Annotated in this window: 92 protein-coding genes and 2 pseudogenes (1 of these 94 running past the window's edge); 55 read left to right on the top strand and 39 right to left on the bottom strand. The window is 42.0% G+C overall.

Features of this window, described 5'->3' with window-relative positions; genetic code table 11:
- On the bottom strand, nucleotides 1–213 hold the 5' portion of the coding sequence (gene sat / locus HWQ42_RS05430; RefSeq protein WP_292809989.1) for a sulfate adenylyltransferase. It extends 966 nt beyond the left edge of the window; 213 of the gene's 1,179 nt are visible here — the first part of the coding sequence; the start codon lies at nucleotides 211–213; its stop codon lies off the left edge, out of view.
- Nucleotides 214–430: 217 nt separating this feature from the next.
- Between sat and HWQ42_RS05425 the strand changes: the two genes are divergently transcribed.
- The gene (locus HWQ42_RS05425; RefSeq protein WP_292809987.1) at nucleotides 431–1,129 is read left to right on the top strand and encodes a tetratricopeptide repeat protein; all 699 of its coding nucleotides are present in this window, start codon (nucleotides 431–433) and stop codon (nucleotides 1,127–1,129) included.
- A complete protein-coding gene (locus HWQ42_RS05420; protein WP_292809985.1) occupies nucleotides 1,122–1,385 on the top strand; it encodes a tetratricopeptide repeat protein in 264 nt (87 codons plus the stop codon). The genes HWQ42_RS05425 and HWQ42_RS05420 overlap by 8 nt, the downstream gene beginning before the upstream one ends.
- A 43-nt stretch (nucleotides 1,386–1,428) precedes the next feature.
- Here the strand turns inward: HWQ42_RS05420 and HWQ42_RS05415 are convergent, their stop codons facing one another.
- Together HWQ42_RS05415 and mnmA are read right to left on the bottom strand one after the other, a co-directional pair.
- Nucleotides 1,429–1,830 carry a hypothetical protein gene (locus tag HWQ42_RS05415; RefSeq protein WP_334812194.1) on the bottom strand — a complete coding sequence of 134 codons (402 nt, stop codon included), beginning with the start codon at nucleotides 1,828–1,830 and terminating at the stop codon, nucleotides 1,429–1,431.
- Between the two features lie 420 nt (nucleotides 1,831–2,250).
- Complete coding sequence (mnmA, locus tag HWQ42_RS05410) at nucleotides 2,251–3,306, bottom strand: tRNA 2-thiouridine(34) synthase MnmA (RefSeq protein ID WP_292809982.1); 1,056 nt, start codon at nucleotides 3,304–3,306, stop codon at nucleotides 2,251–2,253.
- Nucleotides 3,307–3,658: 352 nt separating this feature from the next.
- On the opposite strand from mnmA, the gene HWQ42_RS05405 reads away from it, so the two are divergent.
- The 4 genes from HWQ42_RS05405 to HWQ42_RS05390 all read left to right on the top strand — a co-directional run bounded on the left by HWQ42_RS05405 (nucleotide 3,659) and on the right by HWQ42_RS05390 (nucleotide 7,052).
- Nucleotides 3,659–4,528, top strand: a complete 870-nt coding sequence (locus HWQ42_RS05405) for a hypothetical protein (RefSeq protein ID WP_292809980.1) — start codon at nucleotides 3,659–3,661, stop codon at nucleotides 4,526–4,528.
- Nucleotides 4,529–4,676: 148 nt separating this feature from the next.
- Nucleotides 4,677–5,651 (top strand): cysteine synthase A, encoded by a 975-nt coding sequence (locus HWQ42_RS05400; protein ID WP_292809978.1) that lies wholly within the window; start codon nucleotides 4,677–4,679, stop codon nucleotides 5,649–5,651.
- Between the two features lie 80 nt (nucleotides 5,652–5,731).
- Nucleotides 5,732–6,064 (top strand): (2Fe-2S) ferredoxin domain-containing protein, encoded by a 333-nt coding sequence (locus HWQ42_RS05395; RefSeq protein WP_292810029.1) that lies wholly within the window; start codon nucleotides 5,732–5,734, stop codon nucleotides 6,062–6,064.
- A gap of 55 nt (nucleotides 6,065–6,119) precedes the next feature.
- Entirely contained in the window at nucleotides 6,120–7,052 is a 933-nt protein-coding gene (locus HWQ42_RS05390; protein ID WP_292809976.1) for a DUF5331 domain-containing protein, read from the top strand.
- 5 nt (nucleotides 7,053–7,057) lie between these two features.
- Here HWQ42_RS05390 and HWQ42_RS05385 read toward each other — a convergent pair whose 3' ends face one another.
- The 3 genes from HWQ42_RS05385 to HWQ42_RS05375 all read right to left on the bottom strand — a co-directional run bounded on the left by HWQ42_RS05385 (nucleotide 7,058) and on the right by HWQ42_RS05375 (nucleotide 9,372).
- Nucleotides 7,058–8,053: a folate-binding protein gene (locus HWQ42_RS05385; protein WP_292809974.1), complete on the bottom strand. Its 996-nt coding sequence runs from the start codon at nucleotides 8,051–8,053 to the stop codon at nucleotides 7,058–7,060.
- Between the two features lie 207 nt (nucleotides 8,054–8,260).
- A complete protein-coding gene (locus HWQ42_RS05380; RefSeq protein WP_292809972.1) occupies nucleotides 8,261–8,539 on the bottom strand; it encodes a BrnT family toxin in 279 nt (92 codons plus the stop codon).
- Between the two features lie 344 nt (nucleotides 8,540–8,883).
- Nucleotides 8,884–9,372, bottom strand: coding sequence for a hypothetical protein (locus HWQ42_RS05375; protein WP_292734096.1), 489 nt, complete (start codon nucleotides 9,370–9,372; stop codon nucleotides 8,884–8,886).
- 163 nt (nucleotides 9,373–9,535) lie between these two features.
- On the opposite strand from HWQ42_RS05375, the gene HWQ42_RS05370 reads away from it, so the two are divergent.
- Nucleotides 9,536–11,464 carry a serine/threonine protein kinase gene (locus tag HWQ42_RS05370; RefSeq protein ID WP_292809971.1) on the top strand — a complete coding sequence of 643 codons (1,929 nt, stop codon included), beginning with the start codon at nucleotides 9,536–9,538 and terminating at the stop codon, nucleotides 11,462–11,464.
- Between the two features lie 374 nt (nucleotides 11,465–11,838).
- Here HWQ42_RS05370 and HWQ42_RS05365 read toward each other — a convergent pair whose 3' ends face one another.
- From HWQ42_RS05365 to ndhL, 4 genes are all read right to left on the bottom strand, one after another.
- The gene (locus tag HWQ42_RS05365) at nucleotides 11,839–12,507 is read right to left on the bottom strand and encodes a heterocyst differentiation related protein (protein WP_292738941.1); all 669 of its coding nucleotides are present in this window, start codon (nucleotides 12,505–12,507) and stop codon (nucleotides 11,839–11,841) included.
- A 237-nt stretch (nucleotides 12,508–12,744) separates the two neighbouring features.
- A complete protein-coding gene (gene trpA / locus HWQ42_RS05360) occupies nucleotides 12,745–13,572 on the bottom strand; it encodes a tryptophan synthase subunit alpha (protein WP_292809970.1) in 828 nt (275 codons plus the stop codon).
- 123 nt (nucleotides 13,573–13,695) lie between these two features.
- Nucleotides 13,696–14,007: a DUF3007 family protein gene (locus HWQ42_RS05355; RefSeq protein WP_094347180.1), complete on the bottom strand. Its 312-nt coding sequence runs from the start codon at nucleotides 14,005–14,007 to the stop codon at nucleotides 13,696–13,698.
- A gap of 24 nt (nucleotides 14,008–14,031) precedes the next feature.
- The gene (ndhL, locus tag HWQ42_RS05350) at nucleotides 14,032–14,244 is read right to left on the bottom strand and encodes an NAD(P)H-quinone oxidoreductase subunit L (RefSeq protein ID WP_094347179.1); all 213 of its coding nucleotides are present in this window, start codon (nucleotides 14,242–14,244) and stop codon (nucleotides 14,032–14,034) included.
- Nucleotides 14,245–15,374: 1,130 nt separating this feature from the next.
- Here ndhL and HWQ42_RS05345 point away from each other — a divergent pair.
- Nucleotides 15,375–16,697: a hypothetical protein gene (locus HWQ42_RS05345; protein ID WP_292809969.1), complete on the top strand. Its 1,323-nt coding sequence runs from the start codon at nucleotides 15,375–15,377 to the stop codon at nucleotides 16,695–16,697.
- 12 nt (nucleotides 16,698–16,709) lie between these two features.
- Here HWQ42_RS05345 and HWQ42_RS05340 read toward each other — a convergent pair whose 3' ends face one another.
- Entirely contained in the window at nucleotides 16,710–17,630 is a 921-nt protein-coding gene (locus HWQ42_RS05340; protein WP_292809967.1) for a lysylphosphatidylglycerol synthase domain-containing protein, read from the bottom strand.
- Between the two features lie 343 nt (nucleotides 17,631–17,973).
- Here HWQ42_RS05340 and HWQ42_RS05335 point away from each other — a divergent pair, with 343 nt between their 5' ends.
- From HWQ42_RS05335 to HWQ42_RS05325, 3 genes are all read left to right on the top strand, one after another.
- The gene (locus HWQ42_RS05335) at nucleotides 17,974–18,540 is read left to right on the top strand and encodes a DUF6658 family protein (RefSeq protein ID WP_292809965.1); all 567 of its coding nucleotides are present in this window, start codon (nucleotides 17,974–17,976) and stop codon (nucleotides 18,538–18,540) included.
- A gap of 99 nt (nucleotides 18,541–18,639) precedes the next feature.
- Nucleotides 18,640–19,230, top strand: a complete 591-nt coding sequence (locus HWQ42_RS05330; RefSeq protein WP_292809963.1) for a hypothetical protein — start codon at nucleotides 18,640–18,642, stop codon at nucleotides 19,228–19,230.
- Nucleotides 19,231–19,660: 430 nt separating this feature from the next.
- The gene (locus HWQ42_RS05325; RefSeq protein WP_292809961.1) at nucleotides 19,661–20,011 is read left to right on the top strand and encodes a hypothetical protein; all 351 of its coding nucleotides are present in this window, start codon (nucleotides 19,661–19,663) and stop codon (nucleotides 20,009–20,011) included.
- Nucleotides 20,012–20,551: 540 nt separating this feature from the next.
- Here the strand turns inward: HWQ42_RS05325 and HWQ42_RS05320 are convergent.
- Nucleotides 20,552–20,884, bottom strand: a complete 333-nt coding sequence (locus tag HWQ42_RS05320) for a hypothetical protein (protein ID WP_292809959.1) — start codon at nucleotides 20,882–20,884, stop codon at nucleotides 20,552–20,554.
- A 76-nt stretch (nucleotides 20,885–20,960) separates the two neighbouring features.
- The gene (locus HWQ42_RS05315; protein ID WP_292809956.1) at nucleotides 20,961–21,833 is read right to left on the bottom strand and encodes an S-methyl-5'-thioadenosine phosphorylase; all 873 of its coding nucleotides are present in this window, start codon (nucleotides 21,831–21,833) and stop codon (nucleotides 20,961–20,963) included.
- A 398-nt stretch (nucleotides 21,834–22,231) separates the two neighbouring features.
- On the opposite strand from HWQ42_RS05315, the gene HWQ42_RS05310 reads away from it, so the two are divergent.
- Nucleotides 22,232–23,359, top strand: coding sequence for a metallophosphoesterase (locus HWQ42_RS05310; protein ID WP_292809954.1), 1,128 nt, complete (start codon nucleotides 22,232–22,234; stop codon nucleotides 23,357–23,359).
- A 60-nt stretch (nucleotides 23,360–23,419) separates the two neighbouring features.
- Here HWQ42_RS05310 and HWQ42_RS05305 read toward each other — a convergent pair whose 3' ends face one another.
- Entirely contained in the window at nucleotides 23,420–24,652 is a 1,233-nt protein-coding gene (locus HWQ42_RS05305; RefSeq protein ID WP_292809952.1) for an FIST N-terminal domain-containing protein, read from the bottom strand.
- 374 nt (nucleotides 24,653–25,026) lie between these two features.
- Between HWQ42_RS05305 and HWQ42_RS05300 the strand changes: the two genes are divergently transcribed.
- The 8 genes and pseudogenes from HWQ42_RS05300 to HWQ42_RS05265 all read left to right on the top strand — a co-directional run bounded on the left by HWQ42_RS05300 (nucleotide 25,027) and on the right by HWQ42_RS05265 (nucleotide 31,804).
- Nucleotides 25,027–25,272 carry a Calvin cycle protein CP12 gene (locus tag HWQ42_RS05300; RefSeq protein ID WP_069074399.1) on the top strand — a complete coding sequence of 82 codons (246 nt, stop codon included), beginning with the start codon at nucleotides 25,027–25,029 and terminating at the stop codon, nucleotides 25,270–25,272.
- A 486-nt stretch (nucleotides 25,273–25,758) separates the two neighbouring features.
- Entirely contained in the window at nucleotides 25,759–26,355 is a 597-nt protein-coding gene (locus tag HWQ42_RS05295) for a DUF3177 family protein (RefSeq protein ID WP_292809950.1), read from the top strand.
- A gap of 36 nt (nucleotides 26,356–26,391) precedes the next feature.
- Nucleotides 26,392–26,688: a hypothetical protein gene (locus HWQ42_RS05290; RefSeq protein ID WP_292809948.1), complete on the top strand. Its 297-nt coding sequence runs from the start codon at nucleotides 26,392–26,394 to the stop codon at nucleotides 26,686–26,688.
- A 148-nt stretch (nucleotides 26,689–26,836) separates the two neighbouring features.
- Nucleotides 26,837–27,115: pseudogene (locus HWQ42_RS05285) on the top strand (BrnT family toxin).
- Entirely contained in the window at nucleotides 27,096–27,338 is a 243-nt protein-coding gene (locus HWQ42_RS05280; protein ID WP_292809946.1) for a hypothetical protein, read from the top strand. The pseudogene HWQ42_RS05285 and the gene HWQ42_RS05280 overlap by 20 nt, the downstream one beginning before the upstream one ends.
- Before the next feature lie 190 nt (nucleotides 27,339–27,528).
- On the top strand, nucleotides 27,529–28,644 hold the full coding sequence (gene cbiD / locus HWQ42_RS05275) for a cobalt-precorrin-5B (C(1))-methyltransferase CbiD (RefSeq protein WP_292809944.1): 1,116 nt from the start codon (nucleotides 27,529–27,531) through the stop codon (nucleotides 28,642–28,644).
- 228 nt (nucleotides 28,645–28,872) lie between these two features.
- Nucleotides 28,873–30,495, top strand: coding sequence for a glutamine-hydrolyzing GMP synthase (guaA, locus tag HWQ42_RS05270; protein ID WP_292809942.1), 1,623 nt, complete (start codon nucleotides 28,873–28,875; stop codon nucleotides 30,493–30,495).
- Between the two features lie 904 nt (nucleotides 30,496–31,399).
- Entirely contained in the window at nucleotides 31,400–31,804 is a 405-nt protein-coding gene (locus HWQ42_RS05265) for a response regulator (RefSeq protein ID WP_292809940.1), read from the top strand.
- A gap of 248 nt (nucleotides 31,805–32,052) precedes the next feature.
- On the opposite strand, the gene HWQ42_RS05260 is transcribed toward HWQ42_RS05265, so the two are convergent.
- Entirely contained in the window at nucleotides 32,053–32,958 is a 906-nt protein-coding gene (locus tag HWQ42_RS05260) for a cation diffusion facilitator family transporter (protein ID WP_292809938.1), read from the bottom strand.
- A gap of 473 nt (nucleotides 32,959–33,431) precedes the next feature.
- Complete coding sequence (locus HWQ42_RS05255) at nucleotides 33,432–34,040, bottom strand: TetR/AcrR family transcriptional regulator (protein ID WP_292809936.1); 609 nt, start codon at nucleotides 34,038–34,040, stop codon at nucleotides 33,432–33,434.
- Nucleotides 34,041–34,130: 90 nt separating this feature from the next.
- Between HWQ42_RS05255 and HWQ42_RS05250 the strand changes: the two genes are divergently transcribed.
- Nucleotides 34,131–34,877: a 3-oxoacyl-ACP reductase family protein gene (locus HWQ42_RS05250; RefSeq protein WP_292809934.1), complete on the top strand. Its 747-nt coding sequence runs from the start codon at nucleotides 34,131–34,133 to the stop codon at nucleotides 34,875–34,877.
- 269 nt (nucleotides 34,878–35,146) lie between these two features.
- A complete protein-coding gene (locus HWQ42_RS05245; protein WP_292731394.1) occupies nucleotides 35,147–35,500 on the top strand; it encodes a hypothetical protein in 354 nt (117 codons plus the stop codon).
- Nucleotides 35,501–36,072: 572 nt separating this feature from the next.
- Here HWQ42_RS05245 and HWQ42_RS05240 read toward each other — a convergent pair.
- From HWQ42_RS05240 to HWQ42_RS05230, 3 genes are all read right to left on the bottom strand, one after another.
- On the bottom strand, nucleotides 36,073–36,309 hold the full coding sequence (locus tag HWQ42_RS05240; RefSeq protein WP_094347157.1) for a DUF4327 family protein: 237 nt from the start codon (nucleotides 36,307–36,309) through the stop codon (nucleotides 36,073–36,075).
- An 839-nt stretch (nucleotides 36,310–37,148) separates the two neighbouring features.
- Nucleotides 37,149–37,568 carry a 30S ribosome-binding factor RbfA gene (gene rbfA, locus HWQ42_RS05235; protein WP_099099512.1) on the bottom strand — a complete coding sequence of 140 codons (420 nt, stop codon included), beginning with the start codon at nucleotides 37,566–37,568 and terminating at the stop codon, nucleotides 37,149–37,151.
- A gap of 124 nt (nucleotides 37,569–37,692) precedes the next feature.
- Entirely contained in the window at nucleotides 37,693–37,899 is a 207-nt protein-coding gene (locus tag HWQ42_RS05230) for a DUF751 family protein (protein WP_292731396.1), read from the bottom strand.
- Between the two features lie 165 nt (nucleotides 37,900–38,064).
- On the opposite strand from HWQ42_RS05230, the gene HWQ42_RS05225 reads away from it, so the two are divergent.
- Entirely contained in the window at nucleotides 38,065–38,901 is an 837-nt protein-coding gene (locus tag HWQ42_RS05225; protein WP_292809932.1) for a DNA adenine methylase, read from the top strand.
- Here the strand turns inward: HWQ42_RS05225 and HWQ42_RS05220 are convergent.
- From HWQ42_RS05220 to HWQ42_RS05200, 5 genes are all read right to left on the bottom strand, one after another.
- Complete coding sequence (locus tag HWQ42_RS05220; protein ID WP_292731399.1) at nucleotides 38,898–39,374, bottom strand: PD-(D/E)XK nuclease superfamily protein; 477 nt, start codon at nucleotides 39,372–39,374, stop codon at nucleotides 38,898–38,900. The two genes, HWQ42_RS05225 and HWQ42_RS05220, sit on opposite strands and share 4 nt — an antisense overlap.
- Nucleotides 39,375–39,621: 247 nt before the next feature.
- On the bottom strand, nucleotides 39,622–39,957 hold the full coding sequence (locus HWQ42_RS05215; protein ID WP_292809930.1) for a type II toxin-antitoxin system RelE/ParE family toxin: 336 nt from the start codon (nucleotides 39,955–39,957) through the stop codon (nucleotides 39,622–39,624).
- The gene (locus HWQ42_RS05210; protein WP_292809928.1) at nucleotides 39,915–40,136 is read right to left on the bottom strand and encodes an addiction module protein; all 222 of its coding nucleotides are present in this window, start codon (nucleotides 40,134–40,136) and stop codon (nucleotides 39,915–39,917) included. Before HWQ42_RS05210 ends, HWQ42_RS05215 begins: the two co-directional genes overlap by 43 nt.
- 30 nt (nucleotides 40,137–40,166) lie before the next feature.
- Nucleotides 40,167–41,387 (bottom strand): HetZ-related protein, encoded by a 1,221-nt coding sequence (locus tag HWQ42_RS05205; RefSeq protein WP_292731405.1) that lies wholly within the window; start codon nucleotides 41,385–41,387, stop codon nucleotides 40,167–40,169.
- 405 nt (nucleotides 41,388–41,792) lie between these two features.
- Nucleotides 41,793–42,452 carry an L-threonylcarbamoyladenylate synthase gene (locus HWQ42_RS05200; RefSeq protein WP_292809926.1) on the bottom strand — a complete coding sequence of 220 codons (660 nt, stop codon included), beginning with the start codon at nucleotides 42,450–42,452 and terminating at the stop codon, nucleotides 41,793–41,795.
- A gap of 151 nt (nucleotides 42,453–42,603) precedes the next feature.
- On the opposite strand from HWQ42_RS05200, the gene larC reads away from it, so the two are divergent.
- Nucleotides 42,604–43,890 (top strand): nickel pincer cofactor biosynthesis protein LarC, encoded by a 1,287-nt coding sequence (larC, locus tag HWQ42_RS05195; RefSeq protein ID WP_292809924.1) that lies wholly within the window; start codon nucleotides 42,604–42,606, stop codon nucleotides 43,888–43,890.
- 53 nt (nucleotides 43,891–43,943) lie between these two features.
- On the opposite strand, the gene HWQ42_RS05190 is transcribed toward larC, so the two are convergent.
- The 4 genes from HWQ42_RS05190 to HWQ42_RS05175 form a co-directional block, all read right to left on the bottom strand.
- Nucleotides 43,944–45,497: an NAD(P)H-hydrate dehydratase gene (locus HWQ42_RS05190; protein ID WP_292809922.1), complete on the bottom strand. Its 1,554-nt coding sequence runs from the start codon at nucleotides 45,495–45,497 to the stop codon at nucleotides 43,944–43,946.
- Nucleotides 45,498–45,580: 83 nt separating this feature from the next.
- Nucleotides 45,581–46,987, bottom strand: a complete 1,407-nt coding sequence (locus tag HWQ42_RS05185; RefSeq protein ID WP_292809920.1) for a family 2B encapsulin nanocompartment shell protein — start codon at nucleotides 46,985–46,987, stop codon at nucleotides 45,581–45,583.
- Nucleotides 46,988–47,155: 168 nt separating this feature from the next.
- The gene (locus tag HWQ42_RS05180; RefSeq protein WP_292809918.1) at nucleotides 47,156–48,562 is read right to left on the bottom strand and encodes a family 2B encapsulin nanocompartment shell protein; all 1,407 of its coding nucleotides are present in this window, start codon (nucleotides 48,560–48,562) and stop codon (nucleotides 47,156–47,158) included.
- Nucleotides 48,563–48,659: 97 nt separating this feature from the next.
- Entirely contained in the window at nucleotides 48,660–50,921 is a 2,262-nt protein-coding gene (locus tag HWQ42_RS05175; RefSeq protein ID WP_292809916.1) for a family 2 encapsulin nanocompartment cargo protein terpene cyclase, read from the bottom strand.
- A 1,490-nt stretch (nucleotides 50,922–52,411) separates the two neighbouring features.
- Between HWQ42_RS05175 and speY the strand changes: the two genes are divergently transcribed.
- On the top strand, nucleotides 52,412–53,587 hold the full coding sequence (gene speY, locus HWQ42_RS05170; protein WP_292809914.1) for a deoxyhypusine synthase: 1,176 nt from the start codon (nucleotides 52,412–52,414) through the stop codon (nucleotides 53,585–53,587).
- A gap of 91 nt (nucleotides 53,588–53,678) precedes the next feature.
- Here speY and HWQ42_RS05165 read toward each other — a convergent pair whose 3' ends face one another.
- The 4 genes from HWQ42_RS05165 to HWQ42_RS05150 all read right to left on the bottom strand — a co-directional run bounded on the left by HWQ42_RS05165 (nucleotide 53,679) and on the right by HWQ42_RS05150 (nucleotide 59,620).
- Nucleotides 53,679–55,586, bottom strand: a complete 1,908-nt coding sequence (locus tag HWQ42_RS05165) for an adenylate/guanylate cyclase domain-containing protein (RefSeq protein WP_292809911.1) — start codon at nucleotides 55,584–55,586, stop codon at nucleotides 53,679–53,681.
- A 945-nt stretch (nucleotides 55,587–56,531) separates the two neighbouring features.
- Nucleotides 56,532–57,677 (bottom strand): hypothetical protein, encoded by a 1,146-nt coding sequence (locus HWQ42_RS05160; protein ID WP_292809909.1) that lies wholly within the window; start codon nucleotides 57,675–57,677, stop codon nucleotides 56,532–56,534.
- 384 nt (nucleotides 57,678–58,061) lie between these two features.
- Entirely contained in the window at nucleotides 58,062–59,126 is a 1,065-nt protein-coding gene (gene speB / locus HWQ42_RS05155) for an agmatinase SpeB (protein ID WP_292731425.1), read from the bottom strand.
- A 191-nt stretch (nucleotides 59,127–59,317) separates the two neighbouring features.
- On the bottom strand, nucleotides 59,318–59,620 hold the full coding sequence (locus HWQ42_RS05150; protein ID WP_292731427.1) for an acylphosphatase: 303 nt from the start codon (nucleotides 59,618–59,620) through the stop codon (nucleotides 59,318–59,320).
- Between the two features lie 239 nt (nucleotides 59,621–59,859).
- Between HWQ42_RS05150 and HWQ42_RS05145 the strand changes: the two genes are divergently transcribed.
- From HWQ42_RS05145 to HWQ42_RS05135, 3 genes are all read left to right on the top strand, one after another.
- Nucleotides 59,860–60,237, top strand: a complete 378-nt coding sequence (locus HWQ42_RS05145) for a DUF1823 family protein (protein WP_292731429.1) — start codon at nucleotides 59,860–59,862, stop codon at nucleotides 60,235–60,237.
- 355 nt (nucleotides 60,238–60,592) lie between these two features.
- Nucleotides 60,593–62,251, top strand: a complete 1,659-nt coding sequence (locus HWQ42_RS05140) for an alpha-amylase family glycosyl hydrolase (RefSeq protein WP_292809907.1) — start codon at nucleotides 60,593–60,595, stop codon at nucleotides 62,249–62,251.
- A gap of 199 nt (nucleotides 62,252–62,450) precedes the next feature.
- The gene (locus HWQ42_RS05135; RefSeq protein WP_292809905.1) at nucleotides 62,451–63,509 is read left to right on the top strand and encodes a 3-deoxy-7-phosphoheptulonate synthase; all 1,059 of its coding nucleotides are present in this window, start codon (nucleotides 62,451–62,453) and stop codon (nucleotides 63,507–63,509) included.
- Nucleotides 63,510–63,975: 466 nt separating this feature from the next.
- On the opposite strand, the gene HWQ42_RS05130 is transcribed toward HWQ42_RS05135, so the two are convergent.
- Nucleotides 63,976–64,158: a hypothetical protein gene (locus HWQ42_RS05130; protein WP_292809903.1), complete on the bottom strand. Its 183-nt coding sequence runs from the start codon at nucleotides 64,156–64,158 to the stop codon at nucleotides 63,976–63,978.
- Nucleotides 64,159–64,355: 197 nt separating this feature from the next.
- On the opposite strand from HWQ42_RS05130, the gene HWQ42_RS05125 reads away from it, so the two are divergent.
- Together HWQ42_RS05125 and HWQ42_RS05120 are read left to right on the top strand one after the other, a co-directional pair.
- The gene (locus HWQ42_RS05125; RefSeq protein ID WP_292809901.1) at nucleotides 64,356–66,548 is read left to right on the top strand and encodes a transglycosylase SLT domain-containing protein; all 2,193 of its coding nucleotides are present in this window, start codon (nucleotides 64,356–64,358) and stop codon (nucleotides 66,546–66,548) included.
- 199 nt (nucleotides 66,549–66,747) lie between these two features.
- Nucleotides 66,748–68,124, top strand: a complete 1,377-nt coding sequence (locus tag HWQ42_RS05120; protein WP_292809899.1) for an MATE family efflux transporter — start codon at nucleotides 66,748–66,750, stop codon at nucleotides 68,122–68,124.
- A 169-nt stretch (nucleotides 68,125–68,293) separates the two neighbouring features.
- Here the strand turns inward: HWQ42_RS05120 and HWQ42_RS05115 are convergent, their stop codons facing one another.
- Nucleotides 68,294–70,669, bottom strand: a complete 2,376-nt coding sequence (locus HWQ42_RS05115) for a transglycosylase domain-containing protein (protein ID WP_292809897.1) — start codon at nucleotides 70,667–70,669, stop codon at nucleotides 68,294–68,296.
- A gap of 255 nt (nucleotides 70,670–70,924) precedes the next feature.
- Here HWQ42_RS05115 and folK point away from each other — a divergent pair, with 255 nt between their 5' ends.
- The 13 genes and pseudogenes from folK (at nucleotide 70,925) to HWQ42_RS05045 (ending at nucleotide 87,118) form a co-directional block, all read left to right on the top strand.
- The gene (gene folK / locus HWQ42_RS05110) at nucleotides 70,925–71,437 is read left to right on the top strand and encodes a 2-amino-4-hydroxy-6-hydroxymethyldihydropteridine diphosphokinase (RefSeq protein ID WP_292810027.1); all 513 of its coding nucleotides are present in this window, start codon (nucleotides 70,925–70,927) and stop codon (nucleotides 71,435–71,437) included.
- Between the two features lie 68 nt (nucleotides 71,438–71,505).
- A complete protein-coding gene (locus HWQ42_RS05105; protein WP_292731441.1) occupies nucleotides 71,506–72,054 on the top strand; it encodes an NUDIX hydrolase in 549 nt (182 codons plus the stop codon).
- A gap of 7 nt (nucleotides 72,055–72,061) precedes the next feature.
- A pseudogene (locus HWQ42_RS35440) lies at nucleotides 72,062–72,908 on the top strand (ADP-ribosylglycohydrolase family protein).
- A 135-nt stretch (nucleotides 72,909–73,043) separates the two neighbouring features.
- Complete coding sequence (locus HWQ42_RS05090; RefSeq protein WP_292809891.1) at nucleotides 73,044–73,595, top strand: hypothetical protein; 552 nt, start codon at nucleotides 73,044–73,046, stop codon at nucleotides 73,593–73,595.
- Nucleotides 73,596–74,251: 656 nt separating this feature from the next.
- Nucleotides 74,252–75,997, top strand: a complete 1,746-nt coding sequence (kdpA, locus tag HWQ42_RS05085) for a potassium-transporting ATPase subunit KdpA (RefSeq protein WP_292809889.1) — start codon at nucleotides 74,252–74,254, stop codon at nucleotides 75,995–75,997.
- Nucleotides 75,998–76,724: 727 nt separating this feature from the next.
- The gene (kdpB, locus tag HWQ42_RS05080) at nucleotides 76,725–78,866 is read left to right on the top strand and encodes a potassium-transporting ATPase subunit KdpB (protein ID WP_292731447.1); all 2,142 of its coding nucleotides are present in this window, start codon (nucleotides 76,725–76,727) and stop codon (nucleotides 78,864–78,866) included.
- 6 nt (nucleotides 78,867–78,872) lie between these two features.
- Nucleotides 78,873–79,142: a potassium-transporting ATPase subunit F gene (locus HWQ42_RS05075; protein ID WP_292809887.1), complete on the top strand. Its 270-nt coding sequence runs from the start codon at nucleotides 78,873–78,875 to the stop codon at nucleotides 79,140–79,142.
- On the top strand, nucleotides 79,142–79,780 hold the full coding sequence (kdpC, locus tag HWQ42_RS05070; RefSeq protein ID WP_292809885.1) for a K(+)-transporting ATPase subunit C: 639 nt from the start codon (nucleotides 79,142–79,144) through the stop codon (nucleotides 79,778–79,780). The genes HWQ42_RS05075 and kdpC overlap by 1 nt, the downstream gene beginning before the upstream one ends.
- A 303-nt stretch (nucleotides 79,781–80,083) precedes the next feature.
- A complete protein-coding gene (locus HWQ42_RS05065; RefSeq protein WP_292809883.1) occupies nucleotides 80,084–80,449 on the top strand; it encodes a potassium transporter TrkA in 366 nt (121 codons plus the stop codon).
- 129 nt (nucleotides 80,450–80,578) lie between these two features.
- Complete coding sequence (locus HWQ42_RS05060; protein WP_292809881.1) at nucleotides 80,579–80,977, top strand: hypothetical protein; 399 nt, start codon at nucleotides 80,579–80,581, stop codon at nucleotides 80,975–80,977.
- Nucleotides 80,978–81,100: 123 nt separating this feature from the next.
- Complete coding sequence (locus HWQ42_RS05055) at nucleotides 81,101–82,561, top strand: hypothetical protein (protein ID WP_292809880.1); 1,461 nt, start codon at nucleotides 81,101–81,103, stop codon at nucleotides 82,559–82,561.
- Nucleotides 82,562–82,781: 220 nt separating this feature from the next.
- A complete protein-coding gene (gene pabB, locus HWQ42_RS05050) occupies nucleotides 82,782–84,944 on the top strand; it encodes an aminodeoxychorismate synthase component I (protein ID WP_292809878.1) in 2,163 nt (720 codons plus the stop codon).
- Between the two features lie 389 nt (nucleotides 84,945–85,333).
- Nucleotides 85,334–87,118 carry an iron uptake porin gene (locus HWQ42_RS05045; RefSeq protein ID WP_292809876.1) on the top strand — a complete coding sequence of 595 codons (1,785 nt, stop codon included), beginning with the start codon at nucleotides 85,334–85,336 and terminating at the stop codon, nucleotides 87,116–87,118.
- A gap of 105 nt (nucleotides 87,119–87,223) precedes the next feature.
- Here HWQ42_RS05045 and HWQ42_RS05040 read toward each other — a convergent pair whose 3' ends face one another.
- Nucleotides 87,224–88,201 carry a D-glycerate dehydrogenase gene (locus tag HWQ42_RS05040; protein WP_292809874.1) on the bottom strand — a complete coding sequence of 326 codons (978 nt, stop codon included), beginning with the start codon at nucleotides 88,199–88,201 and terminating at the stop codon, nucleotides 87,224–87,226.
- 118 nt (nucleotides 88,202–88,319) lie between these two features.
- Between HWQ42_RS05040 and HWQ42_RS05035 the strand changes: the two genes are divergently transcribed.
- The 4 genes from HWQ42_RS05035 to HWQ42_RS05020 all read left to right on the top strand — a co-directional run bounded on the left by HWQ42_RS05035 (nucleotide 88,320) and on the right by HWQ42_RS05020 (nucleotide 94,579).
- Nucleotides 88,320–90,902, top strand: a complete 2,583-nt coding sequence (locus tag HWQ42_RS05035) for a BsuBI/PstI family type II restriction endonuclease (RefSeq protein WP_292810025.1) — start codon at nucleotides 88,320–88,322, stop codon at nucleotides 90,900–90,902.
- A 285-nt stretch (nucleotides 90,903–91,187) separates the two neighbouring features.
- A complete protein-coding gene (locus tag HWQ42_RS05030; protein ID WP_292809872.1) occupies nucleotides 91,188–92,243 on the top strand; it encodes a glutathione S-transferase family protein in 1,056 nt (351 codons plus the stop codon).
- Nucleotides 92,240–93,124: an aspartoacylase gene (locus HWQ42_RS05025; protein WP_292809870.1), complete on the top strand. Its 885-nt coding sequence runs from the start codon at nucleotides 92,240–92,242 to the stop codon at nucleotides 93,122–93,124. The genes HWQ42_RS05030 and HWQ42_RS05025 overlap by 4 nt, the downstream gene beginning before the upstream one ends.
- A gap of 471 nt (nucleotides 93,125–93,595) precedes the next feature.
- Nucleotides 93,596–94,579 carry a polysaccharide deacetylase family protein gene (locus HWQ42_RS05020; protein WP_292809868.1) on the top strand — a complete coding sequence of 328 codons (984 nt, stop codon included), beginning with the start codon at nucleotides 93,596–93,598 and terminating at the stop codon, nucleotides 94,577–94,579.
- Between the two features lie 221 nt (nucleotides 94,580–94,800).
- Here HWQ42_RS05020 and HWQ42_RS05015 read toward each other — a convergent pair whose 3' ends face one another.
- Nucleotides 94,801–99,459, bottom strand: a complete 4,659-nt coding sequence (locus HWQ42_RS05015) for a hypothetical protein (protein ID WP_292809866.1) — start codon at nucleotides 99,457–99,459, stop codon at nucleotides 94,801–94,803.
- 194 nt (nucleotides 99,460–99,653) lie between these two features.
- Between HWQ42_RS05015 and HWQ42_RS05010 the strand changes: the two genes are divergently transcribed.
- The gene (locus HWQ42_RS05010) at nucleotides 99,654–102,131 is read left to right on the top strand and encodes a dynamin-like GTPase family protein (protein ID WP_292809864.1); all 2,478 of its coding nucleotides are present in this window, start codon (nucleotides 99,654–99,656) and stop codon (nucleotides 102,129–102,131) included.
- A 245-nt stretch (nucleotides 102,132–102,376) separates the two neighbouring features.
- Nucleotides 102,377–103,402 carry an LD-carboxypeptidase gene (locus HWQ42_RS05005; protein WP_292809862.1) on the top strand — a complete coding sequence of 342 codons (1,026 nt, stop codon included), beginning with the start codon at nucleotides 102,377–102,379 and terminating at the stop codon, nucleotides 103,400–103,402.
- Nucleotides 103,403–103,595: 193 nt separating this feature from the next.
- Here the strand turns inward: HWQ42_RS05005 and HWQ42_RS05000 are convergent, their stop codons facing one another.
- Together HWQ42_RS05000 and HWQ42_RS04995 are read right to left on the bottom strand one after the other, a co-directional pair.
- Nucleotides 103,596–104,117, bottom strand: a complete 522-nt coding sequence (locus HWQ42_RS05000) for a hypothetical protein (protein ID WP_292809860.1) — start codon at nucleotides 104,115–104,117, stop codon at nucleotides 103,596–103,598.
- Between the two features lie 68 nt (nucleotides 104,118–104,185).
- Nucleotides 104,186–104,623, bottom strand: a complete 438-nt coding sequence (locus tag HWQ42_RS04995) for a hypothetical protein (protein ID WP_292731481.1) — start codon at nucleotides 104,621–104,623, stop codon at nucleotides 104,186–104,188.
- Between the two features lie 791 nt (nucleotides 104,624–105,414).
- Between HWQ42_RS04995 and HWQ42_RS04990 the strand changes: the two genes are divergently transcribed.
- The 5 genes from HWQ42_RS04990 to HWQ42_RS04970 all read left to right on the top strand — a co-directional run bounded on the left by HWQ42_RS04990 (nucleotide 105,415) and on the right by HWQ42_RS04970 (nucleotide 111,963).
- Complete coding sequence (locus HWQ42_RS04990; RefSeq protein WP_292731483.1) at nucleotides 105,415–105,870, top strand: CAAD domain-containing protein; 456 nt, start codon at nucleotides 105,415–105,417, stop codon at nucleotides 105,868–105,870.
- 129 nt (nucleotides 105,871–105,999) lie between these two features.
- A complete protein-coding gene (locus tag HWQ42_RS04985; protein ID WP_292809858.1) occupies nucleotides 106,000–106,482 on the top strand; it encodes a hypothetical protein in 483 nt (160 codons plus the stop codon).
- Between the two features lie 675 nt (nucleotides 106,483–107,157).
- Nucleotides 107,158–108,645, top strand: coding sequence for a helix-turn-helix transcriptional regulator (locus HWQ42_RS04980; RefSeq protein ID WP_292809856.1), 1,488 nt, complete (start codon nucleotides 107,158–107,160; stop codon nucleotides 108,643–108,645).
- 213 nt (nucleotides 108,646–108,858) lie between these two features.
- Entirely contained in the window at nucleotides 108,859–110,478 is a 1,620-nt protein-coding gene (locus HWQ42_RS04975; RefSeq protein ID WP_292809854.1) for an NAD(P)/FAD-dependent oxidoreductase, read from the top strand.
- A 258-nt stretch (nucleotides 110,479–110,736) separates the two neighbouring features.
- Nucleotides 110,737–111,963 (top strand): response regulator, encoded by a 1,227-nt coding sequence (locus HWQ42_RS04970; protein WP_292809852.1) that lies wholly within the window; start codon nucleotides 110,737–110,739, stop codon nucleotides 111,961–111,963.
- A gap of 155 nt (nucleotides 111,964–112,118) precedes the next feature.
- On the opposite strand, the gene HWQ42_RS04965 is transcribed toward HWQ42_RS04970, so the two are convergent.
- Entirely contained in the window at nucleotides 112,119–113,243 is a 1,125-nt protein-coding gene (locus tag HWQ42_RS04965) for a THUMP domain-containing protein (protein ID WP_292809850.1), read from the bottom strand.
- A 511-nt stretch (nucleotides 113,244–113,754) separates the two neighbouring features.
- Between HWQ42_RS04965 and HWQ42_RS04960 the strand changes: the two genes are divergently transcribed.
- Nucleotides 113,755–115,152: a hypothetical protein gene (locus tag HWQ42_RS04960; protein WP_292809848.1), complete on the top strand. Its 1,398-nt coding sequence runs from the start codon at nucleotides 113,755–113,757 to the stop codon at nucleotides 115,150–115,152.
- Nucleotides 115,153–115,343: the final 191 nt, after the last annotated feature.

Here is a 115,343-nt window from a genome sequence, read left to right as displayed (position 1 = left end):
AGTGCGATCGTAGTCTTCTTGGTTCATAAAACCCGTGAGTGGACTAAAAGCGCCGATCGCAATCATTTCTAGATCGGAAACGGCGCGATCGTCAAGTTCCACTCGCGGCAAAAAGTCAGCTTTTGAGAGAAACTCTGCTCTTTGTTCTGGTGTGGCGATACGGTTAACCAACTGTCCACCGTGGGGGGCTATGGCATCTGGATTTTGACTCAACGTAATCCCCTCTTTGTATTAACTGTTATTGTTTCAGATTATGTACTAACTTATCAAAATGCTGGTACGTAGAGAAAAAATAGTTGGAAAAATAGTGTCATTTCAACCTACCACAATATTTACCTGACATAAGAACTGCTTTCAGTTTCCTGCAACTCCAGACTAATAATTGGGAAAAATAAGTTTGAAATCAAGAACTAACCTTTGGAGGTTGCAAGTGCTATCTTACTTACGTGTGCTAGGTTCAGCTTTACTTAGACCATTAAGAGCAATCCATCGATTCGTTAAATTTTTAATAAAACAAGAATATCAAGCAGACGGAGTAAGACATTTAAATCAGGGACTTGACTTATATAACCAAGGACTTTATCATGATGCATTAAAACAGTTCAGTCAAGCTTTATCTTATTTTCAAAGAATTAAAGATTTAAAAAATGAAGGTACTACTCTTAGTAATATTGGGGGTGCCTATCGTAGTATTGGACAATATTCAAATGCTTTAGATAACTATCAAAAAGCGCTTTCTCTTCATCTTGAAGTCATGGATCGCAAAATGGAAGGAAAAACACTCTGTGGTATTGGGGCAGTGTATTCCTTATTAGGACAATATTCAGAAGCGCTACAGTACTATAATCACTCCTTAATAATTAGTAGAGAAGTAGGTCATCTATCTAATGAAGCTGCTACTCTCAGTAATACTGGCTTAATTTATGAAAGGCTTGGAAAGCCTCAAAAAGCTTTAGAAAAATATCAAGAGGCACTAAAAATTTACAGGAGTCAAAATCATCGAAATGGTGAAGCATCTGTTCTTAACAATATAGGACAAATTTACAATGAATTAAGCCAGTATACAAAAGCATTAGAGCTACATCATCAAAGTCTTAATATCCAGATAGAAAATAATCTTGATGTATAGACATTTGAAAGAGTATGAAAAAGCTATAAAATGCTATCAGCAATCTTTAGTTATTTGTAAAAGATTAGGCAATCGGATGAGTGAAATTCAAAATATTGAACATATAGGTGAACTATTTATTGAGCTAAAACAACATTCCAAAGCCCTGAAATATTATCAGCAAGCATTAGCAGTAGCTAAAGAACAAGGTTATCAAAATAATGAAGATAAAATTATCGAGATAATTAATGAAATCAATAGTTGTTTATCTGATTGATTGAACCTTAAATTGGAGATAAAAAGCGATCGCTGTTCCAGAACTATGGTTTTTGAAGCTGTAAATACTCCAACAGCAGTAACCGCAAGTAATCTAACGTTCTAATATAACTCTTTATCTGTTCATAATTGCCATTACTGCCAAAATAAAAACTAGCAATCTGAGGTATATTTAAAACTCGCATAGCTTGTAATTGCTTAATTGCTTGAGATTGATTGGCAATTTGACCTGTGCTTTGAATTTGACTTGCATAACCTCTGAGATTTACTGTTAAAAGTTCAAGTTCTTCTACAAGTGAAAACTCTTCATCTTCTGGTGGAAACTGAATAGAAATTTCTTGTCGTTCGCCGCGTGTATTTTGAAAAATATTAGTCAATTGTACTAATAATTGACTAATATTTTTCTTAACTAATTCTTCCTGATTTAAAATTGCTTTAGTCATCATTGACTCCATAAGTAACTATCTTTTCAGTACCATATTGGTCAGGTCTGACAATCAGATATTCATTGCCTTTACGGTATACAGCTGAACTATCTCCACGATATCCAGTTTTCGGAACTCTAATCGCTCCTTTTTTATTAAAGTTATGAGCTTTGCGTAAATACCTTAATGGGTCAATTCCTTTTCTATTAGCATGGTCTAAGATACTTTGGGAAACACTGGTATAGGTAGCAGTATCCCACTCACTTAGATACTATTGAATCTCTGCTGCTTCTGCTGAGGTATAGCTTTCTAATAACTCTATCAAAAACTCGTCAGAGATAGGTTCTTTCGACATATATCCATTGAAAACTAAAACCACCCTTCCTCGTTTGTCAGGACAGGGTGTTTTTAGTTTATGCCAAAACAGGGTAAGAGTTATTATTAACTAAACTGTTCAATAATTCCGCCACCTAACACTTTTTCGCCGTCGTACCAAACCGCCGCTTGTCCAGGGGTGATGCTGATTTGGGGTTCATCAAACACCAAACGCACACGGGAGTTTTCCAACGGAATCACCGTCACTGGTGTAGCCGTTGAACGATAGCGAATTTGCACTTCGGCATGAATTGGAGTAGATGGTTCAGCAATGGAAACCCAGTTTACCCGATTTACAGTGCATTCTGGCTGAGTTACCTTAGTGCGATCGCCTACTACTACTTTATTATTTTCCGCATCTAATTCAATCACATACAATGGTTCGGCAGCAGCAATCCCCAAGCCTTTGCGCTGGCCAATGGTGTAGTGATGGACACCATCATGCTGTCCCAAAATTTTACCCGTCGCATCGACAATATCGCCTGTTTTGGGAGCTAAATATTTATCCAAAAATGCCCGCATGGAACCGTTACTTTCCACTAAGCATAAGTCTTGACTTTCTGGCTTATCAGCAGTTTTCAGACCGTATTCAGTCGCAATCCGGCGCGTATCAGTTTTTTCTAGTTCGCCTAGAGGAAATATCGTTGCTGCAAGTAAATCTTGAGACAAATCATAGAGAAAGTATGACTGGTCTTTGTTGCGGTCAACAGCCCTTAATAACTGGTAACGTCCAGTTGCTTCGTCATAGCTAATTCGGGCATAATGACCAGTGGCAATGCGATCGCATCCCAATTCTTCACGAGCATACTGCACCATCGGCCCAAACTTCACCGTTTTATTGCACTGGGAGCAAGGCAAAGGTGTAATTCCAGCACTGTAACCAGTCACCAGGTAATCGACAATATGCGTCTGAAAGAGATCCCGAATATCCACAACCTGATGGGGAACGCCCAGTTGTTCACAGAGTTCAGCCGCGTCGATCATACCTTCAGAGCAACATTGACCTTTGCCTTTCATTAGCCAAAGAGTCAAACCAATCACTTCATAGCCCTGATGGTGCAGGATAGCTGCGGCGGTGGAACTGTCAACGCCACCAGAAAGACCAACGACGACTTTTTTCATACAAAGCACGACAAGCTGCGTGGTTGTCCAATTGTAGCACACACTCTTTCATTGCCTTGCTACTAAAGCGCTTCAGTTTTAAAGTCACTGAATTAGCGTCGGCATAGCCCATCCTAGATATCGCTATTCACTCTTTCATCTAAGATTAATTACAGATGTATTTATTGCCACGCAGATGAGCTAACTTTACGTTAACGCTATATAGTTGCTACAACGGTGAACTAATTAGTTTCTGGTGGAAATTACCTAAAAATACTGTGACTACTTTCTAACTATTATGTCGAGAGGAATATCAAGTCAATTTATCCCATTTCCGATGCTGCACCGAAGTTTTGAGGGTTGGAAGCCCACTATGAGACTTCTATTTTTGTTAGTGGGAGGATGGTTAGTACTGATTCCCGACTTTACGCCAGCACAAGCACAAATTTCCAACAGCAACGTGCTACTGGCTCAAGAAACTGGCGAGATTTTACCGCCACCGCCAATTCCCTTTGGTCAACAGCCATCACCGCAGTTACAACCAATTCAAGCAGAGAACTTCAATCAATCGGAAGTGAACTTTCAGCCTATCCAACCAGTACAAGACAATCAATTTGAGCAGAACTTTCAGCCCGCTCAACCATTACCGAACAATCGATTTGAGCAAAATTTTCAGCCCTCTCAACCTTCACAGTTTAGTCAATATAACCAGAACTTTGAGCGCTATTTAGTTTACGTTGATGGTAGTGATTTCCAGACACTACAAGCAATACGTCAGATTGAACCCAGTGCTTACATTCGCCAGATCCAGGGCCGAACTGTAATTCAGTCAGGAGTTTTTAACAGAGTAACCAACGCCCAACAACGGGTGAATGAGCTACAGTCACGAGGCATATATAACGCCCGAATTATCAGCTTTGGTAACGGACAGGAAATAAATGCAGACAATGGCAACTATAGAGACGATCGCAATAATATAAATGCTAATAGGCAAGCCTCTAGATATTATGTCGCCATTCCCACCACTTCTGAACAGTTACCTGCGATCGCAGCACAAGTTAGGCAGAATCTAGGCGGATTGACACAAGATTTAGGACGATCTGGCGGAGTCCTCGAAAGGACGCAACCACGAGGCCCACACGTAGCAGTCGGGCCTTTCCCCAATCGATTCCAAGCTGAGGAATGGAACAAGTATATGCGAAAGATCGGATACAGTAATGCCAGGGTTTACTACGGAAAGTGAATAAATGGGGAGTTAGGAGTTAGATAGGAAGTACATCAACGGCAAGCGCTCTAATGTCAGTATCATAGAATTTTAGGCAAATCAGCTGTAAATCATGCTACAGCTATAAGCCAAAATTTTTATAGAGACTCACACAACTACAGTCAAAATGGATATAAAGAATGGCTTCGTTGGCGCTGTTGGCAATACCCCTTTAATTCGCTTAAACAGTTTTAGCGAAGAAACAGGGTGTGAAATCCTTGCGAAAGCAGAATTTCTCAATCCTGGGGGTTCTGTCAAAGATCGCGCCGCACTTTACATCATCGAAGATGCAGAAAAGAAAGGTTTACTCAAACCTGGTGGCACGGTTGTAGAAGGAACCGCTGGTAATACTGGCATTGGACTAGCACATATTTGCAACGCCAAAGGCTACAAATGCCTAATTATTATTCCCGATACCCAGTCACAAGAAAAGATAGATGCGCTGACAGCACTAGGAGCAGAAGTTCGTCGCGTCCCCGCTGTACCCTACAAAGACCCGAACAACTACGTCAAGCTATCTGGCAGAGTAGCTGCTGAGTTGGAAAATGCCATTTGGGCAAATCAGTTTGATAATTTAGCCAACCGCCTCGCGCACTACGAAACCACAGGGCCGGAAATTTGGACGCAAACAGATGGTAAAATAGATGCATGGACAACTGCAACTGGTACTGGTGGTACTTATGCTGGTGTAGCATTGTACTTAAAAAAACAAAATCCAGCAATTAAATGTGTTGTAGCCGATCCGCTGGGTAGTGGACTTTATAGCTATGTCAAAACTGGCGAAATCAAGATAGAAGGAAATTCCATCACTGAAGGCATCGGTAACGGTCGTGTCACAGCCAATATGGAAGGCGCACCTGCTGATGATGCCATCCAAATCGACGATCAAGAAGCTTTGCGAGTAGTTTACCAACTGCTGAGGAAAGATGGGTTGTTAATGGGCGGCTCAACGGGTATTAATGTTGGGGCAGCTGTTGCCTTAGCGAAGCAATTGGGGCCAGGACATACCATTGTCACCATCTTGTGTGATAGTGGTTCCCGGTATCAGTCGCGGATATTCAACCCGGAATGGCTAGCCTCAAAAGGACTTTCAATAGATTAGTCATTAGTCATTAGTCATTGGTCATTAGCTTCCTACTTCCGACTTTTGGCAAATGACAAATGACAAATGACAAAGAACAAATGACCAATACTACTCAACCATCAGACTCCCCAAAAATAGATCGAGACTCTTCTCCTAAATGTGTGCGAGTTTGTCAAAATCGTACTTGTAAAAAGCAAGGTGCAGTCAAGGTTTTAGCAGCTTTTACAGCTTTGCCAATCCCTGGTGTAACTGTAACGGCTAGCAGCTGTTTAGGACAATGTGGCAATGGCCCAATGGTGCTGATATTACCCGATATGGTCTGGTACAGCGGCGTTCACCCTGATGAAGTATCTGTACTGATAGAAAATCATTTGCTAGGTGATCAAAGAGTCAAACAGATGCTCTATTATCGGTTTCATCCCCAGAAATAAAGCTAAATTTTCAATATCAAGGTCTGCAATCTTGTTGACTGAAGTGAGGCATCCAATGAATATCCAGCAGCTGCGTCAATCCTTAAAACAAAAGTGGCTTATTTACTACAAGCAAAATATTTCCTGGCTGGTCAAAATGCGAATTTGGGCCAATTACGATGGTCTGCGTCGCCCTTTGTCCGGTTTTATTTTGGCAACACTGTCTGTTTTGGAACCCCAGTTTGATGAAATACTTTCTTTTATGCTGGAGCTAAATAACGATCCAGATAAAATAGTCGCAGCTTTAGGTCTTAACTTCAATCCCGATGAAGAGTTACGTTTAATCAAATCAGACCATTCTATGGCTATAAGCCAAGTTGAAAGCGAGTCGCCACATGAGAAGCATTCTGAGGATAAACATCTATCATCGGCTGTAACTGCCAGCAAGATTGCGCTTCATTCTCTTGCTAAGACTCTAGATTCCAACTTGTCACGCGCCGATGAACTTGTGCCATCAATTACAGCTACCACTGAAGTAGTTCGCACACGTAAACCTGAATTGATAGTAGCAAATGCAACTAAATTTGCTCCAGATACTCCGGCAAAAACGCCATCCTCGGGTTTGCTAAGGAAATATCAACCAGTACGTTGGCACTCTGGTCAGTTACCTTCAGGAGCATCGGCGACAATGACCAGTCAGGTTAACAGCAAAGCCAAAACTATGCCATCTGTGGCATTAGCTACCGAAGTTAAGAGCAACGCGCCATCTGCCCGAATCCCTGTGGGTGCATCGTTAGCAATTACGACTGAGATTTCTAGTAACGGCAAAGCAGTGCGATCGCTAGCAATTACTACTGAGGTTAAAAGCAACGGCAAAGAACCGAATATTCAACCACAAGAGGTTAAAAGCAAAGTGAATTTACCAACTACAAATGCCCGTAGTATAGCTTCTTGGGTAGATGAATTTTGTTACGGTGCTAGGGATAAAGAGAAAGATATTTTGATTTGAACTACTTACGGATATTCGTGAGAAACAAACGGGATTTCTACTATTTCACCCTCAGTTTCTCCCACTTTGACTTTTAAGCCTACGCCACCAGCTTTAGTGCGAATGTAACCTAGTCCAAAGTAACCATCAGCTGTTTCTGTGTAGCTAGTAAGTTTGCCGACCTTTTCATCTCCAACTGCGATCGCACTTCCAACTTCCACAGGGGCACTGAGGCGAATACCAAGCAGGTGTTGTTTTACACCTTTATATGTGTTTAACCGAGCAATAGTTTCTTGCCCAATATAGCAACCTTTAGTAAAAGAAATTGTTTGCCACAAACCCACTTCTAGAGGATTGTAATCATCTGTGAGTTCCGCATCTGGGGCGGGGCGGCCTTGTAAAATTCGCAAAGCATCCCAAGCGCGATCGCTCATTTCTACCGCCCCAGCTTCTAACAATTTGTTCCACACCGTTTCTTTGTCAGTATAGGGAAAAGTGAAGGTGTATCCGGGCGCGGCTAACCCGCTACCCACAGCAATTCGCACGCCCTCAGCCGGAGCGATCGTGTATACTTGGTGACTACCGTAAGGTTGACCGATGAGTTCGCCAATACCCAACTTTTCTAAAACAGCGTCGCTTCCTGGGCCAATCAGGCTGAAGGTGTTGGTGTATTGGGTAATATCAGATAATTCCACTTTATCTGCATAGAAAATATATTTATCCAGCCATTCCATAAGATATTGGCGACGGTTGGGTGAAACCAGCAAGATTACCGCATCTTCTCTAACGTAGGCGGTTACTAAATCGATTGTTCTGGCTGTGGAAGTGACAAAAACTGTATCACAACCTTGTCCTGGCTTGAGTATTTGGAAATTGTTAGTACTTTGGTTGTGTAAGAAATTGAGGCGATCGTCGCCAGCTACTTTGATACGTCCCCAGGCGGTGCGATCGCATATTGCAACCCCAACTCTGGCGGCTTGGATAGCTGCTGCGTCTTTATCGTCAAGTGTAGATGTTGGCATAGCGATGAGAAGTTGCCCTGTTTCAATGTTGTCGCACTGGAAATCTTAGCAAATAAGCGTTTGCGGCTTCAATAGCGTAGAGGTGAAAGGGCTGAGGCGATGCTTACAGCGAGCTGCGCCTACGCTCTTTTTCAAGATTAGATTATTGAATGATGAAGTTAGCGATACCATTATGGCGATCGCGCCTGAATAAACTCAACTCGGTCATCACTTACTACGTAAACAATCCCGTGGACGGGCGGAAATTATGCGTGTTCGCCTACTGCGTTCTAGATAAACTACGAGCAATAAGCGTTGAGAAAGAGAATAGCCTAAGATGAAATCACCCTGTTGATTATTAGCAGTAGCATCACCAACTTGGTAAAAGGGATCAAAGAATACCTCTGTAGCTTCTTCAAATTTAATGCCATCTTTTTCGATATTGCTTTGTGCTTTATTTTCATCCCATTCAAATTCAATACCTTGTAGACGATAAACAATATCCATCTATAAATTTTGTTTTTAGACTAAGCGCTCTCCGTAATATTTTATCAAGATTAAAGGGTTTCAAGCCTCTCCATTCATGGAGAAAAAAAAGAAAAAAAATTCGTTGTTCATGCCTCTTATTTAAATAAGAGGCTAATCTAAAAGACGCTCCTACGTCGCTAACGCAAATCCAAAATCTAAAATCGAGTGACGTGACCATCAGAAACTCTCACCAAAAAGCCCTTTTTAAACCCAATATCTGCTCAGTAATCGCCACAACGCCATCAACCTGTTGATTAGAAAGTTCTGTTGGGATAATGAGAGAGCGATGTCTACGACGGGCTACACCTACGTACCTAGTTTTATTACCCTTCTGGCAATTTAGCAAACGCCTGCTCAACCAACTCCTTTGACTTAGCATCCAAACGCAGCCAATCCACTTCACCGAATTCATCGATTAAACTAGTATCAATATCAGCAGATTCCTTTTGTGGGGTGTATTCAAGAAAACACACTTCATAACACAGTTCCCACAAATCGATACTCGCTTCTTGCTGTTGACGCTGCAAACGTAAATGATATCCTGGATGGGGCATCGGCAGACGAGCGAGAGTTCCTCTGATTTCATCTGCTTCTTCAGGTGTTGCAGTTTCCATTGCTTGCAATAGCTCAGTCACCAATGCTTTGATTTCATCAGTGGTGCTAGGCGGCCAAATCAGGACATCGTGGTAAGTCCCCGTCCAGGAAGATTCATCAAGCTGCTTGCGGATATTATCGATAACTCGAATAAAAGCAGGTTGCATGAGGATTTCAGCCTGCTGCCATGCAACTGGATTTGTTATTTTAGGTGGCATTGGTAATAAACAGGGGCACTAAAAGAAAAATAAACAGTCTGCGTTTATTAAAAAGCTGCGTTTTTAATCTAAATCTTTTCTCAAGATAGCGGATTTCATTGAAGAAAATTTGGAGATATTTATTACCAGCTGGAAAATTAGGTAATAACTCTGGGGAGGGAATATGATAGGCAAGCTACTAGACCATCGTTACCAAGTAATTCGAGTCCTCGCGATGGGAGGATTTGGTCAAACGTACATTGCCCAAGATACTAGGCGGCCCGGCAATCCCATCTGCGTTGTCAAGCACCTCAAACCCGGAACTGACTCCAGAGTTTTTGATACTGCTAAACGTCTGTTCAGCAGCGAAGCCGAGACTTTAGAAAAATTGGGCAACCATGACCAAATACCCAGGTTGCTAGCGTATTTTGACGAAAACCATGAGTTTTATTTAGTACAAGAATATATTGAAGGACATACCTTAGCTGAGGAACTTATACCTGGTAAGCGCTGGAGTGAAAGCCAAGTAGTTCAACTATTGCAGGAAGTTCTGGAAATTCTTGAATTTGTCCATCGCCAAGGCGTGATTCACCGCGATATCAAACCGGATAATATCATCCGTCGCGCCTCAGATAATAAGTTAGTTTTAGTAGACTTTGGGGCAGTGAAACAACTGCGTACACAACTGGTAACAGCCGGCGGACAAGCCTCTGCGACAGTGGTTATTGGCACTCCTGGCTATATGCCTACAGAACAAGGGCAAGGTAAACCTCGTCCCAACAGCGATATCTATTCCCTTGGCATCATCGCCATTCAAGCATTAACAGGATTACACCCAACAGAATTGCAAGAAGACCCGGAAACAGGAGAAATTATCTGGCGGCATTCAGTAACCGTGAACCATCGACTGGCGGCAGTGTTGTCCAAGATGGTGCGTTATCACTTCAAAGACCGCTACCAAAACGCCACGGAAGCACTGCAAGCGTGTAAAGACGCGATTAATCCAGTACCTGCACTGTCCACACCTCAAGAAGCCGCCAAAAATTCCAGTTACCAAGCAGCCAAATCCCAGCCTCAAGTATCTCGGCTGCAAACTATTGCATTTGCACCAGCAAATCCTATCCCCGCCAAACCTGCGCGTAAAGACTCTAGTAAATCCGACCCCTGGCCGATATTAGTTGGCATATTACTGGCGGGTGGTGCGGCTGCCTTGGTAGCAAATGTATATCCAAATGTAAAAAATTTAGCTTTAAATCTTACAGGTAAGGATACGGTTCTAGTAAACAAATGCTCGGCTGTTGTTGTCGGAAATTCTAATATCCGTTCTGAACCTAGTTCGATAAATTCTGATAATATTGTGCAAACTGTTGCTAATAACACCAATTTCGAGGTGACTGGTAAGCGAACAAAAGCAGGTTGGATAGAAGTTAAACTTAAATCTGGTCGTTTGGCTTGGGCACACCCGACCGTGATAACTAATAATCAAGAATGGGGTTCTTGCTTACGTGAAAAGGGCATTGCAACTAGGATTGTAGATGATAGTAGCTTGATTGCGACTCGAACAATTCCCCAGCCAAAACCAAAATCTAGGGATGTAGTAAGTCCATTACCAGAAAAGCCGAAGGCGTCAACTGACGATGCTGGGAAATCAGAACGATCGCAGCCTAATGATAACAGTGCGAATATTATAGAACAAGCAAAAAATAAGTATGATTCAGGGGATATAATTGGAGCGATCGCACTTTTAAGATCGGTTCCAGCAAATGCTGCTTCTGGTATCCAAGAAACAGGCAAAATGATTGCCCAGTGGCAGGAAGATTGGGCCAAGGCAGAGGTATTATCTAATGAGATTAATAAAGCAATAGATGATGGTAAATGGGATAAAGTTTTAGATTATAGAAACCATCCAGAAAAATTGCCTAATACTAAATACTGGCGAAACAGAATAGAACCATTATTTAAACAAGCAGCCGAAAATCTGGCAAAACAGGCACTAACTCAGTTAGAAAATCAAGGTAATCAGAAAAATACCCAACAGAAAATTCCCGATACTAACCAACCTGAAACCACAAAGAGTCCCAATACCACAGAAACTCCTAAAAGCAGTCTTTAACAGTTATCAGTAAACACAGTTTTCCTCGTTTCTAGGTTCTTCTGACTGGGAATGAATAAAGGAGGGCTGCCACCCATTGGTGTCAACTTAACGTGAAAGCCCTATAATCACCTGGTATTAAGTCTATTCGCTTACCATCACTATCCGCGTCACTCCACCCCAGTTTTGTCTAAAGCTAAAACTTCCCCTCGCTCTTAGCAAGGGGAGGGGATTGAGGGGAGGGGTAAAACGCCTGTGGAATAAGCGTTTAAGCTTAAGTTTACACCAATGGCTCTCACCGCCAGGATTCGCAGTATTAGACGAATAAAACTCGTTTCCAGATTATACCTAGAAACGAGATTTTAAATAGGTATTTATCTGTGATTTTATTTTCCCTACCCGTGCATTTCGTCGTATTCTTGGGCTTCAACTCGTCTTGCTTCCATCCGCGAAGCAGGCAGAAACTCAGCACGACGGACTGGAACCAAGGGCGGCGTATTTCCTTGGTAAGGGTGAATAACTTGTACAGTACGGGCTGGACGCTGCCGTGGTGAGAACAAAGCTAATACCCCAGCCACAACAACACCACCACCAATAGTCAGAGTTGCGCCTCCCACAGCCCAAAGCACAGGTGAAGACCACCAATTATTTTGCGGCTGGAATGTTGCTGCTGTTTTTGGTTGGTTATTCTGCTGGGCTAATTGCCACTGCTGCTGAGTATTGAAATTTTGGACTTGGCCTTGGAGTTGTTGATTTTGCAACTTTAGCTGTTCATTGTCGTTTTTTAAACGCTCCAGCTGCATCTGCGTGTTCAACTTCTCCATCTCTAGGCGCTGGTCAGTATTGGGAGCAGTCGGTGGTTGAACCTGATTGGGATACATTGGTTGCCCATAAGGCCCGTAAGGATACATTTGTGGCTGCATTCCTTGGGGCGCGACTACACCTGGCATTTGCGGAGCAACAGCGAAGTTAGATTGTAGAGGGGTATTTGTGCCTTTGAGCAATACGAGAGCCGCCAGCCCAGCTACGGCAACCCCGCCGATAAATGCCATACTTTCACTCATCGCCTTTGCTCCTCGATTGCGACGTAACTATAATCATTTTTGACTGACTCACTCTCACACTCATAAATTATGCCTACTTAATTTCACATAATACTCAAACTATAAGCGACTCTATCAGCTAGTTTTTTTACATCATCAATATCTGATGTTAATATTCAAGACCATAATGGTCAAATTGTCTACCAAGTAAGGATAGAAAAACTACACTGTTATACTTTTTTAATCTACTTTCCCCATCTAATCAAGAGGAGTATTTGTGCTGGTGTTGGTCGTCTTGATGGCTGCCTTGAGACTTTGGCAAAATTGGGCGATCGCATTTAGTCCCTGCTCTGGTGTTCCTTCGGCTAACCGTTTGACAACAGCGCTACCTACAATCGCACCATCTGCGCCCCATTCCATTACCTGACGGGCTTGTTCAGCTTCAGATATTCCAAAGCCGACTGCAATGGGTTTATCAGTAACACTACGAATTTGTTTGAGTAAATCGGACACGCGGTTTTCCAGTTGCGATCGCACCCCTGTAACCCCAGTCACGCTGACTAAATAAATAAATCCTTGGGAAGAACGAGCGATCGCTTCAATCCGTTCAGCAGAACTGGTGGGAGCAACCAACAAGATTACGTCAATTCCCATCTCACTAGCTGCTTGGAGCAAGCCTGCTGCTTCCTCTAAGGGCAAATCAGGTATTACCAATCCTGCAACCCCAGCAACAGCAATTTGCCCAAGAAATTTTTCAATTCCCCGGTGCAAAATTGAGTTGTAATAAATTAACAGAATAATTGGCGATCGCAATTTGGGAGTAATCCCTTGCAGCATTTCTAGCACCTGCTCTAACTTCGTACCCCTTTGCAAGGCGCGGGTAGCAGCAGCTTGAATAACTGGACCATCAGCCAGAGGATCGGAATAGGGTATACCCAGTTCTATAATGTCGGCTCCATTACGATCTAGAACCTGCAAGGCTTTGGCTGTGGTTTCTAAATCGGGATCGCCAGCGGTAATAAACGGAATTAGGGCGCACTCACGATTGCGCCCAAGGGTTTCAAAGCAATCAGAAATCGCAGTCATTTAGTCAAGTGTCAATAGTCAGTGGTCATTGGTCAGTGGTCATTGGTCATTAGTCATTAGCTTTAGGCAAGTTACAAAGCACAAATGACAAAGGACACATGAGACAACTGACCAATGATAACTTTACACCTGAGATTGCTCTTCTTGTTCTATTTCGGCTTGAATTCGTGCGAGTTCTTCGGGAGTAAGCTCGTCTAGCCGCTTTTGCAGAAAGTCTTGCTCATACTGTTCCCGCTGTTGGTGGTAGGTCATTTTTTGTCCCACCGCACGGAAAAAATAGGTGGCTAACCAGCCAACTAAGGCACTGACTAGCAAGACTTGGCTCCATATACCAGCTTTTTGATTATCCAAACCGACTAGCTGCAATCCTAAGTATGCCAAGCCGCCGGCAATAAAAACACCCAAGCCAATTCCAATCGCGTCAATCCGTCGCATGAGAGTTATGACCTACCAATCTCGTTAAACTTGAACTTGTCGCCGTTGGGGTCGGAAATTTGCAAACGGCGATAGAACCAAAAGACCCGGAAAGAAGAAAAACACCAAAAAGTACATAAAGACACGCTCAATAGAGCTAGCTACATACCAACGCTGCTTCAGGTACAGCAAAACAGCAATGGGGATTACCAAAAGGTAAGCTCCAGCCAAAATCAGATATAGCAGGGCGACAATCATAACTTTCAAGTCTTAAGCATCTGTTTTCCATCATAGGCTGAAGAGACAAACTCAGAGAAGTATAGTCATAATGCTTTCAACATAACTGTGCCAGAATTCCTCGAAACCGCTAATAAGGAGGCGAAAGCGCAGCTTTGGCGGGCTGGAGTACTCTTACTGTAGGCGATTCAACGGATTTCATGACAAAAGCTAATATCATGCTATTATGTGAATCCACTAGCAAAATGCTCTAGTCAGACAAGATCGAAAACTCATCCAGATTATTACGAGAAAACAAAGAAAACTTCCAAATTTGGGAAGCGATCGCACAATCTGGAAAAAATATTTTCAATCTAGTTGGACAAAAGACACAATTGATGGTGGAATAGATAAGGAGGTATTTGCTACCTCTAAAAAATAACTAGTTACACTAGTTGCCAAACACCTGCGGGGGTGTGGCGGAATGGTAGACGCTACGGACTTAAATAATTGAGCCTTGAAGGAGAAATCCCTCAAGTGGAAGCTCTCAAACTCAGGGAAACCTAAATCTGGTGACAGACATGGCAATCCTGAGCCAAGCCGAAGAAAGTCCTGAGTCATAAGTAATGAGTGCTGAGTAAATTTAAAACTCTTAACTCCTAACTCCTAACTCATAACTGTTCGGAAGGTGCAGAGACTCGACGGGAGCTACCCTAACGTTAAGTCGAGGGTAAAGGGAGAGTCCAATTCTCAAAATCTGAGTTGACTATTGTCATCAGGTAGCAGTGAAAACTGCGGGAGAATGAAAATCCGTTGACCGTAAAAGGTCGTGTGGGTTCAAGTCCCTCCACCCCCACTAAAAATTTAAAATACCGAAAAGCCTTCGATAAAAGGTATGGGTGGGTTGTATCTATAAGATTTAGATACAACCCGCCCATATCCATATATCTATATATCTATGTATGGTCTTTTCTGGTTATAAATAAGTGATTTCACTGAACTATTTGATGAAGTATTAAACAATTTGTCTTTAATACTTTATTTATAGCCCTATTTAATCAAATTTATGTAAAAAGATGACTGAATTTCCGAATAATAGATTGATGCTCCTGTTCACCAAGGTTAAGCTGGTAATAATATGAACAGGAAGCCTTTTTGTCCTGATAAGTGAAATGACCGCTAATCGTTTATCAATTAGTCAGGAAAATCCCCATTGTGCTACATCTAACTCTAGCCAAATAGATGTGCAAACTACCCAAGAGGAGGTTTATAGCTTCTTTGTGGAAGTTGTCAAGAAATTGCCACCAGAGGATGTTTTACGTGAATTCAAAAGTTTATTTATAGACGGTCTTGATTCCGAATATTCTGATTATATACCTGGAATATATAGTGTTTTTCTAGATGAGCATGAACAGGAACTATATAATACATTGAAACGGTGCTGCTACATCATAGTTAATAATTGGAAAAGTAATCGAAAAGACAAGTATATCCAAGATTTAGTTAATTTATTTGTTAATGAAAATCTGAAAATTAAGGACAATAATCCTCCAGTAGTAAAAACTTGTAAAATCTGGTTAGAGAATTTTTCCAAGAGCAAAGATTACAAGGATCTGAAATTATTTGCTACTAAATATGAAGAATCATCTAAAGGTCATTGGGCTAATCGCTACACTTCATATTTATTGATCGATCAATCTGTTAATAATAAGAACCCTAAAGAACAACAAGAGGCTGCTAGGAGGCTTTCTAAACAGATAAAAGATAAATTTAAGTTTGAACTTGCAATGTATATTGCTCGTTCTCAATCTGCCGTATCAAACACAACACGCTATAAAAATCCCAGTATTTTAGGAGACCAAGCTCTGCGCTTAATAAAAGCAATTGTTTTAAAAAGAGGTGTATTTAGTCATGATAATATTGCCCATATATTTATCAAACAAACTGAAAATCAAACCCTGAAAGAATTTAAAATAAACCTAGAAAAATATCTATTTATTTCTGTAGAAAATCAAAAATCAGTCGAGACTTGGCGGCAGCAGTTTGCACATAGTTTATCCTTATGGAAGACGGATTATAATCAAGAAATTGTCACTAAAGAATTCTTCTTGAGAACTTGTAATCGAGTGATCGATTACTTTACAACAGAAAATGCTAAAGAGCCTTCGGAATTATTTATATTATTAATTAACCAAGGTCATGCTTTAACCTTGGTAATTATATTATTAAAGATTATTTTGATTTGTAGAAATTCCCGGAGACATTTAGAAACTCGGATTGCTCATTTGATTCGTTTTTACGAAAACTATTCCGAAGAGGAATGCAAAGGGGTAATAAATTTTATCGAGATTTTTAATATCACATTTGCCATTTATGCAGAAAATGTAGAATATAACTTGATTAAGATGGAAGAAGAGGAACAAAGCAGTAATCAGCAATTAAATCTGGATAGTTATCGTGTGTTTTCACAGATGAAAGTAGATAGACAAAAATGAGTTTAACCTGATTCATGATTTTGCAAGGCGTTCATCTAACCAAGCCAGGGCAGCACCCGCAGTTTCAGCTAGAATACTAATGAGGCGATACAGAGCGATCGCACTAAATACTAAGGCAGCTGGAAAGTGGTGTCGTAAAAGTTCATAGGCAGTCGCTTCAAACACACCTAATCCGCCAGGCGCACCCGGTATCACAAACCCTAACAACCAAGCGCAACTAAAAGCCCCTAGCAACAAAGGAATTTGATTCGCATTCAACGAACCCAAGGCGAACATAGTTAGTATAAACCCAGTGGCGCGTAGTCCCATAAAGCCCACTTCTCCTAACAAAGGGCGTAAAGGGTAGCTTTTAAGACTGAAGGGAACAGTTGGTTGGGTGGTAGCAGCAGACTTTTTTGCTTTTAATTTGTACAAAAAGCGAATAACTGGGTTCAAAAACCAGGGATGAATCGCACCAAGGACTACAGCTAAACTGAGAAATTGTAGTAATTGTATAACAAGGGTAGTATTCGCTGCTGCAAACTGGCTACTGGATAGGACAATGATGATTAAAGCCGCTGCTAGCATGAGTAGCGGTTCTAGCAAAACGCTTAAGGTGGCTGCACCTGTAGGAATATTGGCATTTTTGGCGGCGACAATTCGCCCGTAATGATGCCAGATATTACCTGGTAAATACTTAGCGATGTTCGTTTTTAGGTAAACCTGGATGAATTGGGGAGATGATACAGGTTGATTTAACTCTTGCAAAATCCAAGTCCAGATCCAGCCTGCCCAAGTATGAGCTAGTAAAGTTACCCCTGTAGCGATCGCCATAATTGCCCATCCTACATCATCAATGCGGATAGCAGTCACTCCAATCCAATTATCCTTCAGAGCTTTTCCTAAAAAAAACAGCGTCCCTCCCAAAATTATCCAGCGTAAAAATTGCTTCATGAATTTAGTCATTTAACGTTGAGAGCAATAAGGGCTGAATACCTCAAAGTTTATGGTGTATCAGCTATATATCCAAATATTTTGAAGTATCAAACAGCTTGATGTGGTTATTTTTACGAAAAGTATATTACTTTATTTTATATCTCTCTAGAGTTAGATAAAAATATTATTTTTATACTCATTAAAATGTAGCCTGCGCTAGAGGTAAAGAGCATTTTATTATTCATATCCTGAATACAGGTTATCGAAAGTGAGCGAACCAAAACAAGCACAATAACTTGCTGACCAATCCAATGATTTCAGCAAATTGTTAGTTTATTAATATTTTGTAAGGAGGACATACGTGAACGCTGTGAGAGTATTCTTGAAACAAATAAGATTGCGCCAGATATTAACTATCTTTTTAGCTGGACTATTGTTGATAGTTAGCACTGCTTGTAGTGGGGCAAATGCTCAAGGTGCAAATCCGCAAAATCCTGCTGTACAAGCCGGTGGAGCAAACAACCCTTATAAGAATGGTGGAGACAAGTATAGCAACTACAGAATGTCTACCGATCCGAAAATAGCCAACCCAAAAGCCAATCAGGGACGCGACCAAGCTAGCTTACAACCAAGTTCGCAATTGTTGATTGCTACAAATAGAGAATCTGAGATACTTTATCCTGGTGGCGAGACACCAGCAGGTCGAGTCCAGAAAGAAGCAGAACTGCCATTCATCACAGATAAAGACTTCCGCCAGCCTGAACCCGGTGGTTTGATTCAGAATGAATCAAATGTAGGAGATCGGGTTAAAGATCGGCTTGAGACTGTAAAAGGGGCTATTGAAGAAGCTTCCGGCTTTTTGAAAGATAATGCAGATGAAGTCGGTGCTAGACCGGAATTACAAAAAAATCCTGCATTGGGCAGATAGAAGCCTTATTTTGTCTCACTGCTTGAGATTTAAAATAGATTGCGAATGCCATCTTGGTTGAAGTTTAACTTAGTCACAAAAAAGCAAGGACTTAAAAGTATGAAAAAAGCAATGACTTGGCTGAAAAATATTCGTCCCTTAAAAGTTTTAACAGTTTTTTTGGCAGGGATATTCTTATTTCTGACACAAGCTTGTGGTGCCCCAGGAATAGCAACACAGCCACCACAACCTGGTACTCAAGCACCTAATACTCAACGATACGATTCGACAAAAGATTATCCTCTGAATTCTCCTGCTGGTGGGATGAATAACTTTAGTGATGTAGATCCCAGAGCGAGAGATGAAAAGGGAGCTAATGACAGAGCTGATGCACTGGCGAAAAATGCTCAAAGAAATATTGACCAGAAGTCAGTTGACAGCGCAGGGCAATATGGTGAAAATTACAAACAAGGTACACCCCTTGGTGAAAGAGTGAAGAACCTGGGTGAAGATATCGGCAGTTCAGCTGAAGAAGTTCGCAAAGGTGTTGTTAAGGGAACTCAGCGAGGAATTGAAAATCTTAAGGGTAATACCCAGAATGCTGCCGAAGACGTGACAACAAATGTTCAGCGTGGGGCTGAAGATGCTGGTAGAAATGTTCGACGTACAGCCGACGATGCAGGCAATGCAGTGAAGAAGGCAGTTGATTGAGATTAGTCATTTAATTCTTGGAAAAATTTGAAAGCGCCCACAGACTTATAGTCTGGTGCTACTAAAACAAAGCCTGTGTATGCAGGCTTTGTTTTAGTTTGAGATGGGGTTTAATTCCCTTAAACTTTATTAATAGACCTCTTGCAAAAATAAATTATGGTACAATTGAGGGTTTTAAAAATTTGCTTTCTATCTCTATCAGACATCCTAATGAGGTGACAAAAGTTCTCTGTATAGATTCTGATATGAATTTTTTATGAAACCTATAATCATACCACAAAAGAATTATGCAAGAGGTCTAATAGATATCTCTAGAAATTAAATATGCATTATCTAGAACCTTTGTAGAGACGTAGCAGTGCTACGTCTCTACATTATTTTTCATATCTCTAATGAGTCTTTTAGCTCCGTGAACGAGTGTTTGAACTCCGTGAACGAGTCTTTGAACTCCGTTAACGAGCCTTTTAGCCCCGACGGTGAAACCATTGCCTCTGCAAGTGATGACAACAGGGTGAAGCTGTGGAATCGCAACGGGCAACTCTCACAAACTCTCCAAGGTCATAGCAATTCGGTTAATGGCGTGGCATTTAGCCCCGACGGTGAAACCATTGCTTCTGCAAGTGATGACAACAGGGTGAAGCTGTGGAATCGCAACGGGCAACTCTTACAAACTCTCCAAGGTCATAGCAATTCGGTTAATGGCGTGGCATTTAGCCCCGACAGTGAAACTATTGCCTCTACAAGACAACAGGGTGAAGCTGTGGAATCTCAATTTGGATGATTTAATGGTTAAGGGTTGTGCTTGGGTGCGCGATTATTTGCAAAATAACCCCAATGTGAATGAGAGCGATAAGCATCTATGTGATGATATTGGCACACGCAGGTGATAAACCTCTCCCTGCCTTGAACTAAAGTTCAAGGCTGTCCCTCTCCGAGTCGGCTACGATGTACACACAAGTCGAATTACCCCCCTTAATCCCCCCGATGCATTGGGGGGAAAAAGAAATCTAGTTCCCTCCCCTTGCAAAGGGGAGGGTTAGGGTGGGGTAAAACCCTTGGTTAATCAGCTATTTCAGACTTGTGTGTACACCGTAGCTCCGAGTCGGAGAGGGACGGTTTTGTGTAATAAAACCAGGGAGAGGTCTTTTGATTGAGCTACACAAAGAGATTTTAGTGATGAGCGATGTCTACGACGGGCTACGCTTATGCCCGAATTTGGGATAAAGCGAACCCGTATGATTTGTGATAATAGTGCGTCACCGAATAGCCTGTCGTAGCGATCGCTGTTATTGTAATCTGAGAAAATGCGATCGCTTTTGCTCTAATCTAAATACAGCATTTTATTAATTCGTAGCAAATTAAATTTTGCAATCCCCTGCAATGCGATTGCGTCGCCTGACAATGCGATTGCGTCGCCTAACAATGCGATTGCGTCGCCTGACAATGCCATTGCGTTGACTAACAATGCGATTGCGTCGCCTGACAATGCCATTGCGTTGACTAACAATGCCATTGCGTTGGCTAACAATGCCATTGCGTTGACTAACAATGCCATTGCGTTGACTAACAATGCCATTGCGTTGGCTAACAATGCCATTGCGTTGACTAACAATGCCATTGTGTCGGCTAACAATGCCAATACATTCCCCTGCATTAAATAACGCTACACTTTACGCAAAACTGTACCAAGAAACTGCGTAGGCGTAGACATCGCTCAATCACCACCAATATTACAAATACTTCTGCAACAATAACCCTAACTTTTCCTTCGTCGCTGCTGGTGCTTTATCCAACTGAGTTAAAATCGCATACTGCAACGCCGAATGCGCCTCACTGGTTGGCGGATTTTCACTCAAGCGCCGCACAGTTTCTTGAATCACCTTTTGAGCATTCACAGCATTCCGCAGCAAATTGCCAATCACCAATTCCACTGTCACACTGTCATGGTCTGGATGCCAACAATCATAATCTGTCACCAGCGCTAAAGTTGAGTATGCAATTTCCGCTTCCCTTGCCAACTTCGCCTCTGGTAAATTCGTCATCCCAATGATTGTTGCATCCCAACTGCGGTAAAGATTCGATTCTGCCTTAGTGGAAAAAGCTGGCCCTTCCATGCACACATAAGTGCCGCTGCGATGGAGAGTAACTTCTGGTAAATTGAGAGATGCGATCGCATCTGCCAACACAGCAGCTAAATTCTTACAAATCGGATCGCCAAAGGCAATGTGAGCCACAATTCCCTCACCAAAAAACGTTGAAATCCGATTTTTTGTCCGATCAATAAACTGATCTGGCACCACCATATCCAGTGGTTTCGCCTCTTCCTTCAAGGAACCCACAGCACTAGCTGAAATTAAATACTTCACACCCAATTGCTTCATCGCATAGATATTAGCGCGAAACGGTAACTCAGAGGGTAAAATCGTGTGATTGCGGCCATGACGCGCCAAAAATGCTACCCGTGTACCATCCAAAGTCCCCAGAATCAAAGCATCAGATGGTGAACCAAAAGGAGTCTCAACTCGCACCTCTTCGACATCTTTGAGGGCATCCATTTTGTAAAGACCGCTACCACCAATAATCCCAATACTAGCTTGAGCCATGATTCTGAACCTGTTCCTTGCCGATCTACTCAGTTATTTTATCGAAAAGGGGAGTAGCAGAAAACAAAGTGATGTCTACGATGAGCTAGGCGATCGCATTTCGTGCCGCTAACACTATTGAATTTTTACCCATTCATTATTTATTCAGGTATAGATAGCAGCGATCGCCCACTTATTAGAGCATTAATTAATAATTTTTAGCAATCAAATTTCCGATAATTTTTGGAGATTAAATGCTTATGATTAACCCTTAAGTCAATTGTCACCATAGTGTATAATCGATGCTTTCTGTATACAAATGTTAATTAGACCCACTCCTACGCACGGAAACAAAGCAAGCGTTATACTTTTGGGAAAAGGCTTATTTTAACCTTTGCTTTTAACATTTTCATAAATCAATGACTCTCAATTTTCGCTTTGCGGTAGTCAGCGACTTACACCTGGCACTTCCTCACACAATCTGGGATCACCCTAGCCGCTTTCATCTGGTAGAAGTAAGTATCTCAGCATTTAAAAGTGTACTAGAACATTTAACACAACTCAATTTAGATTTCTTGTTGTTGCCAGGAGATTTAACCCAGCACGGCGAACCAGAGAATCACGCCTGGTTGCAACAATGTTTAGCCCAGCTACCTTTTCCCGTCTATGTTGTACCTGGCAATCATGACGTTCCTGTGCTGTTGGCCGATCAGCAATCGATTGCTTTTGCGGATTTTCCCTACTATTACACGAAGTTTGGCTATGATGACCCCCAGCAAATGTACTACATTCGTCAATTGCTGCCTGGAGTTAAGCTGATTGGACTAAATTCTAACTCCTTTAATGAGCAAGGTGAGCAGGTGGGGTGTTTAGATACCAAACAGCTACGGTGGTTAGAAGAGGTGCTGGCGGCATCTGGTGATGAATTAGTTTTGGTGATGGTGCATCATAATGTGGTGGAGCATTTGCCCAATCAATCGAACCATCCACTAGCAAATCGCTATATGTTATCCAATTCAGCAGAACTATTGCAGCTGCTGAGGCGCTACGGAGTCAAGCTAGTATTTACCGGGCATTTGCACGTTCAGGATATTGCTTACTCAGATGGAGTATATGATATTACCACTGGTTCATTAGTAAGCTATCCTCACCCTTACCGAGTGCTAGAGTTTCATCGGGATAACCAAGGTAAAGAATCGCTGCAAATTTTATCCCATCGCGTAGAGTCAGTGCCTGAATTCCCCGACTTACAACAGTCATCAAGGCAGTGGATGGGCGATCGCTCTTTCCCTTTCCTAATTAAGCTACTAACTCACTCTCCATTAAACTTACCGTTATCACAGGCAAAAAAAATAGCTCCTGGTTTGCGCGATTTCTGGGCAACTATTGCCGATGGTGATGCGGTATTAGATTATCCTCATTTTCCCCCAGAAGTGCGGCGCTACATTCAAACATATAGTGCATCACAGCCTAACTCAGCGATCGCCACTGCTGGAAGTTTGACGATGATTGATAATAACAGCACACTTTTGCTGAATAAGAGTTAGGAGTTAGGAGTTAGAAGGTGATTCAACACTCAACACTCAACACTCAGCACTCAGCACTCATTACTGATTTTGGCGACAAATTCCAAATGCTGAAGTGTAGGCGTGTAAGAAGGTTCTGCCACCTACAGGGCCAATTTCACCGCCACAGAAAAAACCACCTACAGGAATACCGTTGAGGTAGCGCTGAAATAGTTCAGAATCGAAGTTGGGTTTACCATAAAGTCCTTCACCTCGTCCCAGACAAGAAAACATCAAAGCAGCTACGGCAGAGGGTTCAGATTCTCGTTGGTGTTGATAACTTTGGAGGAGTAATTCGAGGTCTTCAGCAGAGGCTTGGGCATCGCGGAGGTGGAATTGCAGCCTTTGACCAGGACGAACGCGATCGCCAATTGCGATCGCCCCAGCATTTGGATCGACCCCAAGAATACCACGTATTAAAAAGTCTCCTTGCTGCAAAGCCAGCTTAAATTCATCCATTGCCACACCAATAAACAGAGAATGCTGTGCTAAAATCCTTTCTTGTTCGCTGAGACTAGCAATCAAATCTCGCAATACTACCAGAGGCACTTTCTCATCTAACTCTAAAATAATATTGCGATCGGCTTTTGTAACTTGCAATGGCTGGCCAATTGGTCGGCATCCTTGGGCGACAATCGTTTCCAAAACAATATTGCCAGTCAAAGCTATACCAATAGTACCCTCACGATACAAGTTTTGCTGTTTTTCACCGTTAGTATCGTTACAAAAAAGCGCAACGCGACCACCCATACCTCCACCACTAGCCTGTCCCCCCACGATCGTCGATCCTGGATAAGCAAAATCCAGCCCTTGCAACAAATCGTTGATTCCAGAGGCGAAAGAACTAGACAGCAAGATGAACTGCGGTGTCGGTGATGGTGGTACACCGATCAAATCAACCCAAGCATCTGGTGAACTATCTAAGTCAGGTAATTCTTCCGCAACAATATGAAAAACTTGAATCTTTACTCCTGGAAGGTATGCTAAAGTCAAGCTAATAGCTGGTTCAGCTTCCAATTCTTGGGTTTCTCCGCTCACTGTTGTCCCAATTACACCACCACCACTACAGCCAATTAGCACAGGCACAGAAAGTTTTTCAGCTAACAAGGGTAACAGTCGGGAATACTCACTCGCAAAAGCAGACGAAATGAATACCAGTCCTAGATCCGCAGGTGCTGTTAACGATGAAACAGCTCGTTCTACCACATCTGTAACAGCGGCTTCCAGAGAATGACGGGTTGATAGGGCATTTGCCCACTGCATTTGGTCTGCCATTAGTTTTGAGCTTCTTTCTCTTTTTAGGCTAGTATATTTTGACTTTTTATTTTGGGAAGAATTGCATCTTACAAGAATTGATGCCAGCCCTTTGTCTCCTCCATCCCAAGAAGCTGGGGTTGTCATTCCCTAATATAGGCATCTAAATATATTGTATGATTATTTATCTATGCTACTAATTCCACAAAATCTTAAAAAATAAAGGTAAATGTATTATAGATACGGTAGCTTGCTGTATTGGTTATAAATCAATAGGCTAAAACACTAACTTATGATTGGCTAAATGGTTAGAATGGTTAGTAATCAAGAGAAAAACTGCCATTTCTGAACATTTTCTATACTAGTATTAACAACACACAACGAGACTAAAGCTAATGACCAACATCCAAGAAACAGCAAAAGGCGACATCCAAGAGAAAATCCAAGAAGAAGTGGAACAAGCGCGTACTGTCTGTGATATTAACGGTAGCAACTCACCAGAGTGTGCTGCTGCTTGGGATGCAGTAGAAGAATTGCAAGCCGAAGCTTCCCACAAGCGCCAAAGCAAGCCAAAAAATTCTCTAGAACAGTATTGTGATGACAACCCAGATGCAATTGAATGCCGGGTTTACGACGACTAGAAACTGAGGCAATTGGATTTTCTGTTGTTTGGTCAGCAAACAACCAACATTGACCAAAGAAGACGCCCAGAGTGGAGGACGCAGGGACTCACCAATGTCCTCCACTTGCAAGCGTTTTATTTAGAGCTACCAATTTTAGTTGTGGAAACAAAAAATAAATTCCTTATTTGAATCAATAGGCTTCTTCCAAAGGGATAAGTTGCGATTTCCATAAATTAAACAACCAATTAATTGGTATTAGGGGCGTACAGATGTACGCCCCTATAAATTTTTTATAATACTCGTGACTTCTAGTCATACGAGGTTCAATAAACTATTATCAAGAAGAATTCAGGATGAACGGGAGTTCGACTGACTCCTGAATAAAAGGGTTTAATATCCCTGCCTTATTTAGCAGTTTACAATCCATAGTGGTATAAAATCATACTTGATTGATTATTTGAACTCCTGATTTCTTTTTTATCTATTGTTTGTTTGAGAAAAAATATGGACTATGATATTTGGTTTCGACCTTTCGTCTGGATTGATTACCGACTGGCAGTATTATTTCTGGTAATTATTCCGCTAATTCTTCTGATTTGGGCATTTGTACAAAAAACAGAAGGCATACAACGCTTATTGGCTATATACTGGCGAGTATCAAGCTTGGTGGCAATCACGATTTACTTAATGATTGCCCAGTATCCAGTTAGCTTTCTCTCTGGGTTGATGGCTCAGATTTTGATCCCGATTTCGCTGTGGTTCTGGGTGGATATCAACGATGAAATTGAGTATCAAACCAGTGGATCTTTAAAATTTATTTTTACCTCTTGGCGCTGGGCGACAACTGTTTATTGTTTTTTGGGCGCACTAGCCTTTATCCCTTTTTTGGGTTGTGCTTTTTCTGCCAGTGTGATGAAGAGTGCTTATTGTCGCGTCTGGTTTGAGATTCCGTTATTATTCAAAGAATATTTTCATGCTAATAGCAAAGCTGAGTTCTTAGGTTTTCTTGGTATAACTAGTTTAGTCATTTATGTGGTTTACTTAAGCTATTTTGTTCTGATTAAGCTGGGCAAACAGGGACGCTCGGCTACACCACAGTAACCCTCGCTGTGCCATTTTACTCCTACTCTTAAAACAATGAATTCTATTGGTAAGCGACTGGAACAATACACCGCTAAACGCACCAAAGAAGTCCTAATTGTAACGGTGGAAATCGCCGATGAGGAAGATACAATTGCTATTTTCAAAGGCTTTTCTAGTTCTTTGATGCGTCCAACGGCATTTGATGCAGATGTACCAGTTCTACCAGATGGGGCAAACATCCTCAACATTGACCGAGTAGCCAGTCCTTACAATCCTGAAGCACCCCGTTATATTCAACAAGGAATTTCTTGGAAAGCTATGGAAGCTCTATTATCAGAAGTGGGAGTTTAACTAATTCGTAATTTTGCGTCACGGCTGACTTTGAGATTGTTGATGGAGCGATATGGTTTCTTGTTTGAAGTTGGGGAACTTATTGTTGAAATGGCAGACCTTTGCATAGGATTGCTTGGCTCTGTGAATAATCAGATATGATTTAGACATGGAGTTTGAGTGGGATGAGTCAAAAGCAACGGCTAACCTAACAAAGTACGGTGTCAGCTTTGAAGAGGCTAAGACCGTCTTTGATAATATGCTGGCAGTTATTTTTGATGATGAAGCTCACTCAGTAAGTGAGAAGCGATAGATTATTATTGGGCACTCCCGAAACAATTGCTTGCTATTGATTTCTTTCACCGAACGTTCTAATGCCATTCGCATTATCAGTGCCCGTTTAGCCACTCGAAGGGAGCGTGAAGATTATGAGCAAAACGCCTTTTGAGGAATCACACAATTCAGATGACAAGCTTTTACCTGAGTACCACTTTGATTATAAAAAGGCGAAGCCCAACCGCTTTGCTGCTCAAAGTAGAAAGCAACTGCTAAAAGTTGTGGTTCTAGATGAAGATGTAGCTCAAGTTTTTACAACACCAGAATCGGTCAATAAGGTGCTAAGGGCACTAATTGAGTCAATGCCACAAGTTGCAGACGGTGACAAAGCCTAACAAGCGCAATACAGCGGACGGACGAAAGCCGCTGGTGCTGAGTTTAATGTTGCTTATATCCTTTGACCAGGAACGTTACCTTGAAGGAAGCAAGCTACAGATTGGTCTAAATTGCCGTGTGAAACTGTCTTCTCTACGAGACGCTGCGCGAACAATTTTAAATAATTATTTTGACTTTTAAACTTACAAAATGTCCCGTTCTGGATACACACTTCCCGTCTTTGCGTGCGCTGCTGCTGTTGCAGCTTTACACTGGTTACACGATCGCCAACCCCTAACTTTAGCATCTGTAAATTTGATTGAACCCGCTCAAATCGCAGAAATCCCCATTGAACAGGTAGCAGGACTATCTGAGAATACAGCTTTAGCGATCGCTCGCAGCGATCCCGGTGATAATCTCGATTTGACTAAAGATACACCGATTTGGGCATTGGTGGAATGGCGAGAACAGGGTGATGATGCTGTAATTATTAAAGGTGGCGAAGGGATTGGTAGGCAAATGAATGCTGACGACAAGCCAGCTATTTATGCTTATGCTCAAAGGCTGTTGCAAGAGAATTTGCAACGGATGCTGGCACCTGGGGAAAAAATCACGGTGACGATTATTCTACCCGAAGGGCGATCGCTTGCTGTTAGAACTTCAAATTCTGCCTTTGGTGTGGTTGAAGGACTTTCCCTTTTAGGCACAACTGGCATTTCTCAACCCTTAAGTACGCCAGATCAGCTTGCGGTTTTTCGGGCGGAATTACAAAATAAAGCTAGTCGTTTTGAGAGTTTAGTATTCTGTATTGGGGAGAATGGCCTAGATTTGGCGCGTAAACTAGGGATTAATCCCGAACAATTGGTCAAAACTGCTAACTGGCTTGGCCCAATGTTAGTAGAAGCTGATGTGCTGGGTGTAAAAGAAATCTTATTATTTGGCTATCACGGTAAGCTGATGAAACTGGCTGGGGGGATTTTCCACACTCATCACTACTTGGCTGATGGACGGCGAGAAATTTTAGCAGCCCATTGTGCGATCGCAGGTTTAAAATCACCTGATATCCAAGCTGTATTTAACAGTGCAACTGCTGAAGCAGCACTAACACATCTAAAATCCCTAGATGCTGCAACTGGTAATGATTGGGTAAATAAAGTTTACAGTGCGATCGCCGAAACTATCGATGTTCGTTCCCAAGAATACATTCAAAGTCATAGTGAAAAAGGCACAAAAGTAACAGTCTGTGGCTCTATTCTCTTTGATCGCGATCGCAAAATTATCGTGAAGAGTAAAACTGCTGGTCTGTTGATGGGAAAATTATGTTAATTTATTATGAATAATCGTAAACAATCCAAAAAAATAATCCTTTAAGTAACCACTCTAGGGTAGATTTATCGTTTTAATACCATCTCCACCTCCGGGGCTTGACAAATGCACGTAAACTAGCTTTTGTCAAGGCTTTCTATACCATTATCAGCCTATCCAGGCTGGATAATAGCATCACCATAGACCACAAAGCATCTATTTATCCTTAACAGATATAACACTCCCGTCATGAATACAGCGGTGACTCTACCAACAGAACAAGCGCCCCAAACATTAGAAACTTTTGGGCGGCTTGATCGCCAATTGATTGTAATTCTGGATTTTGGCTCTCAATATTCTGAGTTGATTGCCCGTCGCATCCGCGAGACTCAAGTATACTCCGAAGTTTTATCGTATCGCACTACTTCTGAACATTTGCGCCAACTCAATCCCAAGGGAATCATTCTCTCAGGTGGCCCAAGTTCAGTTTATAGTGATAACGCTCCCCATTGTGACCCAGAAATCTGGAATTTGGGAATACCCATTTTGGGTGTTTGCTATGGGATGCAGTTGATGGTAAACCAACTTGGTGGGCAAGTGGCAAAGGCCGATCGAGGTGAATATGGCAAAGCCTCATTATATATTGACGATCCCACAGATTTACTTACTAATGTTGAAGATGGCACTACTATGTGGATGAGTCATGGAGACTCAGTTATTCAAATGCCATCAGGGTTTGAATTGCTAGCACATACAGAAAATACTCCCTGTGCTGCTATTGCTGACCACGAAAATAAACTTTACGGCGTTCAGTTCCATCCAGAGGTGGTGCATTCTATTGGTGGAATAGCATTAATCCGTAATTTTGTCTACCATATCTGCGATTGCGAACCCACTTGGACAACAGCAGCTTTTGTCGAAGAAGCAATTCGAGAAATTCGCGCCAGAGTTGGTGAAAAACGGGTGCTGTTGGCGCTGTCTGGGGGAGTGGATTCTTCTACCCTGGCTTTCTTGCTATACAAAGCAATTGGTGAGCAACTGACTTGCGTGTTTATCGATCAAGGCTTTATGCGAAAATATGAGCCAGAGCGATTGGTAAAGCTGTTTCAAGAACAGTTTCACATTCCTGTTGAATATGTTAATGCCCGCGATCGCTTTTTGGCTAAAGTTGCTGGGATCACTGATCCTGAAGAAAAACGTCGCCGCATCGGACACGAATTTATCAGTGTATTTGAGGAAACATCCAAGCGCCTCGGTCACTTTGACTATCTAGCTCAAGGAACTCTTTATCCAGATGTCATCGAATCTGCTGACACCAATGTAGATCCCCAAAGTGGTGAGCGGGTAGCGGTGAAAATTAAGAGTCATCACAATGTTGGTGGTTTGCCCAAAGACCTAAGATTTAAATTGGTCGAACCACTGCGGAAACTATTTAAAGATGAAGTCCGCAAACTTGGACGTTCCATTGGTTTACCAGAAGAAATTGTTCAACGGCAACCTTTTCCTGGGCCTGGTTTAGCAATTCGGATTCTGGGGGAAGTTACATCTGAGCGGTTAAATATTTTGCGCGATGCCGATTTGATTGTGCGGCAAGAAATTAACCAACGCGGTATGTATCATGATTTCTGGCAAGCATTTGCTGTATTGCTGCCAATTCGTAGTGTTGGCGTTATGGGAGATCAACGTACTTACGCTTACCCCATTGTTTTGCGGATTGTTACCAGTGAAGATGGCATGACTGCTGATTGGGCGAGAGTGCCTTATGATGTCCTGGAAGTGATTTCTACTCGAATTGTGAATGAGGTGAAAGGGGTGAATCGGGTGGTTTACGACATCACCTCTAAGCCGCCTGGAACCATTGAATGGGAGTAATCAAGTTTTGAGTTGACTAACTAAATTACTTGCAGGAGTTTAGATTCACATACAGCAGTTTGCAAGTTAATAGTTATATCAATTTGAAAAAAGAATGTAACAAATAGACCATTTATAGAGACGCGATTCATCGTGTCTTTAGCCAAGAATGTGTTGCAATCATTAATTGAATTGGTATTAGGTGTATTACTTCTGACTCCTAATTACTGACTGGATCTGGAGCGTCTTCGGCTCCGTTTCAATAAGCTTGAGTTAAGGGTTATTGGTGTAGATAATTGGTCTTTCAAGACCAATACAGTTCAGTTAAGCAATTTTTTCCTTCTCTTTCTTCTCTCTGCATCCTCTGCGCCAACTCTTGGAGACGCTACGCGTTGGCGGAAGCCTCTCCAAGAGTTGGCGGTTCGTTAAAAAACTGACTTGGATAACAGAGTTTTAGTCTTAACTGAACCGTATTGCTTTCAAGACGCGGTAAATCGCGTGTCTACATCTAGACTTTGAGCTTATCTGAACTGTATTGATTTAAAAATGACAATGCCGACCTGACTCGTTTTAAGACTCGGCATTGTCTATTTTTTTACTTTTTTTAAGCTCCATCAAAATCCAAACCTGTTAGTAATAAAGCAGTCAGTAGCTAGTCAAATTATTTTTGAACTTAAACTATTCGTTAAAGTTAATTTTTTAATGTAAAGGAATTTAAACACTAACATAATTTTATCCAGTCGATAATTATAAATGCCAGTGAATAATTAAGCATCAATTGCATGGTGACAAGACAAATTGAGTTATTTTCTAGGAAAATCGGCGCGATCGCAGTAAAATTACCAATGGTATGGTGATAGAGAAAAAAAACAAGCAGCTCAAAATTACAAATACATTTCATTCGATCAACGTTAATGGAGATGTTATGGAACCTGCTCTTCCCCTTGCTGGCTTAAACATCCTCGTAGTTGATGATGATGATGATAGCCGCTTTTACATTACTACTGTGTTGGAAGCTGATGGAGCCACCATTATGGCAGTTTCATCGGCGGCGGTAGCATTGAAAGTATTACCTGAGTTGCAACCAGATGTCTTGATTTGTGATATTGCTATGCCTGATGAAGATGGCTACACCTTGATCCGCAAGATCCGGGCACTGAAGCCTGATATTTATGGTAAACTTCCCGCGATCGCTTTAACTGCTTATGGTGATAGCGAGTATCGTAGCCGTGCTTTGGAAGCGGGTTTTCAGACTCATGTACCTAAACCAGTCGATCCCGGAGAACTAGTTGCGATCGTCGCAGAATTGGTTGCTTCTTATAAGAGTTAATACAAAGATGCAGTTATTTGTCGGTCGTTATTTGTTATTTTCCTTATCATATTTTTTAAACGAAGAAATTAAGATTATAGAACATCACTTTTAGTAAGCTATTGGCTTGGGAAAAAAATGTTGACAATAACACAATATACTTCGATTCAGGCTTGATCCTCCCTAACTCTCCTTTTTAATGAGGAATTAAAGCAAGCCTTTTTAAGGGAAACCAGCATAGTATAGGGCATGATTTAGAATTTATGAGACTACTTTGCTCCAGTTTCAAAGCTAATTTGCTCAGATTTATATGCTGGTGGCTCGACGTGAATTAAAATCCTCACTGGACGAAATCGTTCTTCTAATCGGCTTTCTACTTCTTCGGTGATATGGTGGGCGGTTTCTACGTCTACTGCATCCACTATTAAATGCATTTCAATGAATACTTGACGGCCAAGAACGCCACGAGAAGCGATCGCATGACAGTTAATAACACCTGGAACAGAAGTAGCGATGGCGTGTATTGCTTCTGGTGCGATCGCCATTTGATCCACAAGCCAAGGCAAATTCTCTTTTAAAACTGACCAGCCACTCCAAAATACTAACAAGGCGACAGGAAAAGCTAAGACCAAATCCATCCATTGATAACCTAGCCAAACTCCTATCAAGCCAGCGATTACAGAGATTGTCACCCAAATATCGCTCATGGTATGTGTCGCATCAGCGATGAGAATTGAGCTACCTACCCGCTTACCCACAGCACGTTCATAAAACGCCACAAAAATATTCACGCCTAGCACAATTAGTAATAACCACAACTCAGGTGGCGATATTTTTATCGGTTCACCACCACCTTTGAGAATTCGTTCGATTGCTCCTTGCAGAATTTCAAAACAGGCTATTCCTAAAAATGAGGCTATTCCTAGAGCGCCCACAGCTTCAAACTTGCTGTGTCCGTAGGGATGCTCACGATCGGGTTGTGGAGAAGAAAATTTACTCGCAACTAATCCTAAAACATTGTTGGCACTATCTGTCACACTATGCAAGGCATCAGCTAATAAACTCAAAGAACCTGTCCAGTAGCCCACAAGTGCTTTCAATCCCATTACAAACAGGTTGAGCAATAAGGTAATAATTAAAACCTTTCTTACTTCGGCGCGATTATCGTAAGTCATAGATAATTTATCACATCAAGTTCTATGACTTCTAATGTAGACATCAAAACATAAATAAACACAAATAAAATGTATCAAAGTCTTACGCAGTAAGAGTTAAGTCTCTCTATAATCTCTAGTTTTTATGCCAATTATTGAGATAGTTTTTAACTAACAATGGCTATAAGCCAGATAGACATTAGTAATACCTTTAAAGATTACAGCGTATATTTAGCATTAATTGCAATAATATTTTAATTAACTTTGTTATTAATACATCAACTGAGATCGTATTGAATTGTATTCAAAGATATTATGACGACCATCAGTGGTCTGTATTTACTCTAAATTACCGATCAGCTTAATGAGTGTTATTTACTGCCTGATAAGGACAAGTAAGCTCATGGTTTATTCAGAAAATTGTCAAAATTTGAGGAGCGCAATCTGACAGTTCCCACGTCAGATGTCCATGCGATACCAAATAGGCACTATCTTTACTGCGGCCACGCTTGCAACGCTGTCTCCACAACCCGCAGGAGTTCTGTTCGGGTAGCTCCGGTTGCCGCCAGAACTGATATTCCACAATTGACCGTCACAACAAAGCGGGCAAGAGCCGCTGGATCTGAATCGGCTGGCAAATCCCCCTCCGAAATCGCCTGCTCGAAACGCTTATGCAGAGAAGCTTCACTCGATTCTCGGCGTGCAGACAATTCCTGCCGGAGCGGATTGGCTGGATCTCCGCATGAAAGCGTGCCATGAACCCAGAGACATCCGGGTGGATTGCGCGGATTGGTTCCCAAGTCAACGGCCCCGTGCATGATCCGCTCGGCGACCTGGCGCGCAGTCGGCTCTTTGAGAGCTTCACGAAGATAGGCTGATGGCCCGTCGGCATAGCGATCCAGCACTTTGCGGAATAGAGATTCCTTATTACCAAAAGCGGCGTAAAGGCTAGGACGATTAATGCCCATAGCCTCAGTCAGATCCGAGAGGGATGTGCCTAGATAGCCCTTGCGCCAGAACACATACATTGCACGATTGAGCGCGTCATCGGTATCGAACTCGCGGGGTCGGCCTATGGCCGCAGTGGTTTTTTCCTGTTTCATACTCATCAGTATAATAATTTCTTGACAGGCTTACCCCCATGCTTTATATCTATACCAGACGATACAAAACTTTAACGACAAAAGAATATTATGAGCAACAAAAAACTTACAGGTAAGGTGGCATTGGTAACAGGTGGCTCACGCGGTTTGGGGGCAGCGATCGCTAAACGTCTCGCTCAGGATGGCGCAGCTGTTGCCCTCACCTACACTAGCTCGCCGCAAAAAGCCGATGAGGTGGTGCTTGCGATCGAAACAGCAGGTGGGCAAGCTTTGGCTATCCGCGCCGACAGTGCCAATGCTGAAGCGGTGAAAAACGCTGTCACCGAGACTGTAAAAACCTTTGGCCGTCTCGATATCCTCGTGAACAATGCGGGGATCGCCACCTTGGCCACTATCGACGAGTTCTCACTAGATGATTTTGACCGAATTATCGCGGTTAATATTAAGGGCGTGTTTGTGGCAAGTCAAGAGGCTGTCCGCCATATCGGCGAGGGGGGACGGATTATTATGATTGGCAGCGTCAATAGTGACATCATGCCATTTGCTGGTGGTTCCGTCTATGCTTTGACCAAGGGTGCGATCGCTAGTTTTACGCGCGGTCTGGCCCGCGATCTCGGACCTCGTGGGATCACAGTAAATAATATCCAACCCGGCCCGGTGGATACCGACATGAACCCAGCGGAGGGTTCCTTCGCCGACACCATGAGAAGTATGATTGCCCTCCAGCGCTATGGCCGAAGTGAAGAAGTAGCCGACATGGTTTCCTATCTCGCCAGTGCAGAAGCCGGTTTCGTCACTGGTGCGAGTCTGAAAATTGATGGCGGCTTCGCAGCCTGATTCGGCGGTAACAGAACGACCAGGTAATACTGTGATTGCAAACTGATGAGAACCTGCTACGTAGTAAGCACTTCAGTGCTTAACACAAGGACTAAAGTCCTTACTACAAACTTATTTACCCAGGAAAAAATACTTGTCTTGACAGACTAACGAATTACGCCAAGCGGTACTAATGGTCTTTGAAGAAGACACCGAGAACTATCAGAGTAGGATTCAGACCCCTTCTTCCGGTAATATAAGGACTTATCAAGAAGTTTTAATAAAAAAATATGTCTTCAATTCCTCTAACCTTGAACTTAATTGAAGGTTCAGTCTCCTTCAGTTTTTCACCCCAAGCAGCACAAGAATTAAAGACAGCGACGGATCAACTGATGGAACGCCTAAAAGCGATCGCCGCTAAACCCACTCCTGGCGGTGGTAGAGTCACTCCCCAGCCTCCCCTGGAATATCGTTATACGGGTGAAGTATTTTTAGAAGTTTTTTGTAATCCTAATATCTGGCCAACGCCCTTCGCAGCCAAAGTTTTGCTGACTGTCCGCAATGTCAACATTCGCTTGACTACTGAAGCTGAACTTACTCGCATCATTGAAGACATTAATCAATATTTAGAGCAAGTAGGATAATAGTCAAGTAAAGGAGGTAGGAGAGGGAACCACCTATGAGGGGTGGAAATATCAAGATGATTTTTTATGCTTTTCGAGATTTTTTCTGAAAAAATACTATACAAATTTTGGATTTTGTGGAGGTTCAGCCAGTTGCTGGCGGAGGTTCCCTTTGTGGTTGCAACTGGTGTCGGTTAGCCCGACTTAGCAAACTTTTCTAGACGGATTTTGGTTTTGCACAGGAAGCAGGTTATCACTTGCTTGAGGGAAGCGATGCAATAAATTGCGAGTCAAAAGTGAAGTTCCTACACTTCTGTCGGATCGATGTAGGAACTTCGCAGAATCTACAGACTAAACTCAAGTCGTGACACCAGATGTACGGAACAAATGGTTTTGATGCCTTCTTTAACTTGAAAAGTTGTATAAATTCAAACTCAAATGCTTCTGTAGTTAATCAAAAACGCAAGATTCTGTATAGGGCAATGCTCATTCAAAATTAGACATTATCCCCTAGATTGAGCCTTGAATCGTTGATGGTGACATCTACACATCAAAAACAAGCTCCCAATCCCAAACCGGAAATCAAACATTGATTAGTCGTTGTCCCACTGTTCGCGACCAATTAGGTCGCCAATGCGATCGCGTAACAAAAAGTCACATTTCTCTAATTCACATTCAACGCAAACCCACTCTCTCGCTGGAATGTATTGGCAGAGGCTATATATTGGCTGTTGTCGGCTAACCATTCCCTTTTGCACCAGTCGGCGTGCTTCGTCTTGAATCACGTCTAGAGAGTAGTAATTGATAGAAGGCACCGTATTCACACTCATGGTTTTTACTCACAAATTAACACTTACGATAGTGTTCCCGTTAAAAATCAGGAACAAACATTACAGAAATTAGACTTGTGGCTAAGATTTTGTAGTTTGCTATACGGAACTATTTTTATTTTGACGCTACATCTCCTGAAATTATCTCAAGAAATGTTAAGAAAGTCAACGAATCCTGACATTTCCCGAAAATCCGCTTTACAAAAAAAATTCCAAGTAGTTAACTTAACCTGCTTATCTAGCTGTATGACTTTGATGCCACAAGTCTGAAAGTCTTGCCATTACTGTATTTAGGCAAGATTTGGTAGGTGGGAAGAGTTTATATTACGATGGCTTACATATCAAATAATCACCTTAAAAGCTGGATTTATAACTGCGGGTATTCATCTAAGGTAAACAACACAATAATATTTGTCAGTTACTGGGGTATAAACTGTTGCAAAATATAACGGAAAAAGTATACTACGAAGGCTTTAACCATAGCATCTGTTAACAATTTCTTAAGTAAGCCTGTAATTTCTTAGTTAATTTCAGCACTAACACCATCCAATTTTGTTTTGAAAAACATCTGTAAAAGGGTCGAGTAATTCTCTAATTCGTAATCAGGACACACATAAACAGGAGTCAGAATTTCAGAATTAGTGAATATTCCACCCATAAAGGAATGGAGTTTTAGCAAGGAAGAATTTGTAAACCTTGTTTCGCCTACAAGAGGAGAAGTGTCTTGCTGAATTGGGTTATGTTCACATTAAAACAGACGCGATCTAGTCACGTCTGTAAACTGTTTGGCGGATTTGCTGAGATTAATTGTTCTGAAGTTACATTGTTGTTTTAGTTACTTATTCGGAGAATTCTTCATCATTTTGAACAGTGCTGTCTTCTACTGCCACCAGATTTTCTGGCGGGCGATCGTGGTTAAGTTGGTTTAGTAGTGCCAATACTTTATTACCGCGTTCTATAGAGCGATCTTCGAGAAATATCACCTCTGGTGTACGACGTAGCCGTACCCGCGCCCCAAGTTCGCTGCGGACGTAACCTGTGGCCGACTTTAAGCCTGCCATTGTTTCTACCTTAGCTTCATCTGTACCATAGATGCTGACGTAGATTTTGGCGTGTTGGAGATCGCCGGAAACATCAACATCAGTCACACTGACCATTCCAGTACCCACACGGTCATCCTTAATTCCGTTAAGCAGCATTTGGCTAACTTCCCGTTTGATCAATTCAGCAACGCGGGAAACCCGACGATTTGTAGCCATAAAAATTTCGCCTCATCACAGAGGTTGTACGACAAAAATAGATGCAAGTTCGGTAGACAGTACTCAGCGCGAGCAACGCCAAGAGCAACCGTCTGTGGGGCATAGCCCCGATAATAACGCTAGTCTAGATTGTACTCAAGCCCAGCATTGCCCGTAGGGTAAGAGTAAGAAAGACTAGGCTGCTCACAAATAACCCCAAGATAGCGATCAAGGTGATAGGGCGTTTCAACAATGGCATTAATGGCGCAAAGGTGTTCAGAAACAAGCCTAAGACGATCGTAATTAAGTATCGGGGGTAGCGAAAGACGTTATCCCAAAATCCGTCAAACATCTGAATGTAAACTGCCTTGTTATATACTTACGTTTGTTTTGATATGCTTTATCTACTCAATTGTAATATATGCGGCTGGAAAATTAGCCAGTTAATCTAAAATTTGGCTTGTCGGTTATATTGGCTTTATTTAGTCATAATTATTTTCAGTTAAATTGTAAGTAAATGGTAATTCAAGTCTCGAAGGAAACTAGCCCACGTCCATTTTTGAAGTGGGCAGGGGGTAAAAGTCGGTTGATACAGCAATATATTCCTTATTTTCCCAAGAGTTATAAAAATTACTATGAGCCATTTTTAGGTGGTGGTGCTGTTTTTTTCTATCTCCAACCAAGTGCAGCCATTTTAACTGATATTAATGCCGAATTAATTAACACTTATTGTTGTGTTAGAGATCGTGTAGAAGAATTAATTTATCTATTAAAAGAGCATAAAATCCGACATGATAAAGATTATTACTATAGTGTCAGAAACAATTATAATGGTACTGATATAGAAAAAGCGGCTCGTCTAATTTATCTTAATAAGACTTGTTTTAATGGTCTTTATCGAGTCAATTCACAGGGAAAATTCAATGTGCCATTAGGCAGATATGACAATCCCAATATTTGTGCTGAGGTTTTACTAAAAGCAGCCTCCGAAGCACTTTCCCATGCGGAAATTAAACAAGCAGATTTTACAGAAGTCCTAAATCATGCTACTAGCAGTGATGACTTTGTATTTTTTGATCCGCCTTACCATCCTATCAGTGATACTAGCTATTTCACTGCTTATAGTCAAAATTGTTTTAGTAAAAAAGACCAAGAAATTTTAAGAGATACTTGTGCAGAGTTAGCAAGTCGTGGTGTCAAAGTTATGGTATGCAATTCTGATAGTGAATTTATTCAAAAAATTTATACTGATATCAATTTTGAAACCCATAAAATTAAAGCAGCGCGTTCAATTAACTCAAATATAAAAAATAGAGGCGCTATTAACGAGCTATTAATTACATCTTTCTTTTAAAGATTTTTATTTGCCCAAGCAATGAATCTATCTAAGCTATAGACTGCTAATAAATTATGGTTATCATTAACTCTTGCTTTCAACCATTTGCTTGCGCCTTCTCGCATACCTTCACCGCCTAAAATTACGATAGTTGGTGCTGGGTAATAGTGCTGAATATTCATGTTTAAGTAAGGAAACTTTTCATCAACCGAACCGGGGCTTTCTTGCCATTTGCACTCGAAAATTAAACCAGATGGCATTGCAGATGAGCCGACAACATAAAAATCAACCTTCAGATAGGTCTGATAAATTCCAGTTCCAATATAAACTTCTTTGCCATAACGTTTTGGCAATAAAGTAGCATTTAGTATAAATTCTTTTTGGACATAGTTCCCTACTTGGAAATAATTATACCCATGCAAGATTGCTTCTACATTTGCTTCTAAAATATTCCCGGACTTATTTGCCCGTCCGCCTTGAGTCAGAGCCATCTTCAATCCCTCTGCCAAAAGTCCCGCTTATTATAGGATTTCACAGAAGCAGTAAAAAAGGTTCAGTTGCTTAATATGAATTTTTGATTTTGGCTAAATCTGGTTAGATTAATACGGTAAAAAATCTGAATTAATTGGTATTTTTGTACTAAACAAATACAAATGTATTAATAATTTGGATTAGGAACGAGTTACTAATTCAGGTAATAGTTAAAATAATGGATTTATCTTTAGTCTCAAAGAGCAACTATTGCAAGCGACTCCCCCATTTTTCTGGGTCTTGGGAACAGTGGAAAACAGCGTAGATAATAATCTCCTGTTCATTAAACTCGTAAAAAACGACGTAGGGAAAACGCCTAATTGTAGCGCGGCGATAGGTTTCATGAACAATCTGGTATGTGTTGGGGTGACGCTGAATTAAATTCAGGCAGGCATCAATACATCGTAGGAACTCAGCGCCTAACCCAAATTCCCGCTCCTCATACCAGTCATAAGCTTCGATAATATCTAGTTCTGCGGCTATAAGGATAGTTAACTTCTCTAGCCATGCCGTTGATAGATTCTGGCTTTTACATCTTCCCAACTGTTGCCAATAGGTGGATTTTGCAGATATTCGGCTTTGCGACGGGCTAGCTCTTGTTTCTGCCAATCTAAAACTGGGAGTGCTGCTGGTGTAGCGGCAATTTCATCCCATAAGTCTTCTACCAGTTGAAGTTTTTCCGCTCTCGAAAGACTAGAGAGTTCGGGAAATACTGGGTTCATGGTCTTCTCTATATTTTATTCACCTTTATTTTAGCCTGTCTGGGCTTCAGTATGACCGTTGCGGATAGACCATGCTATTTCTAAAAGTTGAGTCCAGCGCTTTTGCAGCTGTTTGGGGGTGCATTTGATGGCTTTGGCGATCGCAACGTCGTTTTCCCGTGCAGTTTTTAACTGTAATATTTGCTGTTGTTGTTCTGTGAGTTGATTTACAAAGATTTCCCACTGCTGGGAAGATAAACCCAACTTTTGCTCTAAACCCGCGCCTAACCATTGATGTACTAATTGCCAGTGGTGTTGCTTAGCAAACTTTTCTACGTGGTATTTAAAGCGCTGTTGGAGATAATCGCGCTGACGGCTGGTTAAACCGAGAATTTGGTCAATTTCTGGGGCTGAAAGGTCTTGAAGTTTCAAGCTGAGGTAGTTCATACAATCAGATTGACCTTGAGACTCCAGGTATTTCATCAATTCAGTGATGACGCGATCGCGTTCTGATTCTTCAGATGGATCGAAATTAGTTTGGGCAATCATTTGCGATCGCAGCTGTTGCACCGCCGAGTTACGCTGGTAAGATTCTGCTTCTTCACCCTTAGCAGACTCTACCGCCATTTCAATATCTACGGTAGTTTCTTGAGGCTGACGACGAGCAAAACCTTGGGCGCGCAAGATAATCAATTGCTGATTTGCACCACCAGGTAAATTGATTCGGCGTTTGGCATACTGTTCTGTAAAAGCCATGTATTCAGCCAATTGCAGCTGAGTGCGCGGCGTGTGATTCTCTGGTAGTTCGTTTTCTCTACGGAAAGCTTTAATCGCTTCGATGTAAAATGCTTGTAAAAAATCTTCAATCAGGCTGTAACGAGCATCAAAGCCCAACTCAGAGCCGGACATAGTTACATGACGGTAAACCATAGCACCCAAATTGCTATGTAATTCCACCCGCCCTTGTTTGGAGCCTAGTTGGTAGTAACGTAAGCACTTTTGCATCCGATGCCTTCCCAACGTCATCTGCCAGGACTTGATTTCCCCAGATGTTTGAATGCGGGAGCTTTTATCGCAAATGCGTTCTACTTCTACGGCTATGCGCTTTGCTAAAGCTTCTACACACTTGGGTGTTGCTTTCACTTGCGCTTGCATTTCCTCAGACAGCAATTGAATCAAGCGATCGCTGCTGCTATCTGAAAATTCTTCAGTTGAAACGTGGTTCTCAAAAATGGGTGTAGAGTTTGGTAGATTGACGACGTTAGCTTTCATGACTTTTCCAGTAGTATTGCACCGTAATTACAACGCAGACACAGCAATCAAGACCGTCCAAGGCTTGTGAATCTTTAGGCATTCATCCATCAAGACTTGCCGTATATAATGCTCACATCTAAAGCTCATATATCAAAACTATAGGAAATACGAAAGAGTTACAGTTCTGGCAATGTGTCGGTTTTCTTCACAAGCCACCATATTAACGCTGGCACACGAGTACCTGCCATTTTCTTAAAGTTGTCAAATACCTTACTGTGCCAAGTTTTGCCCCCATCCTCTTATATCCACTGTTTCACCAAACAGCCCATCCTAGACATCGCTTTTAAATATGACAATTTTAAAACTGGAGTTATTTTTATCACAATTTCCGAAACGGAAAGGTGCGCCTGTGAAGTGGAATTCTTATACCCATGCGGCTGCTGTTTCCCAACCTAAACCCCTCCGTATAATTGCTGCTTCCTCTCCAGTCATATCCAGGATGGTAGATACTTCATAAGTAGGTTCCTCACCAGTGTCTACAATTATGTCTACCAACTTGTCCAAACGATCAAATAGCTCTACCCGCGACTGAATCATTTCTGGATCTATCCGAACTATGCCATTATCTGCTTCATCTGGTGGCAGATGTGCTGAAGTTGAAATAATCGGATTGCCCAATGCTGCCAGCAACTCCAAACATACAGTATGGTTTGGTACTCTAATTCCAGTAGTTTTCCGCTTGGGGCTTTGCACCAATCGCGGTACTAACTTCGTAGCTGGGAGCAAAAACGTGTATGGCCCTGGAATCAGGCGTTTCATAATCCGATAAGCTGTGTCACTTACGAAGGCATAAGTTGCCACATTTGAAAGCGAGGGACATAAAAATGTCAATGGTTTATCGTTTGCTAGCTGTTTAATTTGCCGCACTCGTTCTACCGCCGACTTGGCATTCAAATCACAACCGATCGCATAGACTGTATCAGTAGGGTAAAGCATGACTGCGCCACTAGAGAGCGCCGACTTTATTTCCTCTATTCGGCGAGTTTGAGGATTATCCGGATGAACTGGGAAAATTTTTGCCATAACTCGGTTAGTGGGGAGTGGGGATTGGGGAGTAAGGGAGCAGGGGGCAGGGGGCAGGGGGAGCAGGGAAAGCAGAGGAGAATAACCAATGCCCAATGCCCCATGCCCCATGCCCCATGACTAATGACTAATGACTAATGACAAATTTATTATGAATAAAATCGCTTATCTTCAATGTCCGACAGGAATTTCTGGTGATATGTGCCTGGGTGCTTTAGTAAGTTTGGGTGTTCCTGTGGAGTATTTAATTGAAAAACTTAATGGGTTGGGTATTGAACAGGAATATCAGTTAAGGGCAGAACTTGTCCAACGGAATGGTCAACAGGCGACTAAAGTCCATGTGGATTTAGTACACGATCGCCATCACCACCATCACCACGATGGCGAACACAATCACCATCACACACGCCACTTGCCAGAAATAGAGCAGATGATTCTCAAAGCGGGGTTGCCATCACGGGCAGAAGCTTGGAGTTTGGCGGTATTTCGGCAGCTAGCGGTGGCAGAAGGGGCGGTGCATGGCATTTCGGCTGAAAAAGTTCATTTTCATGAGGTGGGTGCTATAGATGCGATCGTAGATATTGTGGGTACTTGCCTGGGGTTGGATTGGTTGGGGATTGAGAGCAATCAGGAAGGATTGCCCCTACTTTACTGCTCGGCGTTTCCGACTGGTGGCGGCACTGTTCGGGCTGCACATGGTCAGATGGCAGTACCAGTCCCAGCGGTATTAAAGCTGTGGGAAATGCGGGGTTGTCCAGTTTATAGTAATCGCATTGACAGAGAATTAGTAACACCAACAGGAGCCGCGATCGCCACTACTTTGGCAAGAGATTTTGGTTCACCACCTGCGATCGCTATCAAGCAGATAGGATTGGGAGCAGGAACCATAAATTTACCCATTCCCAATATTTTACGTCTCTGGTTGGGTGAAAGCACAAGTTTACAGTCAAATTTCAGTGATTATGAAGAAACTAGCTCAAATTTGGAAACCATTTCGGTATTAGAAACCCAAATTGATGATTTAAGTCCACAAGCGATTGGCTATGCGTTTGAGGCGTTGTTTGCGGCTGGTGCGCTGGATGTTTTTACCCAAGCGATCGGTATGAAAAAGTCCCGTCCGGGAATTTTGCTAACTGTGATTTGTCATCCAGAAAATTTACTCAGTTGTGAAGCCGTCATATTCCGCGAAACTACAACTTTAGGCATTCGGCGAACAACTCAGCAACGCGCCATTTTACAACGGGAAATTCAAGAAGTGGAAACGGAATATGGCAAAGTGCGTGTCAAGATAGCATGGAAAGGGCAATCACCAGAAAAAGTTATTGCAAATGTGCAGCCAGAATATGAAGATTGTGCAGACTTAGCTCGAAAGCATAATATTCCCTGGCGCGAAATTCAGCGGTTGGCTCTACAGCATTGGTATTTAGTCAATACCTGATCCCAATTCCTCATTCCTCGTTCCCAGTCGGAGACTGGGAACGAGGAATTTGACTAAGTTAGAGCTTTCATCAAATATTGTGTCAATGTAAACGCATCTACACCTAATTCGGTACGCTCTTGGGCTGCTAAAATACCTGCTTGGGAATGCCACCAAGCGGCAGTTGCCACAATATCTTCTAGGGGAATCTGTTTAGTTGTTGCTTGCGCTAACAATCCACCCAGTAGCCCAGTTAACACGTCGCCGCTACCGCCACGCGCCAAGGCGGGTGTGCTTTCAGGAACAATCCAAACAGCACCTTGAGGATTTGCGATCACAGTTCTTGCCCCTTTCAACAACACTATCGCCTCACTTTGTGCGGCTGCTTCTTGTACTGCTTTCACTCTGTCGTGTTTGGCATCGGCGACATCAGGAAACAATCGCTCAAATTCGCCAGTGTGGGGCGTGAGTACGGTTACTGCTTGGCGTTTTTTTAATGTGGCGATCGCTCCCATTTGTGCCAAGATATTTAAACCATCGGCATCGAGAAGCAAAGGGCGTTCGCTGTTGATCGCTTCTTGGACAATAGGCGTAGCATCTCGTGTTAAACCGGGGCCACAAGCGATCGCATTGAAGGAACTCAGATCGGTGTTTTCTGGTAATTTTAGGTGGGCGATCGCTCCACTTTCCGTCTCTGGGCAACCGACAATTAGCGCTTCTGGCAAGTGTGACACCAAAAGAGGTTTTAGGGATTCGGGTACGGCAATCGAAAGCATTCCTACACCACTAGCCCTAGCACCCAAACCAGTTAAAATTGCCCCACCTGCATAGCGCCGCGAACCGCAAATCAGCAGTAAATGTCCTTCTTTGTATTTGTGAGTAACTGCTGGACGGGGTAAAGGTAAAGTAGCAAGTGCCTTTACTGGGGTAATCCGTTTAATTTTAGGTTCATCTTTGAGAACAGCTTCTACATCAGCTAAAGGAATATCAAAATCGATTAACTCAGCTTTACCAAGGTATTCCAACGCTCGATCTTGGAAGAAAGCGAGTTTCCATAAACCTAAGCAAAATGTGTGAGTGGCGCGAATGGCAGTTCCCAATACTTCGCCTGTGTCGGTGTGTAAACCTGAAGGTAAATCGATACTATAAATCGGTATAGATAATTCATTTAGCTGATTAATTGCAGAGGCAATGGGATCGGTCAGGTTTCTTTCTAAACCAAACCCAAACAAGCCATCAATCAACAAATCAGAATCTGGCAGTTGTTCAATTGTTTGATAAATTGGAATGCCCAAACTCTGGGCATATTGCAAGTGCTGCGAAGTTAATTCTTTAAGCTTAGAAAAAGGAGAATAAATCCAAACTTCATATCCGCGAAAGTATAATTCACGGGCTACGACTAAAGCATCGCCACCATTATGACCGGGACCGACAAGAATTCCCACACGAGATTCCCTTAACAAAGGGGTGTTTGCAGGAATCTCTGGAATGCGACGAGCAATTAATCCCGCCACCTTTTCCATCAAAGCAACTACAGGCATTCCCACTGCAAAGATCCGCTTTTCAATATCGTGCATCTGCCCAGCAGTCACTACCACTTGCGAAATTTGTTCTTGCCTATCTTGCATCAGTCTTGAGTGGTGAGTTATGAGTTTCGTATTAACTCTTATTTTGACACTACCAAAATTGACTCATATTCCACTCAAAAAATTTACAACCCGATTTCCACATCTTCAAGGATGCCGAGTGCATCAGGGATGAGGACAGCTGCGGAGTAGTAGGCAGTGACGAGGTAGGAGATAATGGCCTTTTCGCTGATGCCCATGAATCGGACAGACAAACTGGGTTGGTATTCGTCTGGGATACCAGTTTGATGTAAGCCAATCACACCCTGATCTTTCTCACCAGTGCGGAGTATAAGGATAGAACTGGTCTGGTTCTTGGTAATCGGGATCTTGTTACAGGGAAAAATCGGTACATTGCGCCACGTGATTATTTTGCTCCCATCCATGTCGATGGTGTCTGGATAGATGCCTCGACGGTTGCACTGGCGACCGAAGGCTGCAATAGTCCGGGGATGAGCCAGGAAGAACCTCGACTTCCGCCGACGGGTGACTAATTCATCAAGGTCATCGGGAGTGGGGGGACCACTGCGGGTGTAGATGCGCTGTTTGAGGTCGGCGTTGTGCAACAATCCAAATTCGCGGTTGTTGATCAACTCGTATTCTTGACGTTCCCGTAATGCCTCAATCGTCAGCCGCAATTGTTCTTCCGTCTGGTTGTATGGTTGATTGTACAGATCCGCAACGCGAGTACTTACTCGCAACATAGTCTGAGCAATGCTTAACTGATATTCGCGGGGTGAAAGTTCGTAGTCAACAAATGTTCCCGGTAATGTCGTCTCTGTGCTATGACTGGTTGACAACGCGATCGCAGCTTCTCCATACTTGTTTTGTGGAAGTTCTGCGCGAGTCCTAAACTGCTCAAGTTGAGCCTGCAACGTCTGCGACTGGTTGAGCAGTTCCCGAAATGCCTGTTGTGGTAGCACTAATACGGTGCATCGGGTCACAGCTTGGACTGTGAACTTCCAATTGCTTTCTGAATCCACCAACACGCGATCGCCAAAATAATCACCGTCAGCTAGCATATCCAATAGAGGCTGCTCGTCATACTTGCCAATACCAATCTTGTTTACCTTGCCATGTGCGATTAAGAAAAGCTGATTGGCTGGCTGACCTGACTGGACTATGATATCACCAGGCGCGAACTCCTGCTGAACAAACCGACTTGCCAACGCCCTCAGCACCTCGGTATCTTCAAACCCTCGCAGCAAGGGCAACTCACCAAGTTCCTGGGGAATCACCTGCACCTCGGCTCCGGTGTTGGAGAAACTCAACCGCCCATCACCCACGGTATAGGTCAACCGACGGTTCAGCCGATAAGTCCCACCCTTCGTCTCCACCCACGGCAACATCTTCAACAACCACCGCGAGGTAATTTCCTGCGTCTGCGGTGCAGATTTGGTGGTCGTGGACAAATTACGCGCAGCATCTTTACTCAAACTCAGTTGAGGTTGTCCACTCTCAACATTTAAATTTGATTCAATAAAATCCGTCATCAACCGATCCTCTAGTTACTAATAAAAGTGCCATTCAGTGCTGAGTGCTGAGTTCAAAGTGCTGAGTTAAAAGACCGCCTACTTTCTTGCAGGGTATCAACAGTCAGTCCTAATTTTTACTTACTCAACACTCAGCACTCAGCACTCAATACTCAGCACCCCTGATATTTAGCGTCCGATTTCAACATCTTCGAGGATGCCAAGTGCGTCAGGAGTGAGGACGGCTGCCGAGTAGTAGGCGGTGACGAGGTAGGAAATGATCGCCTTTTCGCTGATGCCCATGAATCGAACAGACAAGCTGGGTTGGTATTCATCGGGGATACCAGTTTGATGTAAGCCGATCACCCCTTGTTTTTCTACACCAGTGCGGAGCAAAAGGATAGAACTGGTGCGGTTATTGGTGATGGGGATCTTATTGGAAGGAAAGATAGGTACGCCGCGCCAAGATGTGACCTGAACGCCGTTCACATCTACGCTTTGTGGATAGAGACCCAGGCGGTTGGCTTCACGACCGAAGGCAGCGATCGTGCGGGGGTGAGCCAGGAAGAATCCCGGCTCCTTCCATACCGTCGCCAACAGCTCGTCCAAGTCATCGGGAGTAGGTGCGCCACTACTGCTGTAAATACGCTGTTTGAGGTCGGCGTTGTGCAGCAACCCGAATTCGCGGTTGTTGAGCAACTCGTGTTCTTGACGTTCCCGCAATGCCTCAATAGTCAGACGCAGTTGTTCTTCTGTTTGGTTGTACGGTTCATTGTACAGATCGGCTACCCGCGTACTTACTCGCAACACTGTTTGAGCAATGCTCAACTCATATTCTCTGGGTGTGAGTTCGTAATCGGCGAAGGTTCCCGGCAGATCAGCCTCTTGGGGATGATCGGCTGCTAGCTCAATGGCAGCTTCACCTTGGGGAGTCTGTGGCTGGTTCAGGCGGGTACGAAACTGTTCAACATGGGTTCCTAACGCCTCAGACTGAGCGATCGCCCTCTCAAATGCCGCTTGGGGCAGTGACAAAACGATGGTTCTGGTAATCGCCTTGAGGGTGTACTGCCAAGTATCCTCGGACTGCACCACAGTTTCATCGCCGAAATGATCGCCGTCAGCTAGCACATCGAACACGATCTGCTCGCCATACTTGCCAACACCAATCTTGTTTACCTTGCCACGAGCAATCAGAATCACGCGATCGGCAGGCTGGCCAAGTTCAACGATTACATCATCTGGAGCGTACTCCTGCTGAACAAACTGGTTTGCTAACCCGATCAATACGTCAAGGTTGTTAAACCCTCGCAGCAAGGGCAACTCAGTAAGTTCTAGGGGAATCACCTGCACCGTTGCTCCAGTATTGGTGAAAGTCACCCGCCCATCACCGACGGAATAACTCAACCGACGGTTGACTCGATAAGCGCCACCTTTTGTCTGCACCCACGGCAATAACTTCAATAACCACCGCGATGTAATTTCCTGGGTTTGCGGTGCAGATTTGGCTGTTGTTGCCAAATTACGCGCCGCTGCTGTACTTAAAGTTAAATGGGGCTGCTGATCTTCTACCAAATTGGGGTCGTTAGAATACGTCACAACTTAATCCTCCACTTTTTAGTTACTAAAAAAACCGATCTCACTTACGCGATCGCATACTGGCCTTGAATTAACTCACCGACAAGAAAACCTAACTTCATTGACCGAGTAATGACTTGAGACTCCCCTGACCGATCGACGAGCCAATACGTCTAGCTGAAGTACCCAGCCCTCTGGGGCCGCTAAGTAGCCGCCCTGCTAACGAATTACGCAATTCAAATTCCTTATAGCGGTCTACCGTTATATGCCACTTGAGTACGCCACACATCCACTGCTCTAATTTCTTGACGTATCCGAGCAGTTTCTCGCGGGTACTTGCATCCAACTCGAAATCATCGAAAAGGGCTGGCAGTTCGGTGGCGACGATGTGTTGAAACTGGAGCGCCCTAGAGGTCATCAGGTTATTGACAACTTCAACGGCCTGCGGCAAATCGCAATTGAGGAAATTCTGAACGACCAGCACGCAGTTATGGATTTCACCCTCGAATTCGATTTCTTTCTGATAGGAGAAGATATCATTTGTAAAACAGGCGAAGTCGGCGGCGGAATTATCGAGCGATCGCATCGTTCGGGTACGGTAAATCTCCTGCGGGATCTCGTTGCCCTGAGCTAGTCGCGACAGACTCATGGTCAGATCCGAGCCAAAGGTCTTACGGCGCATCTCAATATAATCTATCGGTTCGGGAATCCGATTTTGGATCTGGTTGGCGAGTTCCCACACCCAGCTGTCAGTCATATCCTGGATTGCACGGCGGAACTCACGCCGAGCATTTGCGGACATCGGGCCAGCTGTGCGAGACCAAATATCTGCCAAGCCTGCTTCCACCGGATTGGTCGGAACCTCGCTGGGGGTGGAGTCATCCAGAGGCATAAACGCCGACAGTCGGGCGTTGAACACTTTCGCACCAGCCATGTTGCGGTTATTCCCGTAGAGTGCCGGGAAGTAATCATCGGCATAGGTTCCCCAAACAAGCCAGCACGCTGTCAGATTCAGCTCAGGGCCAGACCCATTCGGATGGATCAATGCACCGCAAAGGGCTACGTCGGCAACATCAAACTTGTGGTCATCCCAGATGACGGCATCAGGAATCCCAGGTAGTGATTCCAGCATCCCCATCTCGCGCGCCCATTCCTTGGAATGCTTCCGCGCAGCATTCAGATGGGGATTCAAGCTTGTAGTGAAGGGCATGTAAAACTTCGGCAGTGTTACTGGCCCAACAGCCTGGTATGGAACGTGAGTAAAGCTTTTGAACCTTCCCAAACCCAAGGCGGCGTATAACGATTCAATCCGCGCAGCCGATGTGCCTAGCCCTGTGGGGCCTCCCAGAAGTGTGGATGTCGAAGAATTGTCTCCTCCCTTGTTCATGTAACGGCTCGATCGCATGTGCCACTCGTGACCGCCCGATTGCCAGTCCTGGAGTCCTTTGATGTAAAGGAGAACATTCACACGAGCCACTGGGTCTAGTCCGTACTCTTCAAACAGGGGAGGCAACTCAGTAACGGCAGTGTTATCAAACTGGTATAACCGCGAAGTTAAGAGTTCGTTGGTAAGGTTAGCCGCCTCTTGAGTACTGACATTTAAAAAGCGTTCCAAGACCAGCACGCAGTTGGCGTTCTCACCTTCATCTTCCACTTCTCTCTGGTAGGAGAATAAGTCGTTGCGAAGATGCACTCCATCGGCAAATGTGTCTTTGAGGATACGCATTGGTCGAGTCGAGGCGATTTCGGCCGGAATCTCTATAAACACGGCGTGTTCGACGAGATCCGCTGACCACGGAGCGCCGCCAACCTTACGGCGCATCTCGATGTATTCGATGGGGTTGGCGACTCGATCTTGGTTGATATTGGCGAGTTCCCACAGAGACTCTTCTAGGAGGTTCTTGGTACTCTCGAAGAATCGAAGTCGCCAGTCCACAGATTTAGTAAAGGCGGTGCGAGACCACAGGTCAGCCAAGCCGCGCTCTACTGGGTTAGTCGGAACCGAAGGGGTATCAGTGGGATGCACTGGCATAAACGCTGGCAATCGGTCAAGATACTCCTTTGCCCCAGCCATGTCTTGGGTGCGCTTATAGATTTCCAGGAAGTGATCGTCGAAAAAGAACACCCAAACATACCAGTCGGTTATTAGGTCAAGCTCCGCTCCCGGCGCATCTGGATGAGTATAAGAGCAAAGCAAGGCGTAATCGTGGGAGTCAAATGTATGTTCATCCCAGATAACCGAGGTTTGCGCTTCCTCTTCTGAGCCAAGTATCCCCATCTCGTAGGCCCATGCTTTGGAATGGACTCGTGCCGCTTCCAGGTTTGGGTTCAGCCGTGCGGGCCAAGGCGTGTAAAATTCTGGCAGTTCAAAGGGTTGCATGATCTGCGCTAAACCTCCTCTGGGGTCTTCTTGCTATCTTTGTTTCGTGGACGATCTGAGCATCGTTGCAGTTCACAAGTATCATCACTACCCAGCTAGATCCCCACATCTGGTTTGCTTGTGGTGGCTCGTTTCAAGGCGATAATATTAAGATGCTCCTAATCTAAAGAATGAGTTATGTATGTTTTGTTTGAAGTTTCCCATAGCGAAAGATCAAGCATTTGAAAAAGCTGTTTAAGTCATTACTTATTTCCGATGTTGGCAGATAAATTTTTAATACTGGATCGTCGTGTTCTCATAATTTTTCATAGTTGTAAATAAAAAGCAATCCGTACATTAAAGCCGTTAAGCAGATAGTTAAATCAAAAATTGAAGAATTAGGAGACAGTTAAGACAGTTAAGACAGTTAAGACAGTTAAGCAGATAGTTAAATCAAAAATTGAAGAATTAGGAGACAGTTAAGACAGTTAAGCAGATAGTTAAAAGATTTAAGATAGTTATTAAAGAATAATTACTAATTATTAATTTTTGCAAGTAATGTCCATTAAGCCATCACCGTGCCAAAACCGGAAAATTACGCGTTCACCTGAAACCACATCAGGATAAGCATTTGTGGCTTATAGCAATTCAAAAATATTTGCGTATCCTGCGCACCCTCCCTGATGTCTTAGCTACGGTGTACACACAAGTCGAATTACCCCACTTAATCCCCCGATATATTGCTACGGTGTATACAGAAGTCGAATTACCCCCCTTGGAAAGAAGGGAAACCAGAAAATCTAGTTCCCTCCCCAATACATACGGGGAGGGTTAGGGTGGGTAAAACCGTAATTTATCAGTTATTTTAGACTTGTGTATACACGGTAGGACATATTGCGAGAAAACATGAAATTTAGTTTTCTCACGTTCACAAAGGTAGAGAAAAAACTGACGCAAAAACCTTTGTATTCTTTTTTAAAATTGGTATTAGCGATTTCCAAAAAATAAAATACTACTATTTAGAGAGTGGGCCGGAAAGCCCGCTTTCTAGAAGTAGCTCACAATAAATAATTGGATATTTTTTATTTGAAATGTGACTAATATGCCTGTGAAATGCTTATAAGGTTTTAAGACGAATAGCACGAAGAAAAGCCCAAAGGCTTGTGTTGTCTTGTTCCCAGCCTCCAGGCTGGGAATATATTTAAAGTGGGCTTCTGCCTCTTGTCAAGCTACTGGAGGCGGAGCCTCCCAGAATGGGTTCCCTGCCTAGAGGCAGGGAACCAGTCAGAGTAAGGGCTGTATTTTTTCTTAGTGCCATTCGGTTTTAAGACAGCTAATCATCGGAAAATCCCAAAAGGGCTGAAAAAGTTTTCTTCTCCTACTCCTCACTTGCTTTTTCAGGGTAACTGAAAGTTTAGGGTTCAAGCTAGTAGTAAAAAAGTATTGCTGTCACTTTGGCTGAAAGCTAGATACCATTAGATTCGGCGTGTTTACTGCTCGGGAGTGCCAAAATGTCTAAACAGCTGGGTCAAAAAATTGCACCCACACCGATATCAAATGATATCAATGTGGTGGATTTGATCGATCAATACTTCACCGCTTACAATTCAGCGCGGTTGCGGGAAATCTGCCAACTACTGAGTCGCGATGTACTAACGGAAGGTGTCACGGTGGGAGTTAGCCTTTCCGGTGCGATGACGCCAGCAGGATTTGGGGTTTCAGCGCTTGCACCCTTAATTCGCAACGGTTTTATTGACTGGATGATTAGCACTGGTGCAAATCTTTACCACGATATGCACTATGGTTTGGGTTTTGAACTCTTCGCTGGTAATCCATTTTTGGATGATGTGAAACTGCGCCAAGAAGGCACGATCCGCATTTATGACATTATCTTTGGTTACGATGTGCTGCTAGAAACTGATGCGTTCATCCGCAAGATTCTCCAAGGAGAAGCGTTTCAAAAGCGGATGGGAACGGCTGAATTTCACCATTTACTAGGTAAATATGTCCGAGAAGTAGAAAAGCAATTGGGTGTGCAGCATTCCTGCTTGCTAGCTACAGCTTATGAATATGGCGTACCGATTTATACGTCTTCTCCTGGAGATAGCTCAATTGGGATGAATGTGGCGGCTTTAGCATTGGAAGGTTCGCAGTTGGTGATAGATCCATCAATTGACGTGAATGAGACAGCAGCGATCGCATATAATGCCCGTGAATCAGGAGGTAAAAGTGCGGCTGTAATTCTTGGTGGTGGTAGCCCTAAGAACTTTTTGCTACAAACTCAACCGCAACTTCACGAGGTTTTGGGATTAGAAGAACGAGGACACGATTACTTTGTGCAGTTTACCGATGCGCGTCCAGATACAGGCGGTTTGTCTGGAGCAACCCCATCGGAAGCCGTCAGTTGGGGTAAGATTGACCCGGAGGAGTTACCTAATACAATCGTTTGTTATACCGATAGCACGATCGCTTTACCACTAGTGACAGCGTATGTTCTTAACAAATGCCAACCTCGTCCCCTGAAACGTATATACGACAGGCGAGAAGCCATTTTAGATAAACTGCAAAAAGACTATCTAGCAGCCAAAACCCAACCATCAGATCAGGTTCCAGCAGCAGTTGCTGAAAATGCTTCACAGCCAACAGCGACTTATCCCTGTGGTCGGATGATTCCGAATTCTCACTAGGGAATAGGCAGGGGCAGGGGGGCAGAGGAAGCAGGGGGGCAGAGGAGGTAAGGGGAATAACCAATGCCCAATGCCCAATGCCCAATGCCCCTCATTCCTTCCGTCCAATCAACAAATAAGTTGTCATCTTCCCTTTGCTTTTAACTTCAATTTCATCTTGTTTTTCAAATAGAAATTCATCACATAAGTACTTATAAGTATTTTCTGTAACTTGGATTTTACCAGCAATACCTTGGGATTCCATACAGCTAGCGATGTTTAGTGTGTCTTTCCAGGGTTCATAAGTAAACTTATTCGGATCAATTACTCCCCCCACTACCGAACCGCTATGAATGCCGATACGGATGCCGAAATTTTGGTTATTCTCAGTATTAAATAGAGCGATCGCAGTTTGCATATCCAGTGCCATCAGAGCGATCGCTTGAGCATGATCTGGGCGGCGTGTGGATAAGCCGCCAACTACCATATAAGCATCGTTAATGGCCTTGATTCTCTCTAAACCATGTTGTTCGATGAGGCGATCAAAAGCTGAGAAAATTGAGTTGAGTAAGTTCACTAGTTGAATTGCACTCATAGAAGTAGCAATTTCTGCAAAGCCGACGATATCTACAAATAAAACTGTGACATCAGTAAAGTCTTCAGTAATGCTAGCTGGTTGTTCTTTGAGTTCTTTAGAGATTGCACTTGGTAAAATATTCAGCAATAAACGTTCGGTTTCTTTCTGCTGATTACGAAGTGCTTCTTCTGCTGCTATTCGCTGGGTTACATTGCGAAAAATGCCGCGAATCGCAACTGGATGACCTTCAACAAATTTACAATTAATATTACCTTCTAGAAATATTGTTTGACCGTCTTTAGTGACGAATATAGCTGTTACTTGCCCAAGCTTTTCTCCTGATAGCACGCGATAAAATCTTTGCAAGCAGCTTTGTTTAAACTCTGGATGTATAATATCGAAAATACTCATATTCGCAATTTCAGCTTCGCTATATCCCAAAGTTTCTCGCCATGCACGATTGACATACAAAAAACGACCAGATGGGTTGACAGATTGAATCAAGTCATTAGCATTTTCAAATAAATCTCGATATCGTTCTTCACTTTCTACAAGAGCATTTTCTGCTTGTTTGCGTTTGATAAATTGAGCAATTTGGCTACCAATAGAACCCATCATTTGCAATAGGTCTTTATCTTTTGGTAGTAACTCCCGATTAAAGAAAACCATCACTCCTAAGATTTCACTATCGTCTAAAATGGGGAAGCCAAAAGCTGCGTGTAATCCAGCCTCCACAGCAGGTAGCGATCGCCTTTGATCTCCATCTACTGTGATATCTTTAATCCACAAAGGCAAACGTCTGATCCAAATTCTACCAGGTAAGCCAACACTAGGTGTATAAGTAGTTTGCCAGGTGATTGCTTTAAATTCTCGGACAGAAACTAATCGACTTGACCAAATTTCCACACACCTTAGTACTGCATTGAGACTATCTCCTTGTACCGAAGTGCCAATATATTGGCTTGGTGTCCAAAGTTCGCCTAAATCCCATCCCAAGTTTTGACAAATCGACTGCAAAATTTGCGGAATCGCCTGTTTGATGCTCTGTGATTCTGATAATATCCGAGTAATAGAATACTGGGCACTTGTACGCTGTTCCCGGCGTTGCCAAGCAGTAATATCCCGACCAATATAGACAATATCTTCTAGCCCTTCTGTTTTTTTTGGAATCACTGAGCAAGAAAAAGCAATCAACAGTTTTTCTCTAGTTTTCGTTCGACAAACTACTTCTAGATTTTGTGAATTACGTTTTAAAGAAGAATGCTGATAAATAGCTTTAATTAAAATCTGATTGTCATCAATAATTAGTGATATTGGTTGATTTATTAATTCTTCTTCCTGAAAACCAAATAATTGTTGAGCAGCACGATTTACTTTTTTGATTTTTCCTGAATTATTGGTTACTAACAAAGCATCTGCCATTGAAGTAATTACTTGTTCCATGTAATTTCTGTATGAGATTAAAGTACTTGATAGCAGATTCGCTTTTTTTGCTTGCTGTGCTAATTTTTGCTTTAAAATAAACCTATTGGTAACATCTTCAATTAGGACTATTAATTTATTCTCCTGCTGTTCACCGATAATATATATATAGACGATTTAATAATTAAGTACAACCAATGATTATTTTAGCTATTCTTGTAAATGTTTGATTAATATAAGCCTATTTGTCCAAAATCTGCATAAGTTACTATTACTCAGTTTTTTTACTAAATGCTATTTTTTCACATCAATCGAGTATTGTTGAGTAAAAACTACTAATTCGCTGTGGCGGAAGCTTGCCAACCTTTAACAAGTTGTTCAGAGTAACTTATCTGGTTAATTGAGATAGTAGCTAGATTTCCGTCATGCTGTACTAGTACTTTGTCAAGCTAATGCAAGAGGGTTTGTAGTGAGTCAGTGTGGTTTTCTCTACGAGACGCTTCACGTTCGCATAGCATCTCGTAGAGAAGGGAGTTTCCTAGGAGCGACTAACAAACCCATTCGCACAGCATCTCCGTTAGTAGAAGGGTAAGTACTTTAGTCCTTACTACAAACTTGCTTACCCATTAATTTAAACTAAATAAGCTTGATTAATATTTATAATATACTTCTTTTGGAGGATTGACAGTTTAATATAAGATTGATGTTTGACTCAGCTTATACTTAACAGTTGCCTTCATATTTAATTTTAATCCTATGTGGTATTTTACAAAAGGGCGAATTAGATTAATATTGCAACTAAATATTGCTGGAAACACCTTTTATTAGTTTCGCTATCTTGAAAAATGAACTTTCAAGATAGTGCGATCGCCACTAGGAAATTTGAAACCCGTCACTTTGTAAGAGAGTAGCGAATCTGTAGGAAAATCCCGCCACTCTCTTATTCTTCAATTCCATCAATGAAGTTTATGATTCTGCGCTGGCTACGATTTGATTCCAGGCTTTGACTGCTGTCTGTAAATTCTTTGGCAGGTTATTTTGAGAAATATCATTGTACTGAACCGTACCTTCTTGGCTGGTGAGCGTATAGGTGATATAATCAGCAGCACCACTGGGAGCTGGGTAACTCAGATTTCGAAATTTACTAAAGTGAGAACGTTTTAGCGATCGCACAAATTGTTGCACCTGTTGCACAGAAACGCGGCGAACACTACGTTCTGAATCATTGGCATCACCAATCCGCACGCGAATCAGTCGCCCATCTGTGAGTAAAACAGTCTCATAGGTTCTGCCAGCAAAACCCCCACTGGAGATTTGGCGAAATACTATACCTCGATCTAACGGTGGTGGTAACTCGCTAGCTGGAATTTTTATAGGTCCCAGCGTAGTTTCGTTAGTTTTTTGATTCAGTCTGAGTGCGGCACCTGTTTGATTAGTATGATAAACCAAGGTTTGGTCAACTCCGCCGACAACCACCCGCCAGCCTGATACCAAAGCTTGGGTACAGAATTCATCAGCATTAGCTAATTCTAAGCAGCTATCTTTCCAAGTTTGCTGTTGAGCCTCAATGATGGTTAATTGAGAAATTGGCTGTTGCAAACGTCTGGATGCGGCTTGTAAAACCGCATTTTTTACAGATGTAGGTAATTTATTTGGCAGATTGTCTGAGGGAGTGTTTGCCGAAGCTAAACGTAGCGATCGCCCATTATTATTGGTATGATAAACCCAGTTTTCTCTGCCATTAGATACCACAATCCGCCAACCCGGAACTAACGCTTGGGTGCAAATTTCATCAGCTTGAGGTAGTTCTAAGCAACCATTGCGCCAAGTCTGTTGATTGTAGTCAATAATTTGCAGTTGTCTAGTAAAAACTCCCTGTCTGCGCGCTAAATCTTGCAGTACTGCATTAGCTACTGGACGTGGCAAGCGGTTTAGTTTAATATTGTCTTTAACAACTTCATTGCTTGTTTCTAAAGAGAAGTTCGCAGAAGCGCCTGTAGCACTTTTAAGAAGTGTTAAACTGCTACTAACAGACAAAATCCCAGTCAAAATTAAAGCAGTGAAAATTCGTGTTTTATTGATGTTAAAGTAGTTTTTCAGCATGATTTTCATAGTAAAATAAAAAAAATAAATAGTATTCAGCCACTAATAGACAATAAAATATATAATTCTATAACTTCACTATGGGCAATTAGTTTAGTATCTATATTATGAAACAGATATAAAGACAGACGCTGATGCACTGATTGTTTGTTCCTTATATAAATTCTGCTTGAAGAAGAATTCAGGAGTCAGAAAATCAGTGGGGGATACCCTGTGGGATCTTACTACAGACCCGCCACTGATTGAAAACCACTAAATCTTCTCTTTCAGAGACGCTGTTCGCGTTTAATTTAGTGGGGTTTTAAACCCTCTTATTCAGACGCTTGATGACTCGCTACCGCTGCGCTATCCGCCAGTCGTACAGAATTAATTCTGTTAGCGGATAGCTAAGGTTTAGCCCATTCTGACTCCTGACTCCTGAATTCTATTTGATAAATCCATAAAATTTGCCAGCTTGTAAACTACCCGCGCTCCAACATTACCATCCCACTCCGCATCACCGACTTCGCAGATATCAAAGCCAATTATTTTTCTTCCACTATTGACCAATTCTCGGAACAGACAAAAAGTTTGCTCTAATTCCAACCCACCTGGAACAGGAGTACCCGTACTCGGACAGAGTTTTGGATCTAAACCATCTACATCAAAGCTAATATAAACATACTCAGGTAAATGACTGATCATTTCTCGGCATAAATCAATCCAAGTTGTGCCAGAGTAAAGCTTTTGCTTAATAGCCGGATCGTAATAAGCAATAATGCGACTATCAGATTGGTCAATCATTTGCACTTCATCATGACTAATATCACGCAAACCTACCTGTACTAACTTAGAAATTTGCGGTATTTTCATCGCATTAAACATAATCGACGCATGGGAAAATTCAAATCCCTCATAAGCATCGCGTAAATCTGCGTGGGCATCAATGTGCAAAATGCCATAGTTTGAGTATTTAGCTGCTAATGCTTGGAAATAACCTAAAGGCGAACTGTGATCTCCACCAATGACTGCAACTCGCTTACCATTATTAATTGCTGCCTGACAATTTTCAAACAGCCATTGATTCACCTGTTGACCAGCCTGATTAATTTCTGTCAAGACAGGTGTTAAATCTGGTGTATCTGAGAGTTGTTTACCTTGGGCTAATCGCTCGATAATTTTTGCTGCTAAGGTGCGGTAATATGTGTTTTTCTCTAAAATACCTTGGGGAATTTCTTCCATAAAAATTCCCTGCTTCCAACCATCAGGGTTATCAAAATCGAACAAATCTAATTGAGTCGAAGCATCTAGAATTCGCTGTGGGCCATTAGCAGTGCCAGCACCATAGGAAACAGTGACTTCCCACGGTACACCAAAGACAATCAAGTTTGCAGACTCATAATCGCAGGGCAAACCTAAGAGGTTGCCATTGATTTCACCTACGCCGCTGGGATTGTAGTCTTTTAATTGATTACTCATTGAGTATCTTCTAGATTTACGTGGATAGACAGCACGCCGCCTAGTGGACATCTGCATTGTAATCAAAATTTTTCACAGACAGTAAACTGCTTCAAAGGATGAACAGGAAAAAACCATGAGTATACATATCGCTTCAGCATAGTTTATAGGGTACAGAGGATAGTTTTTGTTTCCTGTGCCTTGTTAACTCCCTACTCAACCCGCTTAACTTTAAATCCTCGCAACCCTTCTGGTACTTCATACTCAACCACAACATCTTTAACTACAGCAGCTGGTGGTCCAGAGTGACACCAGCGAACCATGTCATCTACAACCTCTCGTGCCCCTTCAAAAACTGCCTCGACTCGATTATCGGGGAGATTCCGCACCCAACCGGTTAATCCCAACTGGCTAGCTGTATCGACAGTGGAATAGCGATAGCCGACTCCTTGGACTCGGCCAGAAATGAATACATGGGCGCGGATAATCTTTGGCAGTGCTGTGGAATTCTGCATAGACTGGTCTAATCTTTACGATTTCCAGTCTACCTAGTTTGTGTATACACAATCTGTTTTTAACTCCAATTAGCGAAATTAATTTCAGTCTTTCTTAATACCTACTAGTTTTTGTTTATCTCCAGCGCTTTTCAAGTAATTAAACTACCCTACTCTCCATTTAAGTTCTAGTCTAAATACCTAAAAACTGCTGTAATTTAATCAGTAGTAAGTTTTCCACTTGGAATTTTAAATTGTTTATGTCTAACCTGCCACCACTTAATACAGAAACAATTTGGGCAATTCTTAACGATAAACTTGATGATGCCACAGTCAACCAGTTGCTATGGCATTATTTAGGCTATCGCTATGACTCATCAATTGCACAATGGGACACTAGCCAAGTTGCACCAGAATGGCAGGGTGAGTACCCACAACCACCAGATTTCATTGAATCTCGCCCCGCAACTGTCAAGCTGACTCGTTCTATTCCTGCTGAAAATAAACAAATGCTAAAAGAAAAGCTGGGTTTCAAAGGTTACAAGATTGGGGAATTTGGACCTCGGCAAACTCGCAGGGCAACAGCTGCGAATTGGTTGTTAAGTTATCTGCAACAAACTAACAATAAAAAAGAGTAATCTTACAGTAGATATTTGGTAAAAAACATCCTATTCCTTTCACCAAATATCTAGTTATTTGAATATTACAAAAACTATTGTTTGATTGAAAAATTGTTTGCAGTTAGATGCTATTTTTTAAAATTATTAGTTTTATATACCATGTGTACAATGTAGTGAATCCCTATCTTAGTGAATAACTAAATACTAGAAACAGTCAAAAATAAAAAAATACAATTAAGTTTTATAAAATAATTACAAATTATTCCTGAAGATAGAAGCACTCGCTATTTAATTATTTCTCTAGAGCTATTTGCAAATTCAATTGAGCATCAGAGAATATTTCTATCAACCCTTGATATTACAAACACGTTCTATGGCAAAGCCAATTGAATTTAATTTATTTGCACCTTACAACAAAGGAGCCGCATTAATTGGTTCTTTTTCTGATTGGCAAGAAATTCCAATGGAAAGAGGTGATGATGGTTATTTTCGCACAAGTGTTGAATTAGAAGATGGCGTTTATAAATATAAATTCCGCGTTCAGTCAAATTCATGGTTTTTTGAACCAGAACAATGGGTTGATGTTACAGACCCTTATGCAACTGACATAGATGAACAAAGTGGAAAAGATGATGGCGTTATCCGAATCAAAGATGGGAAAAGGATTACTGATACTTATGTTTGGCAACATGATGATAAACCTTTACCTGCTGACCACGAATTAGTAATTTATGAATTGCACGTTGGTGACTTTTCTGGTGGCGAGGACGATCCTTATGCACGAGGTAAATACAAACACGCCATTGAAAAGTTAGATTATTTGTGTGAACTGGGAGTCAATGCTATTGAGTTGATGCCACTTAAAGAATATCCTGGTGATTATAGTTGGGGCTATAATCCGCGCCACTTTTTTGCAACAGAATCAAGTTATGGTTCTACGGCTGAATTAAAAAAATTGATTGATGAGTGTCACGGCAAAGGTATTCGTGTAATTCTTGACGGTATTTATAACCACTCAGAAGCATCTGCTCCCTTAACACAAATTGACCACGATTATTGGTATCATCACGAACCTCGTGACCCTGATAATAATTGGGGGCCTGAGTTTAATTACGAACATTATGATGAAAAATTAGATATTAAGCCAGCCTGGAAATTTACTGGTGAGGCAATCCGTTTTTGGATATCAGAATATCATCTTGATGGTATTCGCTATGATGCGGCGCGGCAAATTGCTAACTACGACTTCATGCACTGGATTGTTCAGGAAGCTAAAAAAACTGCTAGCATGAAGCCTTTTTACAACGTTGCCGAACATATTCCTGAAACTCCCAGCATTACCAATGTCGATGGGCCAATGGATGCTTGCTGGCATGACAGTTTTTATCACTGTATTCTAGAACACATTTGCGGTGATACATTTGATTTAGAGCGTCTCAAAGATGTCATTGACTGCAAGCGCCAAGGCTTTTTGGGTGCCACCAATGTGGTAAATTACCTCACTAACCACGACCATAATCATGTCATGGTTGAACTGGGGAACCGTGAGATTTTTGACGAAGAAGCCTTTAGGCGGGTTAAATTAGGAGTAGCCATCCTAATGACTGCTGTTGGTGTGCCTTTGATTTGGATGGGAGAAGAATTTGGCGAGTATAAACCCAAACAACCTGAATCATCCAAAATTGATTGGACGCTGTTAAGTAATGATTTAAATCGTAGTTTATTTGATTCATACAAAGGCTTAACCAACCTGCGTAAAAGTAATCATGCTCTCTACACGGAAAATATTGATTTTATCCACGAAAATGCAGAGGCAAAAGTATTAGCTTATACTCGTTGGAATGATGAAGGTTCTCGTGTAGTTGTAATTGCAAATTTCTCAGGAGATTTTCTAGCTGGCTATCATGTTCCTAACTTTCCTAGCGCTGGTACATGGCACGAGTGGACAGGCAATTATGATGTCGAATCTGGTGATGATGGGATCATCACAGACTTGGGGCCATACGAAGCGAAAGTGTTTGTATGGCAGTGATTATATACACTCCCACTGAATCAGTAGTCTAATAGCAAAGAAAAGGGGAAAAGATATTTCCCCTTTTCAGTTATTATCTTAGTTCAGATACAGTTTAATTAGAAATTTGTCAAGTAAAAAATAAGCTATTTTAAAATTTCATAGGTTTGTGTTACACTTCTGAGTTGAAGTGCGTATATAAAATTGCCAGAGCATCCCCATGCACAACAAATTATTTAATAGTAATATCGACAACGCTAACATTGAGAACGATCGCATTTTATTAACTCCCAATGAAGTAAAGTCAAAATTACCTTTGACACAATTAGCCGAACAAAGAGTTTTAGCATATAGACAGGAAATAGAAGATATCCTGGATTTTCAGGATCGTAGGAAATTTATAGTAGTTGGCCCATGCTCAATCCACGACCCAAAAGCAGCGCTCGAATATTCTGAGAGATTGAAAATATTGGCCGAGCAAGTTAAGGATAACTTGCTATTAATTATGCGAGTATATTTTGAAAAACCAAGAACAACTGTAGGCTGGAAAGGTTTAATTAACGATCCAGATATGGATGATTCTTTCCATGTAGAGAAAGGTTTATTAATTGCACGGGAGCTACTATTAAAAATTACAGAGTTGGGATTACCTGCTGGCACAGAAGCACTAGACCCAATCATCCCTCAATACATTAGTGAACTAATTACATGGTCTGCCATTGGCGCACGCACAACTGAATCACAAACTCACCGCGAAATGGCAAGTGGACTTTCGATGCCTGTGGGTTTTAAAAACGGTACTGATGGCAATATTCAAGTAGCTTTGAATGCCCTACAATCAGCTGGAAACCCGCATAATTTTCTGGGAATTAATCAAAACGGACAGGTCAGCGTCTTTCAAACTAAAGGTAATGGGTACGGTCACGTAATTTTAAGGGGTGGTAGTCAACCCAACTTTGATCCAGCAAATGTCAAACTGGTAGAAGAGAAATTAAAACAGGCAAATTTACCACCGAGAATTGTGATCGATTGTAGCCACGGCAATACTAATAAAGATTACAAATTACAAGGTGCTGTCTTAGAAAATATTATTCAGCAAATAGTTGATGGTAATACATCAATTGTTGGCATGATGCTGGAATCGCATTTGTATGAGGGTAGTCAACCAATTACAGGTAAACAAGAAGAATTAAAATATGGTGTTTCTGTAACTGACAAATGTATTAGCTGGGAAGAAACTGAAAAAATTATTTTGGCTGCTCACGAAAAACTTAAATGAGTAGTCAGAAGTCAGAAGTCAGAATTCAGAATGTAATGAATGGGAGCATCCCGTTTTGGCAGATCGCCGGCGCACGCTACGCGAAGATGAAGTTAAGTATGGGGCTATAACAAACTTTCGTCCACCTGCGCGGACTCTATAAAACCCAAAGCAGGCGGGTTTAGTCTGTATAGCCGCGATTTCCAATCGCCCAGTGTTTCTTCCAAAAGTGGATGCTCCCTAATGAATGGGGGATTTAGAGGATGTTTGTCAAGTCTGAAAGTATACTAAAAACCCCGTTTTCATTCCTCTCACTGTTTCGGCTACAGTCAGAAAATGGAGATAAATCTAATGTTTTCTGCTTTTTCCTAATGTACAACTTTAGGCTTGCCAAGCCACTACTGGCGTGACACAGCTAAAATGTTGCAAAAAAATTTGTAGGTTGGATTGAGCAACGCGAAACCCAACCTACATTTCATACATCATTTTAAGCTTGCCACGCCACTACAAAACTAATGACCTGGAAAAACGCCCAAGTGGTGGCAATAAATTTTATCTGTCGAGAGAAAAGTTTTAGATTTGCAGCGTCAGCTTCTTGCAGGGTATGAGAGTTCAGTGGCCCCAAATCAGTAGCAGTCGAATCCCCAACAGAAGATCTACCTCCTGCCATCTTTAACCTTTAAGATATACCCAAGATAGATGCAATAGGATCTAAGATGTGCTAATTACTCAATACTACCAACTGTAGGATTGAAAATTAGTATTTTTCTACATAAAATTAAAAATCTAAAATTAAAAATTGGTAACACTGATGGTTAGGAGTGTTAGAGTTTCAAGAAATTCACCGAAACTTTTCAGCGGGTATTCATGCTGAAGAAACTACAGAAAAAGCAAATTTCGATAATTGCGGGTGCGGCACTGTTTGCCTTTTTAGCTGGGGCAATGGTATCAGCACCTCAGATTGGCAAGTCTCTGGGGAAATGGCTCAAACTGAGTCAAAATCAAACAGAGCAAACATCAGAGGGTAGCATTGCTCAATCAGCCGTCTTTCCACTGATATCACAATCTCTACCAGAACGGGCGGCAAAACTAGCAGCGATCGCTCAAGAATCGCGATCGCCCGATCGAAATCGCGCTCGTTATCTTTTGGCGAGTGATTATATTGAAAGAACTCAAGGGCAAAAAGCTCTAGTTTTACTCCAAGGACTAGAGAAAGACTATCCCATCCTCGCGCCCTACATTTTGCTCAAACAAGCTCAGGCAGAGGATATGCTGGGCGAGGACGGCAAAGCCTCGGATCTCAGGCAAAGGGTGCTGAAACAGTATCCCAAAGAAGCGGCCAGTGTGAAAGCGCTATATCTGATTGCTCAACCAAAGCAACAAGAAACTGCGATCGCTCAATTTCCTACCAATCCTCTAACTTGGGAAATTATCCGCAAACGCTTGCAAGAAAATCCCAATCAGCCACAATTACAATTGATTTTGGCTAAGTATGCCTACGATCAACCAGGCATAGTGGGCGTTTTGGATCAGCTAGTAAAACAGACTACCCTCAAACCTGAAGACTGGGAACTCATTGGTACAAGCTATTGGGAAAATAGTCAATTTCCCAAAGCAGCTAATGCTTATGCCAAAGCACCCAAAACATCGCGCAATCTCTACCGTACTGCACGCGGGTTACAGGTGGGAGGCAAAGATAAAGAAAAAGCGATCGCCACCTATAAACAATTAGTGCAGCAATTTCCCAATAGTGAGGAAGCTGGTACGGCACTACTGCGGTTAGCAGAAACCGCAAAAACACCTCAAGACGGCTTACCGTATCTTGAGCAGGTAATTAGTAAATTTCCCAAACAAGCTGGTACTGCACTGGCACAAAAAGCCAAAATCCAAACTCTCAAGGATCAAAAGTCAGCTAGCGCGGCGTGGCAATTACTCATAGGTAAATACGGTAACTCTGACGAAGCCGCAGAGTACCGCTGGAAAATCGCCCAAGATAAAGCCAATGCTAAAGATTACGTCGGTGCTTGGCAATGGGCAGAACCAATCGTCACTAATAACCCCAATAGTATTTTGGCTCCAAGAGCGGGCTTTTGGGTAGGTAAATGGGCGGCTGCAATGGGGAAACAGCAAGAATCTAAAACTGCTTATGAGTATGTGATTAGTCAGTTTCCCTACTCTTACTATGCATGGCGAGCCGCGACAATGTTGGGGCTAAATGTTGGCAACTTTGACAACGTGCGCGTTATGAACCCAGAAGTAATCGCACCCCAGCGTCCAGTACCGCCTGCTGGTTCTGAAACTTTCAAAGAATTGTATCTGCTAGGTCAAGACCGCGATGCCTGGTTACAATGGCAAACAGAATTTCAGAACAAAATTCAGCCAACGGTAGCAGAGCAATTTACTGAAGGGTTGATGCGGCAGGCTAAAGGAGAAAATCTCATCGGAATTGATGAAATTTCTAAATTAGAAGACCGGGAAATACCAGCCGAACTTGCCCAATATCAGATTCTGAGTAAACAAATTACCTACTGGCAAGCGCGTTATCCATTTCCTTATCAGCGAGAGATTGAAAAGTGGTCTATTGACCGTAAACTTAATCCTCTGCTAGTAACTGCTTTGATGCGTCAAGAGTCCCGGTTTGAACCAAAAATCAAATCTGTCGCTGAAGCTACTGGTTTAATGCAGGTGTTGCCGAGTACAGCTAAATGGATCGCCCCACAAATCAAGGTGGATTTCAAAACAATAAACTTAGAAAATCCCAACGATAACATCATGCTGGGTACATGGTATTTGGGTCATACCCATGATCAATATAACAATAACTCTTTGCTGGCGATCGCTAGTTACAATGCTGGTCCCGGCAATGTCTCCAAATGGTTGCAAACTTTAACTACAAAAGATCCAGATGAGTTTGTTGAACAAATTCCCTTTGATGAAACTAAAAACTATGTGCGGCAAGTATTTGGCAACTACTGGAATTATCTAAGGCTTTACAACCCTGAGATTTCTGGCATAGTGACAAAATATTCTGTTCAACACCCACAGCTACCGGCGCGATAAAGTTAAAAAGTTACAGCTATTTTCAGGTAAATAGACCACGCGCTAGGGGCGCAATGCCTTGCGCCCCTACTGGAAATTGTGCTGGAAATGGGGTTAGGAAACACACTTTTTGCAGAGGCGATCGCTAATAGGTTGAGTTTATTTCACGTGTAGGCGTTAATATATCTTAATGTATTTAGTATTGCTTTTTAGCGCCCCAATGGAGTTAACTTCAAAAGAATTTAAATCAGAACTGATATTAGAAGCCCAAGCCTGCCTGCAATTAGCAGTTCCCTTGGTAATTACTCAAATATTAGAAGCGGGCATTCCTTTATTGGATGGGGTGATGATGGGTTTACTTAACAGCCAAGCTTTAGCTGCGGGTGCTTTAGGTGCTGTTACCTTTTCTACCCTAGCTTCCGTTTGTCGTTCTGTTCTTTCATCTGCGGGTGTCAGCGTCGCCAATGCTTTTGGTGCAGGAAAGATAGACCAAGTGAGCCGTGCTACCGGTCAAGGAATTTGGTTAGCCGTGACGATGTGCTTACCTGTGATGTTTATCATTTGGCACTTTGACTATATCCTGCTGCTGACTGGTCAAGAAGAAAGCAATGTGTTATTAGCTCAAACATATTTGCGGTCTATTGTTTGGGGTTTTCCGGCTGTACTCGGTTTTTGTATCTTAAAAGAAGTTAGCTCTGCCCTAAATCGCCCCCAATTCTTAACAGTAATTACGGTAGCTGGACTATTATTAAATGGGATTGCTAATTATGTGTTGATGTTTGGCAAATTTGGTTTACCAGCCCTTGGTTTAGCTGGTATCGGTTGGGGAAGCACACTCATTTTTTGGCTAAATTTTATCGCTGCCGCCAGTTGGATTTGCTTTGATAACTACTTTAAAGACTATCAGCTTGATTGTGCTTTGCATCAGTTTGATAAAGATATGTTTATAGATATCTTCCAAACTGGGTGGTTTTTGGGCTTGCAGTATGGGGCAGAAATTGGAGTATTCACTGCCACTGCTTTAATGATGGGGTGGTTTGGAACAGAGACGTTAGCAGCCCATGAAATTACCGTCGAGACAGAAAGTTTTGTCGAAACAGTGTCTATAGGTATTTCCTATGCCGTCACGATGAGAGTAGGACAGTTGAGGGGACAAAATGATCTCAAGGGTGCAAGCAGAGCGGGATTAGTCTGCATTGCGCTTGTTACTCCTATTGTGAGTATTGTGGCACTAATTTTTTGGCTGTTTCCCAACTATATTGTGGCAATGTATTTGGACACCAGTAATCTAGATAATATCGAGATAGTTAAAACGGCAACTTCTTTCCTCGCTGCGGGGGCAATAGTCCAAATATTTTATTCTATTCAGACTATTGCTGCTGGTGCTTTAATCGGGTTGAAAGACACCAAAGTGCCAGTGTTAATTACTATGTTCGCTTACTGGGTAGTAGGTCTAGGTGGTGGCTCTCTGATGGCATTCACTTTCGGCTGGGGTGCTATAGGTTTATGGTTGGGTTTAGTACTAGGGCTACTTATGGGTGCAATGCTTTTAACTGGGCGTTTTTATCTTTTGACTTCTGAGATTGAGTCTGTTTGACTAAAGAATGTAGAGAGGCAAGGGATAAGAAGTATAATTTATTACACAACTTTCGGAAATAAAGCATAGAAGTAAGTGAGATAGGTAACTCAAATGCTGAAAAATGAGTACCTCAAGCAGTGGCCGCGCATTGTATCAAAAATGCCCACTTCTCATTACTTTCTCATTACTATTGAGGAGGTCTAAGTCTATCCCGCCAAGATGGTGGTGACGATGAAGAACCTGAAGAACCTGAACTATTTGCAGGAGACGACTCTCGCCGACTTCTTCTCGGCGGGGGTGAATCAGATTCTACTCTTCTAGAACGTCGCCGTGGAGTAGATGATTCTGAGGAGGAGTTACTAGAACTTGATTCGCTGCGATCGCGCCTTCTGCGTTTTGGGGTATAATCGCTCGATTGCTGTTCTTCTTGAGAATAGCTTCTTCTGCTTCTACGTCTGCGAGATGAACCACTCTCATCAGAATTTCTCGCGCTTTCCCCTTCTGAGTCATCATCATTAGAGGCAATAGAACGATTCAGCACTTGTTTGGGCTTGATAGACTGGGCTTTGATAGTGCCTTTGCGACCGTCTAACTTGGGTCGCTTGGGAAACTTTTCTACAGGCATCCCCTCTACAGCTTTTTCCATAAATTCGTGCCAAGTGTAAGCGGCACTACTACTACTGCCATAAGTGGGGCGGTTGTCATCGTTACCTAGCCATACCCCTGTCACCATCTGAGGAATGTAGCCAATAAACCATAAATCGCGGGCTTCGTCGGAGGTGCCGGTTTTGCCTGCAACTTGTCTATTATCTAATTGGGCAGCACCGCCAGTTCCGGCTTCGACGACGTTGCGTAGCATCCAAGTCATGATGGCGGCACTGTCAGCATCAAGGGCGCGTTTTGACTTGAAATTAGCTGACCAGATGACTTTACCTTGGCGGTTGAGGATACGGGTAATACCATGAGGTTCTGCGTGCAATCCCTGAGTTGCAAAACTGCCATAAGCGCTAGTCAACTCTAGCAGATTGACTTCATTTGAGCCAAGAGCCAAGGAGTAAGTGGGCTTGAGTTCAGATTTTATTCCCATCTCATGAGCAAGTTTAATGGTTGGTGTAAATCCCACATCAATCAACACCTTGACCGCAACAATATTAACAGAGCGAGTGAGGGCATCTCGGATGTTCATTGAACCCCGGAAGTTTTCACTATAGTTTTTCGGTTCATAGCCGTCTACGACAAAGGGCGCATCCTCGTAGCTATCGTAGGGGCTTTTGCCGGTAGCGATCGCAGTGGCATATACAAACCCTTTAAATGTCGATCCTGGCTGCCGTTGTGCTTGGGTAACTCGATTAAACTGGTTTTTACCAAAGTCTTTTCCCCCAACCATTGCCTTAATTTCACCGTTGCGGGGGTCTATGGCCACCATTGCCGCTTGCTTAAAGTTTTCCCAGCGTCCTTGATTTCGCAATGTTTTCGCAACTGCCTCTTCTGCCACTTTCTGCCAACTTGGGTTGAGGGTGGTTTCTACTAGTAAACCCCCACTTTTTAGCACATTAGCAGAAACATACTTGGGCAATTCTTTTTGGATGTAGCTGGTAAAGTAGGGTGATTCTACTTGGACTCGTTTGGGTGAACTGCTTTTGAGGGTTAATGGCTCCTGAACGGCTGCTTGCCTTTGCTCTGGTGTAATTACTTTATCTTCCTGCATCCGTAGCAATACCAAGTCCCGCCGTCGTTTTGCCGCTTCGGGATTTTTGTCTGGGGCGTATAAGCTCGGAGCAGGAGCTAATCCCGCAATCGTTGCCATTTGGGCGAGGGAAAGTTGATCTGGCGACTTACTAAAGTATACCCAGGCGGCATCTGCCACACCATAAGCTCCAGATCCCAAATAAACCAGATTCAGGTAACGCTCTAGAATCTGATCTTTGGTTAATTCTTGCTCCATTTTTTGGGCTAGGCGGACTTCCTTGAGTTTGCGCCAGATTGTCTGCTCTTGTTTTAAAAATAGAATCCGCGTTAGCTGTTGAGTGATGGTGCTACCACCTTCTACCACACCTTGCGATCGCAAATTATTCAAACCCGCTCTGACAATCCCTTGCGGATCAACTCCGTTGTGTTGCCTAAATCTTCTATCTTCTGAGGCAATGAAAGCTTTTTTTAAATTATCTGGTATTTGTTCTAGCTTTAGCTGTTCTCTGGTCGCTTCACCTTGTTGTTGTAATATGCTGCCATCAGCAGCTTTAATGGTCAGTGTTTGCTCTCGAAACACAGCATTCAGCTCGGACTGATCTGGCAAAGTCCGATCTATTAAACTGATGCCGTAGATCGAGGCAGCTATCCCACCACTAACACCTAAACCTGCCCAAAACCAGAAGCGGCGATAGAGTGGTTTAGTGCCAGTTGCCCGATTGACCCTCATTTTAGATGGTAAAATTTTCATTTTGCTCAGTAACTGCCTCGTCTGCGCCAGATGTGTTGGTGGTAAGCTCTCATTCGTTCCTCCTTGTCCAGAGTCACTCAAATTAGTTGGTCTTCGCTTGAACCAGGAGGTAAGCTTCCCCACGTCAGTTCCTCGCTCAAAGTAGTAAGCAGCAATTATATAACCACTATCAATCAACTTTGGGGTTATAGCACTACCATTGTGTTAGTATAATATCCTATAAATAATTAACTGAATTCACCATAAAATAATGTTTTTTAAATTTGGTTAATTTAGTTTTGTAAAAAAGCTTTAATTTCGATAAATACTGGGAATATAAAAGCTATTGACAAGCATCCGCAAAGACAGCCCGAAAACGGCTTATTTTAGGAAAGTATGATGCCTACACCGGGCTACGACGAAGCATTAAGACGAAGCGCCGTTGCTCTTGGTAGTAATATCGGCGATTCCCAGACAATTTTAGAAGCAGCTATAGAGACTTTAGCCCAAACACCAGGTATTGTTTTAGAAGCCAGATCCCATTGGTATCAAACCAAAGCTGTCGGGCCACCACAGCCAGATTACCTCAATGGCTGCGTCACCTTGCAGGTAGAAATACTCCCCCAGCAGTTATTAGAAATTTTGTTAGGAATTGAACAACAATTTGGGCGTGTGCGTCAGGAACGCTGGGGGCCACGAATTCTAGACTTGGATTTGTTATTATATGATGACATTACTTTGGATACACTAAATCTCCAGATTCCCCATCCACGAATGCGGGATCGGGCCTTTGTATTAGTCCCACTGGCAGAAATTGCCCCAGATTGGATAGAACCAGTTTCCGGGTGTGTTATTAAAGAGCTGCTGAAAGAGGTAGACTGTTCTGATGTACATTTATGGATGGACAATTAAAAACACCATCCTTAAAACCAGAAGAACACTGATTTTTCCTCTGTATTCACAGATAATCAGATTTTACTATGCCATTAGGTAGAGAATTACCACAACTGCTGAGACAACGCCTGTTTCATAAAGGACGCAAGTTTGATTTTGAAGTTAATCGCTTGCGTTTACCGAATAAATCGGAAGGAGAATGGGAATGTATTCGTCACCCTGGCGGTGCTCTAGCTGTGCCAGTGACAGCGGAAGGTAAACTTATACTGGTGCGCCAGTACCGTTTTGCGATTCAGGGACGGATATTAGAATTTCCGGCGGGGACATTGGAAGGAAATGAACAGCCTTTAGAAACAATACAGCGTGAAATTGCCGAAGAAACTGGCTATAGTGCCCATAAATGGGATAAATTAGGCGAATTTTTCCTAGCTCCTGGCTATTCTGATGAAATTATCTATGCTTTTCTGGCGCGAGATTTAGAAAAGCTGGAGACACCACCACCACAAGATGGAGACGAGGATATCGAAACTGTGTTTATGACTCCTGAAGAATTAGAAAAAGCTATTCTGGAGGGAGAGCCAGTAGATGCAAAATCAGTTTCTAGCTTTTTTCTGGCGCGTCCGTTTTTAGTTTAATACCCTTATGCTGCTAGAGTTAGCGATCGCAGATGCCTACGGTGCAGGCTTTGAATATGCAGACGAGATGATCGCTAACAACGATTTGAGTCAATATGTTCAACATCCGCGTTTTCGACTCAATCCTGGCAGCTACACCGATGATACTCAGATGAGTATTGCCATTGCGGAAGTGATTGTCGCTCAAGCACCGTGGACGGCAGAAGTTTTAGCCGATAGCTTTGTTACAGCCTTCAAACGCGATGAGAGAGAAGGTTATTCCCGAAGCTTTTACCATTTTCTGGGAGAAATTCAGGATGGGGAAGAGTTTTTAACGAAAATTAACCCTGATAGTGACAAAAGCGGGGGAGCAATGCGTGCAGCACCCATTGGCATCTATACCCACACCAGAAAAAGTGATTGAGGCAGCAACAATTCAAGCGGCAATTACCCACAATACAACCGATGGGATCAATGCTGCCGTTGCGGCTGCCTTAATGTCGCATTATTTTATCTATCGACTGGGAGCAAAACGCAAATTAGGACGGTTTCTCGAAGGTTATGTATTTGGAGAGTGGAATAAACCGTGGGAAGGTAAAGTCAAGTCCAAAGGCTGGATGAGTGTCAGAGCAGCGATTACTGCGGTGATGCGAAATGACAGTATGAGCGAACTTTTACAAGATTGTATCGCTTTTACTGGGGATGTAGATACAGTAGCGGCGATCGCTTTGGCTGCTGGTTCTTGTAGCGAGGAAATTACTCAAGACATTCCTAATCATCTTGTCACAGGGTTAGAGAATGGAGCTTACGGTAGAGATTACCTCATCGAACTGGATAAGCAGTTAATGAGTTTGGTGGGTAAAAAGATTGGCTAAATCTAATACATCAGAGTAGCACTAGTAATCTTAGTTTTCTAATTTTGGAGCGAGTTGAGTTCAGATGCTCAAAAGGCTAGATTTTAGTGTTTAATTTTAAGTTAGATAATCGAAAGCATATTTCAAGCCAAATTGATGAATCATACTCTAGCTTCTACTTTAGGAGAACTACAAACAAAAATATATTGGCTACATGATGCTGAAAAATTTACTGAATTGGCAGAAGCAGCAACTGAAATATATATTAAACTTGGATATGACCAACAAAAAGCAGAAAATCTTGGTCGTTTAATTAGTGAAGCTTATCAGTTATCTGATGATGCTGATTTATCATACAAGGCTGGAGAAATTGAAAAAGAAAGAAAATTTTATAATCAAGTAAAAAATAAATTTATAGAGATTGAGGCTATATTAGGTCTACAAAAAAATATAGCTGAACATCAAACAAAATGGTGGATACATTTTCGCCATAGACAGAAACTTCAAGTTATATATCACCTCTTTTTGCAACATTTAAAACCTTTGGGTTTAAGTTATTTATTTATAGCTCTACAACTAACATATTATATGTTAAATATCGGCAAAGGTCATAATTTGCGCGATATAGAAATAACTCAAAAAAATGCTACAAAATATTGGATACAATTATTGAAATGTAATGTTACCAAATATCCATATTTAGGTTAATTTGGTGTTTTGTAAAATATTTAAAGAAGCAACGCATAATATCTCGTAGAGAAAGTGATTTGATAAATTAAGCTTTTTAGTGAATTGCGCGTAAATCGTGGTTTTGTTTGTATCGTTGCAGTTGACAATCACCTTTTTAAGGTTCTTATACCAATTCTGTATGAAGATGCGCCAAACTATATGAGGAACGAACCGCAAAGGGCGCATACTCCTACGAAGAAGCAAGCTACGCGCAGCGTCTCGTAAGAGTTGGACACAAAGAAGAAAGAAAATTTGGCGCAGCCTCACAAAGAAATGGTATTACTCATTCCCTACGTAGTCAATCAAGCTGAAAATTACTGTAATCTTCAAAGACTCAGCTAGTTTTAGTGTCAAATAGCTATTTGTTTAGTATTTAGCCGTCCTTCTATATTTGCAGATATATATCGAGATAAACACTCTTATAGATAGAAACATATATTTCTTATATAGCCTAGTTTAAATATCAATTTATACCTTGTGTTCTTTCAAAAAAAGCTCCATGATTGAGAAAGCCCATATTTATAGGTTGATTAGTTAATAATGATGCCAATATACTTCATAAATATTTCCGGTTCATAACAAGAAAATATCTGATATTTATCTCAAATTCACTTAGGTTGGAGTTTGATTAACTCATGCTAGAAGGATGGATTCAAATTATATTAACGCTACTAATTGTAGTAGCAATTACTCCTGTTTTTGGGCGTTATATGGCGCGTGTCTACCTAGAACAAAGTACTTTTCTCGACCCAATTTTGAATCCCATTGAGCGAGTGCTTTATTCTTTGGTTGGCGTTAAAACCAAAGAAAATATGACCGGCTGGCAATATGGGCGGGCAATCCTATACAGCAATGTAGCAATGGGGTTGCTGATTTTCTTGATTATTATGAATCAAGGATGGCTGCCATTAAACCCAACTAAGATAGATGCCCCTACTTGGGATACAGTGCTGCATACGACTATTTCTTTTATTACTAACACCAACCAGCAGCACTATTCTGGTGAAACCTACATGAGCTATGGCAGCCAAATGTGGGGACTTGGCTATCACATGTTTACCTCTGCTGCCACTGGTTTAGCAGTGGGAATTGCCTTTATTCGCGGATTGACGGGGAGATCGTTAGGCAACTTTTATGTAGATTTAATTCGCTCGATTACGCGAATTTTGCTGCCTATTTGTATTGTGGGTGCGATCGCCTTAATGGCAGCTGGCGTTCCCGAAACACTGGCGGGTGCAGTTGTATTCCCTACTTTAGAAAATCCGAATATTAGTCAAGCGATCGCTCGTGGCCCTGTTGCCCATTTTGAAATTATCAAGCAATTAGGAGAAAATGGCGGCGGTTTTTTCGCCATCAACTCCGCACACCCCTTTGAAAATCCCAACGGATTTTCTAACTTGATTCAGATTGTCGCCATGCTTTCGATTCCTACTTCCCTAATCTACACTTATGGGTTGTTTGCGAATAACACCAAACAAGCTTGGTTAGTCTACGGTATGGTAGGCGTTCTCTATTTAGTATTTATCATCGTCACTGCCATTGGTGAATACAACGGCAATCCGGCTGTGAATGCACTGCTGGGTAGTCAGCAACCGAACTTGGAGGGAAAAGAAGTCCGGTTTGGTTGGGCACAATCTGCATTATTTGCAACGAGTACAACTGGTACTATGTGCGGTGCAGTCAACAGTTTACACGACTCCTTCATGCCCAACGGCGGTTTTATTACCCTTTCCAATATGTTCCTGCAAATTATTTGGGGTGGACAGGGTACAGGAACCGCTTATCTATTTGCTTACCTGATTTTGGCTGTGTTCGCCACAGGGTTGATGGTGGGACGCACACCCGAATTTCTCGGACGCAAAATTGAGAAGCGCGAGGTTGTCCTTGCTAGTTTCCTGATTTTGCTAGTTCACCCGATCGCAATTATGATTCCCGCAGGTATTGCCTTGGCATTTCCCGATCAGCTATCAGGAATTAGCAATCCAGGATTTCACGGCTTTGCTCAAGTTATCTATGAATATGCGTCTGCTGCTGCTAACAACGGTTCTGGGTTTGAAGGCTTGGGAGATTCACAACCTTCACCATTTGCGATCGCTACAGGTACAGCACCAACTTTAACCGCTCTGTGGTGGAACTTGAGTACCTGCTTCAGTTTAATTGCTGGACGCTATATTCCCATCATCGGTTTGCTGTTTTTGGCAGATAGTATGTCTCGTAAGCAAGCGGTTCCTTACACCACTGGTACATTGCGAACCGATACCGGGCTATTTACAGGCGTTACCGCAGGCGTGATTTTAATTCTGGGCGCACTTACATTTTTCCCAGTCTTAGCATTAGGCCCCATCGGTGAAGCTTTCTTTATTGCCAAAGGTATCGGCTAAGGGGATGGGGATGAGGAGACAAGGGGCATTGGTGTCAACTTAAGCTCAAACGCTTATTCCACATGCGTTTTACCCCCCTTAATCCCCCCGATATATTGGGGGGAAACAAGAAAATCCAGTTCCCTCCCCTTTATAACTACCGTGTATACACAAGTCGAATTGGCAATCAAATTGGCAGAAAAGAACGGAAAATTATTTTTAAAATCCTTGATTTTCCGTTCAATCTATATCAATAAGCTGACACTATTGATAATCAGCTTGCTCGACTCAAAACCTTGCCTACTAAGGCTTATATCTTACCAAGCAAGGATTTTAGGACTTGTGTATACACAGTAGCCCCTTTATAAGGGGAGGGTCAGGGTGGGGTAATACAGATCGTGATGGGAAGCCTGTTTGGACAAGGGTTTCACGTTAAGTTGACACCAATGGACAAGGGGACAAGGGACAAGGGGACAAGGGACAGGGGGAATTAGAGACTGATTCATCACTTCGGAACTCCATTCATCGACCTCAGAACTCCATTCATTGATCTCAGAACTTCATTCATCGACCTCGGAACTCCATTTATCGATCTCGGCACTCCGTTTATCGATCTCGGCACTCCGTTTATCGATTTCGGCACTCCGTTTATCGATTTTGGCACTCCGTTTATCGATTTCGGCACTCTGTTTATCGATCTCGGAACTCCGTTCATCGACCTCAATGACTCATGCTCAAAATTTAATGTATGCCAATTACTACTGATTCTCCCTCCTCCCGTATTCCATCTGGAACTCGTGACTCGCGCAAACACACCCCCAAAACAGATATGGGGGGACTTTACCAGAGAGCAATTCGTGAGTCATTTATTAAGCTCGATCCGCGAATTACTGTCAGAAACCCAGTGATGTTTGTTGTTTGGGTAGGGACAATTGTCACCTTGCTTGTTACCCTTAACCCAAATTTGTTTGGCACAATCCAAGCAGATGTTAACCAACAACGCGTCTTAAACGGGTTGATTACCTTTATTCTTTTTTTCACCCTCGTTTTTGCCAATTTTGCCGAAGCCGTAGCTGAAGGACGCGGGAAAGCACAAGCTGATTCACTGCGATCGACGCGATCGGATACGATCGCTAATAAAATCCTCCCCGATGGTTCGATACAACAAGTCAATTCTACGGAACTGCGACGGGGCGATTTGGTAAAAGTCAGTGCTAATAATATGATTCCCGCCGATGGGGATGTCATTAAAGGCATTGGTTCAGTGGATGAGTCGGCAATCACTGGGGAATCTGCCCCGGTACTGAAGCAACCAGGTACAGATATAGCCAGTTCAGTGACAGGGGGTACACGCCTACTTTCCGATGAGTTGACAATTCGCATTAGTGCCGATCCTGGTCAAGGCTTTATTGATCGCATGATTGCCCTAGTAGAAGGAGCAGAACGCAGCAAGACTCCCAATGAGATTGCTTTGACGGTATTGTTGGCTGTGTTAACGCAGGTGTTCTTAATTGTGGTGGCGACAATGCCCCCATTTGTCGGTTACATCGCCAGCTTTATCAGCACAGCCTTTGGAGTTGAAGCAGGAAACAGTTTGCGGGCGGGTGCTAGCGTTGCTATTCTTATCTCGCTATTAGTAGCTTTAATTCCCACAACTATCGGTGGTTTACTCAGTGCGATCGGTATCGCTGGCATGGATAGAGTTGCCCAATTTAACGTTATTGCTACCTCTGGTCGAGCGGTAGAAGCTTGCGGTGACATCAACACCTTGGTGCTGGATAAGACAGGCACGATCACCTTGGGAAATCGGATGGCTGACGAGTTTATTCCCCTGGATAACCACTCAATCATAGACGTGGCGCGAGTCTCATTAGCTGCGAGCTTGTTTGACGAAACGCCAGAGGGTAAATCGATTGTGATTTTAGCAGAAAAGTCCCAGGCTGGGGTAGACTTTAACATTGATAAAGCCGAAGGTGTAGAATTTTCCGCCAAAACCCGCATGAGTGGCACGAATTTACCCGATGGTAAACAAATTCGCAAAGGTGCAGTAGATGCCATTAAGGGATTTGTCCGTTCTCGTGGCGGTAATGTTCCTGATGATATAGATGCAGCTTATGAGCGAGTTTCCCGGTTAGGCGGTACACCCTTAGCTGTTTGCCAAGATGAGAAAATTTATGGTGTCATCTACCTGAAAGATATTGTCAAACCTGGTCTGCGGGAACGGTTTGACCAACTCCGCCGCATGGGTGTTCGCACTATTATGCTCACAGGTGACAATCGGATTACCGCTTCGGTGATTGCCCAAGAAGCTGGGGTGGATGATTTCATTGCGGAAGCGACTCCAGAAGACAAAATTGAAGTGATTCGCTCGGAACAATCTCAGGGTAAACTGGTGGCAATGACCGGGGATGGTACGAACGATGCGCCTGCTTTGGCTCAAGCAAATGTGGGTGTGGCGATGAATTCTGGGACGCAAGCTGCCAAAGAAGCTGCTAACATGGTGGACTTAGACTCAGATCCCACGAAGCTAATTGACTTAGTAACCATCGGTAAACAGTTGCTAATTACTCGTGGAGCCTTGACAACATTCTCCATCGCTAACGATATTGCCAAGTATTTTGCGATCATTCCCACAATCTTTGCCGCTGCTGGAATCGGCGCACTTAATATTATGGGATTAAAGAGTGCCCAATCTGCGATCGTCTCGGCGCTAATTTACAACGCCTTGATTATTCCGGCACTAATTCCGCTGGCACTCAAAGGGGTGAAATTCTTACCTTTAACAGCAGATCAACTGCTACGTCGCAACATCTTCATCTTTGGTCTTGGCGGTATCGTTGCTCCGTTCATTGCCATCAAACTGATAGATATTATCCTACCTTTGTCTTAATTTACTATGAAACCTATTCAGATCCGACGCACTATTCTTGCATCCCAAGTATTAGAAGAAATAACTGAAATCTGGTGTCAATGGCGTAGACAAAAGCTGCCACTGTATTTATTTTTGGCGATGTGTTTCAACCTAGTGGTTGCACCTATGGTCTATGCAGCTAATGGCGAACAACTTTCTCGCAGCCAATCTTGGGGATTGGGACTGTTAGGACTGGTGACACTAGGGCTTTCCATCTATTTATTTTTTGTAATGTTTGTACCGGAGAAATTCTAATGAGTTTTGCACGCGAAGCCGGTAGAGCTGTTCGGTCTACCTTAGTACTCTGGGTAATTGGAGCAATTATTTATCCTTTTGCGATGATTGCCATTGGGCAGATTGTGTTTCCGTTTCAAGCAAACGGTAGTCTCCTGAAAAATAGCACAGGTCAAGTTGTCGGTTCTGCTTTGATTGGTCAACCTTTTAGTAGCGATCGCTATTTTAACAGCCGTCCCAGTACCACGAGCTACAGCACAGCCGATCCTAAAAAAGATGATGCGGGAGTTTTGCAAACTGGGGTTTCTGGCGCAAGTAACTTGGCTCCCAGTAATCCTGCATTAATGGAACGCATTAAAGGTAAAGATGACCCAGACCCCAGCAAAAAAGTTGAAGGTGACTTCAATCGTCTGAAAAAAGCAGGTGTACAGCCGACTGGCGATTTAGTTTATACCTCTGGTTCTAGCCTTGACCCGCATATTACCCCGGAAGCTGCGATCGCGCAAGTTGCACGAGTAGCCAAGACGCGAGGAGTTCAACCGAACCAACTCGAAACTTTAATTTCTCAAAACACCGATGGGCGCTTTCTTGGCATCTTTGGCGAGCCTGGAGTTAATGTGTTAAAGCTGAATTTAGCTCTGGATAAGATTAAGGGATAAAGCCTTGGGAGAGTGCTGCTGATTCTTGCTATGCCTCCTATTCGGAATAGTTATCTATAGTAATCCTTAATGATTACTTAAAATCCAAATGTTTGATTCTCGGCTTAATTTAATAAGTCGAGAATCTGCTTTTAAGTAGGTATATATAAAACCTATATCTCTAAACATATACCTGTCTAGCTAATTAATAAACACATCCTTGATTTCCTGAATACATTTTATATATCTTCAAAATATATCTCTGCAACAGCAGATTTTCCTCGTAAAGTATTGGACAATACTATTAGAGTTAAAAAACATTTTGTGTTGAAAAATAAAAAAACTTTAGAACCAAGCCTGTTTGGTGTTTTTATCGAAGATAATAGCGTTTACTGTGGCATTAATTTAAGTGATATTAAGTTGCCGAATCAATGCGTTTTTCTAGGAGTTTTAAGAGAGACTAAAGTCATTTTAGCAACAGATAATCCTAGTATTTTCGCCGGAGATTACATTTTAGCAATAGCAACCCATCCCATGATGGTTCCCGCTCTCAAAGTTACTCTTAAAAAAATCCATTCTGTTTATTATTCCCTGAATAGTTGCTTATTGGAAGCTCGACTAACAGACAGTCAATCTGTTAATTCAGATTACTCAGATTTATTAAGTACTTTCAATTCCACATATTATTAAACAGATGAACATTTCCCGAATAAAGGCAGAAGGCAGTTCGAGTTTGCGACAAGAGTAAGAAGATATATTTTTGTCTCCTGCCTCCTTAACTTTACTAAATCTGAGTTCGACTAACTAAAGGTTATTAATATGCATACTTCGGAGCTTTTCCGACTTTATGTATCCGCCCAAAAAAGTGTTCATCAGTCCACCCTGATTGAAGCTAATCTGGCAAAGACAACACATAGTAACAGCAAACCACATGACGGAGACATTCCCTTTTTAGCAGTGTTTTTGGCTCACATTTCCTTCATGTTAGTTTGGGCAATTGTTGTTTTTCTCGTTTCATCTGTCTGCAAGGCACTAGAAGATCCCCCAGAAAATGCGGCACAAGATAAAGACGAAATAGTAAGCATCAAACATTTAGAGCAACATACCTGTAAAAAATGCCAATTTTTTAACAATAACTATTTCCTAAAGTGTGCAGTACATCCTACTACTGCTCTCACAAAACAAGCACTCAATTGTTCTGATTACAGCCCGAAATAGGTGAGTTTCTCACTATATATAATTCTCATGTAGCTGTAATCAGAGCGATGCCGTGTTAACCTGAGAACCTTTAAACAAAGTTTGAAGCTTGAAAACTTCATTTGAAAAACCCAAACAAGTTTTATGAAACAAAAAGAAACAGTATTTGTTATTCCGACTCATCGACTGAGAGATGTAGCACAGACCATCGAAAAGTATGATGAGAATTTCTGGGCAAATGGTCATGCTTTAAAAATTATCGTCTTCGATGATTCTACCATTGCCAACCATGAGAAATATTATCCGCTTTTAGAGCAGACTAAGACAGTCAATGATGTGTTTTATGTTGGGCCACAACAGAAAGAGCAGTTTATTACATTTTTAAATGAAAGACTGCGCGATCGCAAGCTAGAATCACTAGTCAAAAACTTATTCCGACCTAGTTATGGCGGAAATCGCAACTTCACGCTGATGTATACCCTTGGACATTTAATGGTTAGTGCAGATGACGATATGCGCCCAGATGCATTAATTGAAACTAGTCCAGAATCTTTATCAGGTGATGAAATCTGTCGAGGAAAATTAATTAAATCTAACCAACAAGGTGGCTACGTCCATAAATCTTTTGACTTACTCACAGCTTTTGGTGATGTTCTAGGTCAAAAAGCCAGTCATGTACCAGAAAACTTCGAGGCTGGAGAATTAGTCCTTGATACAGCAATGGATTTAGAAACCAATACAACTAAAGGTTACTTTCGAGAAAATAGCCTTTTATTACAACAGGGGAGAGTATTAAATAATGCGATCGTTAAGATTGCCCAAACTTTTCGCACAGGAACTAATGATATCGATACACTTGATTTTATTCACATGTATCTCAATGATGAAAATCAAATTAGTCCAAATGACCTGAATGATTTTTATATTCTTACCAATTTTCGACCCGTTATTACTAACAAAAACTGGAGAATGGATTGTGGAGTCGCTGGATATGATAATCAGCTAGCTTTACCACCATTTTTTCCCACTCGACTCAGGTTTGAAGATTATATTTATAGAATTTGGATACAGCAAGAAGGGATTGTGGCTGCACACGTTGATGCTGTCCAAAACCATATTAGAAATAACTATATGCGTAATCCTTTAGCTAGCGAACTATTTAATGAAGAAATATGTAGCTTGCTGAAAAAGAAGATTAAAAGTAGTGTTTATCATCTGGATGATTTGGGAATTAAATTTGATTATTCTGGCGAAGTCACTTTACAAAACTCTGAGGAAATCCTGGAAAAAATCGCTGCTATCCATAGACAAGTAATCAAAGCCTCAATATCTGCCCAGAATGAAGAACGTAAACTGTCTATTCAATTATTTGCTGAGAATTTATCGAGAGTATTTTATGGATTTGAACCAGACTTTTTTCAGCAAAATGTTTCCATAATTATCGATGATGTCATTAGCCAATTTCACGGTTCTCTAGAAATATGGCCAACTCTAGTGGAAATCTGTTACTTTTACAAAGACAAAAAAGACTTACCACAAATTAGGATAAAAAACAAGAAAGTAAAGTCTAGAAATGGCACAAAATCGAGCGACATTCTCGTATAAATGCGACCTTTGGCAAACAAGCTATCATTCATCCGGGAAAATGTTCTCAAACCCTTTATTTTTGAAGATGCGCCTATAGAACTTAAGCCAAATTACAACATTTAGGGGCAATTCATGAATTGCCTCTAGATGAATAAAGCACAGCCTCACATAGAATTGTTATGATCTAGGTGCTATTCTAGATGCAAAAACCTTCTATGTGCTAGCTAATTGACTATGTATGCAAACGCTAATTATTGATAACTATGACTCTTATACATTTAATCTTTACCAGATGATTGCCGAGGTAAATGGGGAACTACCTCTAGTAATTTATAACGATCGGCTTAATTGGGATGAATTGAAAGAAATTGCATTTGACAACATTGTAATTTCACCTGGTCCCGGTCGTCCAGAAAGATCAGAAGATTTTGGAGTCTGCCGACAGATAATTGAGAATGTGGATGTGCCCTTGCTGGGAGTTTGTCTGGGGCATCAAGGACTTGGCTATCTACATGGTGCAAGAGTGATTCATGCACCGGAAGTTCGACACGGTAGACTCAGTAAAATTTATCATAATAATTCGGAATTATTTCAAGGTATTCCTAGTAATTTTTCTGTGGTGCGCTATCACTCGTTGTTAGTTGCTAATGAACTACCTGAATGTCTGGAAAAAACTGCTTGGACTGAAGAAGGACTGGTGATGGGATTGCGTCATCGCCATCTACCTTTTTGGGGCGTGCAGTTTCATCCAGAGTCTATCTGTACAGAATATGGGCAAAAATTACTAACAAATTTTCGAGATATGACGCTGCAATTTACAGAAAAATCGTCAATAAATCGAAAAAAGCAGCATTGGATCGGATATGGATTTATTGCTCCTGCTATCAATGAACCTTGTCAAAAACAGGGAGAGAAGTTTGAACTTCATAGCCGTAAATTGGATATTTGCCCGAACACAGAACAAATATTCGTCCATTTGTTTCAGCAAGCACCAAATGCTTTTTGGTTAGATAGTAGCCGTGTGGAACCCGGTTTATCTCGCTTCTCGTTTATGGGTGATGACAGCGGAGTAAACAGTCTATTGGTACGATATCATACCCAAAACCAAGAAATCATCATCACGCAGTCAGATACCGTGATTCATCGCACCGAAAGTATTTTTGAGTATTTGAAGCGGGAAATAGACTGCCGATTTTGTCAATCTGATGAGTTACCTTTTGATTTTAACTGTGGATTTGTTGGCTATTTTGGCTATGAACTCAAGACGGAATGTGGCTCGTCATTGGTGCATTCTTCACCATTACCTGATGCAATTTTCTTACTTGCCGATCGCATGATTGCGATCGATCATCAAGAAAAGTGTCTTTATTTGCTGCAATTAATCAAAAAAGGACAAACAGAACAGGTGGAAACTTGGTTTGACACTATCCAACAACAACTCGAAAATCTAGATCCTCTTTTTTCTCTTGTTCCCCAAGAAAATTGTCAGCCTGTTAAGTTCCGTTTGAGTCGTACTTACCAAAATTACATTCAAGATATTCAGCAATGCTTAGACGAAATTCACGAAGGAGAAACCTATCAAGTTTGCCTGACAAATCAGCTTTACACCGATGCAACCCCCGATCCATTGACGTTCTATCGCACATTACGTAAAATCAATCCGGCTCCTTATTCTGCATTTTTGCGCTTTGGTGAAATTGCGATCGCCTGCTCATCTCCAGAAAGATTTCTACGGATTGATCGCCAAGGTTGGGTAGAAACTAAGCCTATAAAGGGAACCCTACCACGAGGAGAAACCCCCGAAGCCGATTTCGTCCTCCGTGAGAAGCTACGCAACAGCGAAAAAGACCGGGCTGAAAATCTCATGATTGTCGATCTGTTACGCAATGATTTGGGGCGAGTCTGTGAAATTGGTAGTATCCACGTACCAAAATTAATGGATGTGGAAACATACTCAACAGTACATCAGTTGGTGACAACAGTACGCGGGCGCTTACGTTCAGATTTACAAGCGGTGGATTGCGTGCGGGCTGCATTTCCCGGAGGATCGATGACTGGTGCGCCGAAAATCCGCACCATGCAAATTATCGATCGCTTGGAACAAGAGGCGCGGGGAGTGTATTCAGGTGCGATCGGTTTTTTAGGCTTGAATGGTTCAGCCGATTTGAATATTGTAATTCGGACTGCTGTTTTGACTCCCAATCAAACCTCCATTGGTATCGGTGGCGGAATTATAGCCCTTTCTGAGCCGGAGATGGAATTTCAGGAAACGCTGCTTAAAGCCAAAGCCTTAATCGACGCTCTGCTTTTGACGATGCACGGAACATCTGAACCAGATGTGTATCCCATTCTGGGATTAGAAGCAACAACTTCTGATAGTTATGAAAAATTATCTGCTTAAATCACGGGCTTAACAAAGTCCCAAAATAATTAATCATCAATACAGCAGATTTCAACTTAAGGAAATTTACGATAAATACACTTCCTTTATTCAGGAATAACAGGAATAAATTTAAAGATAAAAAGCAACTAACGCAAATCACGGTTAAAAACAAGAAGCTAAAGTCCGTAAATAGCACAAAAATGAGCGAAATTTCTTTATTATAAACTCAACCTTTGGCAAATAAAATATCTACAAAACTTGACAATTCCTTAATCTGTAAAAATTTTTTTAGATATATAGCTTAGGTAACAGCAATCTGATAAGATTCCCAACAAGTAGAATAATCACTTGTTCTCTTTTTCTTGAACCAACTGATTTTGGTTATTTTTTGGGAAAGGAAAATAAAAATGTCTCATCTATTGTGGAAAACTCTGGTACTAAGTCCAGTAGTTTTGGGAGTGACGGTGTTGGTTTCCGCTAAGGCTATGGCTGCTGCTGAAGTAGCAAGTTCTTCTGAAGATGCAAAGCTAAAAGCTGCTCAGACAGAAGCACCAATAGCTGCTAATGCTTCAATATTCATTCAAACAGAGCAACCAAAATTTAATCAGCAATTGGTTGCTCAAAAGACTGATGAAAATAAGGTTTTAGAAGAGGTTAATCGCTACAGCAACGAAGGCAAAAATCAGAATTCACTGTCTCAAGTCACATCAGTTTCTCAATTTTCTGATGTACAACCTACAGATTGGGCATTCCAAGCTTTGCAATCCTTGGTTGAGCGCTACGGTTGTATTGCAGGATACCCCAATAGCACTTACCGTGGCAATCGGGCACTGACTCGTTATGAGTTTGCCGCAGGTTTGAATGCTTGTTTAGATCGGGTTAATGAACTGATTGCCACAGCAACTGCTGACTTGGTGACAAAACAGGATTTGGCAACCCTCCAACGTTTGCAAGAGGAATTCTCGGCAGAACTGGCAACTCTACGCGGTCGAGTAGATTCTGTAGAAGCACGGACTGCTGAACTTGAAGCTAATCAGTTTTCCACCACCACAAAATTGGTGGGTGAAGCTATTTTTGCCGTTACTGATATTTTTGGCAATAATACTGGGGATGTTAACAATACTGTCTTCCAAGATAGGGTACGTTTAGACTTGCAAACCAGCTTCACGGGTAAAGACGTTTTACACACCCGTCTTGCAGCCGGGAATGCACTAGCGTTTACTCAAGTAGGGAATAATGGTGTTGGGATCGATACTGCTGAAGGTACGCAAACATTTCAAATCGGCAGCACTAGTAACAACAGTGTCATTATCGACTGGCTAGCGTATTACGTACCCATAGGCCCAGCCCAAGTTTACTTTGCGGGCACTGGAGGTATTCATAGCGATTATGTGCCTACTAATAACCCTTACTTTGAGGATTTTGATGGCGGTAATGGTGCTTTGTCTACCTTTGCTTCTGAAAGTCCGATTTATCGGATTGGTGGTGGTGCAGGTGCGGCACTGACTTTACCCTTTGGTAGTAGTGGCAGTTTTTTCAAACCTTCATTGACTATAGGCTACTTGGCATCAAATGCTAATAATCCTGGGGCAAATCAAGGTTTGTTAGAGGGTAACTATGCAGCTCTTGGACAGTTGAACTTTAGTGTTGGCGATCGCTTGTCTATAGGTGCTACCTACGTTCACGGTTATCATGGTGCTGGAGGCGGTAATTTATTCGATCTAGGTGGTGGTTTGGGTAGTACTAACCGCGTCGTAGGTACCGGTCAAGCTAACACTCTAAGTGCCCTAAACGGATCTTCCAGTAATTCTTATGGGATATCGGCAGCCTTCAAACCCAGCGACAAACTCTCAGTTAGTGGCTTCATTTCTTACCACGATATCACAGGCTTTGGCGCTGGTGATGATTATGAAGCTTGGAGCTACGGTCTTGGGGTAGCCTTACCTGACTTCGGTAAAAAGGGTAACGTTTTAGGGATTTTTGCTGGTGCAGAACCTTATGCCCGTAACCGAGGAGGAGTTTTTGCTGGTACTGGTAATGATATACCTTATCACTTTGAAGGCTTTTACAAGTATCGCTTGTCAGATAACATCTCAATCACTCCTGGTGTAATCTGGTTGACTTCTCCTGGTCAAAACAGCAATAACGATGATGCAATTATCGGTACGCTGAGAACAACTTTCACCTTCTAAAGGTTTACAGCCATTTGCTTTAGGGACGCATAAATTATGCGTCCCTTTTGACTTCCGCCTTGCGTTACTAGATTGAGGGCGTTCATAATTCACATCAGGCGTGAATTATGAATTATAAATTTCAGGGTTGACACAATTAGCCAAGCGATTGCCCCTCAATCCCGCAATTAAGTTAGCGATCGCCATTGTTGCCATTTTTGAGCGTGTTTGACGGCTGGCACTGCCAATATGCGGTGCAATAATTAGATTTTCTAAGGTTAACAACAGGCTATCGCTGGGAATCGGTTCTGGTTCGGTGACATCTACAGCCGCAGCAGCGATTTGACCACTGGCAAGGGCGCGATATAGAGAATCTGGATCTACAATAGTTCCCCGCGCCGTGTTAATCAAAATGGCTGATCGCTTCATCAATTCAAATTGGCGATCGCTAATTAAATGATAAGTATCATCAGTCGATGGTGTATGCAGTGTAACAAAATCCGACTCTTGTAGTAAGTGTTCTAACGTAGCAAACTCCACACCTAAAGATTGCTCTAATTCTGGGCTGCATCGTTGCCTACTCGTATACAAAATCTGCATTTCAAACCCTTTGGCACGACGAGCGATCACTTGACCAATCCGCCCAAAACCAACAATCCCCAAGGTAGCGCCCGTAACATTTGGCCCCAACAACAAATCTGGTTCCCAAGTCTGCCACAAACCTGCACGAGTAAATCGATCTGCCTCCACTACGCGCCGTGCAGCTGCCATTAGTAATGCCCAGGCAAAATCTGCGGTAGCATCGGTTAACACCCCAGGAGTATTACCGACGGGAATTTGTCGTGCCGTAGCGGCGGCAATGTCAATGTTATCGTAACCCACCGCCATTTGACTGATGACTTTGAGTTTTCCAGACTCGATGAGTTGTCGATCGATTTGGTCAGTCAGCAGACATAGCAATCCATCTATTTCCTTGACTTTTTCTAGTAAAATTTCGTATGGAGGGGGTTGGCGTTCTGGCCAAACTTCGACAGTAGCGAGCGATCGCAGTTGCTCTAATTCGATGGGTAGGCGACGAGTAACGAAGACTTTAGCCTGAAGCATAGTTTTAAAATAATTTTTGGAAAAAGAGACGCTTCTTGCATCGGTTTCTCCTTAAAATATCATGGCGTAAATTCAAAACCTGATAAAGTTGGTTTTTGTTCTGTGAAAATGAGCCGTGATGTTCCAATCAAGCAGTAGAGAGTTTACAGACAATCATCACAAGCCGTTAGAATTCAAAAGCTTGTCGAAATCTTCTGCCAGAAACTTACTCGGTGAAGTAGACCTTCTGAGGATTGCTGCAAGCTTGAAACAGGATCAAAAGCAAAAAGGAAAACTGGGCCAATTTTTGACTCCTGCTCCAGTAGCAGAATTAATGGTTGGGATGTTTGGCAAACTCGATCTTCCTCAAATATCTTTACTTGATGCTGGAGCAGGAGTTGGCTCATTGCTTGCAGCTTTTGTGGCTAAACTTTGTCACAGCCAAAAACGCCCAGCCAATTTAGATATTGTTGCCTATGAAATAGATCCTTTTCTGATTGGGTATTTGCATCAGACATTGAAATTATGTGATAGAGAATGTCAAATAGCTGGGATCTCTTTAAATTATGAGATTCGAGAGACGGATTTTATTGAGGATGCAGTCAGACTTATTGGCCCTAGTTTGTTCGATAATCCTGAAAATTGCAGATTTACCCACGCTATTCTCAATCCCCCATATTTAAAAATTAATGCTCATTCCAAAGTTCGTGATTTGTTACGTTCTATAGGATTAGAAGCCAGCAATCTATATACAGGTTTTATCGCTGCTACAGTTCAGCTTCTTGAATCAAGAGGAGAGCTTGTAGCTATTTCGCCGCGTAGTTTCTGTAATGGGCCATATTTTAGAGACTTCCGCAGAATGTTTTTGGAAATGATGGCTTTAGATCAGATACATCTTTTTGAATCAAGACAGGAAGCTTTTAGTGATGATGAAGTTTTGCAGGAAACAATTATTATTCATGCTGTTAAACAAAAACCAAAATTTGACAATGTAATCATCAGTACAAGTTCAAATGCTGATGATGATTTTATTCTCTCAAATTCCTTAGCTTATACAGAGATAGTTCTTCCCAACGACTCGCAACAATTTATCCACATTATCCCCGATACACTAAGTCAACAGGTCATTGAAAAAATGGCTAATTTTACCTGCACATTAAAAGACCTAGAATTAACTGTATCAACGGGACGGGTTGTAGATTTTCGTGCTAAAGAATATCTGTGTTTAACACCAAAAGAAGATACTGTTCCCTTGATTTATCCCTTGAATTTTTCAGCAGGATATATTGATTATCCCAAGGTAACTAAAAAACACCAAGCTCTGCTATATGCAGAACAAACTATATCTCTTTTAGTACCCAACGAGCATTATGTTTTGACTAAACGATTTTCCTCCAAAGAGGAAAAAAAACGAGTTGTTGCTGTTGTATATGATGCTAACAAAATTAATTGTTCTTGGGTAGGTTTTGAAAATCACCTGAATTATTTTCACAAGGACGGAGGAGGACTTAATCTTACCCTAGCACGTGGTCTTGCTGCTTATCTTAACTCTAGCCTCGTTGATGCATTTTTTCGGTTGTTTAATGGACATACTCAGGTTAATGCAACCGATTTACGAAATTTAAAATATCCGACAATAGCACAACTAATGACTGTAGGGCTATATATTACTGAGCATTTTCCATCACAGAAAGGAATTGATGAACTTTTGCAAAAAGAGTTACTGAGTATGAGCAATCAGTCTGAAAACAACCCCTTAATAATTAAAATTCGTATTGATGAAGCACTACAAATTCTAATTGAACTTGGACTTCCACGGGCACAACTTAATGAGCGTTCAGCCTTAACCCTGCTGGCTCTACTTAACTTAAAGCCAACAGATCCTTGGGAAACTGCTGCATCTCCCCTAATCGGAATTACGCCAATGATGGAATTTATGGCACTGCACTATGGCAAAACATATAAACCTAATACACGGGAAACTGTTCGCCGCCAAACAGTCCATCAATTCTTAGATGCGGCTTTGATAATTGTAAATCCAGATGCACCTGAACGCCCCGTTAACAGTCCGAAAACAGTATATCAGATTGAAGAAAGTACGCTTGAACTCTTACATACTTATGGAACTGCTGAATGGAAGAAGAGTATTCATACTTATCTGGCTTCAGTTGAAACTTTGAAAAAACGATATGCTCAAGAGCGGGAACTATCACGTATTCCGATAGTGATTGAAGGAGAGGTAAAAACTCTATCGCCAGGTGGGCAGAATATTCTGATCGAAAAGATTATTAAGGAGTTTGCAGAACATTTTACACCTGGAGCAAAACTGATTTATGTTGGTGATACAGATGAAAAATTCGCGCATTTTAATGAAGTGGCATTGAGAGATTTAGGTGTTACTATCGATTCTCATGGTAAAATGCCTGATGTGATTATCCATCATCTAAAAAATGATTGGCTAGTTTTAATTGAAGCTGTAACTTCTCATGGACCAATTAACCCTAAACGAAAGAAAGAACTTGAAGTTATCTTTGCCGATATAAAAATTCCCCTTGTAATGGTAACAACCTTTTTAAGTCGGAAAGCAATGGTGGAGTATTTGGCTGAAATTGCTTGGGAAACCGATGTTTGGGTTGCGGAAGATTCTACTCATCTCATTCACTTCAATGGAGAATATTTATTACAGGCTTACAAAGTGGATAGAGATTATGAAACAGAATAAACTATTCTTAAAAATAAGCGGTCGCTAGCTTAGAAATTGTCTTTAAAGCGATATCGATATCAACAATATTGTCATATATAGCAGTCCTATGTGATTCGTGAAAAATTATAAGAAAACGAACCGCAAAGTACGCTAAGGGCGCAAAGGGAAGAAAGAAGAAAGAGATATATAATTTTCACAAATGATTTAGGACTGCTATAGATCCAATAGTTCATGCAAAGCGTAGTAGAGTTAAAGTAAGAAATCTGAAGGTACGTCGATCGCTCCCAAAGCAAGATTGTCGCCATGACTAACTCAACTCCAATGGATGACGAGAAAAAGCTCCCCAAGAAGAAAGGTAAGTCGCTTCCTCCCAAGCTGATTATCTGGGTAGGAAAGTTTGTCTGGACGACTATGTGGCAGATAATGATGTCAAATCTGGCTCCTCGCAATCAGTCTGGAGCATATATTCGTCCTAATAGTCAGTTTCGCAAGTTCATCGGCACAGACGAAGGAAATCCCCACCCACCAGCAACGGGGCGCTACAAACTCTATGTTGGGCTGGGCTGTCCTTGGGCACATCGAACTTTGGTTGTGCGATCGCTCAAAAAACTCGAAGCGGTAATATCAGTTTGTATAGTATCTCCTTCTCCCGTTGAAGGCGGTTGGATATTCAAGGAAGAAGAAGAAGGTTGTCGCACACTGGCTGAATTTTATCAAAAGGCAGAACCCGGCTACAGTGGACGCTCTACAGTTCCAGTACTATGGGATAACCAAACAAAAGCGATCGTCAATAATGAGAGTGCAGAGATTATCGTCATGCTGAACTCTGAGTTTGACGAGTTCGCCAACAATCCGACGCTAAATCTCTACCCAGAAGAACTTAAAGAGAAAATTGACTGGTGGAATGAAAAGATTTATCACGCAGTAAATAACGGTGTGTATCGCTGTGGCTTTGCCCAGACTCAAGAAGCATACAATCAAGCCTGTAACGAACTGTTTGCAACTCTCGATGAGATTGAACTTGCATTGCAGACTAATCGCTATCTCTGCGGTGAACATCTGACACTTGCAGATGTGCGGTTATTTACGACATTATTTCGGTTTGATAGTGCCTACTATGGGCTGTTTAAATGCAATCGGCAGCGAATTCGAGACTATCAAAATCTTGGAGCTTATCTGCGTGATTTGTATCAGCTTCCAGGTGTGGCTGACACTTGTGACGTAGAAAGCGTGAAGCGGGACTACTATGGGAACCTATTTCCACTCAACCCCGGCGGAATTATTCCCAATGGCCCTGATATGTCCTATCTTAATCAACCACACGATCGCGATCGCATCGGCAAGGTGAATGCTTCATGAATCAGATTAATCGGGTTGCAATTGTCGGTGGAACTCATGGCAATGAGTTTACAGGAGCCTACTTAGTCCAAAAATTTGCCCAGTTTCCCGATTTAATTACTAGATCGAGTTTTGAGACAGTCACCCTGTTAGCAAATCCTCATGCTTTTGCCGCCGGGAGACGATATGTAGAGAAAGATTTAAATCGCTGTTTTCTCAAGCAAGATTTACAAGATCCGACTCTAGAAAGTTACGAGGAATTGCAAGCTAAATTAATCCAGAATACCCTAGCATCAAATGGGGATAAACAAGCCGATTTCATTTTAGACTTACACAGTAGTACAGCTAATATGGGTCTGACAATTATTCTTGACAACAGTCATCCCTTAAACTTGAAATTGGCTGCTTATCTGAGCCAGATTAATCCTTTAGTTAGGGTTTATCGCTGCTCTTTTAAATCAATTGCAGAAAACCCATTTGTAAATTCTCTGTGCGAATTAGGCTTTGCGTTCGAGGTTGGCCCAATTGCCCAAGGACTTTTAAAAGCAACGCTGTTCCAACAAACAGAGGAACTTGTTCGCGCCCTTCTGGACTACCTAGAACAGTTTAACCAGGGTAAAATTCCATCAAATAACGAAACCTTGATTCTCTATGACCACTTGTCAGTTGTAGACTACCCAAAAAAATCTGATGGTACAATCTTTGGGATGATTCATCCAGAGCTTCAGGATAAGGATTATCAAGCCTTAAACCCAGGAGATCCAATCTTTATAACTTTTGACGATAAAACAATTATTTATGAAGGTGCATCTACTGTTTGGCCAATTTTTATTAATGAGGCAGCTTACTACGAAAAGGGAATTGCCATGTGTTTGACTAAGAGGCAGCAAATCAACATCTAGGATGTGGCTAAACTTTTTTGGATAATTGCTTTTAACTGGAAGTGATGATAAAAATGGAATATCTAAATTATTAATAACTTCATATATCTAGCGCGATTACTAAAAATTACTTGTGTAAGTTTATATGTATCTTGGTTATAATATATTAATGAACAGTAATTAAATATCAGGGTAAAAAGTTGTCAAAGGGTTCGATAAATCGATATCGAAGGAGCGCTGAAAAACCATTATCTAATTCATTGGTAATATTTTTTATAGAAGCAGATATAAATTTGGTTCACTAATCTGGGCAATGTTTATGAAATGCTGCTCTTAAAGTAACTCTTTATTTTGAAAAGGAGGAAATGCAAACATTTTGGCTTGAGGTTTCTTCTAAACTCAGCCCTGAGATTAACTATGGAACTTTACTGATAAAATTCAAATCTAACAATATAATTTACGCTTAAAATTGTCTAAATACTTGAACTCATAATGAAAATTAAGCAAAAAAGAAATAAACCAATAGCCAGTCTTTCTTTAGACTTGGATAATATTTGGTCTTATTTAAAAAATCAGGGCGCTCCGGGTTGGGAGACTTATCCTTCTTACTTGGATATCGCAGTACCTCGTTTCTTAGATATTCTCAAGCAATGGGATTTGACAATCACAGTATTCATTGTCGGTCAGGATGCAGCACTAGAAAAAAATACTAAGGCAATACAAGCGATCGCTAGCGCCGGTCACGAAATTGGCAACCATTCATTTTATCACGATCCTTGGCTACATCTGTATTCAGAGAATGAGATTGAAGAAGAGGTGGCACTGGCCGAAGAACATATCAAGCGCGTCACTCATCAACATCCTATCGGCTTTCGGGGGCCAGGATACAGTTTTTCTCCAGCAGTCTTGAAAGTCTTAGCACGACGGGGATACGAATATGATGCTTCGACTTTTCCGACATTTTTGGGGCCCATAGCACGAGCATATTATTTAATAACTTGTAAATTGAGCAAGGAAGAACGTAAAAAACGGGAAGCGCTGTTTGGCGGTTTTAAAGAGGGTTTGCAGCCTCTAAAACCTTACAAGTGGCAACTAGATAAGGATAAACTGACTGAGATTCCTGTTACTACCATGCCAATTTTTAAAGTGCCAATTCACTTCAGTTACATAATGTTTCTGAGTACATTTTCTTCGGAAGTGGCTTTACTCTACCTGCGAATTGCCCTGTGGCTGTGTAAAGTTACACGCGTCCAGCCTTCTTTGCTACTCCATCCTACAGACTTTGTAAGTCAAGAAGATGTGCCAGAACTCTCATTCTTTCCTGGTATGAGTATTCCCACCTACAAAAAGCTGGCAATAGTAAACAAAAGTTTAGAAATTATATCGAGTCAGTTTAATGTTTTGACTGTTGGACAACACGCTAAATTTGCAGCCGATGGACGTAAATTGCCTGTATTAGTGCCTCAAAAGAGGTAAAAATATCATTTATGCGATTATATTAACAAGAATTCAGAACTCAGGAGTTATATCATGTCCGGTTAAAGACTTATCATTAAGAAGGCAGGGGAGCAGGGTGCAGAGAGAAAGAGTTAGAGACAAATCGTTTGTATCAAGTATTTCGTGAAATGGTATCACGCTAAGTCGCAATGAGTATTGCTGTGCCCCTACCGCATGGTATATTTACCTGAAAATCGCATCTAAACTTGCACAACAAAATCTGATGCACTCAGAGTTGGCGCACCAGTCAGAGTTGCAAATAGACCGCCACTACCAAAACCAGCTGCACTGCCATTTTGGTTGTAAAATAACTGTCCACTCACAGCGTCGTAGATAATTTTCGCTGTGCTGGTTCCCCTATGAGAAGTGATTTGAAAATCACTCTTGTTACTAAAACCTGTTCCAACAGTTGAAGCGATTACACTAAAGGTAGTTTTATCTAAAACAATCTTATCACCTTGGGAACTGTTGAAGTCAGCGTAGGCGTAGCCCGTCGTAGACATCGCATCTATACCAACAGCAGTGGCGCCAAAAACTGCATCGGTGTTGTAAACGAAATAGTCAGCGCCAGCACCGCCGACAAGAGTATCATTGCCAGCACCGCCGACGAGAGTATCATTACCAGCACCACCTCGTAATAGATCATTGCCACTCAAGCCATAGATAATGTCATTACCCCCTTGAGCATTAATCACATCGTTGGAGTTTTCAAAACCTGTGATGCGATTATTCAGGTCATTGAGGAATGTGACTGTGTTTTTGTTAAACAGGCTAGTTTGAGTGGAGTTGTCATCAAAGACATCAAAGCTGTCGGCGATGTTGGTTTGCCCATCAAACTCTATATTGCCAATCGCAGGTCTTGCTCCAGAAGCAGGCAGATTATCGAGGCTTTCTAATTTGAAGTTTTGCAGAGTGACTTTGGTATTAGCAACATTTTCAAAGGTAACTTCTAAGTTGTTAGCATTTTGAGTTAATTGCAGATTTTGGGCAGTTAAACCTGAACCTATAAATTGTAAGGTGTCCAAAGAGGCGATCGCTGCTGCCGTCGGCTTTGTGCCTTTACCAATGCCACTAAAATCGGTAATGGTATCATTGCCATCGCCAGGGCGAAACACAAATTTATCTTGACGGCTGTTGGCCGTCAGGGTTAGATTACCAGGAGTTACCGTGGGGTTAAAGGCATCTTCACTGTTTATATTCGTTCCCCCAAACACGACATAGCTTTGCCCAGCAGAATCTTTGCCGTTGGGGGAGGCACTATATGCCCCAATAATCACGTCATCAATACCATCACCGTTGATATCCGCCGCATTGCTGAGTGAGTTGCCTGAAGAGTAAATAAAGCCATTAGTGCCATTCAGGTCAGACAGGTTAAAAGTGCCGCTACTGCCCAGATTCGTTCCCCCAAACACTACATAGCTTTGCCCAGCACCAAAGTTGCCGGCATTCTTTGCCCCAATAATCAGGTCGTCGATGCCATCGTTGTTGGTGTCCCCCGTGCTGAGTAAGTAGTATGGGTACTGAATATTAGCCTTAATTAAAAAGCCATTAGTGCCATCCAAATCAGAGAGGTTGAAGGTGCCTCCACTACCCAGATTCGCTGCCCCGAACACCACATAACTTTTCGCAGCCTCATCCACACCACCTTCTGCGCCAATAATCAAGTCGTCAATGCCATCATTGTTGATGTCTCCTGCATTGCTGACTGAGTAACCTAATCCGGCAATATCAGAAAAGCCGTTAATTAAAAAGCCATTAGTGCCATCTAAATCAGAGAGGTTGAAGGTACCGCCACTGCCCAGATTCGTCCCCCCAAACACTACATAGCTTTGCCCAGGACCAGAGCTGCTCTCGGGGTAGCTATTTTCTGCTGCCCCAATAATCAGGTCGTCAACGCCATCGTTGTTGATGTCCCCCGCATTGCTGACTGAGTTGCCTAAGTTGTCACCTTCTGCAATGCCGTTAATCAAAAAGCCATTAGTGCCATCCAAATCAGAGAGGTTGAAGGTACCGCCACTGCCCAGATTTGTTCCCCCAAACACTACATAGCTTTGCCCAGGATTATATTCGCCGTTGCGGTCGGCACTACTTGCCCCAATAATCAGGTCGTCAACGCCATCGTTGTTGATGTCCCCCGCATTGCTAAGTGAGCCGCCTGAAAAGTCATCTGCTGCAATGCCGTTAATCAAAAAGCCATTAGTGCCATTCAAATCAGAGAGGTTGAGGGTGCCACCACTGCCCAGATTATTTCCCCCAAAAACTACATAGCTTTGCCCAGCATTATCAATGCCGTTGGGGTCGGCACCTGATGCCCCAATAATCAGGTCGTCAATGCCATCGTTGTTGATGTCCCCCGCATTGCTGACTGAGCCGCCTGAAGAGTCATCTGCTGCAATGCCGTTAATTATAAAGCCATTCGTGCCATTCAAATCAGAGAGGTTGAGGGTGCCGCCACTGCCCAGATTCGTCCCCCCAAACACTACATAGCTTTGCCCAGCACCAGAGTTGCCATTAGGGTCGGCACCAAATGCCCCAATAATCAGGTCGTCAATGCCATCGTTGTTAATGTCCCCCGCATTGCTGATTGAGAAACCTGAGTTGTCACGTTCTGCAATGCCGTTAATTATAAAGCCATTTGTGCCATTCAAATCAGAGAGGTTGAAAAAAGAGTTGGCACCCGCATTACCGACAAGGGTATCATTGCCTGCACCACCAACAAGGGTATCATTACCTGCACCACCTCTGAGCATGTCATTGCCACTCTTGCCGTCGATGATGTCGTCACCCCCCTGACCATTAATCACATCAGCAGAGTTGTCAAAACCCGTGATGTTATTGTTGAGTTCATTGAGGAAAGTCACTGTGTTCTTGTTGAATAGCGTAGTTTGAGTAGAGTTGGCATCGAAGACATCAAAGCTGTCGGCGATGTTGGTTTGCCCATCAAATAGGATATTGCCAGAAGCTTTGAGATTGTCCAAGTTTTCTAACTGAAAGTTTTGCAGAGTGATGGTATTAGGTACATTTTCAAAGCTGACTTTTAAGTTGTTACCATTTTGAATTAATTGCAGATTTTGGGCAGTTAAACCACTACCCGTAAATTGCAAGGTGTCAGCATTGGCAATCACTGCTGACGTTGGGGTTGTGCCTTTACCAATGCCACCAAAATCGGTGATGGTATCATTGCCATCGCCAAAGCGAATAATAAATTTATCTTGACCACCGTTACCTGTTAGGGTGTCATCACCAATTAACCCATCAATGATGTTGTTACTAGGTGTGCTAAATAAGGTATCTGCATAGGGAGTTCCAGTCAGGTTAAAAGAGATGTTGCTACTGGCAATATTCGTCCCTCCAAACACCACATAGCTTTGCCCAGCACGATAGTTGCCGTTGCCAAAGGCAGATGGTGCCCCAATAATTAAGTCGTCAATGCCATCGTTGTTAATGTCCCCCGCATTGCTGACTGAGATGCCTGCAAAGTCATCTGCTGCAATGCCGTTAATCAAAAAGCCATTAATGCCATTTAGGTCAGAGAGGTTGAAACTGCCGCTACTGCCCAGATTCGTCCCCCCAAACACCACATAGCTATTGGGGAAGGCATTTCGTGCCCCAATAATTAGGTCGTCAATGCCATCGTTGTTGATATCCCCAGCATTGCTGACTGAGATGCCTGATTCACGACTTTCAACAATACCGTTAATGAAAAAGCCATTAGTGCCATCCAAAGAAGAGAGGTTGAAACTGCCGCCACTGCCCAGATTCGTTCCCCCAAACACCACATAGCTTTGCCCAGAATCTATGATGCCGTTGGGGTCGGCATATGGTGCGCCAATAATCAGGTCGTCAATGCCATCACCGTTAATATCCCCAGCATTGCTGACTGAGTTGCCTAAACGGTCACCTTCTGCAATGCCGTTAATCAAAAAGCCATTACTGCCATTCAAGTCAGAGAGATTGAGACTGCCGCCACTGACCAGATTCGTTCCCCCAAACACCACATAGCTTTGCCCAGCAAAATCTTTGCCGTTGGGGGAGGCATTGTTTGCCCCAATAATCAGGTCATCAATGCCATCGTTGTTAATATCCCCTGCATTGCTGAGTGAGTTGCCTGAGCTGTCAGTGAGTGCAATGCCGTTAATCAAAAAGCCATTAGTGCCATTCAAATCAGAGAGGTTGAGACTGCCGCCACTGCCCAGATTCGTTCCCCCAAACACCACATAGCTTTGCCCAGCAACAGAGTTGCCGTTAGGGGAGGCATTCTTTGCCCCAATAATCAGGTCGTCAATGCCATCACCGTTAATGTCCCCCGCATTGCTGACTGAGTTGCCTGAAAAGTCACCTTCTGCAATGCCGTTAATCAAAAAGCCATTACTGCCATTCAAATCAGAGAGATTGAGACTGCCGCCACTGCCCAGATTCGTTCCCCCAAACACCACATAGCTTTGCCCAGCACCAGTGTTGCCGTTAGGGGAGGCACTATATGCGCCAATAATCAGGTCGTCAATACCATCACCGTTAATGTCCCCCGCATTGCTGACTGAGTTGCCTGAGTTGTCACCTGCTGCAATGGGACTAATTATAAAGCCATTAGTGCCATTCAAATCAGAGAGGTTGAGGGTGCCGCCACTTCCCACATTGGTTTGCCCAAACACTACATAGCTTTGCCCAGGATCGCGGATACTGTTAGGGTCGTAATTCTTTGCCCCAATAATCAGGTCGTCAATGCCATCGTTGTTAATGTCTCCCGCATTGCTGACTGAGATGCCTGAGTTTTCCTCTACTGCAATGCCGTTAATTATAAAGCCATTTGTGCCATTTAAAGAAGAGAGGTTAAGCAGGTTGAATGATGAATTAGCCATAATTTTCTCCTGTGTTTATTTGTTGTTAGTCAGCGAGTGGGCTTTAAGGTTTTATGCTTAAAGTTCCGTGTTCTAAGTAGGGGCGTATAGATTATCCAGCAGCTAAAACACAATGAAATTCTCAGGAATTTTACTGAACCATCAAAATAATAAATATTACTAAGATATACATAAATATTGTCAGGATGCTGAATATGTCAGATATGCCGCTTCAATGCAAAAATTTGAAAGAGCAGGTTGAATCTATATTACAACTATTACAACAAGAACCAACGCTACGTTCCCAAGATATTACACCTGTACGAACTTCTTTAATTAAAGCGATTTCTCCGAAGTTTGAAATTGTATTTGCAGGTGCTTTTAGTGCCGGGAAATCAATGCTAATTAATGCACTATTAGAAAGAGAATTACTCTACAGTGCAGAGGGACACGCTACAGGTACAGAATGCAAAATCGAGTATGCAGAAGTAGATAAAGAACGTGTTGTTTTGACATTTTTAAGTGAAGCAGAGATTCGCGAACAAGCAGTTTCTTTGTGTCAGCAACTAGGATTTCAGACAGTCACTAATATTAACCAAGCTGAGGTAATTAACCTGCTACGTCAAGGTTCTGAAGCGATTATTCAACAGGAGGGTGGTGAGAGTAAATCAGAACGTGCAAAACAGGCGAAGGCGTTAATGTTGTTGCTAGAGGGATATATGGCAAACCGCGATCGCATCTATACGGTAACTAATGCTACATATTCAATGGAGCAATTTAACTTTTCTAACCTTAAGGAAGCGGCTGGATATGCCCGTCGTGGTAGTAATAGTGCCGTATTGAAGCGGATAGAATATTACTGCAATCATCCTTTGCTACAAGATGGCAATGTAATTATTGACACACCTGGCATAGATGCGCCAGTAGAGAAAGATGCCCAACTAACTTATGCCAAAATTCAACATCCTGATACTTCGGCGGTGGTGTGTGTGCTAAAACCCGCTTCGGCGGGTGACATGACAAAAGAAGAAACCGAACTTTTAGAATTAATGCGGGAGAATGGGGGAGTACGCGATCGCGTTTTCTATATCTTCAACCGGATCGATGAAACTTGGTATAATAGAGAACTACGGCAAAGATTAGATAATTTAATTAGCGGGCAATTTGGTAATTCAAACAAGGTTTATAAAACCAGTGGATTATTAGGATTTTACGGTAGTCAAATTAAACAGACAAGCCCACAAGATAGATTTGGTTTAGATTCTGTTTTTGCAGAAAGTATTAAAGGTTTAGATGGTAAAGAAGAAACACCACAATTTGTCTATGCGTTTAACAACTACTGTGTAAATTCAGGAAAGCTATCTTCCAGTAAATTCCGTGTCTCTGTTAATGGCTTTGAAACTCCAAATCAAAATTATGTGCGAATTCTGGGAGATTGGGGAAATGAACTGATAGAAAAGCTAATTCAAGATAGTGGTACTGAAGAATTTCGCACAGCTATTACTCGTTACCTTACAGAAGAAAAGCGTCCCCAATTATTTAAAAATCTTGCTGATGATTTGGAAGATGTTTGTATTAAGCTCAAAAAACATTATCAGAGTGTCCAACGTAATTTAGATAGTCAGCCTCAAGAAATTGAGAGTATGAAAGCGCAAGAATTGCAACGTCTAAATCAGCAACTCCAGCAAATTGGTAGAGAATTTAGTGAGCATATCACAGAAGAAGTGAACCAAATAATTAATAATTATTGTGATGCTTTTGAAGCAGATTTTAAGCAATTGCAATCACGAATGATTCGCCGTTTAGATGAATTGTTAGATACTTTTTCTGTAGGTTATGCTTATCGACGTGCAACTATCAGCCATCCTCGCAATGCTACTGCACCTTTGATTGCTATTTTAGTAGAGGCATTTTATTACTTAGCAAATCAATTGGAAGATATTTTGATTGAATCTTCTCAGCAAGTAGTGGCGAATTATTTCCAGCGATTGATTGATAAGATTCGCAAGTCAGAATATTATCGCCAGTTGTATCGTTTATTAGATAATGATGGCGGCATTGAACAAGAGATTAGAAATTTAGAAAAAAGCGTTACTCAAGCATTAGTAAGTGCAGCTAGTGTAGAGTGCGATCGCTTTGTGCGAGAAAGCCCTAGATTTTACGATGAAGGCACTTTTTCTATATATCAATTTCGCCAAACTTTATCACAAACTTCTCAAGGTTACGACGCTGAAAGTATTGTGGAAGCAGAACCAGCAATTAGACAATTATTGAAATTAGATTTTGAGCCAAAAGTTTCCCAAACTATTCGTAAATCTTTTCGTCAAACCATTAATCAAACATTGAAAACTCAATTGATCCCAATGGCAAATCAGCAAGCAGATGAGATATTGCAGCAATACCCCCAGGCGCGTGCTTATTTAGAAAAAACATTAGAGCAAGAAGCTGAAGAAAAAATTGCGAATAATCGCCGATTATTGAATAGTCTCGAAGAAAATATTTCAGTATATAATTTAGCAGCTTTTAGTATCAATAGTTGTTTACAAGATATGCAATTATCTGACCATCTTTTGCCTGTAATTGGTAATACAGATATATCTATTACCAATGATTTATTAGACACTAATGGCAAATTTGCTAATAATGGATTTGTCAACTCAGATGAATTAGCTGGTAAGACCGCAGAGGTTTAGTATGAATCGCAGATAAACTACAGATAATTTTGAATTTTTGTAGCTTGTAGTTAGTAGACTTCTTGGCATTGTGGGGAAAAGGGTAAAGATATGGAATTTTCCTTTACCCTTTAACCTTTAACATGCATCCCAATATATTGCAAAAGTTACTTTTGCAAGATGTCTTTTTATGAATAGATTTAGGCGTTGCTATAACCTATTAAAATTCGTCACTATCCCAATCTCCAGTCTCCAACTAAATGGTTATGAATATCAAGCGTCGGGAATTTCTTGCAACCTGTGGGCTGGCTACCTTAGCCACTCAAATACCAACACTTAGCGCCCAAAGTAAGCCATCTCCAAACACCATCCGCAAGCCGCCTCGCCTGCAAGCTGGCGATACCGTAGGGTTAATCGCCCCTGCGGGGATCGTTGACGCCAAAGACATCGAAGCAGCGCAGAAATCAATTTCGCAGTTAGGGTTAAAAGTCAAGCTGGGGAAGCATCTTTTAGACCGTTACGGCTATTTAGCAGGTAAAGACAGCGATCGCGCCCAGGATGTAAACTTGATGTTTAGCGATCGCACCATCAAAGCAATTATCCCCATGCGTGGTGGTTGGGGTTGTAATCGCATTTTACCCCTACTCAACTACTCACTGATCAGCTCAAATCCGAAAATTATCATCGGTTACAGCGATATTACGACGCTGTTGTTAGCAATTAATGCCCGTAGTCATATGATTACTTTTCATGGCCCAGTTGCTACGTCTACCTGGAATCAGTTTACAGTCGATTACTTCAAGCACATCCTATTTAGTGCTGAAGCGGTGACTATGCAAAATCTCAACCCTAGCGAAGTGCGGATGGAGATCATAGCACCGGGAAAGGCGAGAGGTAAACTTGTGGGTGGAAACTTGTCAGTGCTATCAGCAATGGTAGGTTCACCTTACCTACCTACTTGGAACAAAAGCATTCTGTTTGTGGAAGAAGTTGGCGAGGATGTTTATCGTATAGATAGGATGCTGACGCAGTTAAAAACTGCTGGGATACTTAATCAAATTGCTGGCTTTATCTTTGGGCAATGCACTAAATGTAGTCTTGGAGATGAACCGTCATTTACATTAATGCAAGTATTGCAACAACACATACTTCCTTTAGGTATTCCTGCTTGGTATGGTTCAATGATTGGTCATATTAAGGATAAATTTACCTTGCCAATCGGTGTAGAAGTGGAAATAAATGCCGAACTTGGGACAATACGAATGTTAGAGGCAGCTGTTAACCTTGTGTGAATGAGGCAGGAGGTTGGAATAAAAAATAGTGGCTCACATTTTATCTAAATTGCAAGCCACTAAATTGGAGATTTTAGTCTTCGTGACTTTAATCTTTGCTCGTGTCTGACTTTTCACTGTAGCTGCGCCTAGACTCCCCCACTATATTTGCAGCATTCAGACAAAGGACTATGTGTATCAAGTTTGGAAATGCTTACTTATGACGACCAAACCATTTAGAGGCGATCGCTCCTAAAGCTGCTCCAACCATTGGATTACTGAGAAACTTCAGAATCGCTGGTTGTTCAGCCATCACCTCTTGGAAGATGTCAGGATGGCTATGATATGTGAAAGATGCCAGCTTGCTGAGGTCATCTGCACTTATGCGGTTAGGGTTGTGGGTAGAAAGCCCCAAATCTCGCTCCAGATGCCGCTCGTCTAGACCTCTTTGCTTTAAGTGCTTGAAAAATGCCCGTGCAACATCATCCCGTTCGTTAGGCTTAATTTGAGCGATCGCTTTTTGAAGTTCTGGCTCCAGCTGGCTTGGTGGAATGCTGTTATGGTTGAAAGATTGACTAAACAATTGCCGACGTTGATCGTGAGATGAACGCTGGGCAAAATCGTCAAAATTTTGGTATTCCTGAGTTGAGTCAGATGAAACATCATCTAAAGGCTCTGTATTACCGTGAGCCAACTCGTTGAGAATTTCACGTTTATACTTGTCACTGCTACTCATTTTAAATGTCTCCTTTTTATACTTGCAATCAACTGAATTAACTCAGGTTTTCTCCAAAAAATGAGTCCCTATTTATACTCAACTTGCTGAGATTGCACATCATACTGAGCCGTCAAAATCAGTTTTTTGTCTGGTGCATACATCAAAACTTTTAAGTCTTGATTGGGGAAATTTTTGTGAAAACCTTGGAGTAAGGATTTTGCTAATGGTCGCACTTCGGTCGGACGAACTTTAGGCGCAATCACGACACCTAACTTATTGTTGTCACGCACATAAGCATCTTGGACAATTCCCTTGGCTGTGCTGACAACCCAGTTCCCAAAATCTTGACCCTGTACACTGTTACCGCGTGACAACAAGGCATAGTCGGCGCTATCACTGATTCCAGACGGTAATTGAGTTGGTTGTTTAGCTTGAACAGTACCACTACAGGCGGCAGTCGTTGTTAGTACTAATACCAAGACTAAAGCTGTTAAAACCCGACGAAACTTTTGAATTATTTTCAATTTAACCACCTCGTTTAAACTAATGACTCTGCAATATCAATCTACTGAAAGTATTTTGAGTAGAAGTAGATAGAAAACCTGCTCCTACTAGCTCAAAAGTAATGACCTTCGTAGCTTAAGTAGGTAAACCCGGTCGGTTTTATTCTCTATTCGAGTTCCATCAGTATCAACATCTAATTATTCCTTAAAATCTTGCTGTGTCTTTTTATAAATTACACAATTTAGTTTATATACATCTTCTCTCCCAGGATTGACTTAAATTATCTTGATCTTTAATCAATCGAAGTAATTAAATATATTTTTATAACCCACAAGTAGGAGATAAAACAAATTTTTAGTATCAACGTATTACTTCTCATAAAATTTATTTAAACTATTTTTTGTAAATACTGTGACTAGTTTCTAGCATCTATGTGACTAGTTTCTAGCAGTAAATTTCAAAACTAAACTTAGCTAAATCAATACATACCATCAAACCTAGCTACTTTGATATGTTTATTAACACCTTACACTTAAATAAAATATCCTTACATTATTAAAGATTTATTTGCTTAAGTTGTAATACTTGCTCTATCACACTTCTAGAAGAGAAAATCTATGCCAAAAGATTGATGAGAAGGAAATTTAAAAATGCCTAAATATTATTAAAGTCGTAATAAATTTGCAAAAAAATATTTAGCTGTGCTGCTAAGGAGTAAGAAATCTAGTTATAAAGCAACCGTTGTAAAAATCGATAATAACAAGGTGTAAACTTTAAAACTGCTCTCATTGCAGAAAATCAGGAGATAATTATGGATACCGAATTACAGCAAGATCAGTATGTCGATACTGCCTCCCCAAACCAGATAGAAGCACTTAAAGGTTCAGAGTCTGGAAACCTGGCAATGTTGCCACCCGCCTCGGAAAATGAAGAACAATGGCAAAAAATTGGTAGACAGATTTCTATATTTTTGGCAAAAATACCTGAGTACATAGGTAGTTTTTACCAAGAATACAAATTGCTGATTATCAGCTTTGCGTTGCTTGTGATAACAGTTACGGCACTAAGGATTTTTCTGGCGGTACTCAACGCCATAAATGATATTCCCCTAGTTTCTCCATTTCTCCAATTAATTGGACTTGGTTACACAATTTGGTTTACTTCCCGCTATTTGCTCAAAGATTCCACTCGGCAAGAATTAATAGCAGAAACTCGCTTGCTTAAAAAACAAATTCTAGGCAGAGAAGAATCACAGACTTTAAGCTAACTAAAGTATCGTGGCGGATACAGTGTATCTGAACTTTTGGTCAAGTAAAAAGCTGAATTTTGCTTGACCATTGTATAGAACTGTAGACTCTTATACCACATCAGCTAATTTAGCAGGAAAAGGAAATGTATGATCAAGACAAATAAATTAGCTTCGCTGACAACAACAGTATTTCTTTCAACATTGCTAACAGTCCCTCTGCTTAATAGCTGCGGCGGAGGTTCCCAAAATGCTACGCCACCTCCAATTGACGATACTGTTGGTAGAAATTTAAATAATCGCGCTCCCGTAAATCAACCCCAAGCTAGGAGGGGATTAAGTACAGGGCAGAAAGTGGCAATCTTGGCAGGAGCGGCTGGACTTTACTATCTCTACAATCAGCGAAAGAATGCCCAAGGAGCGGGAGCGCAGGGGAAATACTACCTTTCTAAGAATGGGCGTGTTTACTATCGAGATGCTCAAAATCGCCCTGTCTGGGTAACACCGCCACAAGAGGGCATTCGTGTTCCAGAGGAGGAGGCACAACAATACCGGGACTTTCAAGGATATAACAACAGTCCCACAGGGCGAGACTTAAGGGGTTTGGGTGCAGGTACTGTTCCGACAAACTAATTTTTGTACAGATTATAAACTCGACTTTATCCAAAATTAATAACTCGGTTTTATTGATACGGCAAAAACCCTGGTCTTTTGGCAAATACTTTTTCCACGTCATAGATTATCGATAAAGTGAAAAAAGTAAAACTACTGTCTCACAAAGGTTTCAGCATAAGCGTTCACGTTACGACAAAAATGGATAAAGTCGAGATAAATAGATGGCGTTTAACCGTCATTCTATTTTTTAATAGAAACTTTTTCCGTATTTAAAGTTAATAAAACTCCTAACTGTCTTTTATTACTGTGAAAAAGTTGATGCAAAGAGGCAACTAAGGAAATTACGGGCAGTATGGTAACGTCCGCCCAGCTAGCGAAGACCCCTATGGAGATCCGGCTGACCAACAGTACCGCTAGTAACCTCAAGCAGCAAAGCTGCAATTCGTAATTACAATCAGTGAAAGCTTGAACTCATTACTGATAATTATGGTCAAGTAAAAATCATTTTTTCTACTTGACTACTTTTTATTAGATTGGTATCACCTGGTGGAAAAAATCTTGCATTGTTGGTGATTGTTTAAAGCGACGAAAAGCGGCTGAGAGTTATATTCGAGCAAGGTCAATTATAAGAAACTCAGGCTTTATTTCATCATTGTAAATTACTTACGTGAGCAGCAGAGTGGTAGTAGGAAAATGAAACAGTTAGCAAAAATATTATATAGTAAACTTCTACATCTATTTCACCATCTAAAGGGAATTACCATTTCCTATAATCCAAATCAGAAAGAAACTAATGTTGCTCTTGATGAAAAATCCTTAGAAGACCCAACTACTCAATTATCAAAGCAAATTCCTCTTCAATACAGAGTTAATAAATCCGAGCAAAACTTACAATTAAATTACCAGTATTCAGCAAAACCTCGGCAATTCAAAAAAGCTTCTTTATTTCCTGATAGTAAGACTAATGTTGCTGCTTTGTCGCTAGTTTTGTCTGGAGTTGCTGAAGTCTTATCTCAAAAAATGAACTTGTCATGGAATCAAGTAAATAATACTTTTAGTTACGAAAAAGAAGCTGAAACTGGAAAAGGAAAAATTTTTTACTATGTAACAGATAATCCCGAAACTCCACAACCAGAAACACTGGCAGAAGAGGCAGCTTTAGTTGTTATAGACGAATTTGATCCAAGAGCGTGTGCTATTCACCTGATTTACTGTGCCTTAGTAGCTAGCCTAGATAAACCTTGGTCAGGCAATTTTGTAATTGATGACAAGCAACTACTTGAGTACACAGGGCTTATTAAACGTAGGGATTTATGCAAGCATGAAAAATTGAGTATTTTGTACCACTTGCTACGGCAACCTGCTCAAGTACTAGCTTGTATTGCATGGCCTAAACAGGAGAAAGCTGGAGCTTTTACTGTTGCTGATTTAAAGATTTGGGACATCAGCATAATTCGAGATTTTGAAACAGATAAAGCTGGCAATAACAAGCTAGTGGGTTTAAAGGTGATAGGTCAAGCTGGAGTATGGACAAAATACTTCCTCAACAAATCTAAATACCACTACCACACTGGAATTATTACCAAGAAAACCGTACAGAAACTATTTAGTATTGGTAAACAAAATGCTGGCGCGGCTAGAATGCTAGTTTGGCTAACCTTCCAAATCAAACCGGAATTCCAGGATTGTGTAATGGGCAAGACTCTGATGGAGATTGCTTACGGCAAAGACAAAGTGTCAACAGCAGAGCAAGACAGACAGCTTAGACGGCAAATGGCTGATGATTTGGAAACCGACTTGAAAGTTGTCAAAGAAGCTGGATGGCAAGCAGAACTGGAAACAGGCCCAGCTTGGTTAACAAGCAGCAAAACTGCTAAAAGACCTATAGGTTACTGGAATCAAATACTCAATTCTAGATGGCGTTTTCATTTACCAGCAGAAGTACAGGAACGCTTGACGGTGGACTCGAATCAGCTAAGTGCAAACAATATCCAGCCTCTATCAGGTAATGTCATTAGAGAAGCGAGAAAAGCAAAAGGCTGGTCTAGAGTATTTTTCGCTACAACGATGGGGAAAAGCGTTTCCTGGGTTGATGCAGTCGAGACGGGTACACGTCAGGTTTCTCAAAAGGACTTGCCCAAGTTGCTCAATACACTGGAACTACACGTTAACAGGTATTAATTTCAACTAAACTTTTCTTGTTTCTCTGAGGTAATTTGTGCTACGTATTATTACTCATTGCAACTGTGTCGGGAGGGAGATTAGGTTTTTCGTGGGTTTTTCCATGACGTGAAAAGTCAGTTTTTATGTAAGGTTTCGCCAAAAGGCAGTATTCGTCCTGCCTCCTGCCTCTCTTGTTAATATTTTGATAGACAGTATGCATTTCTCCTCGCTATGTTACGACTAACAGAAGTAAAGCTCCCGCTTGATCATCCTGAAGATGAGATCAAGACTGCCATCCTCAAAAAGCTGCAAATCACGGACGAAGATTTGATCAGCTATTCCATCTTCAAGCGTAGCTACGATGCCCGTAAGAAAGGAGAGATCGCTCTTGTTTATATTCTGGATGTAGAAACGACTCAGGAAACTCATCTACTCAAGCGCCTGAAAAAAGATCCTCATGTAATGGTCACTCCAGACATGAGTTATCGCCCAGTGGCAAAAGCACCGAGCAATTTGGCGATTCGCCCCATTGTGATTGGTACTGGGCCTTGTGGATTGTTTGCGGGTTTGATGCTGGCGCAAATGGGGTTCCGTCCCATTATTTTAGAACGTGGGAAAAAAGTTCGCGATCGCACTGCTGATACTTTTGGCTTTTGGAAGAAAAAATCAGACTTCAACCCCGAATCTAATGCCCAGTTTGGCGAAGGTGGGGCGGGTACATTTTCCGATGGCAAACTCTACAGTCAAGTCAAAGATCCTCAGCATTATGGGCGCAAGGTATTAACCGAACTCGTCAATGCGGGAGCCTCACCAGAAATTCTCTATATCAACAAACCGCATATCGGTACTTTTAAACTGGTGGGAATCGTCCAAAGTATGCGTGCCAAAATCGAATCCCTCGGCGGTGAAATTCGCTTTCAAAGCCGGGTGGAAGATATTAACATCGAAAATGGACAAGTGCGGGGAGTCACCCTCGCCAGTGGGGAATATATCGCCAGCGATTATGTCGTTCTGGCAGTGGGGCACAGCGCCCGCGATACCTTCCAAATGCTATACGATCGCGGGGTTTACATCGAGCCTAAACCTTTTTCCATTGGCTTTCGGGTCGAACATCCTCAGACTCTCATCGACCAATGTCGTTTCGGCCCTCAAGCTGGTCATAAGCTTTTAGGTGCTGCCGATTACAAACTGGTTCACCACTGCCAAAATGGTCGTTCCGTCTATAGTTTCTGTATGTGTCCGGGAGGTTTGGTAGTTGCAGCCGCATCAGAACCGGGGCGACTTGTCACCAATGGGATGAGCCAATACTCTCGCAATGAGCGCAATGCCAACAGTGCGATCGTTGTGGGCATCACCCCCGAAGATTATCCGGGAAATGCTTTGGCGGGAATTGACTTTCAACGGCGCTTGGAAGAACGAGCTTTTGAATTAGGCGGTGGAACTTATGAAGCGCCAGGGCAGTTGGTGGGAGACTTTCTCAACCATCGCCCCTCGACAGCATTGGGCACGGTTAAACCGTCTTATACACCTGGGGTACATTTGGGTGATTTAAGTGAGAGTTTACCAGATTATGCGATCGCAGCCATCCGCGAAGCCCTTCCCGCTTTTGACAAACAAATTAAAGGATTTGCGATGGACGATGCCGTGTTGACTGGGGTAGAAACCCGCACGTCATCACCAATTCGGATTAAACGCAAAGAGGATTATCAGAGTTTAAATACAGTGGGTCTTTATCCAGCTGGTGAAGGCGCGGGATACGCAGGGGGAATACTCTCGGCTGGTATCGATGGGATTAAGGTGGCGGAGGCGGTGGCTTTAAGTATATTGCAAACCGTAAATCACAAAATCTGATGACAACAGGTGTAGGAAAAACTAAATTCTGGTGTGTGTCAGAGCTTGATAGTCTTGAAATATTTTACCCCACAAATGTTCTTATCTCAATCCGCTTAGGTTAAGGGTTATTGGTGTAGATAATTGGTCTTCTAAGACGCGATTTATTGCGTCTCTACATCAGGGTTTACTTGCCATTTCGCCTTTCTGGTGAAAGCTAGGCTCATAGCATTTTATGAGTTGTAGATGCTTCAAAATTTATTTTATAAAAAGCAGCTTATGAACGTGACCAGCATTTTATCAAACACCCAGATAACAGAAAAAGTTCAGATTCTGGTTGTTGAAGATGAGTATATCCTGTCAATGAATTTACAAGAAACTTTAGAACTGCTGGGATACACTGTTTTAGATATTATCGATACGGCAGAAACGGCAATTCAGAAAGCTGGTGAATTACTCCCAAACTTGGTTTTGATGGATATTCAGTTGCGGGGTGAGATGGACGGTATTCAGGCGGCGGAGCTAATCTGGAATCGTTTTCAAATCCCTGTGGTCTATATTACCGGGCATTCTGACAAAAGCACTTTGGATCGGGCTAACATGACATTTGCTTTTGGTTACATTCTCAAACCTGTCAAGGAACAACAACTTTATGTTGCTATTCAAACAGCACTCAATCGTTATCAACGAGAGCAATTGTCACAATCTCAACGGCTCAACCAGTTGAAAAATAATTTTCTAGCAACCGCCTCTCATGAAATGCGAATGCCCTTATCGAATATCAAAATGACAATCTCCGTGCTAGAAAATATTCTAGAGCGAGAGGGCATTTTAAATTCAGAGCTACTTTCTCCATTTGAGTCTGTGGCTGGCTACGTAACTATTCTGCGTCAACAGTGTGAAACAGGGCTAGATTTAGTGAATACTTTACTGTCTCTGCAAATGATTGATACAGATGCATATCCATTAGAATTAACCTCATTTCAACTTCAAGACTGGCTTCCTCATCTAACCTTGTATTTTCGAGAACTCGCTCGTTCTCAAAAACAGATTTTCCAGGTTAATATCCCTCAAAATTTACCACCTATGGTTTCAGACTTAGGTGTTGTTACCAAAATTATCTCCGAATTACTCAACAATGCCTGCAAATATTCTCCTCCTGATGAAGAGATTAAATTAACTGTCCAGATTATCTACATAACAAAAAGTGTAATCAATAAAGATGATCGACCTGGTATGACGATTAATTCTCAAGTGCCCTTCTTTCAAATTACAATTAGCAACTCTGGCGTAATAATCCCTAAAAAAGATCAATCTCGGATATTTGAGCCATTTTACCGAATTCCTTACAACGATTTCTGGAAAATTGGTGGGACAGGATTGGGCTTGACATTAGTTAAGAAGCTTATAGAATGTCTCCAAGGCACAATAGAAGTTTCCAATATTGAAGATTGCACAATATTCACTGTCTTACTACCGTTAAGCCTGTCAGATTTATCATCTTAAGCGAACATTATATTTCTCTCCACGCGCAGAGAGAAAAAACAGATTTTACACCTAGATACATTTCGAGGTAGGGCTTTTGCTTTTATGACTGGAATTGATATGCAATCATGTATTAAGCGCGATCGCCTTCAACATACTACAAACCGACAATTGTCTTAATACAACTCATATTTCATTAACTGACAAGGCAACGCTCCGTTGTACACTGCAATTCGCTGGGATGATTTTAGTCCAATTGATTGAGACAGTTCCTTGTTGCCACTGAGGACAAATGCAGTCCAGCCTTTGAAGCGTTGTTTCAGCACGTCGCCCAAAAGTTTGTAAAATGCCCCTAAATCGCTATCTCGCCCCAGACGTTCGCCATAAGGTGGATTGCAGAATAAAATCCCACTGTCTGCGGGGGCGACAACATCAGCAAGTTCCATTTGAGAAAACCATACATGGTTATCAACGCCGCAGTTTTGAGCATTATTAATCGCTTGCTCGATTATATTTTCATCGCGATCGCTTCCCCAAATAGGTGCGCTCAGGCTATCAAGTTGGCTGTCCTTAGCTTCTTGGAGCAGTTCTTCTAAAAGGGACAGATCAAAATCGAGCCAATTTTCAAATCCAAAGGATTCACGAAACAGCCCTGGTGCTATATTCAGTGCCTTTAAGCTAGCTTCCAAGGGTAAAGTGCCAGATCCACAGAGAGGATCGTAGAACATCTGGTCTGGTTGCCAGCCTGAAAGTTGAATCAGGGCAGCAGCGAGAGATTCCTTGAGAGGGGCTGCTCCAACCGCAGGACGGTAGCCTCGGCGATGCAGACTATTTCCAGAACTGTCGAGTTTAACGGTACAAAAGTCGCGTTCAATATGAACATTAACCCGCACATCTGGTTCATGAAGCTCTACATTTGAACGTTCACCCAGATTTTCTTTCTGTTGGTCAACGATCGCATTTTTGACCTGGAGAGATGTGAAGTGGCTGTGGTTGAGGCGATCGTTTTTGCCCGTGACATTCACCGCCAGCGTCATATCTGGCGTCAGATAGTTTTGCCAATCGATAGTCTGAATACCGCGATAGAGATCCTTGGCATCAAGGCATGGAAACTCATGGATATTCACCAAGATTCGGAACGGCAGCCTAGCCCAGAGATTGACGCGATAAAGTAGAGTGCGATCGCCCTCAAAGGCTACACCGCAAAACCCCGGCTCTACGGAATGGGCACCCAGTTGCTCTAACTCCTGAGCCGCGAGGGTTTCTAATCCGCGAGCAACCGTTGCAAAATACTGATTCATCCTCTAATCCAAAGCATTATCTTCACTGCTCACCCATTGACGCACTTTAGCTTAACTCATATCTTGTGACATTCTCCTTCGTTAAGTCTGCAAGTATAACCTTAGTAAGCTAGAGGCAGGAGGTAAACCTCCTAAATTTCTTTATGGGTTTCGTTTCAACAAGGAGGCAGTAAATATTCGCTACGCACCTCAAAATACATATTTTCTTCTTTCTTATCTACGACAGGCTACGCAAACATAAATAAATTTACTTGCTCTAAAAGAAAGTGGCAGAGGGTAAAAATATATTTTTACCTCCTGCCTTCTGCCTTTCTTCGGTAACTCACCACAAGCCCCAGACAAACTAAATCAAGCCTGAGTCAGGACACAGCAAAGATTTTTTGAAAGAGATTATATTTTCTTCAGTTTAAGTACTATCTTAAATCATTTAACCTTGCTAATATCAAGCTGAAATAGTATTCAGGCAGTTTGCAATACAACCCATTAATAAAAATAGTCAGAGGGAAAAACTATGACTTTAGTATCTGATCTTGTTTTGCTACAAGACTTAACATCGTCATCTGATGAGAATTTAATCCAGCTTAAAACCGTACTTCCTGCGACGGTAAATCGCTTAACCAACCCGACATTAGAAAAGATATTTGGTAATGACCTGAAATTTGGTATTGCCTCTTTCAAGGATAAGCCAATACTGCCTTTTGGGGGTTACGCTGACTATGTATATCAAGCAGAAGTCGCTTTGACAAATAATGTCACAACCGTTAAAGACAAAATCTTTGACTTTCAAGCTTTTGGTGGCAATGATGGCTCAGAATCACAATTAGATGCACTCTTGTTCGCAGCTTTAGATAGCGGTGGCAGTCTTGGTTACAGAGTAGGTTCATTTCGTGTTGTTATAGTAGCCACCGATAGTATTTATCACGTTGCCGGCGATCGCGCAGCAGCTATTCCAAGTGATACTATTGCCAATAATGGAGATGGGATAGCTGATGCTTATGAAGATTATCCACAGATCGGACAAGTAAAAACTGCGCTAGAAGCAAATAACATTATTCCAATTTTTCTAACTACGAGTAATGTTGCAGCCGATTACGAGACACTAGTTAACCAGCTTGGTCGAGGTGGTGTACTGACTCTTGGTTCTAAAAGTGAGAATCTTGCTGATCTCATAAAAGAGGCAGTTGCTCGAGCTAGGAATGTAATCAGTACTGATGTCGCTACAACCAAGGGAGACGATACCTTTAGTTGGGGGGATTTTTCGGCTGGCAATAAGGTTATTTTTGCTGGGAATGGTGATGACAGTATTTCGCTTTCTGGTGTTATTGGTAATCATTACATTGATGGGGGGGCAGGTTCTGACATCCTTGTTGGTGGAGCTGGTGCAGACAAAATAGATGGGGGTAGTGATGACGACAACCTTGTGGGGAACAACGGTAATGATATTCTTTTTGGCAGTAGTGGAAAAGATATTCTGATCGGGAACAAAGGCAACGATTACCTACAGGGAGATAGTGGGGACGACTTACTAGAAGGAGGCTCTGGCTCAGATAAGTTTGCATTTGCAACAGGATCAAAGTTTAATATTAGGGAACTCGGAGTTGATACTATTAGTGACTTCACTCCTGAGAAAGACAAGATCCAACTATCTAAATCTACCTTTACTGCTCTAAGTAACTCAGTCTTCCCGACTCAATTAAATTCCGCAGACTTTGCCACAGTGACGGACGATACTTTAGCTGCAAGTAGTAGTGCGGCGATCGTTTATAATAGCGCAAATGGTAGTCTTTTTTATAACCCCAATGGTTCGGCAAATGATTTTGCTGAGATTAATTCCGGGGGTAAATTTGCACAATTGGATGCTACCTCTTTTCCGGCTCTAACTACCGCTAGTTTTGAGGTAGTTTTGTGATAAGAATTCAGGAGTCAGAATACAGGAGTCAGAATAGTGGAAAGATCAGGAGATAAGTTGAAGGGATTATACTTGTGATATCAAACCTTTTATTAACAGGACTTACGCAATAACTCTCTGAAACTCTCATTCTTTTAGACTCATCCTTAATATAAATAACATGGGATAATAAAAAGCTGGAGTAAAAATTA

It is taken from the genome of Nostoc sp. JL23, from assembly GCF_017115065.1.
Lineage (GTDB): Bacteria > Cyanobacteriota > Cyanobacteriia > Cyanobacteriales > Nostocaceae > Nostoc > Nostoc punctiforme_A.
Note: the sequence above shows the minus strand (reverse complement) of the source record. Positions and strands in the feature narration are given on the sequence as shown.

What these genes read in the sequence shown, in the direction of transcription:
- HWQ42_RS05265 (WP_292809940.1), top strand. Translation starts at nt 31,400, where the DNA reads ATGGAACCTGCTCTTCCCCTTGCTGGCTTAAACATCCTCGTAGTTGAT.
- HWQ42_RS05245 (WP_292731394.1), top strand. Translation starts at nt 35,147, where the DNA reads ATGTCTTCAATTCCTCTAACCTTGAACTTAATTGAAGGTTCAGTCTCC.
- HWQ42_RS05140 (WP_292809907.1), top strand. Translation starts at nt 60,593, where the DNA reads ATGGCAAAGCCAATTGAATTTAATTTATTTGCACCTTACAACAAAGGA.
- HWQ42_RS05105 (WP_292731441.1), top strand. Translation starts at nt 71,506, where the DNA reads ATGCCATTAGGTAGAGAATTACCACAACTGCTGAGACAACGCCTGTTT.
- HWQ42_RS04970 (WP_292809852.1), top strand. Translation starts at nt 110,737, where the DNA reads ATGAACGTGACCAGCATTTTATCAAACACCCAGATAACAGAAAAAGTT.
- HWQ42_RS04960 (WP_292809848.1), top strand. Translation starts at nt 113,755, where the DNA reads ATGACTTTAGTATCTGATCTTGTTTTGCTACAAGACTTAACATCGTCA.
- kdpB (WP_292731447.1), top strand. Translation starts at nt 76,725, where the DNA reads ATGCCAATTACTACTGATTCTCCCTCCTCCCGTATTCCATCTGGAACT.
- kdpA (WP_292809889.1), top strand. Translation starts at nt 74,252, where the DNA reads ATGCTAGAAGGATGGATTCAAATTATATTAACGCTACTAATTGTAGTA.
- folK (WP_292810027.1), top strand. Translation starts at nt 70,925, where the DNA reads ATGCCTACACCGGGCTACGACGAAGCATTAAGACGAAGCGCCGTTGCT.
- HWQ42_RS05175 (WP_292809916.1), bottom strand. Translation starts at nt 50,921, where the DNA reads ATGCAACCCTTTGAACTGCCAGAATTTTACACGCCTTGGCCCGCACGG.
- HWQ42_RS05365 (WP_292738941.1), bottom strand. Translation starts at nt 12,507, where the DNA reads ATGAGTGAAAGTATGGCATTTATCGGCGGGGTTGCCGTAGCTGGGCTG.
- HWQ42_RS05300 (WP_069074399.1), top strand. Translation starts at nt 25,027, where the DNA reads ATGACCAACATCCAAGAAACAGCAAAAGGCGACATCCAAGAGAAAATC.
- speY (WP_292809914.1), top strand. Translation starts at nt 52,412, where the DNA reads ATGTCTAAACAGCTGGGTCAAAAAATTGCACCCACACCGATATCAAAT.
- HWQ42_RS05160 (WP_292809909.1), bottom strand. Translation starts at nt 57,677, where the DNA reads ATGAAAATCATGCTGAAAAACTACTTTAACATCAATAAAACACGAATT.
- HWQ42_RS05220 (WP_292731399.1), bottom strand. Translation starts at nt 39,374, where the DNA reads ATGGCTCTGACTCAAGGCGGACGGGCAAATAAGTCCGGGAATATTTTA.
- larC (WP_292809924.1), top strand. Translation starts at nt 42,604, where the DNA reads ATGAATAAAATCGCTTATCTTCAATGTCCGACAGGAATTTCTGGTGAT.
- HWQ42_RS05210 (WP_292809928.1), bottom strand. Translation starts at nt 40,136, where the DNA reads ATGAACCCAGTATTTCCCGAACTCTCTAGTCTTTCGAGAGCGGAAAAA.
- HWQ42_RS05305 (WP_292809952.1), bottom strand. Translation starts at nt 24,652, where the DNA reads ATGGCAGACCAAATGCAGTGGGCAAATGCCCTATCAACCCGTCATTCT.
- HWQ42_RS05255 (WP_292809936.1), bottom strand. Translation starts at nt 34,040, where the DNA reads ATGAAACAGGAAAAAACCACTGCGGCCATAGGCCGACCCCGCGAGTTC.
- guaA (WP_292809942.1), top strand. Translation starts at nt 28,873, where the DNA reads ATGAATACAGCGGTGACTCTACCAACAGAACAAGCGCCCCAAACATTA.
- ndhL (WP_094347179.1), bottom strand. Translation starts at nt 14,244, where the DNA reads ATGATTGTCGCCCTGCTATATCTGATTTTGGCTGGAGCTTACCTTTTG.
- HWQ42_RS04985 (WP_292809858.1), top strand. Translation starts at nt 106,000, where the DNA reads ATGATCAAGACAAATAAATTAGCTTCGCTGACAACAACAGTATTTCTT.
- HWQ42_RS05405 (WP_292809980.1), top strand. Translation starts at nt 3,659, where the DNA reads ATGAGACTTCTATTTTTGTTAGTGGGAGGATGGTTAGTACTGATTCCC.
- kdpC (WP_292809885.1), top strand. Translation starts at nt 79,142, where the DNA reads ATGAGTTTTGCACGCGAAGCCGGTAGAGCTGTTCGGTCTACCTTAGTA.
- HWQ42_RS05320 (WP_292809959.1), bottom strand. Translation starts at nt 20,884, where the DNA reads ATGCAGGGGAATGTATTGGCATTGTTAGCCGACACAATGGCATTGTTA.
- HWQ42_RS05415 (WP_334812194.1), bottom strand. Translation starts at nt 1,830, where the DNA reads ATGATGACTAAAGCAATTTTAAATCAGGAAGAATTAGTTAAGAAAAAT.
- HWQ42_RS05225 (WP_292809932.1), top strand. Translation starts at nt 38,065, where the DNA reads ATGGTAATTCAAGTCTCGAAGGAAACTAGCCCACGTCCATTTTTGAAG.
- HWQ42_RS05370 (WP_292809971.1), top strand. Translation starts at nt 9,536, where the DNA reads ATGATAGGCAAGCTACTAGACCATCGTTACCAAGTAATTCGAGTCCTC.
- HWQ42_RS05135 (WP_292809905.1), top strand. Translation starts at nt 62,451, where the DNA reads ATGCACAACAAATTATTTAATAGTAATATCGACAACGCTAACATTGAG.
- HWQ42_RS04980 (WP_292809856.1), top strand. Translation starts at nt 107,158, where the DNA reads ATGAAACAGTTAGCAAAAATATTATATAGTAAACTTCTACATCTATTT.
- HWQ42_RS04990 (WP_292731483.1), top strand. Translation starts at nt 105,415, where the DNA reads ATGGATACCGAATTACAGCAAGATCAGTATGTCGATACTGCCTCCCCA.
- HWQ42_RS05130 (WP_292809903.1), bottom strand. Translation starts at nt 64,158, where the DNA reads ATGGCAGGAGGTAGATCTTCTGTTGGGGATTCGACTGCTACTGATTTG.
- HWQ42_RS05280 (WP_292809946.1), top strand. Translation starts at nt 27,096, where the DNA reads ATGAGCAAAACGCCTTTTGAGGAATCACACAATTCAGATGACAAGCTT.
- HWQ42_RS05200 (WP_292809926.1), bottom strand. Translation starts at nt 42,452, where the DNA reads ATGGCAAAAATTTTCCCAGTTCATCCGGATAATCCTCAAACTCGCCGA.
- HWQ42_RS05355 (WP_094347180.1), bottom strand. Translation starts at nt 14,007, where the DNA reads ATGCGACGGATTGACGCGATTGGAATTGGCTTGGGTGTTTTTATTGCC.
- HWQ42_RS05315 (WP_292809956.1), bottom strand. Translation starts at nt 21,833, where the DNA reads ATGGCTCAAGCTAGTATTGGGATTATTGGTGGTAGCGGTCTTTACAAA.
- HWQ42_RS05185 (WP_292809920.1), bottom strand. Translation starts at nt 46,987, where the DNA reads ATGACGGATTTTATTGAATCAAATTTAAATGTTGAGAGTGGACAACCT.
- HWQ42_RS05345 (WP_292809969.1), top strand. Translation starts at nt 15,375, where the DNA reads ATGACCGCTAATCGTTTATCAATTAGTCAGGAAAATCCCCATTGTGCT.
- HWQ42_RS05005 (WP_292809862.1), top strand. Translation starts at nt 102,377, where the DNA reads ATGAATATCAAGCGTCGGGAATTTCTTGCAACCTGTGGGCTGGCTACC.
- HWQ42_RS05045 (WP_292809876.1), top strand. Translation starts at nt 85,334, where the DNA reads ATGTCTCATCTATTGTGGAAAACTCTGGTACTAAGTCCAGTAGTTTTG.
- HWQ42_RS05075 (WP_292809887.1), top strand. Translation starts at nt 78,873, where the DNA reads ATGAAACCTATTCAGATCCGACGCACTATTCTTGCATCCCAAGTATTA.
- HWQ42_RS05035 (WP_292810025.1), top strand. Translation starts at nt 88,320, where the DNA reads ATGTTCCAATCAAGCAGTAGAGAGTTTACAGACAATCATCACAAGCCG.
- HWQ42_RS05295 (WP_292809950.1), top strand. Translation starts at nt 25,759, where the DNA reads ATGGACTATGATATTTGGTTTCGACCTTTCGTCTGGATTGATTACCGA.
- HWQ42_RS05330 (WP_292809963.1), top strand. Translation starts at nt 18,640, where the DNA reads ATGAAAAAAGCAATGACTTGGCTGAAAAATATTCGTCCCTTAAAAGTT.
- HWQ42_RS05375 (WP_292734096.1), bottom strand. Translation starts at nt 9,372, where the DNA reads ATGCCACCTAAAATAACAAATCCAGTTGCATGGCAGCAGGCTGAAATC.
- HWQ42_RS05165 (WP_292809911.1), bottom strand. Translation starts at nt 55,586, where the DNA reads ATGGAACAAGTAATTACTTCAATGGCAGATGCTTTGTTAGTAACCAAT.
- cbiD (WP_292809944.1), top strand. Translation starts at nt 27,529, where the DNA reads ATGTCCCGTTCTGGATACACACTTCCCGTCTTTGCGTGCGCTGCTGCT.
- HWQ42_RS05090 (WP_292809891.1), top strand. Translation starts at nt 73,044, where the DNA reads ATGAATCATACTCTAGCTTCTACTTTAGGAGAACTACAAACAAAAATA.
- HWQ42_RS05310 (WP_292809954.1), top strand. Translation starts at nt 22,232, where the DNA reads ATGACTCTCAATTTTCGCTTTGCGGTAGTCAGCGACTTACACCTGGCA.
- HWQ42_RS05020 (WP_292809868.1), top strand. Translation starts at nt 93,596, where the DNA reads ATGAAAATTAAGCAAAAAAGAAATAAACCAATAGCCAGTCTTTCTTTA.
- rbfA (WP_099099512.1), bottom strand. Translation starts at nt 37,568, where the DNA reads ATGGCTACAAATCGTCGGGTTTCCCGCGTTGCTGAATTGATCAAACGG.
- pabB (WP_292809878.1), top strand. Translation starts at nt 82,782, where the DNA reads ATGCAAACGCTAATTATTGATAACTATGACTCTTATACATTTAATCTT.
- HWQ42_RS05395 (WP_292810029.1), top strand. Translation starts at nt 5,732, where the DNA reads ATGACCAATACTACTCAACCATCAGACTCCCCAAAAATAGATCGAGAC.
- HWQ42_RS05385 (WP_292809974.1), bottom strand. Translation starts at nt 8,053, where the DNA reads ATGCCAACATCTACACTTGACGATAAAGACGCAGCAGCTATCCAAGCC.
- HWQ42_RS05400 (WP_292809978.1), top strand. Translation starts at nt 4,677, where the DNA reads ATGGATATAAAGAATGGCTTCGTTGGCGCTGTTGGCAATACCCCTTTA.
- HWQ42_RS05125 (WP_292809901.1), top strand. Translation starts at nt 64,356, where the DNA reads ATGCTGAAGAAACTACAGAAAAAGCAAATTTCGATAATTGCGGGTGCG.
- HWQ42_RS05000 (WP_292809860.1), bottom strand. Translation starts at nt 104,117, where the DNA reads ATGAGTAGCAGTGACAAGTATAAACGTGAAATTCTCAACGAGTTGGCT.
- HWQ42_RS05290 (WP_292809948.1), top strand. Translation starts at nt 26,392, where the DNA reads ATGAATTCTATTGGTAAGCGACTGGAACAATACACCGCTAAACGCACC.
- HWQ42_RS05205 (WP_292731405.1), bottom strand. Translation starts at nt 41,387, where the DNA reads ATGAAAGCTAACGTCGTCAATCTACCAAACTCTACACCCATTTTTGAG.
- mnmA (WP_292809982.1), bottom strand. Translation starts at nt 3,306, where the DNA reads ATGAAAAAAGTCGTCGTTGGTCTTTCTGGTGGCGTTGACAGTTCCACC.
- HWQ42_RS05390 (WP_292809976.1), top strand. Translation starts at nt 6,120, where the DNA reads ATGAATATCCAGCAGCTGCGTCAATCCTTAAAACAAAAGTGGCTTATT.
- HWQ42_RS05420 (WP_292809985.1), top strand. Translation starts at nt 1,122, where the DNA reads ATGTATAGACATTTGAAAGAGTATGAAAAAGCTATAAAATGCTATCAG.
- HWQ42_RS05060 (WP_292809881.1), top strand. Translation starts at nt 80,579, where the DNA reads ATGCATACTTCGGAGCTTTTCCGACTTTATGTATCCGCCCAAAAAAGT.
- HWQ42_RS05145 (WP_292731429.1), top strand. Translation starts at nt 59,860, where the DNA reads ATGTCTAACCTGCCACCACTTAATACAGAAACAATTTGGGCAATTCTT.
- HWQ42_RS05030 (WP_292809872.1), top strand. Translation starts at nt 91,188, where the DNA reads ATGACTAACTCAACTCCAATGGATGACGAGAAAAAGCTCCCCAAGAAG.
- HWQ42_RS04965 (WP_292809850.1), bottom strand. Translation starts at nt 113,243, where the DNA reads ATGAATCAGTATTTTGCAACGGTTGCTCGCGGATTAGAAACCCTCGCG.
- HWQ42_RS05240 (WP_094347157.1), bottom strand. Translation starts at nt 36,309, where the DNA reads ATGAGTGTGAATACGGTGCCTTCTATCAATTACTACTCTCTAGACGTG.
- HWQ42_RS05150 (WP_292731427.1), bottom strand. Translation starts at nt 59,620, where the DNA reads ATGCAGAATTCCACAGCACTGCCAAAGATTATCCGCGCCCATGTATTC.
- HWQ42_RS05015 (WP_292809866.1), bottom strand. Translation starts at nt 99,459, where the DNA reads ATGGCTAATTCATCATTCAACCTGCTTAACCTCTCTTCTTTAAATGGC.
- HWQ42_RS05025 (WP_292809870.1), top strand. Translation starts at nt 92,240, where the DNA reads ATGAATCAGATTAATCGGGTTGCAATTGTCGGTGGAACTCATGGCAAT.
- trpA (WP_292809970.1), bottom strand. Translation starts at nt 13,572, where the DNA reads ATGACTGCGATTTCTGATTGCTTTGAAACCCTTGGGCGCAATCGTGAG.
- HWQ42_RS05190 (WP_292809922.1), bottom strand. Translation starts at nt 45,497, where the DNA reads ATGCAAGATAGGCAAGAACAAATTTCGCAAGTGGTAGTGACTGCTGGG.
- HWQ42_RS05250 (WP_292809934.1), top strand. Translation starts at nt 34,131, where the DNA reads ATGAGCAACAAAAAACTTACAGGTAAGGTGGCATTGGTAACAGGTGGC.
- HWQ42_RS05380 (WP_292809972.1), bottom strand. Translation starts at nt 8,539, where the DNA reads ATGGATATTGTTTATCGTCTACAAGGTATTGAATTTGAATGGGATGAA.
- HWQ42_RS05120 (WP_292809899.1), top strand. Translation starts at nt 66,748, where the DNA reads ATGGAGTTAACTTCAAAAGAATTTAAATCAGAACTGATATTAGAAGCC.
- HWQ42_RS05040 (WP_292809874.1), bottom strand. Translation starts at nt 88,201, where the DNA reads ATGCTTCAGGCTAAAGTCTTCGTTACTCGTCGCCTACCCATCGAATTA.
- HWQ42_RS05230 (WP_292731396.1), bottom strand. Translation starts at nt 37,899, where the DNA reads ATGTTTGACGGATTTTGGGATAACGTCTTTCGCTACCCCCGATACTTA.
- HWQ42_RS05055 (WP_292809880.1), top strand. Translation starts at nt 81,101, where the DNA reads ATGAAACAAAAAGAAACAGTATTTGTTATTCCGACTCATCGACTGAGA.
- HWQ42_RS05340 (WP_292809967.1), bottom strand. Translation starts at nt 17,630, where the DNA reads ATGAAGCAATTTTTACGCTGGATAATTTTGGGAGGGACGCTGTTTTTT.
- speB (WP_292731425.1), bottom strand. Translation starts at nt 59,126, where the DNA reads ATGAGTAATCAATTAAAAGACTACAATCCCAGCGGCGTAGGTGAAATC.
- HWQ42_RS05260 (WP_292809938.1), bottom strand. Translation starts at nt 32,958, where the DNA reads ATGACTTACGATAATCGCGCCGAAGTAAGAAAGGTTTTAATTATTACC.
- HWQ42_RS05010 (WP_292809864.1), top strand. Translation starts at nt 99,654, where the DNA reads ATGTCAGATATGCCGCTTCAATGCAAAAATTTGAAAGAGCAGGTTGAA.
- HWQ42_RS04975 (WP_292809854.1), top strand. Translation starts at nt 108,859, where the DNA reads ATGTTACGACTAACAGAAGTAAAGCTCCCGCTTGATCATCCTGAAGAT.